Raw genomic sequence first — 110,687 nt, forward strand, 5'->3', positions numbered from 1 at the left:
TCATCACTGTATTAATCCAGATTGCCGTGTCGTAGGCCCAATCACCAAGATAGGCGATAAAACGCGCATTACGCACAACAACATCAAACTGGTCGCCATGGATGACAAGAAACTTGCGTCCATCCGCGGTTTCATGGATCGCGCGGTTCATCACCTCGATACCGCCAAAATGCGTACCCTGAAAATTTCTCAGAAACTCATCATGATTGCCGGCAATGTATATAATTGATGTACCTTTGCGGCTCTTGCGCAAAAGCTTCTGAACAACATCATTATGCTCCTGCGGCCAGTGCCAATTGCGTCGCAGACGCCAACCATCAACAATATCGCCAACCAGATAAATGGTTTCTGCTTCGTGAGTGCGCAGAAAATCAAGCAATAGCTCGGCTTGAGCTGCTTTCGAACCAAGATGCACGTCTGAAATAAATAAAGTGCGATATTTTTTTGGTTCGATCTGTTCTTCGCTCATGTGGTTGTCCTTCCATCTGGCAACCCGAAACTGAGCAGACAAAACCCGATTCATGTCACAGACATATGACGAGCATTGTGAATTGAAAGTTGTGATGTAAATGAGCTACCTGAGCGGTGGACATTTCCGCGCGTCAACCAGAATCTGGTTGATTGCGGGTGTCTGCTGGTGGCATGTCTGACGAAATAATAGGCTGTTTGGCTGAGAAACCCCGCGATTGCGGAATAACTGCTTCTCGAAAACATGCCTGTAGTGATTTGATAGTTTGAGATAAGAACGATATTGGCTCAACAGACGCAAATAAGCGTCATTGTGTGGTTCCCCCTTCAGCCGCGCGTACGAACCGGAAAGCGATGCGATCATGACGAATAAAAAGACACCCTCCACTTCCACGCGTTCGGATTTTGATGAAGCGGCACTGTTCTTTCACCGCTATCCGAAACCCGGTAAGCTCGAAATTCAAGCGACTAAGCCGCTCGGCAATCAGCGCGATCTAGCGCTTGCTTATTCGCCGGGCGTTGCAGCACCCTGCCTTGCAATCCACGAAGATCCATCCACCGCTGCCGAATATACGGCGCGCGGTAATCTGGTAGCTGTTGTTTCAAACGGCACTGCGGTTCTCGGTCTCGGTAATATCGGCGCGCTTGCATCCAAGCCAGTGATGGAAGGCAAGGCTGTTCTTTTCAAGAAATTCGCTGACATCGATGTTTTCGACATTGAAATCGATGCACTGGAAATCGACCGTATGGTCGATGTAGTTTCTGCGCTTGAGCCAACTTTTGGCGGTATTAATCTCGAAGACATCAAAGCACCTGAATGTTTCGAGGTTGAAGAACAGCTGCGCGCAAAGATGAATATTCCGGTATTCCATGACGATCAGCATGGAACCGCGATTATTGTTGCGGCAGCCGTTCTGAATGGTCTGGAACTGGCAGGAAAAGATATTACGAGCGCCAAGATTGTGACGTCTGGCGCGGGTGCTGCGGCTCTCGCCTGCCTTAACCTGCTCGTTAAACTTGGTGCAAAGCGCGAAAACATTTTCGTCTGCGATCTTGAAGGCGTGGTCTATGAAGGTCGTCCGGTGCTTATGGACCGCTGGAAGGACGTTTACGCGCAGAAGACCGACGCGCGTGTTCTGGCCGATGTTATTGGCGGCGCAGATGTGTTCCTCGGTCTTTCCGCTGCGGGCGTTCTAAAGCCTGAACTTCTCAAGCAGATGGCTGAAAAGCCGCTGATTATGGCACTGGCCAATCCAAACCCTGAAATCATGCCTGAAGCTGCACGCGAAGCGCGTTCCGATGCCATGATCTGCACCGGCCGTTCTGACTATCCGAACCAGGTGAACAACGTTCTCTGCTTCCCTTATATTTTCCGTGGTGCACTTGATGTTGGCGCAACGGCAATCAACGAGGAAATGAAGCTCGCTGCAGTGCGCGCTATTGCGTCGCTTGCCCGTGAAGAGCCTTCAGACGTTGCGGCCCGCGCGTATTCTGGAGACACACCGACATTCGGTCCAAACTATATCATTCCATCGCCGTTTGATCAGCGTCTGATCCTGCGTATCGCACCTGCTGTTGCAAAGGCTGCAATGGATAGTGGTGTTGCAACCCGCCCGATCGAAGACTGGGAAGCTTATACGGATCGCCTGACACGTTTTGTTTTCCGTTCTGGCCTTATTATGAAGCCGGTCTTCGCGGCAGCACGCGCGCAGAGCAAGCCAATGCGCGTGATCTATGCCGATGGTGAAGATGAACGCGTATTGCGCGCTGCCCAAGTTGTCATTGAAGAGCGCATCGCTTCGCCTATTCTCGTCGGTCGTCCAAGTGTTATTGAAGCACGCTTAAATCGCTATGGTCTTAAAATCCGTGCGGGTACAGATTTCGACCTGATTAACCCGGAAGATGATCCGCGTTACCGTGACTATGTTGATCTCTATCTGTCTTACACAGGTCGTCAGGGTGTAACACCAGAAGCGGCACGTACAATCGTTCGCACGAACTCGACTGCCATTGCTGCTCTTGCTGTGATGCGTGATGAAGCGGATGCGATGATCTGTGGCCTTGAAGGCCGTTTTGAGCGCCATACCCGCGTTGTAAAACAGATCATTGGCAAGCTGCCGGGCATCAGTGATTATTCGGCATTGAGCCTGTTGATCTCACAGCGTGGTGCATTGTTCCTGACCGATACTTACGTAACCGTGGAGCCTGAAGCCGAAGAAATTGCTGAAATGGCAATTCTGGCTGCGAAAGAAATCCGCCGCTTTGGCATTGAGCCAAAGGCTGCGCTGGTTTCGCATTCCAATTTCGGTTCAAAGGAATCGGCAAGTGCCGAGAAAATGCGTCGCGCCGCCGCAATCCTTGCTGAAAAAGCGCCGGAGCTTGAATCGGATGGTGAAATGCATGGCGATTCCGCGCTCTCGCAGGCATTACGTGATCGCGTGTTCCCAAATTCGCGACTAAAGGGTGAAGCAAATCTGCTGGTCTTCCCTAATCTTGATGCGGCAAACATCACGCTGAACGTCGTGAAGACAGTAACGGACGCGTTGCATGTTGGCCCAATTCTACTTGGTGCTGCGCGCCCTGCTCATATCTTGACGCCATCGGTTACTTCCCGAGGTGTAGTCAACATGACCGCACTCGCTGTAGTTGAAGCACTTCAGCGCACTGGCGATAATATCAAGAAAAAGTGATTAATAATAAAATCAAAAAGCAAAAATAGATAAATCCATAAACGCCAAGTATACAAATAATACTTGGCGTTTATGTTTTTTTTACTTAAAAGGAGCACATTCAGCCATACGAACAATCAGGACGGGCTTGTTCTATGAAAATCTCAAACCGATATTTGATGCGTTTTATAACTCCATCAATTCTTTTAACAGCTTCTGTGCTTATTTCAGGATGTACGACTATCCAACCGGCGCAGCAATGTACGCCGGCTGAAAAGGTTAGATTAACAAGTAATGTTAAAACGACTAAAGCTAAGCTGGAGCAAACAAAATCCCAGTTAGCGCGGACACAGACTCAGATGTCCAGGCAAAGCTGCTTGAGCGGAAGCAACTCAGCCGCCTGCATTCGAATTAAAAACCGAGCAGATAAGCTCAAGTCAGATATTAAGATTCTGGAACTGCAGCTTGCGGAGCTAAATGCAACAATTGCTGGCAAATCTCACGCTGGGAAGTTTGTTCAAGCTTGTACTGCAACATGGATACCAGTCCGAAAGCAGCAAAAGACAGCCCCTAAAAAAGCGGCCGTTAACAAATCGGCGAAGAACAACGGTGAACCGGCAACTTATGTTGTTACGGATCCGGTAGAGGACGTTGTGGTTCCGGGCTATCAAGAGATGCCGAAGCCAACTTACACGTCGATTTCACACGAGCCATTGAAACAGACTGATTATCGCAGTCCAGCGTCAATTAGTCCGGCATCAAGCACTCCAGCATCAAACGCTCCATCGGCGGCAGCTTCGCAGTCTGCAACGACAGCGCCGGTAGAGCGAGATTATTCGCAAAGCTCAAAGGTTAGAGTTGTCGGTTCTTCGTTCCTTGAGGACCAATCAAAACCAGTAGGTCCGCAAGCTCCGGACCGTGAAGCTGCCCAGTAAGTGCAAGGCGCAGGGGCATGAACAGTGTCTTGCCCTTGCGTCCCGTTGCTGCCTTCACAGCATCGGTCCATATCTTCCAGGTCTGTTTGTCCCACGGTTCTGCGGGAAGCAATGTGAAGGCTTCATTCACAAAAGCCTGATCCTCTTTAGATAGTTCAGGCTTTTCGGGCAAGTCGCCGGTAATGATCTGCCACCAATGGGCAACATCATTGAAGCGTTCAAGATTGCCGCGCACAGTCATCCAGAATGGCTCTGCCTTTTCACCCGAAATACCCATTGCTTCGAGACGATCTTTCGCCTTATCAAATGGCATTTCATGCAGCAGTGCACGGTTGAGCGTATCCAGTTCGGCCGGGTCAAACTTTGCCGATGACTTTGAAATTGCAGCCAGGTCAAATCGCTCTGCCAGCGCATCCATATCGGACGCAGCTGACACAGATTCCGAAGTACCAATTAGGATTGCGAGAGACGCAACCGACATCGGTTCATAACCGCCTTCGCGCAAGCTACCGACTGACAATGCACCGGAGCGCTTGGAAAGTCCCTCGCCCGAAACCGTGGTCAGCAAGTTGTGATGGCCAAAGATCGGCGGCTCTGCGCCAAGCGCTTTGAAGATGGCAATCTGCACGCCGGAATTGGTTACATGGTCATCGCCACGAATAATATGCGTGATGCCGAGATCGATATCATCGACAACAGACGGCAGCGTGTAGAGATATGTTCCGTCTTCACGAACCAGCACTGGATCAGACATCGAAGCCAGATCAACGGTCTGTGGTCCACGAACCAGATCATCCCAATGCACTTCAGTGCGTGTGGTGTTGAAAGGATCGCTTTCAAAGTTCGGTAGGAGAAAACGCCAATGCGGCTTGCGGCCTTCCGCTTCAAAGACTGCTTTCTCTTCATCCGTCAGCCTTAGTGCTTCACGACCGTAAACTGGTGGAAGCTTACGGGCCAAACGGAGCCTGCGACGGCGCTCCAGATCTTCTGCTGTTTCATAGCACGCATAGAGAAGCCCCCCCGCTTTCAGCTTTTCGACGGCCTTGGCATAAACGTCAAAGCGCTTTGACTGATATTCGACACGGTCAGGTGTGACACCGAGCCATGCGAGATCGACAGCAATTGCGTCTGCATATTCCTGCTTAGAACGTTCAACGTCGGTATCATCATAACGCAGGATGAAATTGCCGCCATTCTTCTTGGCGTAAAGCCAATTTGAAAGCGCGGTGCGTGTATTGCCAATATGAATATAGCCCGTCGGGGACGGCGCAAAACGAACAGTTACGGTCATGACTAAATCTTTCAGCGGTCGCGGAAGCGGTTCGTTATTGGATAACGACGATCACGTCCGAAATTCTTCTTGGTAATTTTAACACCGGGTGCCGATTGTCGGCGCTTGTATTCAGCCAGATTGAGCAGGTGCTCGATCCGTTGCACTGTCTCAAGCGGATGACCACGCGCAACAATCTCGGCATTGCTCATCTCGTTTTCAACGAGGCATTCAAGAATGTCATCCAACACCGGATAAGGCGGAAGACTATCCTGATCAGTCTGGTTTTCGCGCAATTCGGCCGATGGCGCCTTCGTAATAATGTTGGTCGGGATGACTTCACCGGATGGGCCAAGGCTTCCCACCGGAACATTGTTGTTGCGCCATTCAGACAGCGCGAACACCTGCATCTTATAGACGTCCTTGATGGGGTTGAAGCCGCCATTCATATCGCCATAAAGCGTTGCATAGCCGACTGACATTTCCGATTTGTTGCCAGTGGTCACAACCATTGAGCCAAACTTGTTGGAGATGGCCATAAGAATAGTGCCACGTGCACGGCTTTGCAGATTTTCTTCGGTAACGCCGCTTTCCGTGCCTTCAAACATTGGCTTGAGCGCAGAAAGAAAACCTTCGACCGGCTCTGCAATCGGCACAATATCGTAACGCACGCCGAGTGCCTTTGCGCAATCGGCAGCGTCTTTCAGCGATTCTTCCGATGTGTAGCGATAAGGCAGCATGACGCAACGCACGCGATCTTTACCCAGTGCATCAACCCCAAGAGCAGCACAGATTGCCGAGTCGATACCGCCCGACAAGCCAAGCACAACATCCTTGAAGCCGTTCTTATTCACATAATCACGCAGGCCCAACATACAGGCCGCATAATCGGCTTCAAGACCTTCCGGCAGTTTTGCCTTTTCAGCATCTTCACAGCGCCAGCCGTCAGCTTCGCGCTTCCAGACAGTCAGAGTGATGGCTTCTGCGAACTGCGGCATTTGCAGGCAAAGACTCTTATCAGTATTGAAGGCAAACGAGCCGCCGTCGAACACCAGTTCGTCCTGCCCGCCCATCTGGTTGGCATAGAGCATGGGCAATTCGGTTTCGATAACCTGCTTCAGTACAACCTGATAGCGGCGCTCGATCTTAGCGCGGTGATAAGGCGAACCATTTGGCACCAGCAGCAGTTCTGCGCCGCTCTCGGCAAGCGTTTCAGCAACACCCAACTCGCCCCAGATGTCCTCGCAGATTGGAATACCGATGCGTACACCACGGAAATTGACTGGTCCCGGCATCGGGCCGGGCTGGAAAACGCGCTTTTCATCAAACTCGCCATAGTTCGGCAGATCGACTTTAAAACGCTCAGCGATGATTTCGCCGCCGTCCAAAACTGCAATCGAATTGTGCAAACCACTATCGCGCTGCAAAGGCGTGCCGATAATTACACCCGGCCCGCCGTCTGCTGTGTCTTTAGCCAGTTCTTTCACTGCTTTTTCGCAGGCTGCAACAAAAGCAGTTTTGAGAACCAGATCTTCCGGCGGATAGCCCGCAATGAACAGCTCCGTGAACATCACAAGATCAGCGTTCATTTGGGCGGCTTGCGCGCGTGCTGTGCGCGCCTTCGCAAGATTTCCGGCGATGTCGCCCATTACAGGATTGAGCTGTGCAACGGCAATACGAAGCATATCGAGATTCTCGCTAACGCTGGTCATGCGCAAGCTTTAGCGCGCTTGTGCATTTAATTGCAACGGATTGCGTGGAAGAACGACAGTTCTTTGTCAGATCAGATAGGTTGTAACGATAATGTAGACCCATGTAACGGCTACAAAAATGACGGCGATCAGAACGGCCAGCGAACCACAATCTTTGGCAATCTGAATTTCCTTATGGAAATCGCGCGAAACGGCATCGCAGGTCGCTTCGATTCCGGTGTTGAGCACTTCGACCAGAATTAGAAACAGGATCGATCCTGTCATCAGCAGAAATGTCAGCCACGTTGGGGCAACAAAGAACGCGATTGGGAGCGACAGAAGAAAAAGTACCAGCTCCTGCTGAACTGCTTTCTCGTGCTTCGCCAAGTGCCTGAGAGCACGCATTGAATTTAGAAACGCCAGAAAAATCCGCTTCATGGATGCCCCCTAAAGGTTTTGCAAAGATCAATAAGCGTCTTCAACTGAAAAGCAACAGGGCGGAGAATGAATTCTCCGCCCTGCCATTATTTCAAAGTGACTTTACCCAATCAGGCGTTAACAGCCTGCTTTTCTGTCCCTGCATCGCGTTCCTTCTTGAGCAGTTCTGCCAGAAGGAAAGCCAGCTCAAGTGCCTGATCGGCGTTGAGGCGTGGATCGCAATGCGTGTGGTAACGATCATGCAGATCTTCCGCCGAAATAGCGCGAGCGCCGCCCGTGCATTCGGTAACATTCTTGCCAGTCATTTCGACATGGATACCACCCGGATGCGAACCTTCGGCACGATGGATTGCGAAGAAGGATTCTACTTCCTTGAGGATACGGTCGAACGGACGCGTCTTGTAGCCGCCAGCGGTGATCGTGTTGCCGTGCATCGGATCACAAGACCAGACGACCTTGCGGCCTTCACGTTCAACAGCACGGATGAGCTGTGGCAGATGATCGCCGACCTTATCGTAGCCGAAACGAGCGATGAGCGTCAGACGACCAGCTTCGTTTTCAGGGTTGAGAAGATCAATCAGACGGATGAGATCATCCGGCTGCAACGACGGGCCACATTTCAGACCGAGCGGGTTCTTGATGCCACGGCAATATTCGATATGCGCATGATCGGCCTGACGTGTACGGTCGCCAATCCAGATCATGTGACCTGAAGTGCCGTACCAGTCGCCAGAGGTCGAATCGACGCGTGTAAGCGCTTCTTCATAGCCAAGCAGCAAAGCTTCATGGCTGGTGTAGAAATCGGTTTCACGCAACGAATGATTGCTATCGGAAGTAATCCCGATGGCGCGCATGAAGTTCATCGTTTCCGAAATACGCTGCGCGAGAGCGGCATAGCGCTCTGCCTGCGGGCTTTTGCCAACAAAGCCGAGCATCCACTGATGCACGTTCTCAAGGTTTGCGTAGCCGCCCTGTGCGAAGGCTCGCAGCAGGTTCAGCGTCGCAGCAGACTGGCGGTAAGCCATGTCCTGACGCTGCGGATCAGGGATACGCGAAGCCTCATCGAAATCGATGCCGTTGATGATGTCGCCGCGATATGAAGGCAGCTCAACACCGTTGAGCGTTTCCATATCGGACGAACGCGGCTTTGCGAACTGACCAGCAATACGGCCAACCTTAACAACTGGCTTGGAAGCACCAAAAGTCAGTACAACGGCCATCTGCAAAAAGACGCGGAAAAAGTCGCGAATATTATCCGCGCCATGTTCTGCGAAACTCTCCGCACAATCGCCGCCCTGAAGCAGAAATGCTTTTCCTTCGGCAACGGCCGCAAGCTGTGTTTTCAGCTTGCGTGCCTCGCCGGCAAAAACGAGCGGTGGATAGGTACGAAGGCGAGCCTCAACATCGGTCAAAGCCTGTGCGTCTGGATAAAACGGCACTTGCTTGATCGGTTTGTCTCTCCAGGAATTCGGGGTCCAGTTCTTCGTCATTTCACACCTGTTTAATTATCCGCGCGATTTCTCTCGGATTTTGTCCTCCTTGCACGAAAGCTGGAATGCGCTTGAGCAAGACAATTTAATGTCTTTGCACGCAAACCAGCACGCGTGATCGCGTTGATATAATGCAGACGCTCACTTTATACCAGCGAGAATCGTTAACAGGATTGGAAGGATACGAAAGTTCAGTTTTCGACCTTCTTGCCGTTCACGACACTGTAGGTCGGCTTATACATTGTGACCAGCTCTTCCGCTGCTGTCGGATGCACGGCCATGGTGCGGTCGAAGTCATCCTTGGTTGCACCAGCCTTCAATGAAATGCCGAGCAATTGCGCCATTTCACCCGCATCTGGCCCCATGATGTGCGCACCGACAACCTTGCGGCTTTCGGCATCAACGATGAGCTTCATCAGCATCTTTTCATTGCGCCCCGAAAGCGTGTTCTTCATCGGGCGGAAAAGCGCGCGATAGATTTCCAGTTCAGCATATTTCTTTGCAGCTTCATCTTCCGGCAAGCCAACAGTGCCGATTTCAGGCTGCGAGAACACTGCTGTAGCAATCAAATCATGATCTGGCTTGGTTGGATTGTCCTTGAACGCTGTTTCAAGGAAGCACATGGCTTCATGGATGGCCACTGGGGTCAGCTGAACGCGATTGATCACGTCACCCACGGCCCAGATGTTCGACGTGCTGGTGCGTGAATAGTCATCCACTTCGATTGCGCCGAGCGCGTCTGTTTTAACGCCAGCTTTTTCGAGGCCTAGACCCTTTGTGTTGGGTTTGCGGCCGATTGCCATCATCACCTGACCGACATTCAGCGTTTCACCATTGGTCAGCGAAACTTTCAGCTCGCCATCAGCCTGTTTTTCAACCTTCTCGAAAACCGCCCCGCATATGATGCGGATACCTTTGGCTTCCATAGTTTCATGCAGCAGATGACGCAGATCATGATCAAAGCGCGACAGGATTTCTTTGCCGCGATAGACAATCGTGGTTTCAACGCCAAGACCATGGAAAATATTGGCAAACTCAACAGCAATATAGCCGCCGCCAGCAATGACGATGGCCTTTGGCAGTTTTTCGAGATGAAAGGCCTCATTGGAGGTGATGCAATATTCTGCGCCCGGCAGGGATTCATGCACACTGGCATGACCACCAGTTGCAATCAGAATCTGATCTGCAGTCACACGACGGCCATCAGCTTTCAGTTCAATCGTATGAGCATCAATCAGCTCTGCACGGCTTGCGAAAATCTCGACTTTCGAATTTTCCAGACCTTTGCGGTAAAGGCCTTCAAGCCGGTCAATTTCTTTGTCTTTGGCTTCAATAAGCTTCGTCCACTCAAAGCTTGATTTGCCAACGTCCCAGCCATAGCCAGCTGCATCTTCAAAATGCTCTGGAAATTGCGAAGCATAGACAAACAGCTTTTTAGGAACACAGCCGCGAATGACGCAGGTTCCGCCCATGCGATATTCTTCGGCCAGACCAACCTTTTTGCCCATAGCACCGGCAAGTCGCCCTGCCCGTACACCACCGGAGCCACCGCCGATAACAAAAAGATCATAATCATAACCGGCCATGGGACTCTCCATTCAAATCTGTTTCTTCGACTTATGTAAGCAAAAGAAAAAGCCCGGCCAAGTCGCCGGGCTTTTAAATTCTACGTGACTATCGCAAAATATTACTGAGCTGGCTGTTCAGGAACAGCGGCTGCACCAGCCTGTGCTGCGAGAACTTCTGCAACAGAGGTCGCGAGATCGCGCGCAATGCCGTTCTGCCAGATATTTGCAGCTTTCACGACTTCACGGGTTACGATTGGGCCTTCTGCAAGAAGCTTCTTGCCTGCATCCGATGTGTAGAACGCAGCGATTGCCTTGAGTTCGTCTTCACTGAACGCATTGGCATAAGCGCGGGCAGATTCGGTTTCGAGATCAGCGCGGCGTGCAGCCAAAGCAATAGCCTTGTCATCAACGGTCTTGGTGATGAGGGCTTCAAGGTTTGGATCCTTCTGGATCAGCTCACCCTTGAGTGCGCGTGCTGCGCTTGGCAGAATTTCATCGAACTGTTCAGTTGCCTGAATCGAAGCGATTGCCGCGCGGGCAGCATCGAGATGCGATGCGGAAATTTCCTGCGCAGATGCCGCATGGATGCCTGACATCAGGACAAGTGCGGAAAACGGTGCAATCAGACGGCGGAAGCCAGTTGCCGGGATCATATGGTCGGTACTCCGTTCAAACAATTCGTATCGGCCCCTCAAGGCCGGTTCATGGTTCGGATACCGTCAGCGCCAGCGATGATTGCGGCGCGTGCCAGTCCGATAAAAAGTCCGTGCTCAACAACACCCGGTATGGCGAAGAGAGCGTCAGAGAGAATCTTTGGATCGGGAATGCGGCCAAAAGATGCATCCACGATATAATGTCCACCATCCGTTACAAATGGCGCGCCATCTTTTAACCGCAGGACGAGTGGACCTGCAAGACCACATTGCGATGCAGCGGCCTCAATACCGAGCAAAGTCGCTTTAAGGCCAAAGCGATTGACTTCGATTGGCAAAGGAAAACGGCCGAGTGTTTCAACAACTTTCGATCCATCGGCAATAACGATCATCGAATCAGACGCAGTTGCTACGATCTTCTCACGAAGCAAAGCGCCACCGCCGCCCTTGATAACCGACAGATTGGGATCAACTTCATCAGCGCCGTCAATTGTCAGATCAAGATGTGGCGTTTCTTCAAGCGTTGTCAGCGCAATGCCAAGTTCAGCACAGAGCTCTGCGGTGCGCTCCGATGTCGGCACGCCGATAACCTTGAAACCGCTCTTCACCTTTTCAGCCAGCAGACGCACAAATTCTTCTGCGGTAGAGCCAGTCCCAATTCCAAGACGCATTCCGTCTTTGACGTGCGTCAATGCCTCGGCAGCGGCGGCGATTTTCAGCTTGCGTGCTTCATCCATGCTCAGAATTCCTGTCTTCCCAGCGGATTCTCATCCTTCTCCGGCAACGCCTCTAGCATGCGTGGGCAAAGCAACAAAGCTCTCAATACAATTTATCGTTATTTTTGCGATGAACTCTTGTTTCAGCTTTGTCTTGAGAAGACACAAACTTGAGCCTATCTGAAAGATCAGCTAGCAATGGGAAGATCAATTCCAGAAGGAAACATTATGTCCGCTGCCAATTCCAAACCAATCATTGTGTTCGATCTCGACGGAACATTGGTTGAAACCGCACCGGACCTTCTGGATAGCTTAAATCATTGCCTTTCGATTTCCGGTTTAAAGACAGCAGATAATGACGCGCTTCGCCGCTTTGTCGGCCAAGGTGGACGCGTTATGATTGAACGCGCCTTTGCGGCACAGCAAAAGCAGGTAGATGACGCGAAGCTCGATGAGTTGGTTGAAGAATTTCGCGAGCATTATAGTACGCACATGCCAGGACATTCATCATTCTATCCGGGTGTGCTTGAAGCCATGGATCGATTCACGGCCAATGGCTATACGCTCGCAGTTTGCACCAATAAGTTTGAAGCGCTGGCAGTAAAGCTGTTGAAGGCAATGGGTGAAGCGCATCGTTTCGCTGCCATTTGCGGCGCGGATACATTTGCATTCCGCAAGCCTGACCCTCGTCATTTGACGGAAACCATCGCTCTTGCAGGCGGCAATCGCGACCTCGCTATTATGGTTGGTGATAGCCGTACCGATATTGATACTGCGAAAGCCGCAGGCATTCCTGTCGTGGCGGTCGATTTTGGATATACTGATTTGCCAGTTCAGCATTATGAACCGAGCCGCGTCATTTCGCACTATGATGAGTTCACGCTCGAAATGGCAGATCAGCTTTTAGAGGCCGTCGCAGATAAGGTGTAAGGGAGTATGATTATGAATAAAATACTTATGCTTACGGCTGTTTTCTCGACAACAATATCAGCATTTGCTTTTGCAAATGAACCGACACCAACTGGCCTACCCGGAGTGAAACCGCAAACGCCAATCGTATCAGCGCCACCGCCTGCGCCTGAACCAGACAATCAGCAAGGCGGAACATGGAAAAACTTCCGTGTCGGTAATACTGATGTGTCGGTTTCTGGTAGCATCACAGTTGACGTTGGCAGCGGAAACAGCCGCATTTCAGGACGTTGATCGTTCGAGAGCTGACCAGACGGCAGGCAGTTGTAGCGGTAAATCATCGGCAATAAGGCCATGACCGAAACGACGTGCAGCATCGGCATGCATCCATACGGCAGCGCTTGCGGCTTCAAATGCTGGCATTCCTTGTGAGAGCAATCCGCAGATGATGCCAGCAAGCACATCGCCCGATCCGGCTGTCGCTAAGAGTGGCGTGCCATTGGCATTGATAGCCGCACGCCCATCAGGTGCTGCAATGACCGTATCTGGTCCCTTGTAAATCACCACAGCGTTGGACAGTTTGGCTGCTTGACGTGCTTTATCTGGCTTTGATGTTTCGTTATCGGCAGCAATATCGGGAAATAAACGTCGAAACTCACCTTCATGCGGAGTGAGTACGAGCGCCGTGTGATCACTGCGTTTTGCACTGAAAAGTTGTTCTGGCTTTTCCTCGAAGGCGGTTAAGCCGTCCGCATCAAGTACCAATCCCTTTAAATGTTCCGCGCGATTATTCGCTGCTGACAGAAGCATCAGAGCGTGGTCGCGCGCAAACTTGGCACTGCCATAGCCCGGGCCGAGAACACAGGCCGCAACCTTACGATCAATCAAAAATGCTTCTACATCTCTGATACTCCGCGTCTCGCGCACCATTATGCTCGTCAGATGAGTGGCATTTGTTGCAACCGCGTCAGGTGGCGATAGAAGGGTAACAGCCCCTGCACCACTTCGTGCAGCAGCCATTGCGGACAGTCGCGCTGCGCCTGTTGAATGTGCCGGACCAGAAAAGACAACGGCATGACCGCGACTATATTTATGCGCGTTGATTGACAATGCGGGTAGCTGATCGTGCCAAAGTTCCGGCGCGTTTTCGAATGTATTTGGCGCAATCTTTACAAGCACATTATCCAAGATGCCAATGTCTGCAACATGAAGCACACCGCAATGCGTGCGAGCCGGTTGCAAAAGATGCCCCGGCTTTTTGCGAAAAAAGGTTACGGTTGCGCGTGCTTTGATGGCGTTGCCAAGCACCTGTCCGTTTAAACCCGAAATACCGCTTGGCAAATCAATGGCAAGCACCGGAACATCTGATGTGTTGACGCTTTCGATAACACGCGCCTCAACGCCATCGACCGGACGTGACAAGCCCGCACCATAGAGCGCATCTATAATGCCAACGAAGTCGGCCGGTACCATCGCGCTTAAGCGACGAACTTCGCCCTTGTAAAAATCCAGTGCTCGCATTGCATCGCTGCCTTCATGCGGCTGTTTGGTTCCAAAACAAATGACTTCGCGTCCCGCCTCGATAAGAAACTGCGCTGCCACATAGCCGTCACCGCCGTTGTTCCCCGGCCCGCATAGAATTGCGATTGGTCCTTGTGTAGGAAACATATTCCGCGCCACTTCAGCAACTGCATGGCCAGCAGCAAGCATGAGAGAAAAACCGTCGCGCGTACCGCTTTCAATTGTCATCGCATCTGCACGCGACATTTGCTCCGGGGTCAGCAGTTCAAACATGGGCGGCACCTTCCTCTGCAATGAACGTGATTAATTACGCGGCAGACAACTTTACGCAAGCCTGATGAAGTTTATTGCATTATGGCTATTTTTTAATCACAGCTAACAAGATTGAAACCTTGTTAAAAATCTTTCACGCAGGGCAGCTTGTGCTGATGCCAATAATAATGCCAGTCTGTGGCAAAGAACTTGAACTTTTGAAATTTTAAAAAATGCGCTAGCCTCGACAAGAACGTCATTTGCCATGGTGAAGCTGCAGATATTTTGGGAAAAATCACCCAAAATGAATAAAAAATTGAAAAATCGACCAACATCTATCAAGTTGGCACAGTTCATGCTTCTATTTTAGGGAAGCGGGCACGATGCCCATTTCCGAACACGAGCGGAGACCATTCTCTGATGAAAAAGATCGAAGCCATTATTAAGCCTTTCAAACTCGACGAAGTGAAGGAAGCTCTTCAGGAAGTTGGTCTGCAGGGTATTACGGTCATTGAAGCCAAGGGCTTTGGCCGTCAGAAGGGCCACACCGAGCTTTATCGCGGTGCGGAATATGTCGTCGATTTTCTTCCCAAGGTGAAAGTCGAAGTCATCGTCGCCGACGAAACAGTTGACGGCGCTATTGAAGCTATTCGCAAAGCGGCCCAGACAGGCCGCATTGGTGACGGTAAGATTTTCGTTTCCAATATCGAAGAAGTTATCCGTATCCGTACCGGCGAGTCCGGTGTGGACGCGATTTAACGCAATCACGCCAAAAGACATCCGCCTACCGAACATCGCCGTGCAAACAGGATATTAAAATGACGACTGCCAATGACATTCTGAAACAGATCAAAGACAACGACGTTAAGTTTGTTGACCTTCGCTTCACCGACCCAAAGGGCAAGCTGCATCACGTCACGATGGATGTTGGCCTCGTTGACGAAGAAATGTTTGAAGACGGCGTTATGTTCGACGGCTCTTCGATTGGCGGCTGGAAGGCTATCAACGAATCCGACATGGTTCTGAAGCCAGATCCAGAAACAGCCCACATTGATCCATTCTTCGCGCAGTCCACGCTGGTTATTCTCTGCGACATTCTTGATCCGATTTCGGGTGAAGCTTATGGCCGCGATCCACGCGGGACTGCAAAGAAGGCTGAATCCTACATGAAGTCGCTCAACATCGGCGACACCGTTTATGTTGGCCCAGAAGCTGAATTCTTCGTCTTCGACGATGTGAAGTTCAAGGTTGATCCATTCAACACCGGCTTCAAGCTCGACTCGACCGAACTGCCGTCCAACGACGATACCGATTACGAAACTGGCAATATGGGTCATCGCCCACGCGTTAAGGGCGGCTATTTCCCGGTTCCACCAGTGGACAGCCTTCAGGATATGCGCTCCGAAATGCTCACCGTTCTGACGGAAATGGGCGTAACCGTTGAAAAGCATCACCACGAAGTCGCATCTGCACAGCACGAACTGGGCACGAAATTCGATACGCTGGTACGCAATGCCGACAAGATGCAGATCCAGAAATATGTCGTGCATCAGGTCGCTAATGCCTATGGCAAAACTGCAACCTTCATGCCAAAGCCAGTTTTCGGTGATAACGGCTCGGGTATGCACGTCCACTTCTCGATCTGGAAAGATGGCAAGCCTACTTTCGCTGGCAATGAATATGCTGGTCTGTCGGAAAACTGCCTGTTCTTCATCGGCGGCGTTATCAAGCACGCTAAGGCTGTAAACGCATTCACCAACCCATCAACCAACTCCTACAAGCGTCTGGTTCCGGGTTATGAAGCTCCAGTTTTGCTGGCTTACTCGGCTCGTAACCGTTCGGCTTCCTGCCGTATTCCTTTCGGCTCGTCGCCGAAGTCGAAGCGTCTTGAAGTTCGCTTCCCGGATCCATCAGCAAATCCATATCTTTGCTTCTCGGCGCTGCTGATGGCTGGTCTTGATGGTATCAAGAACAAGATTCATCCAGGACAGGCGATGGACAAGGATCTTTACGATCTGCCCGCAAAGGAACTCAAGAAGATCCCAACGGTTTGCGGTTCGCTTCGTGAAGCTCTGCAGGCACTCGACAAGGATCGCGAGTTCCTCAAAGCTGGCGGCGTGTTTGAAGACGATCAGATCGATAGCTTCATCGAACTTAAGATGGCTGAAGTGCTGCGTTATGAAACAACGCCGCATCCAGTCGAGTTCGACATGTACTACTCGGTTTAACCACTATTGCGGGTCGGAAACGGCCCGCATCGGTTAAGACAGTTACCGAGGGGAACGACGTGCAGAATGCACGCGAAAGAAAACCCGGCGAAAGCCGGGTTTTCTATTTGTATCAATATATTACGCGTATTAGCTAAATAACAACTAGAGCGCCTGCAACACGCGGGCTGCAACCAGCATTTCGCCGTGACGGGTCTTGCGGCGCGCTTGCGCTTCAGCATCTTCACCCCAATGCTCAACTGTCCAGTCTTCGTCAAGATGCGCACGCTTCCAGCCATCTTCTACAGACACTTCGCCCTTGGCAATTGCCAATGCGACGAGTGCGGAGCCCGTCAGTGTGGTCATGGTATGGAGCGAAGCCAGCGCAATCGGATTTTTGAATTCTGTCAGATGAACGCCGAAAGCTGCAATCGCTTCGCGGGACTGTTCAACATGCATAACGCCTTCGGCCAGCGCAAAACGTGCGCCAAGGCCTTCAGCCCAATCGATCAGCGGATCCCATTGTTCGGTCTGGCGAGCAACCAGTTCTTTTGGGCTTGCGGCGCGATAGCAAATCATATCTGTGCCAGCAAAGCGCAAAATATCTTCGAAAACTGCCTGCGGGTCTTGTGCAATGCCGTCAATGGCTGTGTTCACCAAACGCGTTGCAGGCATTTTGGAAGGGTCGATAACTTCCACCTGTGCGCGAAACTCTTCCGCAATAATTTCAGCCGCTTGCGCTGTTGGCAAAAGCAAAACTGCACGCGCAGGCGTTTTAACCGGGCGACCATCCAGATGCACCGTGAAACCGCCCTCGGTTTCAGCTACTTCCGCCTTTTCATAAAAGCGCTTCGGCAAAGGTGTGCGCATCAGTTCCTGTGAGCGCTTTACCGGGTCGGTTTGCGAAATCGGCATTTCAGCTTGTGGATCGCTCAGAGTGTCGCGCATAATACTATCCAATTGTTGTCGGTCAGGATGCCAAAGCATCCATTTCATGCAAAATTGCATGGAGTTCTTCAGGCTTGTTCATGACGTGGTGGGCGCCTGCATCTTTCAGTGCGTCAGGCTCATGATAGCCCCACGAAACACCAGCGGCACGCGCACCCGCTGAACGGGCCATTTGCATATCGTAAATCGCATCACCGATCACGATTGTTCGCTCTGGTTCTATCCCCATTTCGGCACAGGATTCAAGCACCATGGCCGGATGCGGTTTGGACGGGCAATCATCAGCAGTACGAACAGTCACGAAATGATGTCCAATGCCGTGTCGTTCAAAAATCGAACGCACGCCACGTTGCGACTTGCCGGTGACAATACCGAGCAACAGATCATCGCGGCTACCAAGCTCAGTTAGAAGCGGTAAAATACCGTCATAAAGCGGCTCTGCGAAATCAGGGTTTTGACGGTACTTTACAAAGTTTTCCTTGTAACGCTGCGTGAGCCAATGTGCCTGTTCGTCAACTTCGCGGCCAAGCAATTGCGCAATAGCAATGGGCAATGAAAGGCCAATGATCGAATGGGTCTGCTCAATTTCCGGCGGCGTCAATCCGGCATCTTTAAAACTAGCCGTCATGCAATGGTGGATAGTGTCACCACTATCAACAAGTGTGCCGTCGCAATCAAAGAGGACGAGTTTCATGAAGTTGCTCCGGCTTTTCCGCGTCGGTTGATAATAATGAGGCCAAGTCCGATCAGAGCCAGTGCCGCAAAGATTTTCCAGCCAAGTGTTTCATTGAGTAGCAGTCCGCTCAACAACACGCCAAACGCAGGCGTCAGAAACGCGAAGTTTGACAATTTGGAAGCGGGATAACGACTTATCATCCAGAACCACAGCGGATAGGTAACGGCCACCACGAACATCGACTGAAACAGAAATGAAAGCACCGAAAGCAAATCAGGTTCACGGATCAAGGGGCCGCTTAGAAACATGAATGGCAGCGGCACGATTGCGGCGACGGCCAGCTGATAAAGCAAGGTCTTTTCTGGTGCAGCGCTTGCAAGCTTCGAACGTTTGATAACAATCGTCGTCATGCCCCATAACATACCAGATATCAATGCCAGAATATCACCATAGAGCGCGTAAGGTCCGGGCCTGCTGCTATTGTCGGCGAAGACGATCACGACACCGAAGAATGCGACACACATGCCGATAAAAGCGCGCATCGACATGCGTTCGCCCAACAGAAAATGACTGCCGATTGCCACCCAGAACGGCATGACATTCATCAATAGGGCGACACGGCCAACGCTTGTCAGTTCCATTGCCAGAAAGATCAGAACGAATTCAACACCGAACAGAAGCCCAGCCAGAATGCCGGGTTTTAATGTTCCGTCGCGCCTGAAAAGCGGAATATGCTTCCAATAACACCAAAGGAAGACACAAACTCCGCCCAATGCAGAACGCCCGGCGGCCATAAGCATGGGATTAAAACCGCGATTGCCGATCTTGATGGCAACCTGATTAAGCCCCCATGTGAACATGATAAACATGACAAGCGCTATTGCCAGCCCGTCAAATGCCGCCTTGCCCGGAACTGTACCCGCTGCCGATCCCCCTCCAGCACCCGACATGATTACTCTTCCGTGTCTGCCTCGTCAAAGCCCAGCAAGTTCCACGACTGCACCATATGCGGTGGCAGTGGAGCCGTGACGTCGATCATGCCGCCAGATGGGTTTGGAATGCGAATACGTCGTGCATGAAGATGGAGTTTCTTCTGAATGCCGCCGGGGAATTCCCAGTTTTGGTCAGCTTCAAAGTATTTAGGGTCGCCGATGATCGGATGACCAATATGGGCGGCGTGAACGCGCAGCTGATGGGTACGGCCTGTATAAGGCTCCATCTCCAGCCAGGTCAGGTTATTACCGACCTTTTCGATAATCCGATAATAAGACACCGCATGATCAGAATCCGGCTCGCCATGCTGGCAAACTCGCATCTTGTCGCCATCGGGCGTCTGCTCTTTCACAAGCCACGTCGAAATCTTGTCTTCGCGCTTGCGCGGAACGCCCTTCACTAAAGCCCAATAGGTTTTCTTGGTATCACGCTCACGGAAAGCGGCAGTCAGTGCCTGTGCAGCACCACGTGTTTTTGCAACAACAAGGCAGCCTGACGTATCACGGTCGATACGATGCACGAGGCGAGGCTTTTCGCCTTTTTTATTGCGCCACGCTTCCAGCATGCCATCGACATGGCGAACAAGACCCGAACCGCCCTGCACTGCCAGACCCGCAGGTTTGTTGAAAACATAGACCTTCGGATCTTCGTAAATCAGCATTTGCTTCAGAACATCGCCATCATCCTGTGACCGGATAGTACGCGCCGTCACTGGACCAGTTGGCGTTTCATCGCCACCAATTGGCGGAATGCGGACGGACTGGCCAGCCTGCAAACGTGTGTCTGACTTTGCGCGCCCACCATCAACGCGAACCTGACCAGAGCGCAGCAGCTTTTGCAGGTGGCCAAAGCCGAGCCCCGGAAAATGGACCTTGAACCAGCGATCAAGGCGCATACCCGCCTCGTCTGTAGCCACAGTTTTTTGTTCAACGCCTGCCATGGAAAAACCCGATCAATACTTCTTTGGGGCACAAGCCTTGCGTGCCGCTCTTTTATGACTGTCAATAGACGTGCAAAGGGCAGATTGCTAGGCATAAAAGCAATAGAGCGCGTTTCGATCTGATTGAATCAGATCGGCGCTCTACACTTTTTTCAACGCGCATCTCATCCGAAAACCGTTTCCCACTTTTCTGGATGCGCTCTCAGTGTTGTCACAAAAGCGCCCTGTAATCTTCACGCTCGGTTACATCTGTTTTTAATTTATGGTCAACCTTGTCACCTATTCGCCACTTCTTGCCATCATTGCATATTGATAGAATAGGGCGACTGCACCATGTAGTCCTCTGAAATAGAACGAGCGGGAGTGCTAAGGTGTCATTGCTCAAAATCTACTGGCGAGCCATGGAATATCTTGCGGCGGAGAAAGCTGCAACGATCACCATGTGTATTGCAAGCGTATTGGTTGCCCTTGTCATGCTGGCAGAACCGATCCTTTTCGGTCAGGTCATTCAGGCTATCTCCGATAAGGGCGATATTTTTACGCAGCTCGCCATGTGGGCCGCACTTGGTGCATTTAACATCATCGCAGCCGTGTTTGTGGCGCGCGGGGCTGACCGCCTCGCCCATCGCCGCCGTCTTGGTGTGATGATCGACTCCTATGAACGCATCATCACCATGCCTCTGTCATGGCATCAGAAGCGCGGCACATCAAATGCCTTGCACACGCTGATCCGTGCAACTGACTCCCTTTTCACGCTCTGGCTTGAATTTATGCGCCAGCACCTGACCACTGTCGTGGCTCTGGTAGCACTGGTTCCTGTCGCGATGACCATGGATATGCGCATGTCCATGGTGCTGATCGTGCTTGGTGTCATCTATGTGATGATCGGCCAGCTCGTCATGCGCAAGACCAAGGATGGCCAGGCAGCGGTTGAAAAGCATCATCACAAGCTGTTCGAGCATGTGAGCGATACAATCAGTAACGTTTCGGTTGTGCAGAGCTATAACCGCATTTCTTCGGAAACGAAATCGCTGCGCGAATATGCGAAGAACCTCGAAAACGTGCAGTTTCCAGTTCTTAACTGGTGGGCGCTTGCCAGCGGTTTGAACCGCATGGCTTCGACACTGTCGATGGTGATTGTGCTGCTGCTCGGTGCATATTTCGTGACCAAGGGTCAGATGCGCGTTGGTGACGTGATTGCCTTTATCGGCTTCGCACAGCTGATGATCGGTCGTCTTGACCAGATCAGCGCCTTCATCAACCAAACTGTAACAGCACGTGCCAAGCTTGAAGAATTCTTCGAGATGGAAGACGCGACTGCCGACCGTCAGGAACCACAGGGCGCGACTGATCTTGAAAACGTCAAGGGCGACATTGTTTTCGACAATGTTACCTTCGAATTTCCGAATTCGGGTCAGGGCGTCTATGACGTATCGTTTGAAGTAAAGCCCGGTCAGACAGTCGCTATCGTTGGTCCAACCGGTGCCGGCAAGACTACGCTGATCAATATTCTTCAGCGCGTGTTTGATCCTGCTGCTGGTCGCATTCTGATCGATGGTACCGATACGCGTACCGTTAGCCGTCGTTCGCTGCGTCATGCGATTGCGACTGTGTTTCAGGATGCTGGTCTATTCAACCGTTCGGTGGAAGAAAACATCCGCGTCGGTAATGAAAATGCTTCTGCTGATATGGTTCATGCCGCTGCCAAGGCTGCTGCTGCGCATGATTTCATTCTCGCCAAGGGCAATGGTTATGACACGGTCGTCGGCGAACGCGGCTCGCAGCTTTCGGGTGGCGAACGTCAGCGTCTGGCTATTGCCCGCGCTATCCTGAAGGATTCACCGATCCTCGTTCTTGACGAAGCGACCAGTGCGCTTGACGTTGAGACTGAAGAAAAGGTCAAGCAGGCTGTTGATGATCTGAGCCAGAACCGCACGACCTTTATTATTGCGCACCGTCTCTCGACTGTCCGCTCTGCCGATATTGTTCTGTTCATGGACAAGGGACATCTGGTCGAGCGCGGCAGTTTCGATGAACTGGCTGCGCGCGGTGGCCGCTTCTCTGATCTGCTTCGTGCCGGTGGCTTGCAGCTTGAAGACAAGTCAGCGAAAGCCGAGGAGGAAGAAGCTGAAGTGAGCAATGTCATGCAATTCCCGGTTAAGGGTTCGGTTGCCTGATAAAGTAAAAACATCAAAGAAAAAGGCCCTCAACGGGCCTTTTTTTATGTCATTGGAACTTCAAAGCTTAACCCGTCATAGCCGGGTTCGACGTGATCCGGCGTTTCTCGCATGACCGTGTCATAATCGAGCGGCACATGCATGTGCGTCAGGATTGCGCGTTTCGGACCGAAAAACTCAATCCATTCCAGTGCCTGTTCCAACGAGAAATGGCTTGGATGCTGGCGATATTGCAGCGCACCGATAATCAGCACATCGGCATGGCGGATATATTTCAGGCTCTCATCCGGGAATGCGCTGACATCCGTACAGTAAGCGACATTGCCAATACGAAAGCCTAGCGATTCTATATCGCCATGCACTTGGCGGAACGGTTCAAAGCGGATCGCCCCACCTGCTCCGGTAATTGAGAAAGGCGTTTTAGCCATAATGTCATGCATCGATAAGATCGGCGGATAGCTCGATCCCACCGGCGTCTCAAAACAATAGCCGAAGGCTTCAAACAGGCGGTTTCGTGTCAGCCGGTTGGCATAGACATCCATCAGCCGCCGGTTTTCAACGACATAGGTTCTGAGATCATCAATGCCATGAATATGGTCGGCATGTGGATGCGTATAGATGGCAGCATCGAGCGAAGCCACCTTGGCATCAATCATCTGGTCGCGAAAGTCCGGGCCAGTGTCGATAACAACGACCGTGCTTTGCCCCTCCGCATTGAAGCGTTCAACGAGTAAAGCAGCGCGCCGGCGCTTATTCTTTGGATTCAGAGGATCGCAATTACCCCAATCGCCATTGATACGCGGCACACCGGGAGACGAACCGCACCCGAGAATTGTGAAACGCAGACAATTGCGAGGCGATACCACGATAACTATTCCCCGGCAGGCTTTGGCATTTTGGAGAAAAGCCTGAAGACATTTTCGCTGGTAATGTCAGCGATTTCATCGCGGCTTACGCCAATGGTTTCAGCCAAAACGGATGCTGTGTGCTGCACGAAGGATGGTTCATTGCGGCTTCCGCGATGCGGCATCGGCGCGAGATAAGGTGCATCTGTCTCAACCAGCAGACGATCACGCGGAACGATCTGCGCTATTTCGCGAATATCGGCTGAGTTCTTGAAGGTCAGAATGCCGGAGAACGACACATAGCCGCCCAGCTCAACGCCTTTTTCAGCCAAAGCTTTGCCTGATGAGAAGCAATGCAGGATGAAAGGAAATGCACCCTTAGCCGTCTCAGCCTCCAGAATATCAGCCATATCCTGGTCCGCACTGCGCGCATGAATCACAAGCGGCAACTGTGTGCGGCGGGCAGCTTCGATATGCACGAGAAAGCCCTGACGCTGGGCTTCCTGAGGTGCATAATCATAATGATAATCAAGGCCCGCCTCGCCTATGGCGACGACTTTCGGGTGCTCTGCCAGCTTCACGAGATCGTCAGCTGTGACGTCAAGCTCTTCATGCGCATTGTTCGGATGAGTGCCAACCGAACAATAGACGCTTTCGTATTTCTCGGTGAGCGCGAGGATCGTATCGAACTTGCGCACACGCGTTGAAATCGTGACCATGCGTTTGATGCCAGCATCAAGCGCGCGTTGCACAATCGCATCGCGCTCCGGCTCGAAGTCCGCAAAATCGAGATGGCAGTGACTATCGACAAGCATATTCGGCTCAGTTCTGCTCTTCTGGTTCCACATAGCGCGGGAAAACCGGCTGTGGTGCTGGCAGTTCTGCGCCGCCGACAAGCGGATGCGCGCTTACGTCAGAGAACTGACGCTGATCTGCCGGGATTGCCAGAATATCGAGCAGCTTTTCTGCTGACTGCGGAATGAACGGCTGCACCATGATACCAACGCGGCGGATCACTTCTGCCGTAACATAAAGCACCGTGCCCATGCGTTCCAGATCGGTCTTGCGCAGCGCCCAAGGCTCCTGCCCTGCAAAGTAACGGTTTGCTTCGGCAACCACCGCAAAAATGCTGCCCAGTGCGATATGCAATGCCTGATCACCAACAGCCTTGCGCGCTGTTTCCAGCGCCGCATCAGCCTGATCGAGAATGGCCTTATCCGCCTCCGAGAACGCACCCGGAACCGGAATCTTGCCTTCGCAGTTCTTTGCAATCATCGACAGCGAACGCTGTGCGAGGTTGCCAAGATCATTGGCGAGATCAGCATTCGTGCGGTTGACGATCGCGTCGTGGCTGTAGCTGCCATCCTGACCAAATGGCACTTCGCGCATCAGGAAGTAGCGCAACTGATCAAGACCATAGCGCTCGACCAGTTCAAACGGATCGATGACGTTGCCGAGTGACTTCGACATTTTTTCACCGCGGTTGAACAGGAACCCATGTGCAAAGACGCGCTTTGGCAGCGGAATGCCTGCCGACATCAGGAATGCTGGCCAGTAAACTGCGTGGAAACGCGAGATATCCTTGCCGATGATATGTGCATCAGCAGGCCAGTAAGCCCATTTCTCGTCAGTCGTATCCGGATAGCCAAGCGCAGTAATATAGTTGGTCAGCGCATCGACCCAGACATACATGACGTGCTTTTCATCACCCGGAACCGGAATACCCCAGTCAAAAGTCGTTCGCGAAATCGACAAATCTTTCAGGCCGGACTTCACGAAGCTGACGATCTCGTTGCGACGCTCCGCTGGCATGATGAAGCCGGGATTGTTTTCATAAAGTTCAAGCAACCTGTCCTGATAATCCGACAGGCGGAAGAAATAGCTTTCTTCCTCAACCCATTCGACCGGCGTGCCCTGTGGACCGTAGCGAACATTGTCTGCTCGGACTTCGGTTTCTTCTTCACCGTAATAGGCTTCGTCGCGCACCGAATACCAGCCCGCATAACCGCCCTTATAAATGTCGCCACTGGCCGACATCGCCTGCCAGATTGCCTGACTGGCCTTGTAATGGCGCTCTTCCGAGGTGCGGATATAATCGTCGTGCGAGCTGTTCAGAAACTCGCCCATGCGCTGAAAAGCAGCTGTGTTGCGATCTGCGAGTTCGCGAGGCGTGATGCCTTCCTTGCGCGCGCTCTGCAACATCTTAATACCGTGTTCGTCCGAGCCAGTCAGGAAGTGAACATCCTTGCCATCCAGACGCTGAAAACGCGCCATAGCATCGGTCGCAATCAACTCATAAGCATGACCGATATGCGGCTTGCCATTCGGGTAAGCAATCGCAGTGGTGATATAGAATTTTTCGCGGCTCATCTAAAATCCGGCTTCTTCAAGTGTGATGTTCAAAAAACGTTAGCGGTGACATAACGCAGTTATAGCGGCATGTCACGTAAGCGGAGGCACGCCAGATCGAAAAGCGCGATGCGTTTTTTCCAAAAGGATCATAACGGCCTGCTTGCGGTCGAGATTATAGGTCTCAGCATTGGTAATTTCGCGGGTCAATTCGCTCCAGTAGCGTGACCACTGATCGGCTTCACGCGTTTGCCCCGAATCTGCATAGCGGCGCGCTTCATCAGCGATCAGGCTCATCAGGTAATCGCGAAACAGTTCATACTGGATCTCGGCCTCACGGCCATTGAGAACATTTGAAAGCGCCTGCGCTTTCGGTAGATCGAACGCCTGCCCCCCCAAGATCGCATCGACCGTGTCCGAAATTTCCAGACCACCATGCGCCACGAGCAGCAACGCTTTGCGAACACTGCCTTCTGATCGCGTGAGCAATGCTGGTGTGATATTGCCCGCATCAAGGCCAACGCTTGGCCCGATATGCGTCAAGGCATCAGTCAGAGGCTCATACGCCAGCGGCTTGAACTGGATGCTCTGGCAGCGCGACCGGATCGTCGGCAAAAGCCTGCCCGACGAATGCGAGATCAGAATAAACATTGCCCGCGCCGGTGGTTCTTCCAGTGTTTTAAGCAGCGCATTGGCCGCATTGCGGTTCATGTCATCTGCCGGATCTACAACGACAATACGCCATGCGCCATCAGATGCCGTGCGGGTCAAAAAATGAGTAACACGGCGAATTTCCTCAACGGGAATGCCTGTTTTGAACTTACCCGTCTTTTGGTCGAAAGGTCGGTTGATATGCAGCACCGCCGGATGCATACCGCCCGCGATCTGTCGCCAGAGCGGTTTGCTGAAATCAGGCGTTTCAATGATTTCAGGCGCAGATGAATGGTCACCATGCGCAAGCATGTGGCCTGCCAGATGGAATGCCAGTGTCGCCTTGCCGACGCCCTGCTCGCCCTCAAACAGAAGCGCATGATGCATGCGCCCTTCGCGATAGGCTTGTGCAAGAAACGAAGTAATTTCATCGTGACCAGTCAGATAATCGCTGGCAGATGGTTCAGCCACACCTTCGATTGAATCATGGGCTTTGGGGACGTCGAGTTCTTCGATCACAGAAGTCCCCTTTTCTTCAGAATTTCATCAGTAACGCCGATTATATCGGCAGAAATCGCATCTTGATCGCGGTCAGCATTGATTACTTTGCAACGATCAGGCTCGGCTTTGGCGATAGCGAGAAATGCCTGTCTGCGCGCTTCATGCACGGCAATCGCCTCTTTCTCGAAACGATCTGCCGCACCACTCCCACGCCGTTTATTGGCACGTGACAGACCATGTTCGGCAGGAATATCGAGAATAATTGTGAGATCAGGCATTGCGCCATCAATCGCAATGCGTTCAATCGCTGCCATGTAAGTGGCGTCAAGATTGCCGGTCACGCCCTGATAGGCGCGGCTCGAATCGATAAATCGGTCGCAAAGCACAATGCGGCTTTCAGCAAGCGCCGGACGGATCAGCTGATCAACATGATCGGCGCGGGCAGCAGCGAACAGCAATGCTTCCATCGCGGGGCCATAGCTCTCGGCGTTACCGCTTAGAATCACATGGCGAACAGCTTCGGCACCCGCAGAACCACCCGGTTCACGCGTTATCAGAGGATCTAGACCAAGAGTGCGCAGATGCTCTGCCAGCAAGGCAATCTGGGTCGATTTCCCCGCACCTTCCCCACCCTCGAATGTAATAAACAATCCGGTCACACTGACTTCCGCAAAATCGAGTTTCTCTCAAAACAAGTCTGATCTTGTTTAATGAGGTTTCACTGTCAGGTCGAGCGTTTAGAGATACTTACGCAGCCAACCAGTGGAAAGTTCGAGTGCTGCGCCCATTGCGCGCTGAGAAAGTGTGCCGACAGGCACCGCTTGCGCGGTGTAAACCGGTATTTGCTGAACCACATTGCCGTTCAGTTCAAATGCAATTGTCCCGATCTGCGTATCCGCTGTAATCGGCGCGTTGAGCGGCCCTTCATAAGAAACGCGTGCTTTAAGCTTATCACGGCCTTCTTTTGGCAGCAGTAATTCGACAGCATCTTTGACTTTGAGCGGAACGCTTGAAGCTGCACCGCCAAACACCTGTGCCGTGCTTACCTCTTCATTAGCCGCATAAAGATTGACGGCATCAAAAGACGTCATGCCCCATTGAATAAGCTTTTTGGCTTCCTCTTCGCGTTCTTTGATGCTGGTGAGACCACTCATCGCAAGAAAAAGCCTTCGGCCATTCTGCTCCGCAGAGCCAACAAGCGCATAACCAGATGCTTCAGTATAGCCAGTGCCCATGCCGTCCGCGCCAATGTCGAGCCGCAGCAGCGGGTTTCGGTTACGCTGGAAAATCTTGTTCCAAGTGAAAGCGTCCTGCGCATAATACCGATAAGGCTCTGGATGCGCGCTGTGGATGTGCCGTGCAAGCTTTATAAGGTCAGACAAGGTCACAGTCTGGCCATCTGCTGGCAATCCAGTGGCATTCACGAAACGGGAGCTGGTCAGCCCCAGTTCTTTAGCACGAGCATTCATTTTCTCTGCAAATGCAGGTTCGCTGCCGGAAAGTCCTTCAGCCAGAATAATGGCACCGTCATTTGCAGCCTGCACGATCATGCCTTGCAGAAGATCAGCGACAGTTGGCGTCGACTTCAAGGCCGCAAACATTGTTGATGTGCCAGAAGGCGCGCCACCCGTGCGCCATGCGTATTCCGTTACCGGATAGGTCGCCTCAAGCGTTGTTTCGCCTTTTTGAAGCGCCTCGAAAACCACCTCTGCCGTCATCAGCTTAGCAAGTGACGCAGGCGGAATTTTCAGGTCTGGATTCTTAGAAAGGAGAACCGTGCCGCTTTTATCGTCGAGTAACAGAACTTGTGGGGCTTTGGTTGCAAATGTCGTTTCAACAGGCTGCGCATAGCCCGAATAAGACAAGGCAAGAGCGACAGTCGTCGCCATTGCAAACTTTATGCCGATCGAAGAGCGCCCCATGATACACCTGTCATGCTTTGACAAGCTCGCGTCGCAGCTTTTGCTCGTTTCAGTCAGCACGAACGACAAAGGCGTCGGCCGCTCCAGCCTTCCAAGCAGCGCGAAGCAGATCGTCATTGTTGCCTTTTTGCGAGAAGGCCGTCAGCTCATACATATCGCCATTTTCCGTCGGCGTTTTCATGCGTGTAACGCGTGCGGAACGCGGCAGCGATTTTTCAAGCTTTATGACGTCTTCAAGCGAGCCAAACATGCCCAACTCAACATATTCGCGCTGCTCTTCCGAATTTCTGCGCTTCCAAGCATCAGAAACAGCGCTAGCCGTCAGAATGCTGCCATATGTCTTTTCTTCCGCGTATGCAGAAACGGTCATACGGTCAGACGCATAGCCCAAAGTTCCAAGCTGCGATGCATTGGCGACACCAAAACCAATGGCTGGTTTTGGTGATGGGATTGGAACACTGGCCGGTAACACAGGCGCTTCGCCGTCACCATATGCAGGATTTACTTCAAACGGTGATGATTGCGGAACTGGCATAGCGGCGATACCAGCAGGCGTCGGCGTTGGCGCATTCATCGCCATCATAACGCCTGTTGCAGGTTGTCCAATCGGATCAGCATCACCCGAACGGTATGAGGCTAGCAGATAAGCATCATCCTGCCCATCCAGCGGTGCACGACCTACGTACTCGACCTTCACATCAGCCGTGCCGTGATGCTGATAATCCAGCATTTCGGCAGCCTTCTGCGACAGATCAATCACGCGATCCCGCTCAAACGGTCCGCGGTCGTTCACGCGCACAATAACGGAACTGCCATTATACATATTGGTAACGCGTGCGTAACTTGGAAGCGGCATCGTCGGATGTGCCGCCGTCAAATGCGTCATATCGTAAATCTCGCCATTGGCGGTCAAACGGCCATGAAATGCACTGCCATACCAGGAGGCGCGACCCCGCGAAGCATAGTTCTTGTTTTCTTTCGGATAATACCAGCGGCCTTTGACTTGATAAGGCTTACCAGTCTGATCACGACCACCACCACGCGGCAAAGGTTTTCCCTGCACATTCGTCACGCGCGGGCTGGCTTTGACACCATATTTGGATTCCGCAAAATATTCTTTGGGGTGTTTTTTCTTCGATGACTTCGGCTGCGGAGCGCTTGCACAGCCTGCCAAAGCGAGAGCTAACGCCACGAATGTCAACATTGCAGTCGATCCGCGTTTTTCACGCTTAATCGCTAGCCTTACGCTTCCATCGCGGTTTTGCCACCCGTTCGAACTCATACGCCACACACCCGCAACTCTTTACACAACCCGAGAGGTCAAAAATATCTTTGAGCAAATAGTGATGTCATTGAATTATTGACGGATCATTAAAGAATTTGCAAATCGGGCACTTGAGTCGATGAAGGTTAACAAAATTTCATCACATCTATCAGGGAACCAAAACGCCTCTACCACGTTGTTTTTCCAACACGAAGGAGAGAAAAAATGTTCCGTGCACTTATCCTATGGCTTCTCGGCGTACCTTTTATTGCAGTGCTGTTTATCTGGTACTTTTTCTTCTGATTAAGGAACAATCAAGGAGTTCAGCCGTTACTTATACGGCTCTTATGACCTCCGAGCCAATCACCTAACGTCATGATTTAGGCCCGTTCTTGTTAGAGCGGGCCATTTTTTATGCGGGCCTGAATGCATTGATCGCTTTGCGATGCAGCTTGAAATGCGCAGGCGTCCACGTTGAAAGCTCGCCATCTGTATTCACAGGACGCGGCTTTTTGGTGCGTATAATCACTTCAGTCGTTGGAAACGCACGTACATCATCCCATTTCGATTGCGTGCCCTGGCGTAAGCTTGGCAACAGGCGCAAAAGCTTCCACCAGTGATCAACTTCCAGACTGTAGAAATCCAGTTTACCATCATCAATGGTCGCATCTTTTTCGACAGCCATTCCGCCACCGTAAAACTTGCCATTTCCAACCGATACCTGAAGCGTTTTTATCTGCTCAGTTATTCCGTCATGTTCGAGATAGGCCGTAAAAAGCTCCGAACGCGCCAAAATTCTGGCAGCTGCAATCGCATAGCCTAGCTTGCCCCACTTTTTCTTAGCATCGGCACTGAGTTTCTGGGCCAATTCAGCACTAAAACCAATGCTTGCCACATTGAAATAAAGGTGACCATTCACCTCCCCCAGATCGATGGGGAGTTGCTGATAGGTAAGCAATTGCCGCGTCGCTTCTGTTGGATCCGCCGGAATGCCAATTGTGCGCGCAAAGTCATTTGCGGTTCCGAGCGGCAGGATGGCCAATGGCAACTTCGTTTCCATAAGCCCCTGGGCTGCTGCATTCAGTGTGCCGTCGCCGCCGCCAACGATGACCAAATCAACATCACTATTGCTGCGTATGACATCGGAGATCGACTCGTCTCCCTTGGCCGTTTTTTCTACAAGAGATATGCCACCGCGCTCGAGTGTCGCGCGCATGCCTGCATTAAACCCTTTACCATTCCGGGCTTTCGGATTGACGATTAGCAGTGCTCGGCGCTGTGGGGCTATGGCCATCAATTATCCATTGGCTATTCAAGTTTATCCAATATCGGAAATGGCGATCGATTTTACGATATCAATGGGACTCGTGATGAACTCTTCTTACGGTTTTTAATGATTGAACAGCGTTGAGCGGCGGGAAGAAAAGCCTGCGTCCGATTTCACTATCTTATCGCACGATCGTGATGATACCTTTGCAAGGCAACAGGCGGGCTCTATTTTTCCGCCCGTTTAACTTTATTGAATATTCTATTTGATGGAGATCAGTATGGTTCGTCTGGCAATCATATTTGGCACTGTTTCACTATTTGTTGTTGCAAGCGCTGCCGAGGCTGCACTGGCCCCAAATTATCAACGCGCAAAAGAACTCAATGCCGTTATTGAAGCAGCCGCCCAAGCTGTGCCTCAATACCCAATAGACAAGGTAATCTATCAAAACGACGACAAGTACCAGGTGATTGCTGGTCCCTGCTCTCTTAGAGCAACAATCGTCTCAAAGCCGATGAAAAACGGAATGGTTGGTCCACGTCAGTTTGATGTGAAACTCGGACAAACACGTTGCCGCTGACATTCAGCGGCATTTTTCATTAGCAAATGCTTGCATTTATGGCTGTTTTTGGCTTCATGGATTTATTGACTTTAAATCTCATGTTTGGAGAAACTCGTGGCAGAAAACAGCTCGCTCAATAAATACCAGCCTTACGCAATCGGCATTCTTCGTATCGTGACTGCGCTTCTCTATTTTGAGCATGGCACACAGAAAGCTTTCAGCTTTCCGATTGCTGGCCCTGATAGTCTCTCAGCGTTACAGCTTGCCTCGGCCTTACTGGAAATCATTGGCGGCGCGCTCATTTTCTTTGGCTGGTTTACAAGACCCGTTGCCTTCATCCTATCGGGCCACATGGCATTCGCCTATTTCATGGCGCACGCCCCAAAAAGCTTCTTCCCAGTCGCAAACGGCGGCGATGCATCCATTCTGTTCTGCTTTGTATTCCTCACCCTCGTAGCAACAGGAGCCGGTGCGTTTTCTGTCGACAATCGTAACCGTTGATCGAAATCATTTCCTTTCATTGATCGACCTGACAATTTCAGATCACATACAGTTTTCTTGTATGTGATCTGAACAATGCGGATGATCATATAATGAAAATACTCTTGATCGCCCTCGCCATATTGGCATTCCTTGTGTTCGGCTGCTTTGTGCAGACACATTTTGGCTCGTGGCAATAAGGTATCTGGCGATGCCACTCCTTGATTAGACGTTTTGCAGCCTTACCTACAGGCTGTAACAATCAAAGGAGTTCTACATGCGCACCATGATCGCCGCCATTCTTCTTACGGCAACATCCGCATCAGCTTTTGCAGCCGCTCCCGAAGGCGCAAAACTCTCTGAAATTATTTCCAAGATCGAGCAGCAAGCGGATGTTCAATATATCGATGAAGTCGATTGGAATGATCGCGGCTATTATGAAATCGAATATTTCATGAAAAATGGCGCAAAGGTTGAGATTAAGATTGATCCAAAGACCGGCGAAACTGTTCGCTAAACGAATCTCTGAAGGGAGCGGCGCTCATATTTGAGCTGCCGCTTTCTATTTATAATTCTTATATTGCCCTAGTTTTCCCTTTTCACGAGCAAAAAAACATATGTTTATCCACAAGGGCGGGCTTAAATTCAAATTATCTCATTTTTTTATGGTCTTACGCATAGAAACGATTGACGCTGGCTGCGTTCCCGCATACATGAGCATCGTTCCCAAGCGAAAGCATCGGAACAATGCGCGGGTGTAGCTCAGTTGGTTAGAGTGCCGGCCTGTCACGCCGGAGGTCGCGGGTTCGAGCCCCGTCACTCGCGCCATTCCTTTCAAAGGAATGATTAGTAAAAAGACATCGTGATCTTTAGTGACAATCACGATATTGGGCTGAAAATCGTCCGGAACTTTTCCAAAAAAAACTATAAGTAGTAATTTTCTAACGTAATTACGTGAACGTTTGCTGTGAGAAATCGACAAAACGCCTTTTAAACAATACGCTAAATGCGAAAGTCTTTCTTATCGAGAGATCAAGGCATTTTGATTTTTGACTTGCCTAACCGAGTCTCCCCCTCTTTCATTCAATACAGAAAAGCCACGCAGAACTATTCTGTCAGCCCCCCCCCCCCAAAAAAAAGCTATGTGAAAGCTTAAAAAGGCAGGATTCTCCTGCCTTTTCGATTTTGTAGGAGCTTAGCGGTAAACTATGCCGCCATCGGTCAAAATAGCCTGACCTGTGATGTAGTCTGAATCTGGGCTGGACAAGAAAGATACCAGCGAAGCAACGTCTTCAGGCGTTTGAGCGCGACCAAGCGCAATGCCTTCGACGTATTTCTTGTATGTCTCACCTTTTGGTGCACCCGTGATTTCCGAGAATCGCTCGTCGATCTCAACCCACATATCCGTGCCGACAATACCAGGGCAGTATGCATTAACGGTGATGCCAGCGCTTGCATATTCTTTGGCAGCAGCTTGCGTCAGCGCACGCACGGCGAATTTCGTCGCAGAATAAACACCGAGCATCGCAAAGCCATCATGGCCAGCAATAGAGGACGCATTAATGATTTTACCCTTGTGTCCGCGCGCTTTGAACTTGGCTGCGGCTGCCTGAATGCCCCACAAAACACCCTCAATGTTGATCTTAAGGATGCGATCAACCTCTTCTGGTTTCACATCAGAAATTGGCTGCACCTGCGCAATGCCAGCATTGTTGACGATAACATCAAAACCGCCGAGTTCTTTTTCCGCATGATCAATTGCAGCATAGACATCATCACGCTTGCTGACGTCAGCGGAGAAGGTTGAAGCCTTGCGGCCGAGCGCCTCAACTTCCTTTTTCACGGCTTCAAGCTTGTCCGCCTTCAGATCGACCAGTGCAATATCAAAACCATCTTTTGCAAGACGCAAAGCAATACCGCGACCAATACCCTGTGCTGCGCCCGTGACTAAGGCGACCTTAGCTGTGTTTGACATGATGTCTCCTTTTCTGCTTTTAGACTGACAAAAGTTTGAGGAACTAACGGCTGAAAATGTTGCATCCGCAGATGACATGCTCAAGACTGTAATCTCTCGAAATAGAGGCTCATTGATCACAATCAAGTGCGTGCTAAATTATTGATGCGCCATGCAGAAACTGTTTCTTATTTGCATGCAAGTGTATATAGTAGATCAAAATACTCAACTTTTAAAAGTTATCATGGCGGCCGATATGAGCAAGCAAATATCATCAAATAAAATTAATTCGCGTCGGCGCTTTTTTTCAATTTCTGCACTTTTTCTCGCGGCAGGATTAATGCCAGCAATGCTTCATGCTGAAGAGCGACAATCGTTACGCGTCGCACTCGCGACCAGTGTTTCTAATCAGGCTGCTGAAGTTGCGGCTACAGAAGCCAAAGAGCACGGGCTAGATGTCGAGTTAATCGAATTTAGCGATTGGAATACGCCCAACACAGCAGTCGCGGACAAAACTGCCGACGCGAATCTCTTCCAGCACATTCCTTATTTGAATTATACAAATGCCAATACCGGGAATGGGCTTGTGCCGGTTGCGCCTGCATTCAGTACGCCTTTTGCTCTCTACTCGAAGAAATATTCGAAGCTGGAAGATATTCCAGACAATGCGCAGATCGCGTTTTCAGGCGATGTTATCAACACCGCACGCTCATTATTGCTTTTGCAGCAAGCTGGCTTTCTTGAATTGAAGCCAGGCATCGGCCAACGTGCCAGCCTTGAAGATGTTGTGACATGGAAAAAGCCGCTGAAAATCGTACAGCTTGATGGACCGCAAATTGCGCGTTCACTAGATGACGTCGATGCTGCTGCCACCTACCCTACATTTGCCAAGCTTGCAGGATTGGATGCGTCATCCGGTCTGACTTTCGAGAACGAGCCAATTTATGCATTTCAGTTTGTTACTCGTCCTGAATTGCGAGACGATGCACGGTTGAAAAAATTCATCGAAATTTACCAGAACTCTCCAGCTGTTAAAGCGAAGCTGCGGGAGCTGTATGGGGATATGGTTTCTTTTCCGCGATGATGGGATGAGGAATTTCTACGTCTATTTTACCAAATTGCTGTCTGTTGTTTAAATAGGGCATTGAAGCTGGGACGTGGTTCAGCTAGAAACGCCTCAATTGAGGCATTTGTGCCTCCCGGCGATGCACCCGTAGCTCAGCTGGATAGAGTGCTGCCCTCCGAAGGCAGAGGTCACTGGTTCGAATCCAGTCGGGTGCGCCAACGATTTCAATCACTTACAAGCGTTTCAGGCAGTGACCAAAGGTTCAAATGAACCTAAACATGCCTTTTCAACATGGTGAATAGATGTTTACTCGTTCTAGAATCACATGGGTTGACTAACAAACTAAATTAGAACATAACAGGAACATTGGCAGGCGGTAATCAAACTATGGAGAACGCCATGAATGCAGTTTTAAATAACTACGACGCCGAAATTGACCTGGTATTGGCTTATCATAAAGGCGATGTGCGAGCTTCCATCGAAGCGCTTTTGAAAGACCGAGACTTCCTTGCGCGTGAGATTGAGCTGTCTCAGATTGCACTCGCCCACAATCAGCGTACCAACTCTTTTAAGAGGGCTGCGTGATGAAAACTTTCCAAGTCGCCCTTCCTGAAGCATACGCACTAAAATGCGCTCGACGTGAAGTTCATAGAGATGCCGGCCGCCTTGGTGCTCGCCTTCCTCATCGCATGGCGCGCAAATCTGGAATCGACTTTTGCGTGTTCAGTTTTCCATCCGAAAGGCGCATGAGCGTTTTCATGAGTCGGCATGGCGGCAAACCTTTTGGTGATGGCGTTTGGGAACGAACCGTCGTTCGGTAGACCACATGGCAAGGCCACCTTCGCATGAAAAAATTGACATCTTTACACGGATTGCCGACCTCGAGCCATGGGCCGTTCTTTGCGGCCTCTGCACAAGGTGCGGACACGTTAGCAATGTGAACACAAAACAAGCCGTACGAAAGATCGGTAAGAACGAGCCTTTGCGTCCACACCAATGGAAACTCAGGTGTGGCTCCTGCACAGCGAAGGGGCAAAGCAAATTTGTTGTTTATCGCGAACCCAGATAACTGAAGCCAATTTGAGACGCATTGGAACCTTACAAGGCCTTTTAAGTTAGTCTCAGAGCCAATGTAAGGAAAACTGATGTTCAAAAAATCTTGGATACTCGCTTTAAGTTTTGCTGTCGCTGCGACTTCATTTACGCCGGCAGTCGCCTCCCCGGTCAGACAGACCTCTGATTTGAGTTTGAGTGAATCTCAAATCCAGCAAGTTCAGCATAGACGATACAGAGACGACAGACGTGGAAACTGGAAACGTTCTCATCGTGACGGTTGGCATAATGGACATCGTGGCTATCGTGAACATCGCAGAGGTTATAAGCGACACTCCGACGGTTGGTGGTATCCTTTAGCGGCATTTGGAGCCGGCGCAGTTCTTGGCGGCGCGTTAAATAACCAACGTCCTGCGGCACGAGGGTATAGCAATCGTCATTATCAGTGGTGCTCTTCGCGTTATCGCACCTACCGCGCTTCTGACAATACTTACGTTCCAAGTGCGGGACGCCGTGCAATCTGCAACTCGCCATACAATTAAGTCGAATAGTGCCTCACGTAAAAATCGTGAGGCACTTTTTAATGCATAGCATTTGACCTGAACCTAGAAGTAGCGCCCTATTCTCTTCTTAGCAGGAGGATCGCATGTGCAATCTTTATAATCTCACCACATCACACGAGGCCATGCGCCGATTGTTTCCAAAATTCGGAGACGTGACAAACCGTGTTGATCCTCAATTGGACGTATACCCAGATTATCCGGCTCCTGTTTTGCGCAATCTCACTGACGGCGAACATGAACTTGCACACCTTCGATGGGGGATGCCGACACCACCTATATATGTAAAGGGCGAAGCAGATACAGGCGTCACGAACATTCGCAACCTCACCTCTCCTCACTGGCGGCGCTGGCAAGGCGTTGAAAGCCGGTGCGTCGTACCCGCCACGTCATTCTCTGAATACGGTCAAACGCCGGATCCAAAAACAAAGCGTAAGCCGCTGCACTGGTTCGCTCTCAGCGAAGATAAGCCGCTATTCGCTTTCACTGGCATCTGGACGACATGGAAAGGTGTGCGAAAGAAAAAAGAAGGGCCGGTTGAAGTCGATATATTCGGCTTTCTGACCACTGAGCCTAACGCAGTCGTTAAGCCAGTTCACCCCAAGGCTATGCCCGTCATTCTTCGCACGACAGAGGAAATAGAAATCTGGCTTCGCGCTCCATGGGATGAGGCAAAGGAAATGCAGAAGCCATTAGGGGATGACGAGTTGATCGATTTGACACCGAGCAATGACAATGAGGGACAGGCCAGTTTGTTTTGAGGAGAGGATCTGCGCGTAAGATAATTCGATGGAACTGAACGGAGACTGAGACCGTTGTCCAAAGCAACACAAGTCGAAAGTCACCCCAATGCCAAATAAGCGAGGCTTTATTGAATCTGCAAATAAGGCGATAATACCAAAGAAAACTAAGCTTAGCCCTTCTAACCGGGCCATTGCCGAAGGGTTTAAGCGGCAGATTGCTAAAACCACTGTGAATGATCGTGACGCAATGTTTGAAAATTTGTTGGATAGACTCAATGATGTAGAGACTGAAGCTAATAAAGCCGATGAAAACTAGAGCTATAAATATTCGAGAATATCCCGCTTATAATTCGTGAACGAACTGCCCTGTCATTTTTAATCATATCGGATATTGTTAACCCTTTATTAAGGGAGGTTGCAATGCCCACAATACATAATAGCATTGATGTTTTTAGCTCTATCGAAATTAATTTCATGCGTAAATGCGTCGAAGTTTCGACTGACCGTTTAGTGGTAAATAAGAAAAGTTACGATTCAGACCACTTGCTTTCGACTGTTTTCAGTCTTTACAGAAATGGGATCAGGGACCAAAAGTACCTAATTTCGTTGGCTATGCAGATTGTCAGCGCTGAGAAAAGTGCTCCTCGAACTAGTCGTATGTTGCATCCGGCTAATAACAATTAACGGTTCAGTACAATGAGCAAGCCGCCCCGAAGGGCGGCTTTTAAATTAGGCGACGAGGATATTATCGATCTGCGCATGGAGACTGGTAACGCAGCCGCTATTGGCGATCACGATGTCGGGGTCGAAGTCTAGCTTCTCAGACGAATGGCTGCTGTTTATGCCACCACGCCCTTCCAACCTCACTACAATTCCACCGACTGACCTTACCGCATCGGCCTCGTTTGCAAACCTACAGTCGTCAGTGACTGCGGTAGCCCCAGCGACGCGCTCGCGCCAGATGTTAATCCAGAAATCCTCACCCATGCACTTGCGGCCCCATTCTGTGCCAAGCGTTTGCATTGCGTGGCGCGGAGTCTGACCGGATGCATCGGTAACCTCTTTGAGGTCACCCTCAATCTGTCGCTGACTGTATCCGATAGCGCGCAGCATATCCTTCAACGGATCTGCGAATTTAACCAGCTTGTAGCCACGCCCGATCACGTACTTAGCAGCGGTCGATTTCCCACTGCCAGCCTTGCCAGTAAATGCAATCACCTTTGGCCAGTTGTCGTTTGCAGGCGTATAGCGTTCCAGCGGGCCGAACGTCTCTAGCGCGAGGTCGGGATTGCCTCGGAAGTATGAATTGGCTGCATCTTCAATGGTGTAATTCATAATCCCCATCACAAATCCTCCGGCGGCGCGGGCGGCAGCATCCAATGAGTTGGTACTGGTGGCATTCCACCGTCAAAGCGCTTGTCGAACCAGCCTTTTTCACCCACTGGCGTGCCATTCAACCAATGATGGTGAGTGAATGCGCAATCGGTCATGCGGCCAAAATTCGTCCACAGATCGACTTTAGTCCCATCTAAGGGCGCAGATTCCATTCGCTGCCAGCTACTCACACTTCCTCCCTCACCTTACGCTTTGGCTCTTCGAATCTCTCTGTCAGAGGCCCGCCAGCAAGCAATCCGCGCAACGCTGACAGCTTATCTTCCACAAGCGGCCGGAATCGCCTCGCTGCAAAAGGCGGGTTTTCATAACCAAACTGCGGGCAAGTTCCGCGATCAACGCCTTTGAGACGAACGCCGATGTACGAGCCGTGAATATAATGCTCGAAAGGTCCGATCCACTCGATCTCGTAAATCTCGCCTTCCTTCACTTCAAGATACTGCTCAAAGCCGACAGCGCTATCGATGCAGACCACTTTCTGGCCAACGTGGAATTGGTTCATGGGGCCTCCCCGAGCATTTCGAGCGCTTTTGTATATCGAGCGCGCCTGTCGGCATCGTCGTTGGATGCGCGAAGATTGTCTCGTAGATCCGCAATTTTTACCGGCCGTGCGATAGGGTTAGAACAAGCACGCTTCACATAGACAAAGTAATCCTCGTCATCTCGACGTGTAATTGCATTCAAGGCCAGCACGATGTCGTCGTCGAAACCAAATGAGTAAACGTCGTTCAGCGACGTGTCTGTGTCCTCAATCATGTCGTGCATAACGCCGACAATCTGCGTTTCTGCCGTGGTCTGAGCCAGCATCACCCGAATGGGGTGCAAAATGTATGGCTCGCCGTTCTTATCAACTTGGCCCATGTGAGCCGCAGATGCCACGGCGATCGCTGTTTCAATGTTGCTCATGTGCTTCTCCTGCTGGCCATGGTTTCTTTTCTAGCCACCGATACTCAACTGCCACATCGTGCAGTCCGGCTCGATCGATGCCCATCTTCATTCCGCCGCTGATACCACGATCAGAGTAAACAACGCATTTCGTTGCCACGCGATACCAAGCAAGGCCTGCCTCAATCCCTAAAGTGCGTTCGTCAGGCTGCATATCGTCCAGCACTTGCGTGTGCAGCAAATGGCTGGCAATCGGTGCCTCGCCTCGCCGCGGGCTGTCTAAAAGGCACGCGCGTGCGTATGCGGTATTGGCCTCCACATCTCCGCTGTAAGGCGTTTCGATGATGACGAGGTCGGCAAACGGCTTCACAGGCGCGAGATTTATTACCCACCCTGTGTCTTTCCAGACGCCATCCTCATCTCTAGTGCTTAGCGCGATGCCGTTCTTATTGAATGTTATCCGCGTAGCTCGCTCTGCTATGGGCCGCCCTTCAACAGCCGCGCGTGCGGCTTTGTCTTCGGGCACCTCAATCCAGTCGTCGCCCTGTCGATTAACGCCGTATAATTGGTGCAATTCCATATTCTCTCCTCGTGTTGAGGTGAAACGCCGCTTGGTGGGCGGCAGATGATCTTGTGTGAATGCTGTTCGCCGGCCTACACTGAGAAACAAACAGGGAGGCCTATATGCAAATATTAGATGCCAAGTACGTTGGGAACTCAGCATCCATCACTGTGCAGTTCTCCGGAGAGAAGGTGGTCGTGGAGTATGGTCCGATAGCACCGCCGTTGGGCGGCGGTCGCATCAATTCCCCATTCATCGATAATGTAGATCTGGCCATCAAAGAAATTTTGGCACAAACCAATCAACTTGAGACTGAAATTCGAGCGGCCGTTGCAGACTATCTAGCGTCCCAAAAGGGATGACGGTTAAGCGGCCCTCCTCTCACTCACTGAATTGTCGTTCGCAGCCGCGTATTTCCCCGCGACCATCTCTGGCCGGAGAATATCGCGACCGACTTCACCGAACTGCTTGCTATAGGTTATCCGTTTAGCTGATCGACCTGACAGCCAGCCGCCCCCAGCGGCATAGGCATCTGGCGCAGCGAGCGTTTCATGCTGCTCGACATACATCAGCGTGCCTTTTCTGGCGTCATCGCTGTGTCTGTGTCCGATATGCACGTAGGCTTGTTGCGAGCGGCCAAACATGCTGCGGAACATTCCGGCAATCGTGCCCTCGATATTTGCGACACCACGCTTATGCCCATGATGATAGGCAAGCATCGTGCTACCCCACTCGAAGGCGTAATAGAGGCTGGGTGAATTATCGACGGTGATGCGAGGCTCGTTCTCGTACATAACGGCGAGCATTTCGCGCAGCCATGCTGATGAGGCTGGGTCGTGGTTGCCCGAAGCCATAACAACATGAACGCGCTCATGCTTCTGCAACAGCATGTCAATAATGCGGCGGATCGTGCGGATCACAATGCGAATGACTTTCTGAAGTCTGCTATCCGCATCCAGAACATGCTTGTGGGCAGGTGTGACGCTTTCAAGCGCATCGTGGTGCATCAGGTCGCCGAGCTGCGCCAGAATGGCCGTGTGAGCGTCGGGGGCCTGCGCCACGGCAGCAGAGAACCAATCGAGCAATAGCTGCTCGGCAATCCGCAGATCGTAATCGCTGCCAGTCTCTTCGTGCCACGACATCATGCCGAAATGGTTGTCAGTGATCGTGAACTGATTAAGCAAATCCGCGCGACAGCCCTGTGGCGCCGGCATGATAGATACGCGGGGCAGGTCTTCTTTAAGCGCTTCAACCATTGCTGTGATTGCTGCACGCTGTTGGTCGGCGTCCGCACGCTCCATGATGTGCTGAGTGACGATGCGGCCTTCGCTGTTAACGAGCGTCGTCTTGCCTTTAACCGCCAGACCAGCAGTGGCTTCATAAACAGGGCCAGCCTCTTTCGTCTGGCGCATGTATGTGCCGTTAGGCGTCTCGGTCAGGCTTTTGATTGCATAGCCGGGTAGTGTTTCCTTCGGACCCATCAGGCCCAGTTCAGCCGCGCGCTTAATGCTGTCGTGAAATGCAGACTTCTTGACGCCGCAAGCTACAGCAGCCTTCGTTATCGTGCCGTGCTGCTGATACGCAGCAACACGACGGGCTAGTTCTTGTTTTGAAAGCATTTAGTGTCCTCGAAGCCCATAGATCGAAGGGCCTTTGATTTCTATCGTTGAAACCGGACCGCCTGCCTTGCTGTCGTCGAACACGCCGATCACGAGACGGCCGGTATACCAAGCGAAGGTGTCGAGGTCGGTGCGTCCTGCAAACAGCAACGGGCCATCCTCAAACTGATGATGGCCATGAACAACGTGCCGCTCGCTGTGTCCGCCTGCATACCCATCCGGATACAGCATCCATTGCATGGTCTGCGGCGTCTGCTCATCAAGCGGGATTGCCTCGTCAACACCAGCATGAACGAATACGCGATGCTCATCGACGTGGATGAGAGGCAAGGATTTGAGCCAGTCGATGTGCGCCTGTGGAACAAGCGTGAGCGCATCGGAGATAGATCCGCCGTCCTTTGCTCCATACGACAGAAGCGTCGCACCGCCACCGTTCGGCATCCAATATGAAACTGCAAGTCCAGTAGCGAGAAGGCAAGTCAACATGATTTCTTCGTGATTGCCCTGCAAGCATACCCACTTCCAGCGCTGTGGATCATCCGGGCCCTTCATCAGCCGTTCAATGATCTGCGCGCTTTGTGGCCCACGGTCAACGTAATCGCCTGTAAAGACAATGGTGCCGCCGGAGTGGCTGCTTTGCTCGATGCGCTCGATTGCTGCCAACAACAAGTCATAGCGTCCATGAAGGTCAGCTACTGCAAAAGTCTTGCTCATGCGGCACCTCTGGCCTTGGCTAGGGCGGCACGGCACAGTGTCAAAAGATGCCTATTATCACGTAAATATTTTTCAGCGCTGACTTCATTCAATGCATATTCCAAAGCTTCATAAAGCTCTGGAGCTGCGGCTGCGAGGCAAGCGTTTGCATTCTGAATGGCAATTGCTTCATCTTCCTTAAGGCCAAGCCCACCATGGCCAGTCCCGGTCAAATAACCCCAGCCACGCACATCAAATAGCTTTGTATATCCGCCTGTCTTGGCGTTATCCTTCACGCCGACATCATAATGGTTGTATCCTACGGCCCACGGCCCCGGTGTAAAAATTGGCGCACCCGCGCGCTGTGCCTGTTCAGACATACAGTCTCCTCGTGTTGGATGGTTTGCTGGTTGGTGGCCCACAATTTGTCATTGTGGTGGAAGTGAAAGGTGCGTCAATAGATTTGCGCCAAAATAGTGCCAGAAACTCCCTAGTTCGCGGACTGAAAAAGCATGTCGGCTGGCTGACCGTTTTAAAGGTTCTGGTGTTATAATTATCAAAATAATTCTCAAAAAAATATCTGTAAAAACGATATCAAGAGTTTCGATTTTAAGTACAAAAATAAAAATAATTTGACAAAAATAATAAAACTGTTTATGAATTATTAATCGATATTTTCTTGATGAGTTTTGCTTATTGCACTTTTAGCACCGTGCGCTGATCGAACCCCCTTTTTAAAATTCGTATCACTTTTCGTCACGCGCTAGCGTGTCGTTATTATTAATTCGACGAAAGGGTTCATCATGAACACCGGAACAGTTAAATGGTTTAACTCCACAAAAGGCTTTGGCTTCATTCAGCCTGATAATGGCGGACCAGATACATTCGTTCATATCTCAGCTGTTGAGCGTTCAGGTTTATTTTCCCTTAATGAAGGGCAAAAATTAACCTACGATCTCGAACAGGACCGGAAGTCGGGCAAAACGTCGGCTTGTAATCTTCAGGCTGCATAATGCTGCGTTTTTCTATTCGTCGACCACGGATGTACTGGCGATGAATGAGATGAATGCTCTTGAAAGGTCGAGTGCACGCTCGGCCTTTTTTAATTCGATTTTTTAATACGGAGTTTTTCTAAGGAGAGAGTTTTGGAAACCGGAAACGACAACTCCACAAATAGTAACACGTCTGGCCGCGAAGATCTGAATTCTTTAGCAGTTGCTCCACACTTGCATAATCTCCCCAAATCCTTGCCCAAAGAGTGGTCAAAGCTGTCAAATGTATTGCGACGGAGCGGTGGCGGCTGCTCAACTAGCCGTGCACGATAGATTAGCTTTAATTACGAGAGAGTAACGATGATTAAAGAGCACACTAAAGATACACTTTTCAAGCCAACTCTTTCGCGAATGGAAGTCCAGAAGGCCGCAACAGATCGAAGCGCGAAGGCGATCCTTAGCCACGAGCAGAGTTTAAAAAATGAAAAAACCCTCCGATTGAGGGCGGCTCGCATTGCACGCGATCAAAATGCTTAAAATTAAGGGAGATCCAATTGCAAGTTCTTGTCAGAGATAACAACATTGATCAGGCGCTCCGCGTTCTCAAAAAGAAAATGCAGCGCGAAGGCATATTCCGGGAATTGAAAGCCCGTCGGTCATTCGAAAAGCCATCTGAGCGGCGTATTAGAGAGAAAGAAGCAGCAATCGGCAGAGCGAAAAAGGATGCTAAAAAGAAAGCACAACGCGAAGGATTACTGCCTAAACCTAAGAAAAAGCCATTCTCAAAGCCTAATAGATCGCCCGCTCATAGCGATAGTGCTTCAGCCGCGGCTTAGAAATGATTAAGAGCGGCCCGAAGACCGCTCTAAAACTACCAAATATGATAAAATAACTAGAGATCGACAGGCTTGCCAGATTCTTCTTCTTCCAGTGTAACGGCAACATCTGCATTCGCAGAAAGTCGAACCTGCTTATCGCTTTCAATATCAGCAACAAATCCAATATCGATATAATGGTGATGATCTTTATGGGACGCCGAGTTATCGGTTTTCTTAAGCTTGATACGGTCACCTTCAAGATGATCAACCGTTCCAATGTGGACGCCGTCAGCGCCGATTACTTCCATATTCTCGTGAATTCTATGTTGCATGATGTATCTCCCAGAACACCAATCGGTTCTAGGAGAAGATGTAGGGCCTAAAGTCCTGGAGGCTATGGCTTAAAGCTAACTATTACGACCTCGCCCGCGTAGTCTTCTGCTCAAACACACGATCCATGCGCTCGGTGAGTCCATCGATGCGGTTTGCAACGCTTTCGATGGCGCGCATGATCTGTGAGGTCTGTTCCTGCATCCCGGCCTTTGTGGCGAATGTTTCGGCCGCCCGCAGCTTATAATCTGACAACTCCTGCCGCGTCAGTGCGGCAAGCGCTGTGGCTGCTTCGGCTTTGGCTCCGCATTCCGAGCGCACAGTCTTGATATGGCCTTCGATGTATTTCCAAAGGCCAAACAAAAAGCCAAACAGCATCACGATGAAGCCGACAACGCCCATGATTTCAGTGCCAGTCATTTATCATTACCCATCAATTCGTTCATTTCAGCATCCCTCACGGCCGTACCCGGCACAGCTTTTCCATTTTCTCATTCTCGGCCAGGATCTGGCGCTTTGTTTCTGACGTGTCGTCGTGGCTGGCATAGATCGCTCGCGCCACATCGCAATAATTACCGCTTGTCGCGCATCCACTTAGCAAGCCGAGCGTCAACAGCGCTGTCATCAAGACGGCTGACTTCATTTTCTATCTTCCGTGCTTTGGTTGCGGATTGTGCGTCGCGCGCGGTCTGAGCCGTTTTGCTGTCAGATCGGCCTTTCATATATGCACTGACAAGGACGGCCAGCGCCGCAGCGATTGCCACGGCGTAGCCTGTCATGCGTGCCTTTATGGTTGCAAACCAAGTCACGCCGCCACCCTCTTCAGCTCAAGCCTGCCTGTATGCCAGAGCCAGAACCCGCCACCGATGGCGACGAGCACAAGCGCAACAGTCAGGAATGCCCACGGATTCGAAACGGCGCTGATAAGGCCGGTCAGGAACGTTCCTCCACCAGCTGCGACAATGGTCTGCACAGTTTTATCCTTGAGCAGAGGCACGTCGTCAGGCTTAGCGTCATCAGGAGCAGCGGCCTTCATTTCGCGCGCAGCAATCAGACTGTCGAGGAAGTTGCGATAATAACCAGCGATCAGCGTGGCCTTGTCGGTGCCGTTGACGATGACACGCGCGCCTTCAGGATCTGCTTTGCCCTTGCCAAAATAATCCGTGAGCTTACGGCCCGTGAACTTGCCCAGCACCATGCCTTCAAAGAGGATGCGGATAGCAGTAGCCAGCTCCAGCGCCTTCTCTGGCACGTCAGCAATGCCGAACTTCTTATAGTTTTCCTCGCCAGTAATCTGAGGCAAGCCTCGTCCGCGATAGGTCCAGCCGTCGTTAACGCTGTCGTTACCCATCCGGCCGCCGTAGACCTTATTTGCAAGCTTTTGAGGCTGGCGAACGTATGGTTGTGCGCTGGCAACAGTTGGGAACCGCGTTGGCCAAACCTGCCTGATGCGCGCAGCAGACGAATAGTTAAGATCCTCAACAACCGGCTGCATCTTGCCGCCCGTCTCATGAAAGACAGTCGCGAGGATATACGCGATCTGTTCGTCGGGCAGATTACGGCGCTCGGCTTCGGCCAAGATAGCCGACGTGCCATCGACCTGAGCCTGGCTCAAGCGGCCGCCAAAAGGCGCGCGCCTCGCATACGCGAAGAACGTTGTTTTGTTCATTTGATTGTCCTTAAATTAGATAAGCGAAAGCCCCGCCGCGTTGATGCGTCGTGCCATTGTGTTTTGCTACTTTTTGATTGTCAGTATCTTGAAATCCGTAGGATGGTTACTAAATCGAAGCCGTCATTCCAACATTTAACGTTCGATCAAATGGAGGTTTCGATGAGCGACCGTTTGTTTGACAGTCCTGTTTTTGTGAAGGACGGCCCCTACCTTGTTCGGGAAATTGCAAGCGTCGGAGACGCGTTAGATTTTCTTTATGATTGGCCGGAATACGACCGTTGCCTCATATACGAAACTGTCTGGAAAGCGTGCTGCGACAGTCACGACGGCATTAAACCAGTGGAAGTAGCTGAAAGCGCTATTCGTGGCTTTGCGAAAAAAAAGGGAATTCTCGAAGAACCAGTAGTGGCACTACCTTGGATGAAGGGCAAGAAATCAGGGGGCGGCCTAGTTCAGGCTTGAAGGCGCATCATGATTTGGTTTCTGATATTTGAAGCAGGCATCCTTGCTACGTTCTCATGCGTGATAGTTAAGCTAGGCTGGAAAGAGATAAGGTATTACATGAACCACCGACGTATTTTACAGCGCTAAACTACAGCCCCGGCCCCATCGCCGGGGTTTTCGTTTGTGATTTCCTATTTTTGTGAGATAGTAGATGAGAGCAAATGAAGCCCCCGTTTCAGAAAAGCTCGGCCCGGTAGCGTCCGCAAGCGCCCGGGGCTTTATTTTGGTGACTATCTGTGTTTCAATTTTCTGGCGCAGGTGAGGTGTGACAATCCTAGCGGCATAGCCCCGGCACATATCGACCACCAGTCGCCCGGGGCTTTTCTTTTCAGGATACTCGGCTAGATTGCAGAGGCGCCAGACATGCTACAATCCTTGTCCGCGCGCAGCCTTGTCATGGTGGGGGCTATGACAAGGCTTTTCTTTTTCGTGTACCACACTAGTTTTCTGGTTGCGTGGGTATGTTGTGCGAATGTCTTCACGCAGCCTCGGATGTGACACCCCTCCATCCGGGGCTTTCCATTTTTGGGACCGTTCGGTAATAGAACTGACGCATTCAAAGTCGTCCAAAAAAAGCTTTGGTGCCGCCCTAGCTTGATCCCTCTCGCTGGGGCTTTTCTTTTTTAGCATCTTCTGTAATACATAAGACGCACTTAAGGCCGCCCGTCATAGTTGCCTTGGTGCAAAACCCCGGAGTGCACCCGCACCTTTCCGGGGTTTTCTATTTTAAGAAGCAAATTGAACCTTTTTTTCCCGCTAGCGCGTTTAGTACGTGGAGGAAATGCTATGGGTTGGTTCATTGGATTTATGACAACCGCATTGCTTGCGCTGATTGGCTTTATGATCTGGTCGGAGCACAATCACAGATGACAGTTTTCAATTTCACGTTTTCAGATCATGGATTGCTCATTGCAGTGGCTGTACTGGCAAAGGCTCTCGCATGCACTCTTCTTTGGTGGTTACCAAAGTGATTATTCTACATTGCGGGTCAACCTTAACGACGCAACTGGAAGACTCGCATAACCCCGGCTCATCCACCCCTGAGTCGGGGTTTTCTTTTTAGATTGCATAGCTATAAATGCAATGTGGCTTTGCGATGAGCTTACTCATCGCTTTGCTATAGCCCCGACGAGAGGGGAATATTTCGTTGGGGCAAATTTCAACACGGGGTGGCATGGCGCAGTTAGTACAGTTCTTTTCTACACACATGGGCGAATACGTTGTTGGCGTAGCAGTACCCATCATCGCTACGTTATTGTTGCTTTATTTTGCGCCAAGACGACGTCGCTGGTAAGCAGCACTCGTCAAGAACGTTGGACAGAGACACGTCCTGCCCTCTTTTGCTGGGCTTTTCTTTTTCAACTTTTGCGCTAGCTCACTTTGAGCGTGAAGACAGCCCGCAACTCTGTCCAAACGCAGCCCCAGAACAGCCCGTCAGCGTCTGGGGTTTTTTGTTGCCTTGTCATTTCCTTTAATCGCCCTAACTGCTTCAACAAGCATTGCTGAGGTGTTCCCTCCCCTTACCAGCGATGCACCCGACGCTCACTGGGCGGGCGTCTATAGCGTCGGGAGAGTTTTTTTAGGGAGATGCGGGGCTTAAATGTATCATCCTTACTTGGAAGATTTAGAAGCTATCGCGTTGGGCGTGAGCTTACTTGTGATCGTCGGATTGGTGGTAATTGGATCAATCACCCGAGGAAGCCTCTAATCTTCTTTTTCGGCATGAAAAACCGCCTCAAGGGCGGTGCGGTCGGTCAGGTTTTATGTGCGATTAAGCCGAAGCCCACCACATCCAAACATCGTCAAGCTGCTCAGGCGTAATTCCCATGACGCTCGACATCATGACGACGCTCTCATAAGTGCGATGAAACTCGGTAGCCTCCTCAATTTCAATGAGGATTTCCGGGTCGTCAGTATTTGCTTTTACATCATCTTTCGACATGCCGAGGCTGTGAGCACCTAACCAAATCTGACGGCGGGACAGTGGCGGCATCTGTGCTCGTAGTTCTTCCGGGGTGAGCGGATCAGGAGTTGGCGGCGTGTATTCAACTACCTTTGAGCCATCCCATTTACGATAACCAGCATTATTAATGAACACACGCCAATCGTCGTCGGAAATTTCAATTGCATCGAAGGGTATCAAGCAATCTGGGTTGTCCTTTTCACCGATAATAGGCAGATCATAGTTGGGATTGTCGTCTGAAGGTTCCGAAGCTTCGCCATAAACAGGCAATGTCCGCGATCCATGCACGTCCTCGGCATAGAAAGCCAATGGAAATCCCTCTAAATCAAAAACAGCGAACTTTTTCATCTGTTATCTTCCTATCGCATACCATGAGACAACGCAGTCACCGGAAGCAGCCACCGTTCCACCGTTTGATACGTTTCTCACTCTGACAATTATGTTGTTCAAATTTGTTGCACTATCGACAGTGACAACTAGAGTTGAGCTTCCTGTGAAAGCCAATTCAGCGGTTGCCCCCTTAGCGTATGCAGCATTAGGAAAAGTCATTGGGAGAGGTATTGATCTATCGGATGTTCCGTAGTTTCTTCCCCATTGGATAATAAGACCGTTCGGGAAACGATGGTACCCGTTTTCACCCAAGGATTGTGTTGCACCCAACGTCGCATATACGGCTGCGCCGGTAGTGTCGTCTAGGAACGACCGGGCAAATGCCGTCAAAGGCGTCAACCCAGCCGCAGATGCTCCTGTTAGATAGGGCATCTGATCTGCACCAGCTGTTCCAATAAGATTTAGAAGTGTACGAGCTGCTGCCGTAAAATCCGAGAGAGAAGCCGCTGTAGTGCTTGATAGATAAGGAAGCTTGTTTGCAGCGGCGGCTCCAGAGAGATTTAAGAGAGCAATTGCCGCGGCACCAAGATCGCTTAAGGCCAGATCACCATTCGCATCTGTGCGCAAAAACTTGTTTGCCACCAATGCCAGCGTCTTAAGCGCGCCATTCTCGTCCGTCTGCAATATCTGCCGAGCCGCCAACGTAAGCGCCGCCAGCTTTGCCAGACTGTCGTTCGGATCTTGGATGCCGATTTCATCCTCTGCTACAGCCTCATATTGACCCGCAGCATTACCGCGCAGCAGCTTCCCTTCTTCAACAGGTATGTCAGCTATGTTCGTAAGAACACCGTTGCCGAGAAGATCAATGATGGTTGCGGCCTGTGTAGGATACCGGGAAATATCGCCCAGCTGTCGAGCACGATATGGCCCGTCAACGATGGTCGCTCCTGTCCACGGCTCTGTGAGTGTCAACGAAGTATCGCTGTCCACGCTCGCGATTACTGCGGTCAGGTTTTGGATTTGAAGCGTGTCGCCTTCACGAAAGCGGGTGACTTCGAAAAGCGTACCTGTACCGGTTACCGTAACCGAACCCTGCGCAAGCGAAATCGTTCCGCTCGTATAATCCGAGAGGACTGCCATGGTTATTCTCCGAAGTTTGGAAAGTTAGAGCGTTGCTGCTATTAGTGAAATTTCACTTAGGGACGCCCAGAATGTAATACCTGATGCCGGTTGGGCCATTCAGCGCCGATCCGTCATTCTCTGCTCTAGTGGTGTTGACGGTGGCATCAACGTACCCGTTCTGAATCGATGTTAAGCAGCTTTGAATGCTTCGATCTTTCACGGTAATCTGGACGCCACTGACAGTGACCGATCGCAAGTATCCGAAGTCCATTCCCGAACGTCTGATGTTGCCAAAATCAGTGATAATTTTGGGAAATATGAACATCGAACCGTTTCTATCGTCATACGGTATTCGATGCGTGTTGCCGTGTGAAAAGCTGGAAAGAGGAACCCAAGCCTCATCCAAGATCTGAACCGTTGGGATACGCGTATCCAGAAGTATATCGTTATAATTCGGAGCTACATCGCTTGATCCCGGTCTTTTAAACTGAATGTGACCATTAGGCAGTTCACGCATTACACGGCTTCCGCCAGTGGTGTAATCATCGGGTCCAGCGCTATAAAGCATGTATCGAAGTGCAAACCCAAAGGTACCGTTACACCTTAATCTAATTCCGCCCGGTTCAACCTTGTAATCAACCTGACAATTTGCGCTTGTTCCAATTTCACGCGCATAGTTCGGCGGTCTTTGGAAAACACCCTGATTGTCTGACTTAAAAAAGGCATCCAACAACATATTCTCATTTAATGGAAAATCTGTCGTATTCGGTATGAACAGTTCAGTTCCGGGATTGATGTTTCCTGTCTCTCCAAACATCACACACTTAACTGGCGACCAGTCACTGTCAAAGATCATATGACGCTGATCATTGCTGGAGACTTTACAGGTCTTTCTAGCCAATACCGCGCGCGTGTTCGAGATATCCATGGCCACATCACCAGTGACAGCGCCCCCGTTTGGTGATGACATTGGTTCAGGCCCGCTCGGCAAGTCCCAAATCATTGTAACCACGCGACTTGTATCGGGTGGCAGATCATCAGATGCCGGGCCGGAACCAGATCCTAACCTTATAGCCCAACCCGAATAATTAAAATTCGTGCTGATCTGATTTACGGTCATCAAATGTGGTGCACCAGTGTAGCCTGACACCTGCGCTAAAAAATCACCGCTGACCATCGAAAAAGACACGGCCCCTTGCGAGAGATTTTGTGGCGCAGAAAGTCTTACAAGTCGCGACCATCCGTCATCGTTAATGTAACGGCTATCGGAGAACGGAACATAAGGCCCATTAAAAAAACGTCCAATTAAACCAATTGGCTCCAAAAATCTGTTATTGTTCGTTATCTGCCATGACTGAATGCCCCACTTGCAATTATTAAGGCTTGTTCCTTCCAGAATATAAGTGTTCTTGTTTCCGCTAGTTGACGGTGGATAATTGGCAAAAGTTACGTTTGTGAAAAACCAATCATCCCAAATGTATGAAAGTTTGTCGTTCTCACTGTTGAAGAAAAACTTTTCATATTGATTGTTTGGAACAGTGAGAAAGTCGTCAGAGTTGTTCTTCATGACTTTCATTATCGGCCCTTTACCGCCGACCCAGCCATAGACGAGATAGACCATTAGACAAAAATCCTGATGAACGAATTATTCCCATCTCCTCGAAGTTCGAGCTTGTCATTGTTGGACAATAGACGGTCGAACCTCAAAGTGCCGAGGCGAACACTCTGCATGTAAACTTCATCATTCTGGGTGACGAATGGGTAAGTGTATCCTCCTTGTCCATTAGGCCGAGCGATTGCAAATTGATTGGAAACAACGACAAACTGGCTATCTGTCGGCGTGACGTTGACGAACCAGCCAGCTTCTTTCCAACCATCACCGCTACCTAAACGGGCAAAAGCAGAAATCTTGACTGACGACCCACCACTGCCAGCCGTTGCCGTCATGCGCCAAGTGGCATTAGCGACCTCTCCATCAACCGATGCGTTGACCTCTGTCAAAGCATTGGAAATAGCGGTCATATCGCCTTCAACACCATCAACTCGGCTCTGCAATAACGTGACAGTGCTCGCATCGGCTTTTGTGCCAAGGCTTACATTGATCTGCGTAAGCTGTTGGCCAATCGCGCTATTCGGGCCTGTGGCAACGAAAATGTCTTCTTTCCACGAGGCTCTGGCATTCCCGAACGTGCTGGTGAGTTCACGACGCACCGCCTGCACATTTGCATATGCCCCAAACAGGCCATTAGCGGACGCCAGAGCGTTCTCTTGTCCTTGGCGGATAAGTTCACGCTTATCTTCTGTCATGTAATTGACGAGGCCTTTCAAGCCGTCATCCAACTGCCCGTAATCGACCGGGCTGTCATCACCTGACGTTTCTTGTGTGAGAACCAGAACGGGCGACGACCAATTAACAGGCCGCGTTCCTGCCGCCACTCTGATGCGATAACGAACGTTCCATTCTGATTTGCTGGTTAGTCCGTTGACGATCTGGAAAACAGTCACATCACGCGGCACATAAGCCGTGAATATCTGCAACGGGTCATTCTCCGGCCAATACTGGATTTCGACGCCTTCAATGGTCGTATCAGTGATTTCGTCCCAGAACAGACGAATGCCGGGGTGTTCCTGACCATCATCTCCAATGACCTTATTCGGGATGGCGTTGAAGTTTGAGAGTTGCGCCTGATACTCCGGTTGACCGTTTGGGATCGGAATTGGTGGATTTGTTTCGTAAGCCGTGGGGTCAAAGATGCCGTCTCCCACTTCCTGCCACGAGATCGAAACATCGCGAACGCTGTCACTGCCCATCGCGCCGAGAGACTTGGACTGGATCTGAAACTTGACCGTGCGGTTATAGCGATCAGACTGCCATTGCACCCACTGCCCGACCTGAAGCGAAAGGAATTTCGGATGAATTGTGAAGCTGCCATTGGCCTGATAGCGCGATGCACGAATAGCAATATCCGCAAGACGGTCACCAACGCGATGATCAGTAACAGCAGTATAATCCACCTTGGATGCAAGGCGTTCACGATCCTGCGCAAGCGCCAGCGCATCAATGCGGGTTGTCAGTGACGTGGTCTCATAAAACAGATCGGGGCTTACATATGAAGCCGCGACCGTGTTCACCAACTCCGTGCGGGTGCGTGAGAACGAAAGCTGGAAAGACTTTTCCCAAGCAATGTCATCGTCAGTGATTGTCGCAACAATAGCCTGATTTGCACCAACGAGCGGGTATTCACCTGATACGGCTTCAATCCACGAACCGGCGCACGCTTCACGCAAAGGCGTCATATTGGTTTCGTGGGTAACGCCATCACCAGATGACGCAATCAGAGCAGCCGTATAACGCTTGCTGCCGTCTGGCATGGTTTCATCGCAGATATTCATCGCGGTGAACCATTCAGACAAAGGCAGAAGGCTTGCAGCCACTCCGCGACCGATAATCTTTTCAGTGCCGTTAAACAAGCCGCGTTCCAGATTATACATCATCACGGCATTGTTGTTGCTGAACTCCCACGTGCTTTGGTCATTCCAACGATGTGAACCAAAGCCGCCGACCGAGCTATCTTTACGCGGATCATATAGCGGTGCGCCACGCACTTCGAACATGAGGCTCGGAACAGATGTAAGATTATCCACGTCCGTCATCGTCGTGACAATTGCATAGCACATGCCAGCGCCACGATGCGCTGAAGTCCAACGACCTGCCGGATTGGCATAGGCAATCAATGCAGGATCAGCAGTCTGATCGAGCGTACCCTGATAAAAGCGCACAAAGCACTGACCGCCGTCCTTCACGCCAAGAATACGCTGACCGTAGATGCGGCCCTCGTCGCCTTGCTGATCTGGTGAAAGAGATTTCCACTCGCCGTCCATCTGAACGCGCAGAAGCTCAAGACAACGGAAGTCAGACAGCTTGAATACGTCCTGGACAATGTGATTGCCCTTGTCGAACGCATTTCGATAGACGTGATGGCCCATCGTCCCGAATACGCCCAGACCGACCTCACGCACGAGGTTTTCGCCGTATTTAACTTCGGTCGCAGATGCTTGTGATTTTGGCTTCTGCTGGAAGATTGTGCCCAAGGCATACTTAGCTGCGACCGCCAATCCGCCCAGAACAATGTTCGCAAGAACCGTACCGCCAAACAGCCAGGAGCCAAAGCCAACAATGCCTGTCACAATAGAAACAGGGTCCGCCGCCGCTGGCGAAGCCAGAAGCGCGAATAAAATCGCCAGAATGTAAAGCATCAGGAAACCTTGAAAGCTCGCTCAGCCATCATGCGTGGCAGGAAGCGCAAACCGTCCTCACCTTTCACAGCGAAGCCGTATTCACAGAAGTAACCGACCGTGTTCTGGTAAATGCCAACATCACCACGTCCAGCCATTGCGACCGGGATTTCTGCGAACCGATCAGCCAGCACCGCACCAAGGCTGTCATAGCCACGCTGTTTAATCAGGCGATAAGCACCGGCCTTGCTCTTGTACTTCCCGCGAATATCCGCAGCTGGATCAATGCTAGTCATGGATTCTATCGCGTCACAGGCGGTCAGGAGACAGTCAGACTTCCCCCAAACCAGAGGCGTGTTTATGTGCGCCTCCGTGACAGCCACGAGGCGTTTTTCCCATTGCTGGTGCATGGCGGTCCTTACTGTCAGGAGTGCTTATTGATAAGGCGTGATGTAGAAGTTCTCACGCTTCACGGTCGAGGCGTATTCAAAGAACTTGTCGCCCGGTGAGATAAGCTGCTGATCTTCGTGTGAGGCAGTGCGATAGCCGTCTCGGTGGTTTTCCAGTGCTGACGTTTCCACATTGGCTTTGAGAACCATTTCGCCGCCGTCAATGACGTGATCAACCGTGTCGATATATCCCCGATACATCGGCTCGACATGAAGAAGTTCACGGGTATCAGGATCGAAATATGCATCGTACAGAATGACCGTGCGTCCCTTATAATCAATGCTTTCGATCTGAGCGAGCTTATCAGGCGTTACACCGTAATCCGCCGCTGTCGGCATGGTTATAGTGATCGGCAAAGCTTCCGCACCCATCTGGTACGGCGGTTCCTCAATCGAGAGAAGCTGGTTCGGGATATAGGTATTGCCGTTCCATGTGAGATTAGAAGACCCGTTCCACATGTACCAGAAGCCGGTTCCGAAGTGGAAATCACCAAGGGAGCGCACAACAATGCGCCCCTCCTCCAGCAATTGCTGTAGACGAGTTGGGAAAGCCATGAAGCCTATTCTTTCTGCAACAAATGATTAAAGTGCGTCGAACGCGAAGAACTTTAGGGGGTATTCAATGAAGCGATTAACCAGTCTTATCGCCTTAACTATCGCCGTCATCCCAAACGCCGTGCTTGCAAATCAAAAGCCAAGCCATGAGGAACAGTGGTCACTCGCCCAGCAAGTGAAAAGATGCTTTCGATTGCCACTCAATGAGTCCGGTGAAGCCGTCATCCAGTTTCGATTACTTGAAGGTGGGAAAGTAGGCGATGTTGAGCTGGTAAAAACTGGAACCCTGACGAATTATGTAATCGGTCTGGCAGGCATGCGCGCAGTCAAAACATGCCAGCCTTATAAAACCTCGATTACCGGGAAAATTCGCGTTCCATTCATTTTTAAAGCTACAAAACCAGCTACTTCGGCACCTCAATAAGCTGGAAGGTCGCGGTAGGTCGCGGCCCTTTCGTCATCTGGAAGCTGTCTTTAACCAACCGCGTGTTCATTTCCGGCTGTTTGAACCGTGCCGTTGCTCCAGTTGCGATGTAAGACGCGATCGGCTGATCGACCTTCACAGCCATCTGAGTGCTAACAGCTATTGCGCCGCCGCCAAAAGCTATCTGCAAGAACTGCCGATAGTCACCGCTCTTGAGCGAGAACATATCGCCATCCATCAATTGCAAGCCGGGAACGACACCGGTCAATTGAACCGTATAGCCACCTGTCACCGTCCCGCGTGATGCGGTACCGGTGATGCGCGGGTTGTTGGGATCGCCCCAATAAGCGCGAGGAATGCAGATATGTTTCGGACGATAGACAATCGTTTCCATTCCGCCCTGTGCAGCTGCGATGAATGCTTGAAGCTGAACGGCCTCACTGGCCTTCATCGGCAGTGTTTCCATGTCCACGGTGCGATACCGATCAGCATATTCAACGGTCGAGAGAACTCGACCGCCGAACTTTGTCTGACTGGTTGGAATAATCAGCTGCGGATATGACGGGACAAATCGGACCGTTGAGAGGAGATCGATCATCGCACCAACCCTCTCCGGTTCGCCTGTTTACTATCCCGCGCAAAGCGCATCGGGCCTGATTTGTCGTATGCTTTAACAGTGCGCGAACTTGTGCTTTGAGACACGTTCTCAACATACGAATGGAAGTTGCCGTCATTTTCGAACCGTGTCACAACATCCACACGCATTGGTACAGCTGCGCTTGTTCTTTGCGGTGTCTGCAAAGTCGGCATTGAAGGTGCTCGTAAACTCGGTGTACCATTGGCAAATGCAGGCAAATTATCTTTATTGATGGCTTCCAGAAGCCCGCGATACTTGGCTGTTGAACGAGCGTTAGTGATGAACTCTCGGTTCGATACTCTCGCAAGGATGCTGTCGCTTCTGCCGGTACCACGCCCCCGAATGAGGCCGGGACCTGGTCGCGATGGTGTTCCGTTGGCAAACTTTGGCAGCCCACCATCTTTGAACCCCATAAATCCACCAAACAGACTGCCCGACTTGCCGAACAGACCGTCAAACAAGTTGTTCAACGTCATGTCCAGCAACTTATCGATCAGCTTTTGAACAGCATCGGTCAGGGCTTCAACAGCGTCTTTTCCAGATGACAGGTCAGTAACAAGCCCCTTGAACGCGTCCAGCTCCGTGCTTCGCCATTCTTGAGACTTTTGCCTTAGCTCGCCCTGTGCTTCGTTGAGCTTATTCGCTTCGGCAGTTGCGAGCGCCCACTGCTGAGCAGTCTGAGCAATCTGCGAACGAAGCTCTGGAGTTATGGCAATGCCAGCCTTTTGAGCCGCGTTTAACAGTTCCTGCTCGGTGCGTGCCTTCTCAGCTGCAAAGCCGTAATCATCAATTAGCGGGTTGATCTGGCGAAGCGCTTCTGTTTCGGCGACGAGTGCTGCGGTGCGGTCGTTAGCATCCTGAACTGTTGTGTCGAATTTATCAGCCGGTGTCTTTTTTTCTTTCTTCGGCTTTTTGCCTTCCGCTGTTCGGCTTTCCTGTGCTGCAAGGTTGGCTTTCGCGATGCGGTCGATAGCTTCTTCTGTTAACTTCGTTCCATCCTTGATCGCATCATTCCGAACGCGAATACGCTCCATTTCCAGAGCGTGTTCTTTCTTGTTCAAGGATGCCTTGCGGAGAGCTTCTTTTTCGTAGTTCGCCGCTGAAATTGCATTCAAATCAACTCGGACAACATCATCTTTTGCTGATCGGCCCATGTCAGCGCGCGTGTCCGCCAACCTCGCCTGTAACAGGCGGGCGGCTTTCTCTGCTTCAACCAGCTTACCAACGAAAAGCTCCACGGAACTTGTGAAAGATTCCCAAGCAGGGTTTGCGCGTGTGATGCCGTCAAGCTCTGATGCTAACTTTTGCGCAGTAATTGCACCTGAACGGAACTGTTCGCCAAGTAATCTTACCTTATCGACTTCATCTTGCGGAACGCCTTCAAAGCTAACATTTCGAAGATTATCGAACTGATCTATAACGGTTTGAGTGGCTTGTGCTATTTCCTCCAACGAAAAAGCGATGCCGCCCTCAAGCTTCTCAGGGAGTCCGCGGGCGACCTTTCCGCCTGCTTCTTCGACTGCATCGCCCGTGTCTTTTGCTGCGTCCTGAACTTCTTTCAGAGCTGCGGCATAAACTTCTGATGCTTCACTGGCCTTCCCCACGGTGTTATTGTAGAGGATCAGAGACGAAACAACCGCGCCACCAATAATCATACCGACAGGCCCGGCGGCTGCGCCTAAACCACCAAATGCAGTTGCCAAACCTCCCATTGTCTGGGCCGCAGCAAGTGCTTTTCTGAGTTGGCCAAGAGCCGTTATTCCAAGCCCCAGTGTATGGATCATACCAAGTAATGATCGCCCAACCAGTGCACCAGCTATAACTCCAGCAAGTCTTAATCCGTTGTCGGCTACCTTGTCGAAGTTGTCAGCAATCATGACCAGAGCTTCTGAAATTTTCGCCGAGACGCCAGCAGCACTGTCTGCATTTCCAACGTATTGCAGCAAAGCATTATTCAGAAGTGTAAAGCCGTCGCCGATGGTAGCGGGCATGTCAGCTGCTTCCTGCCGCAGTTTCTCCATCTGGCTCGATAGGCCACGCACGATGTCTTGGCCTGTAATTTTACCTTCCGCGCCGAGCTTGCGTAACCCACCAACAGTTGTTCCAAGACCAGCGGCCAGCGCTTCTGCGGCTCGCCCGCCTGAATCAATAACCGTGTTGAGGTTGTCGCCTTGAAGTTTTCCAAGCGCCATAGCTTTAGCAAGAGCGTCAATCACTCGTGCGGCGCGATCTCCTTTGGCACCGGACACAACGAGAGCGTTATTTAAAGCCTCGGTGTAGTTCAGAGATTCATCAGTATTGTAACCGAGCTCACGAAGAGCGGTCGCATTAGAAAGGTAGCTTTCAGCAGTCTGTGAAAGGTCGGAATAGGTACGGCGAGCCATCTCACCGAGACGCCCCATCACCTCCGTGCCTTTATCGATTGAACCTGCGGCAAGATTGACGCGGGACGTCATATCCGTCCACGTATCGGTCATCTTGCGAAGCTGATCGACACCCAGAGCAGCGCCAAGTCCGGCAAGCGGTGCAGTTAAGCCGCTGAATGATCGCGTGAAGATGCCGTCCAGATTCTTATTCATCTGGCGAGCACGACGCTCAATCGCATTAAACTGACGGTTTGAAACATCGTTGGCACGCGCCAAGCTTTTTTCAAACGACTTGAAGTCAGCAGAAAGCTGAACAACCAGACTTTCAAGGTCGGTTCTTGCCATGGTCAACGATGTCCTGATAAGAAAAAAGCCCGCACGAATGCGAGCTTGGGGAAGCTGATGAAATTATTGATTGGTGCAGCCTGCATCGCGATTATCGCGTTTGTTGGCTACTATTTTTGGAATGCGCAAAAAGATGAACGACAGCAGTTCGCTGCCAATTGTCATTCAATTGCCCTGAACGGCCCACCAGATGAGACGCCAAGCGACAAGCGCTTAGCATCAAAAAGAATTCAAGATTGCGTTGATTTTCTCAAAACTGGCAAACTGCCTACAAAGCACTAACCCGACGCTACCAATAATCCACGCCTCCCAGCGAACACATTGAAGCTATTCATCCGGCATTAAACCTAGAATAAACTAGACAACCCCAAATTGTTTTTGCATGTCTAATGCATCACGTATTCGGGGGATATTATGCTTTGGTTTTTAGTTGGCGTTGGCGTTTTAATTGGCATCGTGTGGGGTTTAGCAAAAAGCAGTAAAGACGACGACGGTCTACCCGCTCTTTCGGGTAACATTACAGTTTCAGGCGACGGTGAGTATGACTTTAATGTTGTAGGGGAATCTCACTATCAACGCGCGCTTGAAGACATCGCTGGAAGAAGCGACGAATCTGCTGAATATTACTGCACAGCGAAGCTAATTCCTGAACCTACTAATGAATACGATAAGCGAGCTATCCGTGTAGATATAGATAGTCGCCCCGTAGGTTATATTCCCAGAGATGTAACATCTGATTTTCACAATATCCTAAATGGAAGATCCGCGGCAGTAGACGCAGTCATTTTGGGAGGATGGGAAAGAGGACGGCGCGGCGACGGACACTTCGGGGTCAAACTTGATGTGGCGTATCCTTTACGAGTGCAATAGGCGATCGCCACATGACACGGCAAGTCAGGCCCGTCGAAACGGGGCTTTAAATTAAGTTTGGATTCAGCGCCTAAAGTTCCTATTTATTCAAGATGCCTGAACTACTTGGGAGCAGAATGAAAAACTTAAAAAGATTATTAGTGGCACCGTTTGTCATACTCCCGACATTCGCAATGGCCTCTGATGCGGAAACAGTTATTGGCTTGGCTACAAAGTGCTGGAAGATACCCGAAGATACTGACTATAGTCGTGCTTCTGCAACTTTTGAAGTTTCTTACGACGGTGAAGGTGAGCTCACTCAGATTTTAACGGTCGAGTTCCAACCCGTACGTAAGGCTGGAGAAATATTCGCCGTTTCTGCGCAAGACGCTATCGTAACTTGCGCGAGCAAGACGTCAGTTCGTTCAAGAACGGTCCGGGTCGTAATGAGGTATACTGAACAAAAGTCAGATGGACCTCTCATTATGAAACGCCCGCTTCGTTAATCACCCAGCCTTAATCCAATCCCAAAGATCGTCTTTCTCGGATTCCGAAAGCTTACTAGGTTCGTCTGGCGTGTTTGCTTTGATGTAACCGTCAAGCGCTGCCATGTACTGCCACACCGACATTCGTCGAACGTCTTGCGGTGTATAACCTAAAACTGCACCGTTTCCGTAGATTGCGGCAAATCTGATTTTTCCATCGGGAAGGCTGTCGATGCGCTCTCCGTCTGACTTGCCGCTCCCTGCTCCCCCACTGGCTCCTCCGGCACGCCTTGAATACCAGCCTGTAATATCGCGATAGCAAACAAAAGGTTCTCGGCAGGAGGGCGCTTTTCGACATAACGCTGCACCAGCTTTGTTGCATCAGTCGGCTTCATATCGCCGCCAATCAGGCCTTGCCGAATGACATTTGCGATATCGCCGACGAAACACTGCTTCGATATCAGGCGTTCAAGGATAATCCAGGGGCCTGAATTGCAGGCCTCCTGGAGTGCTTCGAGTTCGCCCCATCCAAGGCGGAAGGTGTAATCACCATCCGCCCAGGTTAGCTCGATCGACGCGTCGCGCATTATGGCGTAGCCGGTGTAGAAGTACGAACCATGACACCGTCAGACTGCAAGCTGACATTGAGCGTCGCGCGCTGGCCATTGGTTGCGCCCGCCTCAATGCTTTCAACATGCATGAAGCCGGTCCAAGTAATGGTTTTTGCAGGAAATTCCCACTCTACCTTCACTGGAATGGATTCGAGACTGTCGACCGCATCTAGCCAAACATCGACGCTTTCAGCGGCAAGTACGCCTTCACCACTGATACTCATCGAAAGGCTGGTTGCATCGCGACCGACCCAATCGACTTTGTCAGTATCGGTACAGTCAGGAACATTTACCTCTTCGAGGCCCTTGTTGATTGTAATAGACCGCTGCGTGAAGCCGCATGGGTTTTCGTATACAATTGGATCGGCATCGTTGCCGATAAGGACGCGGAATTTGCCGCCCTTGATAGTCGTTGCTTGAGCCAATTCGGCCTCCAACAAAAAAGGCCGCCCATGGCGACCTTATAAGAGAATAAGTGGTGAAATCCGGCTGTGCGGGCTACGGCGTCTCAATGACGGCCGTGTATTGGATCGAAGCCTGATTGATGCCGGGAGCGCGGATATAGTCAGTCCGCCAATAATCGAAGGTGACGAGAGCGTTCACCGCTAGTGGCGGCTCCCATCGCTTCAGCGCCTTCGTGACAGCGTCAGCGATTTGCCGAACCTGTTTCTGACTCGGCAACGACGACCAGCAATTAATCTGGAATGTGACGTCAACCGCATCAACGCAATCGGCGCTGTCATCCGAGGATGAGGCGCTGCCAAATGAAACATACGGATAGGTAGCGGCCGGTATATTGCCATTGGGATCGGCGGGAGGATTGTCATAAACCTTGTCGACGCCGATTAGCGTTGTCAGCGCAGCATTCTGCGATAACCGCGCATAGATCGCGGTTTGAAGTTCCCATACCGGGTCCATCCATCAGCCTCCTGCGGCTACTGTTTTCGCTGCTTTGGTGATGGCTCGACGAATACGCCGCTTCGTCTCTTTGTCTTTTGCCCGCCAAGTAACGTAGAAGAAGGGCTGTTTTCCCTGACCGGGATTCTTCGTACCGGGAAACACGCCTTTGTTGGCAAAGCCTACTGTACCGAATTCAATCCAGCGCGCGTAATAAGCTTCTTTATTGCCTGCATAGATCGTGATCGTCCAGTCAGCTGCAAGGCTGGCTTCGACGGTTGCGATAACCATGCTGCCCTTTGGCGCTTTACCCCAAGTCCAACCGATACTTTTCCTTAGTGCGCCGTCGTCTTCAGCAACACGACGTTTCATCATATCGACGATATCGTCAGCGCCCTGCTCCATCGCACCACGAACCATGTCGCGAGCGACTTTCGGCAAGCGTTTGAATTTCTGTTCGAGTTTAGCAAGCCCCAGAATTCGAGCGCCGATAGCCATCAGCCACCGCCCTGCACGACAGCGCGCATTTCGATGTACTGATTAACCTCGTCGGGGTTCGCACAAGACTGGATCTCGTAAACAATGCCAGTTCGCTTGTTTCTCGCGCGCCATGACGGCGTAACGCCTCGTGTTTGCGGTTCACTGCGAACAACAAGCGTATAAGGCTGGATACCTTGCGTACGAGCGGCGATGTCCGTTTCGGAGCCGAGGCGGGGCTGCAAACGAGCGGCCGTTTCGAACTTGTCGACCCAATCCTGGCTAGTGCCGCCGCCCTCGTCCCTCACCGCTTCACGCTGCTGAAAGACGACGATGTTGTTGAGCGCGCCTGCGCCTTTACGTGTCGCCATCCTTCTCACCTTTTCTCGGAGTTTTCAGGCGAACAGCCTTGTTTCGTTCGATTGCAGCAGTTGCGCAAGGCGAAGTCACAAGGCCAGACCAGCCAGCCTTATAAGCAATCGTGACTTGCGGGAGCGGCTTCCAATCAAAGTCTTCTGAGAAGCGGACGTGGGGCATATTTCCCTCCTTCGCTCGACACTCACGAGCGAGTCTGATCATATGGCGACAAAGACTGGAGAAGCGCGGTTAGAGCAGAATTTAAACGCCAATCAGCCGCGCGCGTGTATCGATGATTGCAGAACAGAACGAAATTTTTGATGAGTTTCAAATTTCCCTGCTTGTCAGAAAACATGGATGGTCAAATCTTGTACTGAGCTTACCGAACAACACGCATACTTCAGTAGTGACCGATGTATTTTCCGACATCGTCAACAATATTCTTACGTGCTGCGAAGCAGTCATCGACAATCATCAACATACTCAGCCGTTTTATGATGATCCGGGTGGATCAGTCTGGAGACTGAATCCAGATCCAATCATGAGGCATCTTGTACGCGTCAGGATTTTTGATCTGCCGAACAAAGCCGGCCAATTCGCGGAATCCGATCTAAATAAGCCGGTCGTCGATTTGCTCACTAAAAGGAAGCATTTGCTTCTCAACTTCATGATGGAGCTATTGAGAACCAAGCTCCTGTATGCGGATGCGTCATTTTACAAAGACCGGCAGGCCTTTCCGCATGATCGGTTTGAGTGTGTTTGGAACAAATGGGCAAAAGCCAATATTGGTTGCCCATTCTCTCTGCCGAGCTAAATATTCATTCCCGCCAAACCCGGTACGCCGACAGCAGAGCACGAACGTGTCTTGGCAGCACTGCGTCTCCGCTAGATGCCGTGTCAGGCTCGCGATTTTCGTAAAGGTCTGCACCGACGAGCAAGATTGCAGCTGAAACAGCGTCATTAACGACGATGCCATCAGGTAGTGATGGCGTTTGACCAGCCGCCACGACCTCTCGATCGAGGTATTCAGTGACCACAGTTTCCGCGGCCACCAGATAAAGAGTCAGCTCGTCGTCTTCGTCGTCGTGAAAAACGCGTAGGTGGCGCTTGAATACAGCAAGATCAATCAGAGCCATCACCACCACCTTCAGGTGGCACTTCCGGCTCCGGTTCGGGCTGAGGATTTGGAATAACGACCCCGGCGCCGATGTAGCTGGCTACCCGCCTCTTACGCGTCTTTGTCGATACTGCCATCTGATTTCGCCTTCCGCTTGGGCTTTGTGCTATTATCTAGCGCGACGCCGTCCGCTTCCTTAATCACGTCAGTCTTGCCGTCCAGCGAGACAAGTCCCTGCGCTTCCAACTGTCGAGCTTCGCCCGCTTCAACTTTGAAAGATGGGCTCTTGCGGGTTTTCAGCTCTTTGCCGAGAGCAAAGGTCTTCAGGGCTTTGACTTCTAGAAAATCGGTCATGTTCTCTCCAATCTGGAAAAGGGGAGCCGAAGCTCCCCACCCCAATTAAGCGCCTTCGACGTCGCCGGTTACGAACGACTCTGGACGATAGACGGCGAACGCCAGTCGCTCTTCCGCGCGGATCGTGAACATATTCTTTTCGAAGTCATCCACGTTCTCGCTCGACAGCAGCACTTCGATATCGAGGCGATCGAATATCTGTGCAGCGAAGCTGAAAGCACCAGTGAGGAATTCACCTGCGGCCATAGCCTGTGTGGAAACCACTGGCAGGTTCCAGAGAGTTGGAGTTAGCGAACCCTGCGGATTACCGATGATGTAATTTCCACCAAGATCCTTGGTCAGCTCGATCTTCGCCCAATCGATCGGATTGAGAACAAATGCCGTTGCCGGATACTCGGCGAGTACGACCTGAAGGATGGCCAGACGCAGTCGGTCAATGCCGGTTTCATTCTCCGCGGCGAAGGCCGGATTGAATGCGGTCGCCTGCGGAACCAGACCGTGAATGTTCTGACCAGTGCCAGAGCCATTAAGCAGCTGATTTTCTTCCGCGAAGCGCAGACCGTAACGAGCGCGGCCATCGATATAGGAGCGAAGTGCCGGTGCATCATCGAGGATCTGGCGCGAAGCCTTGAACAGATGCGCAATCGTGCGAACCGGCGCAGAAGTCATGTCGAACGTCAGGTCCGAATATGGCTTCGCAGTCGTTTCAGCGACAGGAGCCGCATTGTTCGTGTAACCAGTTTCCTTCACATACTCGATTGAGCTCGAAGAAGTCTGGCCCGGAAGCACAAGATCGCGGATGGTCAGAGTCCGCTCTGGCAGACCAAAGATACCCGGCACGCGTGCACCCGGTACGAGAGACGTACCCTGACTGCGTCCAGCGCCCACTGTAGTGTTGGCCGAAGTGATTGCAGCGCGATCTGCCGTCACCTTGATTGAACCGCGAGACGAACCTGTCAGCATACCCGCCTTATAATCTGCAGAGTCGATAACCAGATCGCCAAGCGACTTCTGTTCGTTCGCGCCTTCTTCCTTTTCGCGGGCGGCACGCTTTTCAAGGTCGCCAAGGCGTGTGGTCATGTCGCCGAGTTCAGACAGAGCCTTATCGGTCTTTTCCTTGAGCTCGGCAGAAACCTCTCCGTTTGCAGCAAGTTTCGACGTAAAGTCTACCGCGAGATTGCCGACCTGTTCCTTGATGGAGGCAAGCGAAGTACCAAGCTCGCCGATCTTATCGGCAAGTACATTATCAGCCATGTGTGGCTCCTTAGATTTTGATGAGTGGTGTGTTTGCTTCGGCCAAAAGCCGGTTTAGGGCTGCCAAAGCAGCAGCATCCGTCTCGACGTCAGGAGCCCCCTGACCTTCCTTGAGGTAGAGCCGAGCGGCCCGCTCTGCCTCAGAATTCGACAGGTTTAGAAGACCCTTCAAACCATTCTCGAATTCGCGTTTGGTAATCTGTTCGCCTGTTGCCATTTTCGAGGCAAGAAGCGTGGCTGCATCTGCCTTTGCGGCATTAGATGCTTTCACCCGGCGCACATATGTTGGTTCGGTATCGGCACCAAAGCGGGCCAATGTCTCATCAAGCGTTGCGACACGATCGGCCATACCCAGCTCAATGAGCTTTTCAGAGTAGAAAACCCGCCCCTGACCGAAGTCGGCTTCGACGCGCGCTTTGGTGATGCCGCGACCTTCGGCAACGCTCGTTAGGAAGCGTTCATACGAGCGATTCACGCTTTCCTGAATATAAGCCAGCGTTTCCTTGCCAAGCGGCTCAGTTTCGTTGCCTTCAACCTTATGCTTGCCAGCGGAAATATACGTCCGCTTGACGCCCGCCTTATCCAATGCAGCGGAAATATCGTCATGCGCTGTGTAGACACCGATTGAACCTGCTCTGCCGGAAGGCGTCACAACGATTTCGTCAGCGGATGAAGCCAACCAGTATGCGGCACTTGCAGCGAGACTGTTGACCTGCGCGATGATCGGCTTGTCGCCTCCGCGTAGCTTGCGGATCTCCGTTGCCAATTCATCCGTACCGGGAACGGAACCGCCAGGGCTATCAACATCGAGCACCACGGCCTTCACATCGTCATTAGACAGCGCCTTGTGAAGCTGCCGCTTGATGCCAGCGTATGAAGTGCCGCCGCTCATCGCAGAAAACATGTCCATACGGTCAGAAAGCACCCCATAGACAGGGATCACAGCGACCTTACCGTCGGTTTCAGCGATCTCTTTCGCCCGAGCATCAGAAACAGCAGCAGCAAATTCAGACGTCACGAACTTATCACCGGCAGCACGAGCTGCGATAACATCCGCAAGAACTGCCAGTTTTTCGCGCTGAATCGCCCACGGCTCAGCCTCAAAGGCTGACAAAATTTGTTCGAATTTCATAAAGTATCCTTAAGCAGCGCGCGTTTCGGGCGCGTCATCAAGCGATGGTCCGCCGTTGTGGCCGATGCCGTGCAAAGGTTGCATTGTTCCGTTGACGATGAGTTCGTCACCGCCCGGCTTCGACGCTTTGTTTTCGTAACTTCTGGCCTCATTCGGCGTATAAATGCCGTTTTGAACCATCCGTTGAAGGAATTCAGCGCGCGCCTGGCTATCGCCTCTTAACAGGCCTTCCATGTTGAACTTCACGACAGTCGTTTTGCGCGTCTTTGCGTCCAGCAAATCGCGATAGACTGCCGATTCAATGCTTCTTAGCAACGGAGTTAAGCAGGTCTTGGTGAACTGGAGGATCAGTTGCTCAATGCCGCTACCCCAGGTCGTCGTCCCGTTTGACGCATGTCCGATCATGACAGGAGGCACGCCGAAGATGCGGCAGATCTGCTCAACGCTGAACTGGCGTGTTTCGAGCATCTGTGCGTCTTGCGGATTGATTGTCAGCTGCTGGTATTTAAGCCCAGCTTCTAGAACAGCAATCTTACCGGCCTTATCAGACCCAGCAAACTGACCAAGCACCTCACCGAGCTGTTTGCGCTGTTCGGGTTTTAGGATCTGGTCAGATGAAAGAACGCCCGCAACCTGCATGCCGTTGGCAAACATTTTGCCAGCCGTCTTTTCACCCGCAAGCGCGTTCCCGACAGTGTTCCTGACAACGCCAATTGGCGAAAGACCTCGATCACAGCCGGGAATTACCATGCCGCGAACGTGGAACATCTTGTCTTCGCTGATACGTCGGATCGTGCCGGACTTGCCCTTGGCGGTTTCAGTCACTTCGTAATAGCGGTTATTCCTGTCGTCGCGGCAAACCTTGACTGCGAGAGGATGAAACGGGTTCAAAGCAGTAAGCCTGCCCCCGTTCATCTTCTTTTCGGCGAAAAAGTTTCCATCCAGACAAAGGCACATCGCAACCATGGCCCAAAAATCAGACGCCGTGTCATCAAGATTGGGCATATCGTGAAGCAGCTCATAGAGAACGTTTTCACGATCGATTGTGACGCCATCGTCTTTGAACACGTTGCATGGCAGCGTTTTCACAGAATTGGATACGAGATTTACGCACGCCCATACGGCATCAAGCTCAAGAGCTTTTTCATAAGTAACTTTTTCACCTGACGTCGTTCCAAGGCCGAAGAAACCGCGCCAGAACTCGCCGTCGGTGAGCTTGATGGGCTTTCCGACCCATCTATCAATGAAGCCCATATTCGCTCCGTCGTGAGTTAGGCGATGACCACCATGTTATTGATGAAGTCATCTAGGTTTTCTTCAGGCTCAATCGGAGTGTCCATCGCAGCACCAATAGCCATTGCGAGCGCGACAGCCGCGTCGATGCGCACCGAAGCTTTCGTTTTGACAAACCATCGGTTTTCTTGCGGATCGTGATCGAACGTGGCGCCCATGAGCGCAGTCATCAACACCGGGTTTCGCCTCATGCGAATGCGCCCGTCGATGATCATGTCTTCTAGCGCCAGCACCGAACCCGGCATCCACAAGCCTTGCGGCGGTGGCAGGCCAGCGGCTTTTGCGGCTTCAACCTTAGCTGGCTCAGGTTTAGCCCTGACCTTGCCGCCCTGCGGATGTGCAACATGGTCGACTTCAATGCCGAGCGCGTCGACCTCTTCGCGGAATTTGTCGTATGCGTAGCGGTCGTAAGCGATGGCTTTGACTTCGAACTGCTGATCCAACTGCTGAAGTCGTGCTGCAACGAAGTCATATCGGACACGTTTGCCGGGAGTGGCATTGAGCCAGCCTTGCTGCACCCATAACTCATATGGCGCTTTGTCGGCCTGCGCTCGGGCTTGCAGCGTTTCCTGTGGCGTCCAAGCCTCCACCCACGCATCAAAGGTCGGTAGACTGACTGTAGCTCCGTCATCGCGTTCCATTTCCATGAAACCCGTAGGAACCACGCAGGCAAGAACAGTCATATCCTTACTGCCCGAAAGGTCGACACCCATGAAAACCGGCTTGTCAGCGTGTTCCTCTTCGGGGTCGAAGTCATCCATGACGCTTTCGACAGTCTCACGCGGCATCCACGCCTTATCGGCATCTGTCCAGCAGCAAAAGTGCAGACGCAGAATGCCGTTCAGCTTGCCCGGCATTTGTTTGGCCTGAGCAACAACGCCAGCAAGATATTCCTGTGTCAGAATCACACCGAGAAGTGGATTAGCTTTCTTCCAGCAAGAAGGATCATTCAGAGGGTCGTCGCCCTTATCGAGTGCACAAACCCATGCAAACGTCGTGTCGTCGATGACTTCACCGACGTAGTTAAACACCTCGTCTGGCGTCTGCGTCCCGGCTGCAACCCGAACTGCGTGCTCGTGTTCTTCCCAGCAAATGCTGTTCTTGTCGCTGCCAGAGTTCGTAATCATCAAAAGCAGTGGCTGGCGACGAAACTTGAAGCCACGCTCCAACATTTCCATCGTCGATCGGTCTGGATGCTCATGCACCTCATCGCAAAGCGCGAAGTGTGGACGAGGACCAGAACCCGACTTTCCCGAATCCTTTGAGATCGGACGGAAAAACGATTGCGATTTGTGGTGCGCTATATTGAACTCACGCCCTATACCGCCGCTGAATTTCACACGATGCATCAAAGCGGGTGCAGCTCGGGCCATTTTCACAGCGTCCTGGAAAAGAATGCCGGCCTGTTCTTTCTTTGCAGCGGCAGCGTAAATCTGCGCGCCAGCTTCCTTGTCGGCGATCAATCCGAACAAGCCGACTCCGCCAGCGAATGGCGATTTGCCGTTACCCTTGCCTTCTTCGATGTACGCACGACGAAAACGGCGGGAACCGTCCTCACGCTTCCAACCGAACAACGAACCGAGCTTGAATGCTTGCGATGCGTGTAGCTTAAAGGGCTTGCCTTCAAACTGGCCTTCTGAGAGCTTCAGGCGCTCTTCGAAGAAGCGGAACACACGATCCGCTTCTTCGTCGTCAAACCAGAGCCCGCGCTCATGTCCTGTCGCCAGATCGTCGAAATGACGCTGGCATGCGTTCCGAACGTGCGGGCCTGCAATCTCAGTGCCGTCAAGGACAGCTTGCGCGTAAGCGCTCACACGCTCCAGCGCAGGCATATCAGTCAAGCAGATCGTCCTTCTCATCGCCGTCGTCGCCAGTCGCAACTTTCGATGCGTCCGCAGGCGTTGCGCCCATCTGGCCAAGCATCTGACGCAGCAAGTTCATCGCTTGCACGCCAACTTCTTGCCCAGCCATGATGCGGCCCTGAATATTGGCCGCCATTCCGACTAGCGTGCGGTGTGACTGGTTCAGCCATGGAAGTTCTTTTTCAAACAGCTTCCATGCCGCCTTGGCTTTGAGCTCCGGCGTATCCTTCAACCATGCTGGAGGATTGCCGAGTGGGCCATCGGCCTTGGCATCGATTCGGTTTTTAAAGCGCTGCGGGTTTTTCTTATCGCTTGCCTCGACTGCCGCCTTGGCGCGAGGCGTTCTTGGCCTCGCCATGGCATAAATCCTTCACAGGGGTCATATTTTGAATTGTGGATGCGTGCGCTGTGGACCCTCGCCGTTCCGGCGCTTTCGGCCTTCGTCGACTTTTTGATGCCCCCCTGGGGTCAAACCGGCCACCCGTCGGCCCCGAAGGTCACGATGTCCTGACCTCGCTCCAAACGCTGCTTTGTTCGGTCGTGACACGTCTTGCAAAGTGACTGGAGGTTGCCTGCATCCCAGAAAAGGAACTCGTCTCCCTTATGAGCGATGACATGATCACAAACCGTCGCCGGTTCGACGTCACCTACCCGTAAGCAGAACACGCACAGCGGTTGCTCGGTCAGCTGTCGTTCGCGCATTCGCTGCCATCGGGCAGTTTTATAGAGGCGGATCCACGTGCGCTGTGTCATGGGCCGGCCTCCGAGAAAGCAACCAACTTGGGTGCGCGTAAGACAGAGGCGTCGCTGGTCTTGTTTGGTTGCGGCAGGTCGGATTCGAACCGACGATCTTCTGGTTATGAACCAGACGAGCTGACCACTTCTCCACTCCGCATTCAATTGGTCAGGGAACCGACAACGAAAATCGACGTTCCTTTCACAGGAGGAACGATCATGTCAGTTAGATTTCAAATCGCAGCTATGCTGAGTATCGTTGTGAATGCTGTTGTGTTCGGCGTTGGCGCCATAACCGTTCTATCGGTTCCCGCACTCGCTGATAACGCAGCGATGCTGCTTCCGATTGCTGTGGCCATCAGCTTAATTGCCAGCCCACCTATCGCATGGTGGCTCGCACCACGTTTACGTAATCGCTACTGGCAACAGCGCAAGCTCGCTAATTGATCGGCGGGGAGCCCTTTAAATAAGCTCAACCCGCCGTATCCCGTCTGCCGGAGGAGATACGGCGCCGGGGATTTGAATGGATTGGCAAGCGCAATGCAGGCGTGCACTGCCTATGTCTGCGAGCCAATGACTGCAGGGGATTGCGCTTGCTTTTCAGATTGACGACAGCGCAGGTGACGCATGGCAAAGCCAGTGGGGTCGGCATGCTTTCTACTGTCGTCGGGTAGTTACCCGAAGCTCAGAGACTGCACCTGACTGCAGCATGTCTTCGGGTCCGTCGCCATTGCGCACGGAACAGTGCGGGGCAACCGCTATGCGGTTGAACCCCTTCACTATACTCTCCGTGAGATCGTATAATCGGAACTTACGCTGCATACTTTTTAATTGCTGCTGCCAGATTATCGTTTGCGGCTAACAATTCCCGACGTCCTCGCTTCCGTGCGCCGCGATCACTTCCACCGGGCGACACACTGGTAAAGTTCTTCGCTGTCATCGCAGCGTCAAGGATGTCTCGATCCCTATCTTTCAAATCCTGCAATGCATCAAACCAAACGTTGCGCTCGATCATTGCTGACAGCGTATCTTCCCAAGCCTCTCCTCCGCCTCCTGCACAGGTTGTCTTTCGCATACCAAGGAAGCTATCGGCTATCTTTGGCGATCCACACGGCAACCCCTTCGGATATCGGGTGTAGGTTACCTTCGACATGTCAGTGTTCGCGTAAGCTTCAGCTAATGTCTGCGCTGACTGTTCTGCTGTGAAACTCTGACCATTGCGACGCTTCTTCGAAGGAATGTAACGGGATGGTTGAGTATCCAGAGTAGCTGCGAAATAGTGATTGCTGTCCACTATGTGCCTTGGGTCAGCGCCACCACCTGACTGAACGTCCGTTTTGTCACGAGATCCAAGCATTGAACCTGTCGGCATCCGGATGTCTGCCTGAATGACGTCGCCGTCGATTCCTAGCACATAACCGACCTCTGTCTGGTTGCCGTCGCTGAATCGTAGTCGTCCAATCCTTACTATCTGGTCACGGTCGTTTGTTTTCACTTCACCGGTTGCAACACTATCCATGATGGCTTGCACCGATGGAGTGACGAGCCGTTTACGCTCGAACCCCATGTCAGCGACTTCTTCAGGATCATTGTCATTCGCAGCCGGTGTAACAGACCAGTTAGTCTGCAGCGGCTCGAATTCTTCTTCAGGACGATTGCGGTAGGCCATAAGCGCTTTGAGTTGTTCAGCAATAGATCCGTGACGCGTTGTCTTGCTCATGCTTCACCTCGTGCTTTGGCTAGGGCTGATTCCGCTTTGTGCATCATCTCGCGGTGTGCGGCAGGCGCATCTCCATCCACATCCATTCCATATTTCTTCATTGCGGCGGTCAGTTCTTCAACCGCCTCATAAAGCTCTGGTGCTGCGGCGATTAGATGGGCGTTGGCGTCAGATACGCCATTGATCGTGTCATTCACCGCTTGATCAGTAGGAACATACCCTTCAGCGATTGCAGCATTCATTCCGAGCTTCCAGATGTGCCTGATCACTTCGAAAGACCACGGCCCCGGCGTAAACTTTGTATCGGCCATCACGCGGCCTCCCTTTGTTCGCTAGCTTCCAGCAGCCAGCCTTTAACCAGCCTCACTGCCTGCTCTGCTGCATCGTCCTCGGTGACTGCCCTGACGACCACAACAGGAAAGCCAAGAGCATCAAGCAACGGATGGCGGGTTATCTGGCTTGGTTCGAGCTTGGCCTTGCCGACCTTGTTTTCAATCTGCCGCAGCACACCACCGTAGAGATAGATCCGGACGTCTGCTTCTCCCGGTGTCAGACCTGCTGCTAACGCTTCAGCTCTCGCCGTAGGGCCGCGCTTGGCTGCGTTCTGATCTCCGGCCAGTGTGAATGTTCCCGGTCGAACGTCCCGCGCTGTGTGTACGTATTCTGGCAGTTTACGCAGGCTGCGGACTTGTGCAGCTTGCAGTTCCCATTCCAGAGGCAGGGCTGCTTTTGTCGTCACCTTGCCATCACGTGTCGTAATGATCGTTCTGATGCCATTAATGCGGACGGTTTGCTTTGTGGCTTTTGGCTTCGCTGCAGGTTGGGAATTGAGCTTGCTTGGTTCAGGCTTGCTGGATGACGCGCCTTTCAGCGCACGCCTTCGTGTCATGGTCTCTCCTCGTGTTCATGGTGCGTCAGCTTGGTGGGCTGACAATTCACATCATGGTGGGAGTGACACGTCGGTCAAGCGTCGACCGGCATAATTTCAACCGACCTCAAATCAGGTTGCATTTTTCAATCAGGAAATTTTCTAAAAAGTGCGTAGTTCTCAAACGCATAGAACTACGCGCTGCGCGCTTTGTGCGTAAGTTTCTATATAAGAACTCTTACGCACTAAAAGCAGCGTGCTTTTGCGCAAGTCTTTTTAGGTTTTTTGAGACTTACGCAACAAGACTTACGCGTTACCTATGGTTGTAATTCGATTGTGACAGTGGGTTGTATCAAAGGCCGTATTTAAAAGTCTTGAATCGTGCGAAGCATATTTAAAACAGGATCTAATTTGAGCGCGACAATCTTCTCTCCGCCCAAAACCGTTTCGATGAGATCTGCCAACCTTCTAAGTATTGCAATCTCATCGCGCGATATTACCGTAAGGAGGGCTTCGCCAGATTCAGTTAAAAGAAAGATGGGCAAGCATGGTATATCATCAAACTTTACTAGCACTCTCGAATTCGAATAGTCCGGCACGCAGTTTGCATTAAACCCTATCGCATAGTCACCAAACGTCACAACCCAAAGGTCTGGTCCTGTTCCATTAGATATTTTTGTGAACTTGCGGATTTGCTCGGTATGATCCACTGTCAAACCAAAATTAGCCAACTTCAAACGCTCAGAATAATGAATTTCGCGAAGGCACCCTAATATAATACAGCTACCAATACCTGCAGAACTAACTTCTTCAAACAATTTTGCTACATAACTATCCAGTTCATCGACAGCCCGCATGACCTTCCTGCTAAATGTTCCAGGTTTACGGATCTCTCCTGCCAGAACTCTGCCCCATCGATGTTGCAAGTCTTCCGTGCTTGCGTCTCCAGCCATCTTTTCAAAACGATCTAAAAATTCTTCGCTGAGCACGTCAGGCCCGGAATGATCGTCTGGTTGTTCACTCTGTTCTTTCAAATCAATTATTGCTTCGCGAACAACTGCATCCTTGTTTGCCTGCGCACGCAGAACCTTATCATAATGCTGTGCAATTGCCCTGTCTTGAAGAGATTCATCACAAGACAATCTCTCAATACCAAGTTTGGCGACTTGTTTAATTAGCGCAACTTCACCCTCTGTCTGCGCTCTTCGTCTTTCTGCTATTCCTTCGAAATAAGAAGCACCTAAATCCGCGACACTTCCGCAAAGACGATCAATACCCGATGCAAGTCTGCTTCTAACGGACGCTTTTACACCAGTCTCGGTTATTTGCCCTGAAAAGGTAATATCTTTATCAAGATGATCTTTCTTTGACATATCGCCACCTCCGCATAACAGGAAACTGGAGCGATTCTCCACAAGATATCAATATTAAGTGTAAGCGGTGGTTGATCCTTCGAATGATTCTAAACCTACATTTGGATTCGAGTAACAAAAAAGCGCCCCGTAGGGCGCTCTCTTCACATCGCTCGCACAAACGTCGTCGCCCTGCGCTGAACAGGGTCCCGGTCTTCCACCTTCATTAAGAAGCCCTCCGCGAACAGCGCCTTGGTGATCATCCCGACACGCTTCTTGTCTGTCTCTTCGTCGACGTCCAGCTGCAACGCATACGCAACGGCACGCCCTACCCAATCTTTGGCCTGCGGCGCCGGCTTATACATGCCACCGTTCACAACACCACGGATTGCGTCGCGTTCGTCCTCGGTCAATGTCTCAGCCACTTCCTCGCTTGTCGGCCATGCCCATGACGTGACGACCGGCGCATGATCTTGAGGCTTGGTCAGGCCCTGCCCGTTCCCCAGCGCGACACTTTCCAATTTTCGCCAGTCAGCCTTGTGCGACAGTGCCGACAAGTTCGATTTGCCATAGACCACGCTGAAATATGAAAATCGCGCTTCGTGTGTAAGGCCGGCCTCACTCGCCTGAGCTTCCGACATGCGGTTGAGCACACGAACAGAGCGCGCGGCCCCGATCAGGGATACAGCACCGCGTGCATCTTCAACGGTCGCCTCACGATCGCTCACCTTTCGCAGATGGTGCACGATATCGATTGAGCAGTTCGTCCGGTCAGCGACCTGCGCCCAAAGCTTGGCCACCTTGTCGATTGCGCCGTTGTCGTTTTCATTGACCTGGTGCGTCGACACGAACGGGTCAACAATCATCACGTCGATACCAAGCTCCGAAATCGTTTCAACAACAGCTTCAACGACGGGCTCCTGAATCCGCACGCCTTTCTTGTCGTCGATCGCAATGACCAATTCCTGTTCGCGTCCTGTGTCTAGGAACAGATGCCCATCGATATCAGCTGGCTTCAGATTGAAATGAATACAGGCGGCCATGATGCGACGCTCGAGTTCGTCACGCGGATCTTCGGCATTGAAAAGCCAGACCTTGAGACGCTTCGGAGGTTTCGTGCCATTGAGCGCTTTACCCGACGCCATGGCGAGTGCTTCGACGATGCTGTTCGCAGTTTTGCCTAGACCACCCGGCGCAACTGTCACCGAAACATACTTGCGGATGAAGTGCTTACCGAATGCAAACTCGCGCCGTGGCAGTGTCGCCGGGTCTTTCCAAACAAACGGCGTTGCGATAATCGCACGTTTATTTTCAGTTGTTTGTTCGCCATTGCTAATATTCTCATCGAAGTTAGCAACTGACTCTGCAATAACGTCCGTGCGCGCCTCTGCTTTCGCCAATCCATTCGCAATCATGCGGCTGATATCCACCAGACGTGTGTTGTCGTTATCATTCTGCGGCACGCTGCGTGGGCTGCGTGCACCAGCAGCAAGGCCGTTGTCGATCGTCTTAACGCAGCGCGGCCAATCACGCCCCCAGCCCCGGGCTACGTCCTGCAGCAGAGCGCGCGCTTCGGACTCAGCCAGAGCACCTGCCCCGACAAATGTACCCAAACGAAACGAGGCGTCGTTCAAACGGTTGTTGCGGTTGCCCATCGGTTCAAGCGCAAGATCGTCCAGCTCGGATTGAACTGCACGCTCGACATAGCGGTCGTTGATCTTGCCACTCACAGATGGCGATGCTGTGTATGTGCTCTCATATGAGCGGGGCAACACAAGCTCAAGCAACCAGTCTGGCGCGTCGACCGGCTCTTGCTCCGCGCCCCAGCGATAAGGCAAGCCAATCTCCGGCACGCTACCGGCTGCAATGACATAACCTCCGTCACCGCGCACATCGACGCCGGAGCCAAGCGCGCCGCGGTTGCGAACACCCTGACGATGACGAAAGAAGTAGTGACGGCCGCCGCTCGTGGTTTCTGCGGTCAGTGTTGCAGGCAGCGCGCCGTGTGCGGCCTCCAGCGCTGCAAGTGTTTCGTCGCCACCGTGTTTCGGATCGATGTCAAGAACCCATGCGCCAATAGGTGCACCTGTCGGCACCCCGATCATAGCGGATGGATTGCGGCGCCAGTATTCGCGAACGATGCGCTCATTCAGCGTCGCTCCACGGAACCCGTTTGATGTCAAAGGCGTTTTAGTAGCGAGGATTTCAATACAACCGTCCTGATCGACATATTCATCGTCGCGATGGCGGCAAGGAAACACTGGCCAGTTTTGCGCCTGATACGACAGGGCGACGTCTAGCATTGGGTCGGTATCTGCAATTGCAGGCTGCATCTGTAAATGGTGCATGTGAACTCCTGAAGGAGGAAACTATGGCTGAGAATGGGTATGCAGCACGACACGAGGCCGACGGCAGCTGGTCAGTGATCGATGTGTTCAAAGGAGAACCCATCACATTCAAAGGCCATCTTCAGACAAATCTGTCCGAAGAAGAGGCCAATGAAGCGATTGTTCAACTTTGTCGAAAATACATGGAACGACACCACGAAGGTGGCAGTGGTCGACTGCCTTAAGCGGCTTTGGCAAACGGGCTGTTGTCGTTGACGGCCACTAACTCGGTTTCGAGATACGCTTCGATGAAGGCTTGCGCGGCTGGCGCAACGATTGCATTGCCGTAACCGCGCAGGCGTCCCACTCGGGCGGCAGACCCATGAGCCAGCGGGAATGTGCCGGGTTCAACTGGCCGCCACTTTCCATCCCGGCAGTGGAGCCAGTCAGCATCTGTCCAGAGGCCGTTAGTCGGGCCGGGCCTGCCATTGCCACCATTTGAGGCAAGCTGCTGCCCGTCATGTTTGCCGTTATTCCCGTTCCCGCTCGCGATCCGTCCGATGCTGAGGCTGTTGTCCATCCTGCCATTGCTGCAAAATCCTGCAGACGCTGCTGGTTCTTCGTGCCGTTCTCGCGTTTCATTACCACGGGACGTGCTTCGCGGTCGTTGCTGCAGCTCGTCGTCGGCCAGCCTGATGTCGACGCTGCATCCGCCAAGTTCAGGCCGAAACCCTTCGCCTGCCGCACTTCCGGCGCCTCCCCTTTGCCGTTGTTCGATACTGTTGGCGTCGGCCAGCCGGTCAGCATCGCGAAGTCGTTCAGATCGTTCGATCTGTCCGGGTTCATAGCCCTCGCTGCCTGACCGCCGCCCGACCCGTCGGATGCCTGGGCTGTAGGCCACCCAGTAGAGTCGCTGTCTGATGTGCGGCGCACCGAAGCCCGCAGCGCAGGTATCGACCGCCCCGCTGGCGTAGCCCGATCCTTCCAGGTCAGCTTGTACAAGGTCGAGCCAGCCGAGTCCGTCCTTGCTCGCAACCTGTTCACCAAAGACGACTGCAGGTCGGCAGTTTTGAATAAGCCAGTGGAAGTGCGGCCATAAGTGCCGCTCGTCAGCAAACCCATCTCCTTTGCCTGCTGCGCTGAAAGGCTGGCAGGGGCAGGAACCTGTCCAGACAGGACGGTCGTCGGGCCACCCTGCTCGGCGCAATGCGTAGGACCAGACGCCGATCCCGGCAAAGAAGTGGCATTGTGTGTATCCGACGAGGTCGGCAGGTCGAATATCGACAATTGAACGCTCATCAACATCTCCCGGGGCTATGTGTCCTGCCTTGATTAGCTCCCGCAGCCAAGCGGCAGCTTTCGGATCGAATTCGTTGTAGTAGGCGGTCAAAACGGCGCCTCCTTCAAAGCTTCCCGCATCCCTCGCCCGCAGCCTTCCCATGCGGCTTTCACCAGCATGCGCGCTTCGAGCTCGTCACAGTCAGCAAGGTCGGTTTTGCCTATGGAGCCAAGGAAGGCCCCGACTGACTCAACGCCGGTATCAAGAGCGCGCAGTTCGTAAGGGTCCAGCCTGCGGCGGGATCGGATATGCTCGGCAATATCTGCGCATTCCTTGCATAGCCAGCGGATCGGTTCTTTGTGTTCCTGCACGCCGAGACCAACGGCGTGGCGGGAGCAGATGTGGCAGATGTCGTCAGGCTGCATTTGCAGCCCCAACGTTGTCGTTATCTCCAAAGAGGCTCGGCACTTCACCGACCGCCGCGGCATCACCTAGATTTTTCACTGCCTGTTTGAAGTAGTTGGGATTTAATTCTGTGCCGAGAAAGCGGCGGTTGTTTTGCAGAGAAACGTATCCCTCAGATCCAATGCCCATAAACGGCGAAAAGACGGTGTCACCTGCATTGGACCACATTCGCAGTGCGCGCTTTGTGATGTTTAGAGGCATGGGGCAAAGGTGTTTTTCGTCCTTGTCTGATCGAGCTACCTTAACGTTCAGAACATCAGTCTCGGGCAAATCTTGCTTGCTAAAGTTCCATACTGGCGACGCATGATCCTGCCAGTCTGTAACTGGAAAACTCTCTTTGGTGTGGGTGACGGGCTTAACTTCTTCGCCATCCTTCGCCCACTTCCGAAAAACCAGCAGATACTCAGGCATACCCATGCGACTAAACGTGCTGTCAGCTCGAAGTGTCTTCCAGAGAAGCCCATGCGCTTTAGTTTTTTGCATTTCCCGCACTGGATCGCGCCAGATTGTAATACGCGAATGAAAATCCCAACCTTCCTCAATATGAAGGCGGGTACAGTCATCTGAAAAAGGACGCAAACCTGCTGTGCCACGTTCACTGCTATTCTGGTAATAGACCAGATCTTTGACGTGGATTGCGGTTAGGCGCCCCGGCCGTGTCACACGGAGCTTTTCACGCACCAAGTAACGGTACTGCTCAAAGAACTCGTCGTCAGTCGCACAGTTTCCCATGTCTGCCACGCTCTCCGAATAGATGTAGAGCGAAGAGAACGGCGGGGAGTAAACACTGAAATCTACCGACGCATCAGGCAAACCCTGCGTGAATGGCACGCAGTCTGCATTGTAAGCCGCCCATTTATCGCCGGCTGCTTGGTCTAGAACATAGGTCATGCTAAAGCTCCCTTCACCCAATCGGGCAAGTTTACAGGCGTGGTTGGCTGATAGTTGATCTTAACTTGGCGTTTCTGGTGAACTCGACGCATCGCTGCGTACATCTCGCGCTTCATTTGCTCGTGATCGCCGCTCTTGCGATTGATTGTGTCCCAGATCGCTCGCTCGGTATCTGCTAGCGCAATGTGCACATGAACTGGTCGTTTCTGCCCAAATCTGTAGCAGCGACGCACAGCCTGGTAATATGCCTCGTAGCTGAACGACAGTCCGACAAATGCCATTCGAGCGCAGTGCTGCCAATTTAAGCCAAAACCAGCGATTGACGGTTTACTGACGATTACGCGGATATTTCCTTCGCTAAAACCAACCAATCGATCTTCTTTTACCTTGTCGGTCATCGATCCCCGAACCTCGACAGCATCGGGAATACGGCTAGTCAAAGCATCAGCTTCATAATCAGTGTCGCACCACACAACCCAAGGCTCGGAGCGCTCTGAATTCACCTGCTCAGCTATTGCCTCAGCTCTGGCGTTGGCGGTTAGGCGCTTTTCTTTATGAATGGCTGCTGCGCTCGTATCGGGAATGCGAAACAGCAATTCCCCCGCGTCGACACTCAGGTCGGCCCTGATTTCGTGTCGAAATGTCTCCAAAGGCGGCAATCCGAAACCATCGTCGGAATAACCAAGATCTGACGGCTTAGAAATGCATCTGGCCCAGCTCGCAACCCAACTCCAGTATGGTTTTACGGCGTGTCCCTTGAGACGATATCGGCCCATATTCGTTTGATCGGCGATAAACCATCGAGTTAACATCTCGTTTGAATTCATCACGCCCAAGAATTGCGAATGCTGGCCTAACTCCATGTGGTCATTTGGAGCGGGCGTTGCGGTACATGCCAAACGAAATGGCGTGTCTTTCCACATCGCAATCATTTTGCGGGTTGTTTGGCCGGTGAAATTCTTGATGACGCTGGACTCATCAAGCACCACACCAGCAAACTCGCTTGGGTCAAAATGATCTATTTTTGCGTAATTCGTGACGTTGATGCCCGGTCCAACATCATCTTGAGAGCGAACAACGCGCGCGTCTTCGTATCCGAATTTCTGCGCTTCTCGAACATGCTGCGGTGCAACGGCGAGCGGCGCGAGCATCAAAACAGGCTTTCCGACCTGCTCCGAGACGACTCTCGCCCATTCTAATGCGACAAAGCTTTTCCCAAGCCCTGTATCAAGGAACGCGGCACCTCCGCCTACACCGAGTAGAAACTCGGTTACGTCACGCTGATAAGCAAACATGCCTTCGTGTAGCGACGGAATAGACGAAAGCCCGCGCAGTGGCGCGTCGGCGCTTTTACGCGCCAACAACTCTGCGTAAGACATATTCTCTCCTCGTGTGTGGTAACCCGCCAGTTGGTGGCTGGCGGGAGTTGATGGTTTTACCAGTTGCGTCCGAATACCAGCAGTCGAGCGCAGTGCCATGAAAAGGCGAAAGATATAGTCGCGCAAATAACAAACAGGATCGGAAATGGAACTCCTTTTTCTGTAAGGAAAATACCCACATACAGAAGCACTACCGGCAAGGAAAACAACGCTATAGCGTAAGTAATTACCTTCACGATACTGCCCTTTCTTCTTTGCCTCGCTGCCGGTCAGCAATCATGTCTGGAAACCAGTCGCTGTAGGCGGCGACGTTCATCCGTCCATCTGCGGCCGAATTCCAGCCGCAGGCGCATTCGTATTCGTCATCGATGTACAGTCCGACACCTACATCAACGCATTCGGCCTCGGCGGTGCCGCCACATTCTAGGCACCTCATGAATTGGTCGCCGTAGTTGGTCATCTTGCACCATCGAAAAAGTGGAGAACCAAACCGCCGCCTCCCAAGATTGCGGTAGAAATATAGGATGCCCGCGACTTATTAGGGGCTGGATTGCCAGTCCCGACAACGAATAACTTCCGTGATACTTTTGGAGCGTCTGGACAACAGCGATACCAGACTTGCAGAGATTTACTGTCTTTGAACTGCTCAGCTACAGTCAATATTTCAGAACCTGAAGGGAGCGAGAGGTCAACTGAATCATCGTCACGAATTTCAGAGAGATGAAACGTTTTTTTGAAGACGGTTGTAGCCATCACCTCGCCACCCTCTCTTCCCTTACCGTAAAGCCAGGCACCTGACGCATACCGGCGCGCACGGTTTCTTCCGCCATTGCCTGCACAACAGCTTTGAAACGCTCTGGCGAACGGCCATATGCCCAATCAAGCGCGACGCCCTCGTCAACCAGATCGCAATGCCAGACTGAACGAAGGCCTGTGCCAGTAGTAGCTGCCTTATCTTCTCGCTTCGCCCAACGGTCAGCTCGTTTGGCTTCCTTGACCAGTTCTTCTGCCTGCTCACGGGCTTCCAGATTGCCAGCGCTAGCCTGCATGGCTTCCTGCGCCTCGCGGATTACGCGGTCGGCTTCCTCTCGCGCCGCAAGTGCTGCGGCTTCCTTTTCGGCGGCAACCTTATTGCGCCATGGTGTCAGAAGACCTTGCAGCACTTCCTTGCCGAGAACGACCTTGCCCTTGCCTGATGTCTTGGTGTTGCCGATCAGCTTGTTGTAGCGCGTCTGGATTTCAGCCTTGGCATCATCATGCGGTTTGGCTTCGTCTTTGCGAACCTCATCGGCACGCTTTCCAGCATCATTCAACTTGTCGTGCAGTTCGGTCACGGCGTCAGCAAGCGCCTGATTGTCGATGGCTTCGCCGTCCGCGAAATTTTTCGCCTCATCGAACAGGTCTTCGATTTCCTGCTTGATCTCTTCATATGCAGAGGTCGGCGGGTTGTTGTCGCCCATCCCTCTTGCAGTGTACGGATCGTATGTTTCTGTGTCTGGATTTTTCATTTTTGCTCCTCGTGTGGTTGGCTGGTAAGGCCGGGTAATGGTCATTGTGGTCGGGTCGTCAGTCGGTGCAACAGCTATTCTGCAAAAAAATTCACGTCCCTCCAACTTTTAGCAAGCACATTTATAATCATACAAATCTTGTTGGTTTATGTACTTTGCGGTACTTATTGCTTTACTAAACCAATACTGCTAAACGGTCCTCGTCTGGGAGGATAAGACCGCCTGCGCGCGCTTCGGCGCTGCCGGGCGGTTTTCCATTTTTAGGGCCATGCATTCGATGCATAACTGATGTGCGACATTGCCCATTGTAATCATCACACCAGTTACCTATCTTCGGGTTGTTCGGTCTCACTCCTCCTCCCAGAGACTGAACCCGAAGCGTGGCACTCCTCCTCCCTTTAGCCGCGCTTTCAAGATCAGCCCGCTTCGCACTCCTCCTCCCAGCGAAGCGGGCTTTCTTGTTTTTGGAGCTAGAACGGAATCTCGTCGTCTAGAAGCTCCGATAGCCCAACTGACACATTGTCATTTGCAGGCTCTGGAACGTTGTCGTTATCTGCTACGTCTCCAGCCCGCACGTCTTTCACATTCCAATATTTGCCGTTCGGTACGACGCTGATTTCGTCGGTTGTTAGCAACTCGCGCTGGCGTTCGAGCCATTCCATAACCGTCTTTGGAAACGGCCGCTGGCCTCCGTGCTGCGTCCACCATCGATGCGCCTTGGTTTGTGCAAAACCAGTATGCTGCGGGCAAAGCCATTCATTGATCTGCGTAAAACCTGCGATGTAGCTGCACTTGACCGAAGGCGGCTTGTCTCCCTTGCCTTCGTGAAAGTGAAACGTTCTGCCCGTCACCTTGCGCCATTCAGCTTCGGCGGTGCTGACAATCGGAACGTCGGCGGCTTGCCGAGTAAGCTTCTCATCCTCATTAGGAGGGAAGTCATATCCGCAGCATGGGCATTTCATCAGCGAGATATGCACCTTCTCACCGCAACCGACCGTCCCGTTATCGTCTGGCACTGTCGGGCAGATCTTGATTGGCGGCTCGCCATTGCCAGCACTTGGAGCTTTTGGCTCCACCATGTCGACAGGGCCGTGCCGATCAACGAGCTTCGCGAAGTCCAGAACGAGGCAATTACGTTTAGGGCCTGCCGCGATAGCTGTCAGACGCTCCTCTACCGTATCCAGCGGCGCACCTGCTCTATAAAGCGGGCGAGTGCCACGGCCAGCCATTTGGACATATAAACTCAAAGACAAAGTCGGGCGCATAAATGCAATTAAATCAACACCCTTATGATTGAATCCTGTTGTAAGAACTGAATTGTTCGTAACGCACTGGATGCGGTATGCTTTGAAGTCCTCAAGGATGCGGCGGCGTTCTTCCTTCGGTGTATCGCCTGTTACGGCTTCGCACGTAATGCCGCGGGATCTGAACACGTCACGCACGTCCATGGCAGCTTTCACGCCGGCACAGAAGCAAAGCCACGAACGACGATCGGCACCCTTAGCAATGATCTCAGAAACTACCGCGTCATTAAGGTCAGTACGATTGATTGCTTCTTCCAGTGCTCGCTGCTTGTAGTCGCCCCCAAGCCGCCCGACGCCTTTGACGTCATATTCTGTAGCCGTTGGCTTGCTCGTCAGCGGAGCAAGGAAGCCGTCGCGGATACCATCAGCAACGCCGTAGGTGTAGACGATCTGATCAAACAGACGATCTGCGCCCTCATCCAAACGACCGCTGTCGAGACGGTAAGGCGTGGCAGTCAGGCCGAGGATTTTCATGTCCGGATTGATCTCGAGCAGAGCATCGATGAACTTGCGATACATCGTGTTGCTGTTGATCGGAATCAGGTGGCACTCGTCGACCATAAGGACGTCGACATGTCCGATTTGCTGAGCCTTATTGTGAACCGTCTGAATGCCTGCAAACACAATCTGACTGCGCGCGTCACGACGGCCAAGACCAGCCGAATAGATACCTGCAGGCGCAAATGGCCATACGCCCAGCAATTCCAGATAATTCTGCTCTATAAGCTCTGCGACGTGCGTAACGACCATCACGCGCATATCAGGCCAGCCTTCAACGAGGCGCTGGATCAAAGACGCCATAACCAAAGACTTGCCGCAGCCGGTCGCAAGATCAACAAGCGGATTGCCTGCCTCCTCTTGCCAATAGTCGAATACGGCGTCTATTGCTTCTGACTGGTATGCGCGTAGCTGGAGCATTATGCTGCCTTTTCAATGCTTTCGTTAGGTTTGTTGTCGTTCGCAGCTGTAAAACGGGCGTCATATTGTTGAATTGCCCATTGGATGGCGTAGCAGCACCAAGTGAAATGATAGCTGTAGTCGTCGACCCGGTGTTCCCAGAAATCTTGAAACGAATTCTCTGATACTGGGCAGGTCCAATCCATGGCAGACTGAATGGCATCTTGAGCGTTGCTGCTGCGGTCAGTTAGACCATCACAATCATCGGTTATCGCATCCCATGCCTTTGCCCGGTCGTCTTCGCTTTCAAAGTACCAACCTTCAAAATCGCTCTTCAGAGCTTCAACGAACAGATCTTCACTATATGACGTGTGACCGCCGTGTTTCTCATGAGCTGTAAGCTTTTCAGACCAGTACCCAAGGTTGATATGTTCACCGCGAAAAAACTCAAACATATCTGGAAGTCGCGAGAACATAAACGAACCCATATCGCCAGATGTCGCCAAGTAGCCGGGCCATGTTGTGATGTGAAACTTATATACTGACGAACCATCGTTAGAGAATGTCAGGTGTCTATGCGTGCCGCTATTACACCGCACCTCCATTGTGTGGCTGGCGATATTCTCCAGAAAACGTTCCTTGGTTGGTTTTTGCATCAAGCTGCCTCCGCGATATTCTCAATTGCTCTGATTTCGTCCGCATCACGATTCCACATGGTCCCATCAGTTGGATCGATGACATTGAAATAGGTGACGCCCGGTTCATCTTTCACTTTCCAGAACCAGGCTTCTGCAACGATGCCGATGAATGCTTGCTTGTCGCCAACCTTACGGACACTTACGGTCTGACCGACTAGGTCATGATTGATTTTTACGCTCACGCCGCCTTCCTTCCCTCTCCGTCGGTCCAAACCTCTCCCGACTTCATCCTGTAAGTGATCGTCTCGGCGTCCTCGTCCACGTCGATCTGCTCACCATTCACCATGCCCGGCAGATACAAATGCGTTGGGCAGCCGTCGCGCTGTTCGTCGATCGACAACGGCTTTGCCCATCGTGCGCATGAGATATGGCAATCACCGCCGCTTTCAGGCTGAGCATGAAGGCAAGTTCGGCAGTTCACTCGCGGCTGCGCATCGTGGTGACAGACCGCTTTGTGCTTGCAGAACATGCATCCAAAGAACTCCGGGTTTTCGCTAATCCTGCTCGGAGGCATGTCCGAAAACACGATGCGTTCGCAGCGGGCGACAAGCCGTAAGCAGAACTCCAGATCGTATTCGATGCGCTCGGAATGTAGACTGTCGCTGTCCTTGCATGAGACGAGGTATAAGCACCGGCTCAAACCGAAGGCATGCATTCCAAGCTGGCACTGCGCATAGTGCAACGGTTTTGCTTTCTGGCATCCATCCTTAACAATTAGCGCGAAGCCCTTGGCATTGCTCGATTTAAACTCTAACAGGTGTTCTGTCTTCGACGCTTCAGGCACATTCATTGCCTTACCGTCGCACTTGCCGCGCACGAAGCCAGACACGAGCCGGATCTTGTCTTGCTGCCCGTAGACGTCGACGCCGATGCTCTCGAGATCTGCAACAAGCCGGTCTTCTTCGATGTTACCCGTTTCAAACAAGCGCAGCTGACGGCCGCTATGCACCTCGTGGGCCGATGCCCACCTGAAAGCGTACCAAAGCGCCCTGTCGCATTCTGTGCCAGCCTCGCCCACGCTGATGCCCCACGAGTCCCAGGATTTCGCCTGGGCCTCGTAAGCAGCGTAGATCGCGCCGACGGTTGTAGATTGAGGTTTGGGGAGAGCAACCATTAAGCCGAACCGGTTTCTAACTGAGCCACCCAACCTTGAGCCGTATCGATCGTGGAGAACGCGCCAGAGCAGATGCGCGAACGCATCCCCTCCGATGTTAGGTAAGTTTCAATGATCCGAAATGGCCGGTCTGTTTCGGGTGAAACCTGCTTGAATATCGCAAAGGTGCTTTTCATCGGCCTAAACCCGCATCGGCATAAGCACGCAACTGTATCCCGGCCTGCTCGCCGACGTGATCAGCGCAGGTGAACCAGAGTCAGCCATCGACATGGTGATTTCATCAGCGCCAAACGCCGCCATAAGGTCCGTGACATACTGACCGTTAAAGCCGATCGTCAGAGGTTCGCTGCTGAAGTTGACCTCCATTTCCTCAGTTGCATCGCCGCGATCCGGATTAGCGACGTTCAGCGTGAGAGCATCCGAAGCAAACGAGAAGCGCACAGCGCGCCCACGCTCGCTGGCGATAACTGACGTGCGGCCGACAGCTTCGCGCAGTGCTTTAGCCGACAGGGTAGCGACACGCTCCGATGGCTTTGGAATGACTCGCTCGTAATCTGGATATGTGCCGTCGACGAGTTTCGACACAATGACAGTCGAACCGCTCTCAACCATGACCTTGTTTGACGACAGCGAAACTGACACGACGCCTGTCGGCAGCAATGACAGTAGCTTGTTCGGCAAAATAACGGGAGCAAACGTGGCTTCCTGCTCAATGCGTGTCGATGCGAGACGATGCCCGTCTGTCGCCGTGGCAACGATATGGCCGTCCTTGGCTTCTAGAAAGACACCGCAGAGATAATAGCGGGTTTCTTCGGTGCTGACAGCAAACTGCACCTCTTGCACGAGTGAAGCGAGATCAATATCGATCGTGGTGTCAAAGCTTCCGTGATTGAAGGACGGGAAGTCAGCAGCTGGCAGCGTATCCAGCTTGAAACGACTCTTGCCAGATTTAACGACCAGATGACTGCCGTCTGCTTCCAAGTTAACGTCGCCGGTTGCCTTCTTGGCAATGTCCGCAAGCAGCTTACCTGCAACTGTAACACTGCCGTCCTGGCTATCCAGAACCGGCAAGCTGGTGCTGATTTCCAGATCAAGATTTGTACCGGTGATGCTCAGCTGTCCTTTGTCCGCGGACAAGAGCACGTTGCCAAGAATGGGAATTGTCGTTCTGGCTTCAACTGCCTTCGTGACGGTCGACAAGGCGTGCGCCAGCTGCGCTCGGTCAAGCGTTACCCGCATGGGTTTCTCCTCGTGTTGGTGGTAGGCGCGGCTGGTGACCGCGCCGTGGTTGGTTTTCCTCGTCGTTTAGGGACGTATTTCGTAAAATAACGCCAAGAATAGACGGGAAACCGATTCCAAGTCGTCGTGTTCATCCGACTTCGACATGACTTTGTAACCCTCCGCGCGCAGGAGTTCTATTTCCTTATTAATGTCGCGAAGAAGTCGATAAAATCGCTGTGGATCAGCAATCATGCCTTCTCCTTCCGCGCCTTCAATGCTTCATCAGCAAGCAGACAAAGCGCCATTGCCATATCGGTGTCGACTTGAACCTTCTGCTGTAGGTTCTGCCGCGCAATATCAGTCAACCCGATAACTTCGCCTATTCCGCCGGTCGACAGGTATTCTGTAGCTTCTTCAACGTTGTATTCGTAATTCATTCTTCCCTCACTCTTGCGGAGCCACCGGCGCGAAAGCACTGGCAGCTTGTTGGTGCTTACTTAGACCAAGGACGGCTGCCAGCGGCTTTTGCAGGCTGCGCTGGCTTGTTGTTATTTGCCGCTGCAGGACGATTGTCATTGGCTGGTCGCTGCGCTGCCGCCGCAGGCTGCTGAGCGTCAATGCTCGGCTCAGGCACGTTGTTTTCGTCGGGGAAAAAGTACTTCTTGATCTCAGCGCGCGCCGGATACTGGCCGTCCTTTGAAGGCTTGCCGAGCGCAACGCGAACCGTGAACGACTTGAAAAGCAGATCGTCGGTGTCTTCGACGGAAGACATTTCGAGTGCGCGGCAAAGGCTGGCGAACTGACGCTGGCCGATCTCCTGCGCCTGCGGATTCTTGTTCTCGATGTTGTAGTTGTTGAACAGCTTTCGATCAGCGTATTCCGCAGGCTCTAGCACCTTGAGCGTTGTTTTCAGGATGGTGCCGCTGCCGGTCGAAGTCGGCACCACGTCGGCCGCTTCGATTTCCATCTTGTATGTACCGTTCGGCAGCTCGGAGTAATCCGACTGCGTCGTGTCGTGTTGGGTGGCGTCAAACGCCGTTCCAAGTCTCGCCATGTCTTAGTTCCTCGTGTTGGTGGTGTGGTTAGGATGGGATACCGATTGCATGACGCCACCCTTCGGTGCCGAAGGCATCGTCTCCGTCGCGGTCATCAAGAAAATTTTCCAGAGCGTCCAAATGCTCAAACACCTTCAGGATCTCCTGTGATGTTGCGTGTCCGACAAGAACTTTGCCTCGAACGGTATTTAGAAATTTCTCAGATTGAACACCCATCATGCAGCCTCCTGCAGCGTGACCGGCCAGTATTTCGCCAGCTCGGTGAAGCCCTGCCCTTTACGGTATGGAACGGCGTCGGGCATCGAATACCGGTTCTTGGCGTTGAAGCCCGCACCTTCATTCAGATGAATCTGGCGCTCTTTGCCACCCTCTGCGTGGGCGACCTTTGTCTGGCGCGCGACTTCCTTTTCCTTGATCGAAACGCGATAATTCATGAATGCCACAACGTCAGACTTTTCGCGAACAAGTGCATTTGCGCGCTTGTGCAGTTTCGGCTGGTACCTCGAATAAGGGTCTGTCGTCGGGCTGTCGAAGCGGACAATCTCGGGATGGGCGAGTATAACCACATAAATGCCAGCTTGAGAGAGCGCCGACAGTGCCGACATAAGCTCATTCCATTCGGTGTCAGCTTCCACGTAGCCTTTACCGAACCCCGCCTCCTCAATGCTGTTGATGCCGAGGCGGGCACAGGTTGCCGCCCAGACAAGCGGTTCGAGGCCGTCCGCGCTATCGATAATGACGGTGCGCCGATCGTGCTCAACGGTCAGCAGTTCGCCAATAATGTTGAGCAAGTCGTCAAAGCTTTCAATTGTGCCTGGCGTTGCCATTTCAACGTCAGACGGTGGGCGCTCGCCTTGTGTGGCGAGATAGATCGGATCTGGAAACTCAGCAGCAAGGCTGGTCTTGCCGATGCCGTCGACGCCATACAATAGCATGACTGGCGGGTCGTTTCTCTTAGTCGATTTGAGGCTTGATAGGCTGATAGCCATAAGTGACTCCTCGTGTGTGGTTGGTCGGTGGTGGTGTGGCGGAGCGAACCCCGCCAAGTTTTCTTATCGGAGCTGCAGCATCGGCACTGAGCCGCCCGGCAGCATCGTGGTTGGCAACTGGCCATTCCACTTTTCAGCTTGCGTCAGAGCCACAAGGCCGGGATTTTCGCGAAGTGCATCGCCGCGTGCCTTGATCGAAGTCGCTTCTGCATCACCCTTAATCCGGATTGCTTCGGCTTCTGCATTCGCTTTTGCACGTACCGCGTCAGCGTTGGCCTTTGCCTGTGTGACCGTGATTTCTGCTTGGACCTTTTCACGTTCCGCGTTCTGGCGGAGCTTCTGCACCTCTACCTCGGCAAGCATTCGTTGCTCGATGCTGGCCTCGTAAGCATCTGAGAAGTCGATATTTTCAATCTGCACGCTATCGATGATGACGGGGCCTTTCACCGAACTCTGAATCGCAGAAGCGACTTCAAGATTAAGGCGGGAGCGGTCCTGAATAGCGGCTACTGCTGTGAACTGGCCGAATACGGTTTTGAGGTCTTCATTCACTCGTCGGTCGACAAGCCGAGACAAGAGACCATCCTCGCCGCCGTAGACGCTGTAGACTTCAGTCACCTTGTCGGCGGGAATTCGATAATTGACCGACAGGGAAAGAACCGCTGATTGCTGGTCTTTCGAGTAGGCCGGCACTTCCTTGTAGAGCTGGGCTCGCGACTGGACTGAGACCTTCACCACTTCTTCGATCCAAGGTGTTTTGAAACCGAGACCAGGTTGAGCAGTGCCCACGAGAGCGCCGTTGCGCAGCAGAACCCCTCGTTCGCCTTGGTCAATTGTGTACCAGGAGCCGAAAACAACTGTCAGCGTGATGATGAATGCAAAAAATCCGAAAATAGCTGCGAGAATACGCATTATCTTCTCCTCGTGGTTGGTTTGGTGGTGGTTTTGATGATGATCTGAGCAACGCCGACCGCAATGATGCCGCACAAGACCAGGCCGCCGATTAGAGCTAATGCGTTCATGCGAGCCTCAATCCGACCATCATGGCTAGCAGGATGAGCGATCCAATCAGCCAAACTGGCGCCGATGTGGCCAGCGTGGGGAACCATGGGTAGGTCACGACAGCACCCATGAGTAAAAGCCGATGGCTAGAGCTAAAGCCGCGACCACTGCCAGTCCCATGACGAAGCGATCACCAAGGCCCAGCGTCGTTTCGCTGGACAAGATGCGGTCGTATTCGACGACGTAGTCTTTGAAGGGGATCATAGGCTGGCCTCCATCTCGTCAATGTATTTACGAGCGCCGTCGAACGACAACCGCTTAGATATTTTAATGGTTGCAAGGCAGAGCATCCCGATAATGGCGCCGACCCATTGCAACGCTACGCTCTGCAATAGTAACCCGATGCCAATCAACCCGAGAAACAATGCAAACGTGCTTGCATCACGCAGCCAAGATTGGAGCACTGTTTCGTGAAGGATGATGATTTGTGGTTTGGTCTCAGCGGTTTTATTTCCGCCGCCCTCATTACCAGATCTGAGCATAATACCTCCTCATTCCCCGCCGGGATTTCAGCGGGGCTGGTTGGTTTATCTGTGGGATTTTCTGGTTAGGCGGCGATGCGCGAGTACGGCTCGTCGTGAGCGATCCAGTGTTCGACGGCGTCCTTTGCCGCCCTCAATCCGAGGCCAGTTACAGATCGAAGCTCTTTGATCGCTGAAACCCTCTCGCCCTTAGCAGCGAACCGTTGCCATTCGTGCTTATAGGATGGTGCAGCCTCACTCACTTTCTGCGTCAGCACGTAAACGCCAAACTCCTTGCCTTTATGGATACCGGCGAGACGCGCGGCTTCCTTTGCGGCGAACGTTTCATTTGCATGAACATATGGAGCTGTTGACGGCTTTGGCTGGCCGTTTTCAATCAGCGCAACGATGGCGGGTTTTGCAATAGGCGCGACCGTGAATTCAAGATTCCGTAGAATGAACGGGAACGGTGCAGTTGCTTTGACAGGCTCGTCGATCCATTCGGCGATGAGGTCGAGATTTGGCTCATTGCCTATCCATCGTGAGCCGTGAACACCGTCTTTCTGAAAGATGCGGATCCCAATATCACCGGCGATATCAGCAGCAAATGCATATGAATGATTATTTCGTGCCATCATTGGCCCAACCTTACGGCCGTCACGCGTGCGGTAGTATTTGCCTGCTTCGATTTTGAAAGGGGCCGGTTCGATGCGCTTCCAAGGGTCGATGGCGAGTTGGCTAATCACCCCATCAGTTTCATGATGTAAATCAAAACGCACTGAATCCTCAGTTGACATCGTCACAAAGCCAATGTCACCGACGCGCGTTCCCTGTCGAAATAGATCGGTTTTGATCACGCGCACCCGATCACCGACCTTAAACGTCTGCGCAGCAACGGGCAGAATTTCAAACTCATCTGACGTCAAGTAAAACTCGTCGCCAATGTCATCGATGACCCAAACGTTAGCATCATCGACGGCCTTCACCTCGTAAAGTCCGCCTGCGCGAACGTCGATCTGCGTCACAAGGCTTCTAACCTTATCTCCAACTTTAAATTTACCCATCAAGCTACTCCTCGTGTTTTGGTGTTTTTGGTCAGCTTCACGCCCTTGGTGAAATCGACTGGAATGACATTGTCTTCTTCTGTTCCGACCTCAGCGCCGCCACCGTCGTCGCCATCACTGGCCGGTGGTTCAACTTCGAAGCGCGAAACCTCGATCGTCCCAAGGCCAGTGCCTGGTATCCAGAACCGCACCGTGAGGAACATGCATCCGTCTCGGTCGCCGATGATGATGCCCTTCCAGCCTGTCAGCTTGTGGGTCACAATTGAGCCGGGCAGATCCCAGCAGTCGCCGCAGTCGCAAGTCACGCTGCACCCCGCTTCGTTCTGCTTAACGACGCAGGTGCGTTAGAAACATACCGACCGTCTTTAAGGACGGCTGTGTCGCGGGCATGCAGCTTCTGCGCGGCCGATCGATAAGGCTTGCGGTTCGTCCTGTCCCGCTCACCAGTTCGCGTGAATTTTGTTTGGTAAGCCTTGTGGGGCTCACGCAAGTTATGGGATTTCATTGATATTCCTCCTGTCAGGAGGTTGATCTGTGGCCGGCACATGCGGGCCATCGTGGCTCAGGCTGCGATTGCGCCCGGCTGTTCGAAGTTGTCGTTCGCGGCTTCCAGCGCACGGATGCGTGGCATAGCGATATAACTGACGCAGTGATTGGCCGTGGACCATCCACCGTTCGAAACACACCGCACAACGATGCGGTCTGCAGTAGATTTAGGAATTGGTCGACGCAGAATTGACGCTACGGTCGATCTGGGTAGGCTAAGCGCATTTCCGATTTCAGTCGGATTAGCGCCCACCTCGTGCATACGATGCACTTCTTCTATGGTTTCATAGTCTTTCATGAGCTCCTCGTGTGTGGTGTTGGTTGACAAATGGCCTTGGTGAAGCCATCTGTTGTCCTGCGCGGGGTGGTACTCGCGAAGGAACCCCCGGTGTAGAAGTGGCGCAAGCCCTCCTCGTGTAAGCCGGGGTATTACGAGGACGGCGGAGCAGCGGGTGGTGCCGGCTCACAACGCCGTCCTATAAATCTCTCGACATATAGTAATGCCGAAAGCGCCACTGACCCTATTCAGGTCAGCAGCGTCCCTATTGATCCTACGGCGGCACTTCAATGAGAGCCGGTTCGCTTCTGTCGGCGGTATTGGTCATTTGCTCTCTCCTCAGTTTCAATTGCGCGTCAGCGCGGCTTCTATCTATTGAGTGCCGATATCCTTGGGAGGATGTTCTCTGGCATCATGAAGTAGACCCTCCTTCGAACTGCCCAGCGTCTTTTGCGCCGGTTGATGACACCTATATATGACAGATTCGCATCTATGTCAACATGTGGTGACATTTTCGCACGTTACATTTTCACAACAATATGCGAAAAGCACATCATGGACAAAGATTTCGCGCAGCGCCTTCGTTCGGCGCGTGACCTTAAAGGAATGAGTCAGGCTGACCTTGCGGCTCTTATTGGGCGCGACAAGTCGTCGATTAGTCTTTTGGAAGGCGGGAAACGCGGCGCGAGCGTTGAGTTTGTCGCCCGTTTGGCTCGCGCGCTGGATCTGAATGAAGATTGGCTTGCCTTTGGTAATGGCGAGATGGCCGCGACATCAGCTAAGCCTATTGCTGATACGTTTACACCGGCGCCTATCCCCGGCGATCAGCTTGTAAGCCAAGAACGCGGCCTGCCTGTTTACGCCGCAGCGAAAGGCGGTGATGGACACGTCATCATCACCTTTGATCCAATCAGCTATATGAAAATGCCTGCGGTCCTGCAGGGCGTTAAGGGTGGTTACGGCCTTCTATTGTCCGGGGAATCGATGGTTCCTGCCTATCGTCCGGGCGAAACAGCGCTCGTAAATCCTAATTTGCCGCCAGTTCGCGATGAAGACGTAATTCTTTATCACACAAGCGCAATGGACGAGAACGAAGCGATCATTAAGCGACTCGTCGGCTTCAATGACCGAGAATGGATGTTGGAACAGTACAACCCGCATAAGGAATTCAAGGAATTTCGAGCGGATTGGCCCGTCTGTCATCGCGTCGTTGGCAAGTACAACACCCGTTAAACACTAGCCATTAACTACAGCCTCAAGCGCGCTATCAGGTACACGGCCGATAGCTGCAATGATCTGCGTCTCATTATTCCATCGATATAAAGCAAGGACGGCCGGCTTTTCGCACGACAAGCGATGAGCCAGCCTCAAAGCGTGATCTTCCGTATCAACCTGGATCGGAGCGTCGGGAATCACACCCCACCTGCACGCAGTAAATCCTTGAACGACAAACAGCGGATCCATGACACCTCACACCCTTAACACTGGAATTATGATTCCATCATACTGAGAACATTTCAAGAACATTATTCATACTTGGTTAACCCTGTGAATTTCATTGATGTGTTTTTGTCATCGTTCATGTTGACATGTGGTGACTGATAAGCATATAAAGGTGACAGAACAGCACGAAGACAGCCTCACCAGCTTGATCTGCTGAACCAACCAAACACGAGGAGTACCAATTATGACGTCAGTTTCACCGAGAAGAAGAAGATCGCCAGCACCTCGCAAGAACGAAGTAATCGGCGGCGGATTCTTTGTATTCCGCCGCGGCAAACTAACCGGCCGCGTCAGTGTAGCCACTACCCTGCCTTATGAGCACGGCTCGTTTGAGCAAGCACTGGCTGAGGCAACGCGCCTCGCCAAGCTCTGCCCGGGTGAAACTTTTGAAGTCTTCCAGACGAGTGGCGCAATTGCTTCGTCTAACCATGATGTCTTTCTCGCCGAACTCCGCGAGGCCGGTGCCAGCGTTGAGGCTGTCACGAGCGGAGACCCCGAGCTGGCGGAGGCTGCGTAGTATGTCCAGCCCATCCATTGCTCTGCAGGATGCACCCCTTCCAAGAGGGCAGCGAGCCATCGTGGAAGCCCTTGCTTCCGTTCACCCCCGCCGTATGTTTATCAACGACCTGGTCGATAATGTTTACCAGCTTGACCCGAACGGCGGGCCAGAGAACGCGCACCAGACCGTACTTGTCCAGATTCATTATCTCCGCAAGGTTTTGCCTATTTACGGCTGGACGATTCCAAAACGTCAGCGCGGTGTTGAACCGCAAGGATATTATCGCCTTGCGCCGGTCGCCAATGACAATGTCGAGCCTCAAAGGAGCGCAGCATGAACCGCGCCTTGCTGGAAATGCTCACCGATATGGAACCTGAACTTCACACTGAAGCTGCGCGCGCAGGCAGCGATGAGCCGATGCGGCGCCCGGATTACCGCGCAAAAAAGCACGCTCGCCCCATGCCTTGGATACGATACGCAGCGCGCGAAGCCGTTGAGATGACGGTTGTCATTGGTTTCTTTGTGACGGTTGGCGCTGTGGGTCTCGGCGTCACATGATTTATCGCGAAAGATAGCGACGGGGCGGAGCGCCCCAGGATTTCCCAATCATCGACGATCCGCGCGTTTTCACGCCACGGGTCGTCACGCTTACCAAAACCACACGAGGAGCACTTATTCATGTCTAACAGACACACGCATATCCTTACCGCTGACGAGTTCATTGCTCAGGGCACCACAGCAGCAGCAATCCTTTCGATTGCCCGTTGGTATCGCGTGAGCGACCCGGCGACTGCCGCAAAGATCAAAGACATTGCATATGACGTGTCGCGCAAAACGGGCGAGAAGATCCGTATGCGCCGCATGCGTCCGGCTAACGACAATCGCCGTCCTCTCCAGCGGAGGGCGGCGTGATGGACACACGCTCCCCAGACAGACAGGGCAGTAGCATTGACGCTGCATACCTCAACGCGTTGCGGCTAGGCCCGCAGCGCATAGGCCGGACTTCCCTTGGAAGTGCTGGAATTCCCCTGCCCGTTGCTGGCCGTCTGGCGGCAACAGGTCGGGCCGTCGTAGTGGGTGATGAGGTGCGTTATGTTGGTCAGTGAACAGGCGCCAACCTCAGACCTCACGAAAGCTCTATCGAGGCTTGCAGGAAACCGCCACAGTGACGGCGTGTCGTCTATAGTAAGTGCCGATGATCGAAACATTATCATCAACGGCTGTTACGACATGATGGTTGCTCTGAATGAACCATCCCCGCGTGCGCAGGCGTTGGAGGAAGCGGCTATCGCCAAGCTTTGCGATGGCGCTATTGACTACGAACTGAAGATTGCTGAACGGGATGTTTCGCTGCAAGCCCTCGAAACCCAACTCGCGGCAGCAAGAGAGGCATTGGAAAGTATAGCCAATAAATGCGCCACCTTTGAAAATATAAACCTAGTTGGGAAAAACTCAACGAAGGCAAAAAGAGGCGGAACAATGCGAAATGTTATGATTATTGCCCGTGCCGCCTTGGAGGCCAAGCCATGAAGTGGTTCGCTCTCTGGATGAATATCGTCTTTTACCCGCAGTACAACCGGCTTGTTATTATGGGCAACGGAAAATGGAAGTGGGAGCCTTTGCCATGACCATCATTGACAGACTATCCAAGCTGGACGGGGCTGATAGGGAGGTGGATCGTCAGATACACGCCTATTTCGGATTACCGTTTAGCGAAGTTCTTTGCGACAAGCCATTTCTCTACAACGCCTACACCGCCTCTGTAGACGCGGCTATCGCGCTGGCTGAGAGGGTGTTGCCGGGGTGGGATTGGGGCAAAGACGACAACGGTTTCATGTACCTATACCAACCTGACACAGATGATTGCATCAGCGTGCAGGCGGCATCACCAGCCATCGCCCTCTGCATCGCCATCTTGCGCGCAAAGGAGGGCAGCAAGCTATGAAGAACAAAATCACAAACTATGCGCTCATTGCGTTCATCATCGCTGCCGTCTGTATCGGTCTGTACCGGCTCTTTCCAGAGGCAACCACTCCTTACGTGAACTACTTCGTAGATCACTATTATGAGGGCTTGGGCCATGGCGAATAAGGAACTGAAAACACAGCAGGCCAAGGCTTTTGTGATGATAGCTCCCGGCAATTGGCCCATTGTTCCAAGCGCTCGGTCCCGGCGACGGGAAGTTACTGCTTGGGCTGACGAACATATGCGGACAGGCGGATGGGAAACATTGCGCAAACGTGGTTATCGGATCGAGAAAATGCTTCTCGTGCCACTAGGGGAGCAGAGCGAATGAAGCTGACAGCGGCACAAAAGCGAGCGTTGACAGCGGCGGATCGGTCAGGCGGAGTTCTAGGTTTCGGGCAGCATTATCGAACCGTCGAAATATTGCGGAGCAACGGACTGCTATCAGATCGCAAGGATAAATTGGGCTATTACACGATCACGGAAGCCGGTCGCCAAGCCCTGAAAGGCGGGGAGTGATGACATCACAACATTCAAATGATAATATCGCATTCACTCCAGAAACGTTGGCATTAAGGTGGCAATGCAGTCCGCAGCACATACGAGACTTGGTCAATAAGAACCGACTGCCGTCATTCCGTGTCGGCAGGCTTTATCGCGTCCCTTATGAAGCTGTATTGGAATACGAATGCCCCAAGATATCCGACAAAAACTGTTCCGCGGGAAATGGTACGCCGTCTGGTATGACGGAAAATCAACCCAACGCCGCAGCCTCCGCACCTCTGATTGTGATGAGGCCGAACGTCGCCTAGCAGACTTCAAGCGAGACTTTACAGCGCCGCCGGGATCTCTCGTCGGCGACATAGTCGCTGCATACATCGATGCAAAGGATGGGAAAATCGCCGATCCTGACCGGCTTAGGTTCGCTTGGAAGCAAGCTGAAGAACAGTTCGCACATCTCAGGCCCGATCAAATCACCGAAGATATTTGTTCGGAATACGCGCAAGCTCGCTATTTGGCAGGTCGAAAAGAGGCGACTGTGCTCAAAGAGATAAACGTCATTCGGCAAGCCTTGAATTGGCGCGGCGTAACCGGCGCGCGGTTCGAAGCTCCTTCGGCTCCGCCTCCCCGAGACAGGTATCTCACCAAGCCTGAATTTAAGCAGCTGTTAGCTGGCTGCGCTTCGCCTCACATGCATTTGTTCTGCGTGTTGGCTCTCACGACCGCCGCTCGCAAGACGGCAATTCTACAGCTTACGTGGGATCGGGTGGATTTTGATCGTAAGCTGATCAAGCTTGGAATTGTCGGCGACAAGAATCGCAAAGGACGTGCAGTGGTCCCTATGACGGATATCTCACTGGAAGCGTTACGAACTGCATACAAGGCGAGGCAGTCGCCATATGTCGTGGAATATGGCGGTGAACGTGTACTGGATATCAAAAAAGGATTCGCCGGAGCTGTGCATCGAGCTGGTTTGAAAGATGTTGTGCCTCACGATTTGCGGCATAGTGCGGCCGTATGGATGGCCGAAGCCGGCGTATCAATGGACGAAATTGCGCAATACTTGGGTCATTCATCCACAGCGGTAACATTCAAGGTATATGCACGCTTCTCGCCAGACTATTTACGCAAAGCGGCATCAGCGTTAGACTTCTGAATCAGACAGTGACCAGTGGTTCACTTGCACCTAAAAACATGAACTTAACGAGAACATACAGGGTATTTTGAGTGCAATTCATTAGAAAATATTATTAAAAATCAATAATTTGAGATGGGTACCCTGCCCTCCGAAGGCAGAGGTCACTGGTTCGAATCCAGTCGGGTGCGCCAAAACTCATCATAAAAAACCTTCACATCATCTGGATTTATAAAATCCAAGACCGGTAATTTGTGAAAATGATTAGAAGCATCATGTTATTAATTGTCGGCGTGGGTGCCTTTGTTCAGGGCGCATTTCGTCTTGGGAAACCAGCGCAAGCCGTTGAGCATTCTGGCTGGCTCTACCAACAATTTGGTGATCAGGGCATCGCGTGGGGTATGATTGCTCTCGGCGTGGTAGCCTTTATCATTGGAGCAGTCATGTTCAACAACACATGGGTTCGTTTGATCAAACAACGCCTGTCGCGTTGATCAGACTATCAATCGGCAGAAATTGATAACACCGCACAAAACCGACCTCGAAACCGCGCTTATTTGAGGTCGCTCAATCTATCCGCTTTCATTCGTGCATTTGATACTATTTCAAAATCATCGCAAATTACTATCGCTGAGCAATTAGTTTCAACTAGCTGCAAGTTTTTAGTAGTATTTCATTGACAGCTGGCAATCTGCCCTTAACTAGCTCATCATTGTTGATCGGCAACATAAAGGGACGGAAAATGCGTAAAATTGGAATTTGCCTGATTGCTTTGATGGCTATCTCGGGATGTACTTCAACTGAAAAAGACGTCAGCATTGGCACAGTAGCAGGTGCTGCAATTGGCGGAATTGCCGGTGGTGGCCGCGGCGCACTTATCGGCGCTGGTGCCGGTGCTGTAGGCGGCTTGCTGGTGCGCAACCTTCGCAATGGAAATTGCCAGTACCGCAATAGCAAGGGCCACATTTACACGGCTCGCTGCCGGTAAATTTAGTCAGGCGGGCATTTAGCCCGCCTTTCTCTTATCCAACATGCAGACCCGGTGCTTCCTGCCCGGTGCTTTCAACATATTCTGTATAGCCACCACCATATTGGTGAATGCCATCGGGCGTGAGTTCGAGCACACGGTTGGAAAGTGCGGACAAAAAGCGGCGATCATGCGATACAAAAAGCATGGTGCCTTCATAAGCTGAAAGCGCCTTGATAAGCATTTCCTTGGTGTCGAGATCCAGATGGTTCGTCGGCTCATCAAGTACGAGGAAGTTTGGCGGATCAAACAGCATAGCCGCCATCACCAGACGGGCTTTTTCACCACCGGAAAGAACGCGGCATTTCTTTTCAATATCATCGCCAGAAAAACCAAAGCAGCCAGCAAGTGCACGCAAAGGCGCTTGGCCGGCTTTCGGGAAACGCTGTTCCAGCCATTCGAGAATGGTGCTGTCACCATCCAGAATATCCATGGCGTGCTGCGCGAAATAGCCAAGTTTTACGCTGGCACCAAGATTGACGACACCCTGATCAGGCTCCGTCGTACCAGTAACCAGCTTAAGAAGCGTTGACTTGCCAGCGCCGTTGACGCCCATGATGCACCAGCGCTCACGGCGGCGGACCATAAAGTCCAATCCGTCATAAATCGTGCGGCTGCCATAAGACTTGTTCACACCCTTGAGGCTGACAACATCTTCGCCGGATCGTGGCGCAGGCAAAAAGTCGAAAGCTACCGTCTGGCGACGACGTGGCGGCTCCACGCGGTCGATTTTCTCAAGCTTTTTCACACGGCTCTGCACCTGCGATGCATGGGATGCGCGTGCTTTGAAGCGTTCGATGAATTTGATTTCCTTGGCAAGCATAGCCTGCTGGCGTTCAAACTGCGCCTGCTGCTGCTTTTCATTGAGCGCGCGCTGACCTTCATAGAATGCATAATCGCCGGAGTAGCTTGTGAGCGAACCGCCGTCGATTTCAATAATTTTAGTCACGATACGGTTCATGAACTCGCGATCATGCGAGGTCATCAGCAATGCGCCATCATAGTTCTTGAGAAAGGATTCGAGCCAGATCAGGCTTTCGAGATCAAGGTGGTTGCTTGGTTCGTCGAGCAGCATAACATCAGGGCGCATCAGAAGAATGCGGGCAAGCGCCACACGCATTTTCCAGCCGCCGGACAGTTTTCCGACATCACCGTCCATCATTTCCTGACTAAAACTAAGACCAGCAAGCACTTCACGCGCACGGCCGTCCAAACCATAGCCGTCAAGTTCTTCATAACGCGCTTGCACCTCGCCATAGCGCTCGATGATTGCATCCATCTCATCGAGACGATCAGGATCACACATAGCACTTTCGAGTTCGCGCAGTTCGGCTGCAACGGCACTGACTGGCCCTGCCCCGTCCATAACTTCGGCAACAGCAGAACGTCCGCCCATTTCACCAACATTCTGGTTGAAATAGCCGATTGTCACGCCTTTTTCGACATTGACCTGGCCTTCGTCGGGCAGCTCCTCGCCGGTAACCATACGGAAAAGCGTGGTTTTACCCGCACCATTTGGCCCAACGAGACCAATCTTCTCGCCGCGATTCAACGCAGCAGAAGATTCGATGAAGAGAATACGATGGCTGTTAGACTTGCTGATATTATCGATGCGGATCATGGTCGAGGGAGGCCTTGTGAAAACTTGGCCTCCCTATGACACGGCTTGCCCGCGCTGTCACGGACACAATGGCAATTAGATCCATTACGGAATATGGTGCAGCCATTCTTTGGTTGCGAATTTTTCTTCAACAAGCTTTTCTGCGGCAACAAGCTCCTCGGGAGTGATCGCTCCGCTTACACCACCGTTCAGCGATACAAACATATCCTTCATGCGGTCAATAACCTCACGGCGCGGCAAGCCAGTCTGGCTGCGAACTGGATCAACGCGCTTGGCTGCACTGGCAGTCCCTTTGTCTGAAAGCTTCTCGCGGCCGATGCGCAGCACTTTGAGCATCTTCTCCGCATCCATGTCATAAGCCATTGTGACATGATGCAGGACGGTCCCGCCTGAGTAGCGCTTTTGTGCGGCTCCACCAATCTTGCCTTTTGAGCTCGAAATATCATTGAGCGGTTTATAGAATGCGTCAATGCCCAGAGAATTAAGCGCTTTCAGCACCCATTCATCCAGAAATGCGTAAGAGTCGGCAAAGCTCATATCACGGACCAGTTCACCCGGCGCATAAAGCGAATACGTAATCGAGTTGCCCGGCTCGACAAACATGGCACCGCCGCCCGTGACACGGCGTACTGTCTCGACGCCCATTTCTTTAGTCGCTTCCATGTCGACTTCGTTACGCAGCGACTGGAAAGCACCGATGATAATCGAAGGGCGTTCCCATTCCCAGAAACGCAAAGTGGGTGCACGACGTCCGGCAGCAACTTCACGCGCCAGAACTTCATCGACAGCCAGATGCATTGTCGGCGTCAGCGGCGGAATATCGATAATCTGCCATTCATAGTCGCGCCATGTTCGTGCAACACCAAGCGCACGACGAACTGCAATCGCAACAGCTTCAGGACTAAAGCCGATCATGAAAGCATCAGGACGCAGTCCTTTGCGCACAGCATCAGCGATTTCTTCGGCAGATGCGGTTGCTGGCAATCCGTTCAAAGCATTACGAATATCGTCAAGTGCTTCTGCCGGTTCTAAGAAAAAGTCGCCTGCGACCTGGACCTGGCTCAGTTTTTCATCCTGAACCTCCAGATCAATAACAACCAGCTTGCCACCGTGGACTTTATATTCACCATGCATTTTCATACGACCTTGCTGACGAGAAACATCAGAGCGCACTCTTGCGGATTCACTGGAAAAAGGAAACTGCGACACCGCTAATTTATGAGCTTTCCGCTCAAATAAACGACAAATGCATCACATTAAGATCATTAAAGACGTGGAACGCCGTTCATTCTATATTCAATGTCTGAGGCTTATAGAATTATCATATTAACGCTCAAACAATGGTGTTCACCATGACAGCTTTTCTGTCTAACAAACTCAGCCTGATTGCTGGCGCTTCAGCATTCTTAGCATCCATGTATATGTTTGCTCCAGCGCCCGCAGAAGCAGCGCGTTTGCAGCGCTGCGCTTCGGAAAAGGGTATTTGCCAATTACCTTACCCCACTGAAGTAGTTTATGGTGCTAATGGGCAAGCCACTTCAATGTTTGTAGACCGACCAGAAGTTCGTTGCTCGAATCAAGTTTTTGGCGATCCTGCACCCGGCAAAAGTAAAACATGCTCTTTTGTTGTCCGTGAACGCTATGAAGACAGGCGGGACGACCGCCGCGATGACCGCCGGAACGACTGGCGCGACGACCGTCGTGATGATAGGCGCGGTGACTGGCAGCGATGCGCAAAAGAAAACGGTTTCTGTGATTTTTATGGCCGCAAAACCGTGCGTTACGGTACGAAAGGTCGTTTTGTAGAACGCGTAGTCCGTGATGGCGTGCGATGCGACAACCGCACATTCGGTGATCCAGCACGCGGTCAAGATAAAGCGTGTTACATTCAGAACTAAACCAAAAGGCGGGCAAAATGCCCGCCTTTTTTTATAAATCGCATAGCATGCAAAACTATTTAAAGCGCGGCCAATCGCGCTTCGGCGGTTTTGTCAGATGCCTTCTGCATTCCTGAATCGCGATCATAAACGTCGTTATAAAACCGTACCTTGCCGCCCGCATCCGGCCAGGCGGTGAAATAAGCGATGTAGACCGGCACGGGATTGGCAACTTTGATGCCACGCTCATCCTTGCCGAAATATTTGCCAAGTTCATCAACCTGCTTACCGAGCACGGCAGCTGCCATATCACGCGGGCGTTCAAGGCGAATACAGCCATGGCTCAGCGCACGCATGTCACGGCTGAAATAAGCCTTCGCCGGTGTGTCATGCATATAAATGTCATGCGCATTCGGGAACAGGATTTTCAATTCGCCCAAAGCATTGTCGAGGCTTGGCTTCTGGCGGATGCCGACATGCGCCTTACCTGCGGCAACAGCATTCCAGTTAACCGCGCTCGCCGAAACCTTCTTGCCGCCGACATAGACTTCATAGCCATTGCGGTCGAGATAGCTGGTATCACGCATGACCTTTGGCAGCATTTCATTCAGAATAATTGAACGCGGCACACCCCATGAAGGATTGAAAACAACGGTCTGAACTTTGTTATAAAAGAAATAGGTCTGATGTGTTGGCGAACCGATCACAACATTCATCGCCAGTTTTTCTTTGCCGTCTTCAAAGTATTCGGCACGATACGACGGCTGATTGACCATCACATAGCGCGAACCAAAATCATGTGGCAGCCAGCGAAGGCGCTCCATCGAATACAAAATACGATCACGCTTCACCGAACTCTGCTCACCCTGAAGGGCAGCAATCGTGTTCTTGCCAATGATGCCATCCGGCGTGCTGCCGGATAGTTTCTGATAGTCCTTGATGGCTGCTGCAAGTTCAGGATCATAGATGCTTGCATCGGCATGCGCCTGCAACACATCACGATGCTCGTTCATGTATTTTTCAGGTGCGTGACGCGTAATAAGAGCCACGACTTTACCAAGCTCATCATTAGTATCACCGGGACGAATAGCCTTATCGAGCGAAATTCGGATTGGCTCTCTGGATGGCGCTTGTGTGTTGGCAAGTTCACGCTTTAACGTGGCATAAGCTTCGTTATTTGGCTGGAAGCTCTTTAGATAAGCGACAGGGTCGCTTTCGGCGGCAAGTTTTTCAAGAACGGCTTTTGGATCAACACGGTTTCGCGGAAGATCATAAAAGCCACTCAGCCTGTCGGCAACAATTCGCCCTTCACCTGCATCGATTGCATAACGTAAAGCGCGCGCCGACATTTTTATTTCAAAATCAGCAAGCTTCTGCTGACGTTCTGCAAGCTGCACCGCGTCGAAATGATCGCCGGGAATAGCAACTGCATATTCTTCCGGATTGAGACCATCTTCATCAGACTGGGCGAAGAAAGCGGCAACATCACGCGCTTTATCAAGTGCCTTGCTATCAGCAGACCAGATAAAACTACGCTGCTGCGAATAAAAGCTGACAATCGCGTCTGCAATCTGCTTTTCAGCCTGAACATCCGTCGTCTTGAGATAATCAGAAGCTGCATCGAAAGCCAATTCGCCCTGCGTTTCGTCAGCTCCCTTAACCGGGCCAATTGGTGACATGCCCAATGTCAACGGATCGACCGACGAAGGTTCTACAGCAGCGGTTACCTGCATATCCAAAGCGCTGAAATCAACTTTGATCAGTGCATCCGGCTTGTAATTGTAAATCTGCGGACCCTTTACGGTCACACGCTGCGCTGGTGGCACGACTGAGCGCGGCACCGAAACGGTCTTTGTGCTGTTCTGCACAGGCGCCACAGGCACGGCCTGAACAGGGGGCTGAACTGGCTGAGCCTGTTGTTGACGACGCTGTTGGAAAAGCTCCAGCAAAGAATTTGCGGCCTGTGCCTGTGTGGTCGAGAAGAGTGTCGACGCTGCCAACACGACCGCCAATGCACTGCGAACATAAGGACCGCTTGTGCGATGATTATTCGTGTCGCGATAAAACTCTCTGGAGAACTGCATTCCAACCGCCAATTCAGTGCGACTGCTTTTGAGCGAGGCCGCGTCAATCTTTGCCCATAGAATTGATGAATCTCGTATAGAATCTTTTAACGTTAACGTAATCTCCCAATTTTTTTTGGCTGACGCTATCAAATTTTCTTGAAAAGCGATTTCTCGAATACAGTTTCGGACGTTGCTTTCTGCCAAGCTGCGCAAAGTGCCGCAGTGGATTTCATCCCGCATCGCGTTAAAAGCCCGACAGTTTATCTACGGGCAAGCAAGCGAGGTACCACAATGGCAGAAGCAAGCGCCGCCGATCTTTTCCCGATGGGCGAAGACAAGACCCCTTATCGCAAACTGACCTCCGACTATGTTTCAGTTGATACATTTAAGGGACAGGAAATTCTGAGCGTTGACGCGGAAGGCCTGCGCATTCTGTCGGAAGCTGCCTTTGCAGACATTAATCACCTGCTGCGTCCTGGTCATTTGCAACAGCTTGCAAATATCACGAAAGACCCTGAAGCCACTGATAACGACCGCTTCGTCGCTTATGATCTTCTGAAGAACGCCAATATTGCGGCTGGTGGCGTGCTGCCTATGTGTCAGGATACCGGCACAGCGATCATTATGGGCAAAAAGGGCCGTCGCGTCTGGACCGAAGGTGGCGATGCTGATGCGCTCGGCGCTGGCGTTCTTGATGCTTATAACAAGAAAAACCTGCGCTATTCGCAGCTCGCACCTCTGTCGATGTTCGAGGAAAAAAATACCAAGAACAATTTGCCTGCTCAGATCGACATCTATGAAGAAGGCGAAGACGCTTACAAATTCCTGTTTGTTGCCAAAGGTGGCGGTTCGGCAAATAAGACGTTTCTGTTTCAGGGAACACCTTCACTGCTGACACATGATCGGCTGATCGAGTTTCTGAAAGATAAAATCCTTAGCCTCGGCACAGCCGCCTGCCCGCCTTATCATCTGGCAATCGTTATCGGCGGCACATCTGCCGAAATGAACCTTAAGACCGTCAAGCTCGCGTCTACGCGCTATCTTGATGAACTCCCCACCGAGGGGTCGGAAACCGGCCATGCGTTCCGTGACCTTGAAATGGAAGCGGAAATTCACAAGCTGACGCAGTCGCTCGGTGTAGGCGCGCAGTTTGGCGGCAAATATTTCTGCCATGACGTGCGCGTTATCCGCCTGCCCCGTCATGGTGCGTCCCTGCCTATCGGCCTTGGCGTTTCCTGCTCAGCCGATCGTCAAGCGAAGGGCAAGATCACCAAAGACGGTATTTTCCTTGAGCAGCTCGAAACCAATCCAGCCCAATACATGCCAGAGATTGACGAGGAAAAACTGTCATCGCATGTGGTCAAAATCGACCTCAATCAGCCGATGGAAGATATTCTGAAGGAACTGTCGAAACATCCGGTCAAAACCCAGCTTTCGCTGACAGGGTCGATTATCGTCGCACGCGATCTGGCGCATGCGAAAATTCGCGAACGTCTAGAAAATGGCGAATCCATGCCGGATTATTTCAAGAACCATCCTATCTATTATGCTGGACCGGCCAAAACGCCGACCGGATATGCATCAGGTTCGTTCGGCCCAACAACGGCTGGCCGTATGGATTCTTATGTCGATCAGTTCCAGTCATTCGGCGGGTCAATGGTAATGCTGGCAAAAGGCAATCGCTCGCGACAAGTTCGCGAAGCTTGCGGCAAGCATGGTGGCTTTTATCTGGGTTCCATTGGCGGACCAGCCGCCCGTCTTGCTCAGGATTGTATCAAAAAAGTTGAAGTCGTTGAATATCCAGAGCTCGGCATGGAAGCCATCTGGCGCATTGAAGTGGTTGATTTCCCTGCCTTCATCGTCATTGACGACAAGGGCAATGACTTCTTCAAAGAACTCAATCTAGGCTAAAAACAAAGGGCGATCTGATCAAGATCGCCCTTCTCTTTATCGTGGATCGCGTTTCAGGCCTTTTTCGGCCAGCTCATCCAGATAGGTCTGCCAGAGCGTTTCTTTCTCTGTGCCAAGCTTATGGAGATAATTCCACGAGAACAGGCCTGTATCGTGCATGTCGTCAAAGGTGATGCGGACGGCATAATTGCCCACAGGGTCCATGCGCATGATTTCGACATTGCGTTTGCCGCCAACGGTCACGCGTTGTTCCGGCGAATGGCCCTGCACTTCTGCAGAAGGCGACAAAACGCGCAACAATTCTGCCGTCAGTTCAAAGCGTTCGTTACCTTCAAAAGCCACCGTCAAAAGCTTACGATCCTTTGAGACACGCAGTTCAGTGGGCCAGACATCGCTCATAATCATTCTCCGTCGCTTCGAAAGCGTATGTTTCTTCAATAAACATACCGTCCATTAGCGTCTATTCTTATTATTCGCATTTTGTTGAAGGTGGTTTGATTGAACACAAACTGGACAAAGTGGACGAGGAAAACTATCTCTATTCATAAATAGCGAGCAAACTTCGCGAAACATGGGAACATATGGCAAATATTACGCAACGGCTATTTCAACTGCCTGATGTTTCTCCGAATGGACCGATGATCGATCCGTTTGGACGAGCTGTAACTTATTTGCGTGTTTCTGTTACCGATCGTTGCGATTTCCGCTGCACATATTGCATGGCAGAGCATATGACTTTTCTGCCGAAGAAAGACCTGCTCACACTCGAGGAACTTGACCGCATTTGTAGCGCTTTTATTGCTAAGGGCGTGCGCAAGTTGCGTCTGACTGGCGGTGAGCCGCTGGTCCGCAAAAATATCATGCACCTCATTCGCGGTCTTTCGAGGCATTTGGAAACTGGCGCATTGGATGAGCTGACACTCACCACCAATGGTTCGCAGCTTGCCCGCTATGCAGAGGAACTGGCTGATTGCGGTGTGAAGCGCATTAATGTTTCTATTGATACGCTTGATCCGGATAAGTTTCGCACCATCACCCGCTGGGGCGATGTTAATCGGGTTATCGAAGGAATTGATGCGGCGCAAAAAGCCGGTATCCGTGTAAAAATCAATGCGGTTGCACTCAAAGAATTCAATGAGTTTGAAATACCAGAGCTGATCCGCTGGGCGCATGACCGAGACATGGATATGACGCTTATTGAAACGATGCCCATGGGCGAAATCGAAGTTGACCGGACAGATCAATATCTTCCGCTGTCAAAGCTTCGTGCTGACCTAAGCCAGCAATTCACGCTAACCGATATTCCATATCGAACTGGTGGACCTGCCCGTTATGTCACGATTAGGGAAACGGGTGGTCGTCTGGGCTTCATTACTCCGCTGACGCATAATTTCTGTGAGAGTTGCAATCGCGTGCGTCTTACCTGCACGGGCATGCTTTATATGTGTCTCGGTCAGAATGATGAGGCTGATCTGCGTGCGGCGGTGCGTGCGAGCGAAAGCGACGGCGTGCTCAATGATGCGATTGATGAGGCAATCTCACGCAAGCCCAAAGGCCATGATTTCATTATTGATCGCGACCACAACCGGCCAGCAGTTGCGCGTCATATGAGCCTTACTGGCGGATAAATAATTTGAATAAGTTCACAACAAGTATCGATTGGACCGAATCCAAACGATAAGCTAGCGATATGGAACCATAAACCGGATTTCATATTGTGCCGCAGTCAGCAAACTTTCGTGCAAGCATGTTTATGCTTCTCGCCATGGGTACGTTTACCATCGGCGATTCCATAACTAAATATTTGCTCGTCCATATGAACAGCGGTCAGTATATGTTTCTTCGTGGAATATTTGCCACGATAGCCATCGGCTTGCTGGCATGGCGCAACGGAGCGTTTCGCAACCTCTCACTCGATCCAATGACGATGCTTCGTGTGCTGGGCGAGGTTTTGGCGACAATCACTTATATCTACTCACTCGGCCACCTTTCTCAGGCATTCTGTTCAGCAGTTTTTCAGGTAACGCCGCTCGTTGTGACGCTCGGCGCAGTGCTATTTCTAAATGAAAAAGTCGGCTGGCAGCGATGGATGTGTATCTCGATAGGGCTTATCGGAGTCATCATTATTATCCGCCCCGGTGCAGACAGCGCTACAAATCTTGCAGTGGTTGGCGTTCTCTTATCCAGCGTATGCTTCACAGCCATGCGCGATATTGCAACGCGGCGGATTCCAGCCAATATCCCAACGCTTTATCTCTCGACACTCACCGCCGGATCCATAATGATTACGGGCGGCGCGCTGATAGAGCCAATGGGCGGTTGGCAACCTGTTAGTGCCGGACCTGTGCTTCTGATGGCTTTAGCGGCGGGGCTTTTGCTGGTTGGCTATCACTTCATCATCATGGCCATGCGGGAAGGTGAAATCTCATTTGTATCGCCATTCCGTTATTCGAGCCTGCTGTGGGCGATAATGCTGAGCACCGTCGTTTTCAATCAGGCACCAGATTCCTATACAATCGCCGGATCGGTTCTTGTGGTAGGAAGTGGAATTTACATGGTCTATCGCGAAAACATCCGTAAAAAACGCGAACAGAAATTACGCAAGCTGGGAACTATTTAATGCCTAAAGCAATGCACATCGCAGGCGCTATTATTGCGGGAGGACAATCCAGCCGCATGCGTGCAGATGGCATTGCTGGTGATAAATTCCTTCAATTTCTTGGCTCAAAGTCAATTCTGGAGCAGGTGGCCGCTCGGCTTTCACCACAGGTCGATCACCTGTTTATCAATACAAACACCGACAAGAGTGACCTTCCTGACTTGAGCTTACCGATAATTGCCGATGTTCAATCGCATTATGGCGGCCCGCTTATTGGCCTTAAGACTGCATTCGAGTACGCGCGCGTATTTTCATTCGTGCTTAGTGTTACCGGCGACTGCCCTTTCATTCCGTCCGACCTGATGGACCGTCTTTATGAACGCCAACAAAAAACCGGCGCACGCATTGTGATGGCAAGTTCCAAGGGCCAGATTCATCCAATTTTCGGCCT

General features: G+C 51.9%; 131 protein-coding genes, 3 tRNA genes and 1 pseudogene (2 of these 135 running past the window's edge). 46 read left to right on the plus strand and 89 right to left on the minus strand.

The genetic code is table 11. The features are described 5' to 3' along the window. A protein-coding gene (locus J2782_RS03280; RefSeq protein WP_310010116.1) for a UDP-2,3-diacylglucosamine diphosphatase crosses the window boundary here: on the minus strand, window positions 1-469 show its 5' portion. The gene continues 380 nt to the left of window position 1, outside the view; only the first 469 of its 849 coding nucleotides appear in the window; it begins with the start codon at window positions 467-469; the stop codon falls past the left edge of the window. A gap of 361 nt (window positions 470-830) precedes the next feature. Here J2782_RS03280 and J2782_RS03285 point away from each other — a divergent pair, with 361 nt between their 5' ends. Next, window positions 831-3,158: an NADP-dependent malic enzyme gene (locus J2782_RS03285; RefSeq protein ID WP_310010117.1), complete on the plus strand. Its 2,328-nt coding sequence runs from the start codon at window positions 831-833 to the stop codon at window positions 3,156-3,158. A gap of 134 nt (window positions 3,159-3,292) precedes the next feature. Then, entirely contained in the window at window positions 3,293-4,072 is a 780-nt protein-coding gene (locus J2782_RS03290) for a hypothetical protein (protein ID WP_310010118.1), read from the plus strand. Here the strand turns inward: J2782_RS03290 and gltX are convergent. From gltX to rpiA, 7 genes are all read right to left on the minus strand, one after another. Then, window positions 3,990-5,363 carry a glutamate--tRNA ligase gene (gene gltX, locus J2782_RS03295; RefSeq protein WP_310010120.1) on the minus strand — a complete coding sequence of 458 codons (1,374 nt, stop codon included), beginning with the start codon at window positions 5,361-5,363 and terminating at the stop codon, window positions 3,990-3,992. The genes J2782_RS03290 and gltX overlap by 83 nt on opposite strands. Window positions 5,364-5,374: 11 nt before the next feature. Next, window positions 5,375-7,054, minus strand: coding sequence for an NAD+ synthase (locus J2782_RS03300; protein ID WP_310010122.1), 1,680 nt, complete (start codon window positions 7,052-7,054; stop codon window positions 5,375-5,377). 66 nt (window positions 7,055-7,120) lie between these two features. Further along, window positions 7,121-7,471, minus strand: a complete 351-nt coding sequence (locus J2782_RS03305; RefSeq protein WP_310010123.1) for a diacylglycerol kinase — start codon at window positions 7,469-7,471, stop codon at window positions 7,121-7,123. A 110-nt stretch (window positions 7,472-7,581) separates the two neighbouring features. Then, window positions 7,582-8,961 (minus strand): class II 3-deoxy-7-phosphoheptulonate synthase, encoded by a 1,380-nt coding sequence (locus tag J2782_RS03310; RefSeq protein WP_250040760.1) that lies wholly within the window; start codon window positions 8,959-8,961, stop codon window positions 7,582-7,584. A gap of 191 nt (window positions 8,962-9,152) precedes the next feature. Beyond that, on the minus strand, window positions 9,153-10,547 hold the full coding sequence (gor, locus tag J2782_RS03315; RefSeq protein WP_310010124.1) for a glutathione-disulfide reductase: 1,395 nt from the start codon (window positions 10,545-10,547) through the stop codon (window positions 9,153-9,155). A gap of 101 nt (window positions 10,548-10,648) precedes the next feature. Continuing rightward, on the minus strand, window positions 10,649-11,182 hold the full coding sequence (locus J2782_RS03320) for a DUF2059 domain-containing protein (protein ID WP_310010125.1): 534 nt from the start codon (window positions 11,180-11,182) through the stop codon (window positions 10,649-10,651). 38 nt (window positions 11,183-11,220) lie between these two features. Next, window positions 11,221-11,919, minus strand: coding sequence for a ribose-5-phosphate isomerase RpiA (gene rpiA / locus J2782_RS03325; protein ID WP_310010126.1), 699 nt, complete (start codon window positions 11,917-11,919; stop codon window positions 11,221-11,223). 207 nt (window positions 11,920-12,126) lie between these two features. On the opposite strand from rpiA, the gene J2782_RS03330 reads away from it, so the two are divergent. Next, window positions 12,127-12,828 carry an HAD family hydrolase gene (locus J2782_RS03330; protein ID WP_310010127.1) on the plus strand — a complete coding sequence of 234 codons (702 nt, stop codon included), beginning with the start codon at window positions 12,127-12,129 and terminating at the stop codon, window positions 12,826-12,828. A 6-nt stretch (window positions 12,829-12,834) separates the two neighbouring features. Then, entirely contained in the window at window positions 12,835-13,101 is a 267-nt protein-coding gene (locus J2782_RS03335) for a hypothetical protein (protein ID WP_310010128.1), read from the plus strand. Here J2782_RS03335 and J2782_RS03340 read toward each other — a convergent pair. Then, entirely contained in the window at window positions 13,090-14,601 is a 1,512-nt protein-coding gene (locus J2782_RS03340) for an NAD(P)H-hydrate dehydratase (RefSeq protein ID WP_310010129.1), read from the minus strand. The two genes, J2782_RS03335 and J2782_RS03340, sit on opposite strands and share 12 nt — an antisense overlap. 399 nt (window positions 14,602-15,000) lie before the next feature. On the opposite strand from J2782_RS03340, the gene J2782_RS03345 reads away from it, so the two are divergent. Together J2782_RS03345 and glnA are read left to right on the plus strand one after the other, a co-directional pair. Beyond that, complete coding sequence (locus J2782_RS03345; RefSeq protein ID WP_007874909.1) at window positions 15,001-15,339, plus strand: P-II family nitrogen regulator; 339 nt, start codon at window positions 15,001-15,003, stop codon at window positions 15,337-15,339. A 59-nt stretch (window positions 15,340-15,398) separates the two neighbouring features. Next, complete coding sequence (gene glnA / locus J2782_RS03350; RefSeq protein WP_310010130.1) at window positions 15,399-16,808, plus strand: type I glutamate--ammonia ligase; 1,410 nt, start codon at window positions 15,399-15,401, stop codon at window positions 16,806-16,808. A 144-nt stretch (window positions 16,809-16,952) separates the two neighbouring features. On the opposite strand, the gene J2782_RS03355 is transcribed toward glnA, so the two are convergent. Genes J2782_RS03355 through J2782_RS03370 form a run of 4 tightly spaced genes read right to left on the minus strand, consistent with a single transcriptional unit; the run spans window position 16,953 to window position 20,344 of the window. Further along, a complete protein-coding gene (locus J2782_RS03355) occupies window positions 16,953-17,735 on the minus strand; it encodes an ATP12 family chaperone protein (RefSeq protein WP_310010131.1) in 783 nt (260 codons plus the stop codon). A gap of 22 nt (window positions 17,736-17,757) precedes the next feature. Next, the gene (locus J2782_RS03360) at window positions 17,758-18,429 is read right to left on the minus strand and encodes an HAD-IA family hydrolase (protein WP_310010132.1); all 672 of its coding nucleotides are present in this window, start codon (window positions 18,427-18,429) and stop codon (window positions 17,758-17,760) included. Further along, a complete protein-coding gene (locus J2782_RS03365) occupies window positions 18,426-19,361 on the minus strand; it encodes a DMT family transporter (protein ID WP_310010133.1) in 936 nt (311 codons plus the stop codon). Before J2782_RS03365 ends, J2782_RS03360 begins: the two co-directional genes overlap by 4 nt. Before the next feature lie 2 nt (window positions 19,362-19,363). Continuing rightward, entirely contained in the window at window positions 19,364-20,344 is a 981-nt protein-coding gene (locus tag J2782_RS03370) for an RluA family pseudouridine synthase (protein ID WP_310010134.1), read from the minus strand. Window positions 20,345-20,715: 371 nt separating this feature from the next. Between J2782_RS03370 and J2782_RS03375 the strand changes: the two genes are divergently transcribed. After that, on the plus strand, window positions 20,716-22,521 hold the full coding sequence (locus J2782_RS03375) for a glucan ABC transporter ATP-binding protein/ permease (protein WP_310010135.1): 1,806 nt from the start codon (window positions 20,716-20,718) through the stop codon (window positions 22,519-22,521). A 44-nt stretch (window positions 22,522-22,565) separates the two neighbouring features. Here J2782_RS03375 and J2782_RS03380 read toward each other — a convergent pair whose 3' ends face one another. The 8 genes from J2782_RS03380 to J2782_RS03415 all read right to left on the minus strand — a co-directional run bounded on the left by J2782_RS03380 (window position 22,566) and on the right by J2782_RS03415 (window position 31,347). Then, window positions 22,566-23,387 (minus strand): MBL fold metallo-hydrolase, encoded by an 822-nt coding sequence (locus J2782_RS03380; RefSeq protein ID WP_310010136.1) that lies wholly within the window; start codon window positions 23,385-23,387, stop codon window positions 22,566-22,568. A gap of 5 nt (window positions 23,388-23,392) precedes the next feature. Further along, complete coding sequence (locus J2782_RS03385) at window positions 23,393-24,181, minus strand: TatD family hydrolase (RefSeq protein WP_310010137.1); 789 nt, start codon at window positions 24,179-24,181, stop codon at window positions 23,393-23,395. 7 nt (window positions 24,182-24,188) lie between these two features. Further along, window positions 24,189-25,736, minus strand: a complete 1,548-nt coding sequence (gene metG, locus J2782_RS03390) for a methionine--tRNA ligase (RefSeq protein ID WP_310010138.1) — start codon at window positions 25,734-25,736, stop codon at window positions 24,189-24,191. A 72-nt stretch (window positions 25,737-25,808) separates the two neighbouring features. After that, the gene (locus J2782_RS03395) at window positions 25,809-26,885 is read right to left on the minus strand and encodes a DNA polymerase III subunit delta' (RefSeq protein ID WP_310010139.1); all 1,077 of its coding nucleotides are present in this window, start codon (window positions 26,883-26,885) and stop codon (window positions 25,809-25,811) included. Next, window positions 26,882-27,526 carry a dTMP kinase gene (tmk, locus tag J2782_RS03400; protein WP_310010140.1) on the minus strand — a complete coding sequence of 215 codons (645 nt, stop codon included), beginning with the start codon at window positions 27,524-27,526 and terminating at the stop codon, window positions 26,882-26,884. Before tmk ends, J2782_RS03395 begins: the two co-directional genes overlap by 4 nt. Window positions 27,527-27,604: 78 nt before the next feature. Continuing rightward, the gene (locus J2782_RS03405) at window positions 27,605-28,756 is read right to left on the minus strand and encodes a D-alanyl-D-alanine carboxypeptidase family protein (RefSeq protein WP_310011053.1); all 1,152 of its coding nucleotides are present in this window, start codon (window positions 28,754-28,756) and stop codon (window positions 27,605-27,607) included. Window positions 28,757-28,838: 82 nt separating this feature from the next. Next, window positions 28,839-30,071, minus strand: coding sequence for a septal ring lytic transglycosylase RlpA family protein (locus J2782_RS03410; RefSeq protein WP_310010141.1), 1,233 nt, complete (start codon window positions 30,069-30,071; stop codon window positions 28,839-28,841). A gap of 394 nt (window positions 30,072-30,465) precedes the next feature. Further along, window positions 30,466-31,347: a lipid kinase gene (locus J2782_RS03415; RefSeq protein ID WP_310010143.1), complete on the minus strand. Its 882-nt coding sequence runs from the start codon at window positions 31,345-31,347 to the stop codon at window positions 30,466-30,468. A gap of 253 nt (window positions 31,348-31,600) precedes the next feature. Between J2782_RS03415 and J2782_RS03420 the strand changes: the two genes are divergently transcribed. From J2782_RS03420 to J2782_RS03435, 4 genes are all read left to right on the plus strand, one after another. Next, the gene (locus J2782_RS03420; RefSeq protein WP_310010147.1) at window positions 31,601-31,900 is read left to right on the plus strand and encodes a hypothetical protein; all 300 of its coding nucleotides are present in this window, start codon (window positions 31,601-31,603) and stop codon (window positions 31,898-31,900) included. Between the two features lie 96 nt (window positions 31,901-31,996). After that, a complete protein-coding gene (locus J2782_RS03425) occupies window positions 31,997-32,383 on the plus strand; it encodes a DoxX family protein (protein WP_310010149.1) in 387 nt (128 codons plus the stop codon). A gap of 256 nt (window positions 32,384-32,639) precedes the next feature. Continuing rightward, window positions 32,640-32,879, plus strand: a complete 240-nt coding sequence (locus J2782_RS03430) for a PepSY domain-containing protein (RefSeq protein WP_310010152.1) — start codon at window positions 32,640-32,642, stop codon at window positions 32,877-32,879. A gap of 234 nt (window positions 32,880-33,113) precedes the next feature. Then, window positions 33,114-33,190: transfer RNA gene (locus J2782_RS03435), tRNA-Asp, on the plus strand. A gap of 367 nt (window positions 33,191-33,557) precedes the next feature. On the opposite strand, the gene J2782_RS03440 is transcribed toward J2782_RS03435, so the two are convergent. Next, a complete protein-coding gene (locus J2782_RS03440) occupies window positions 33,558-34,337 on the minus strand; it encodes an acetoin reductase (RefSeq protein WP_310010154.1) in 780 nt (259 codons plus the stop codon). Window positions 34,338-34,488: 151 nt separating this feature from the next. Between J2782_RS03440 and J2782_RS03445 the strand changes: the two genes are divergently transcribed. The 6 genes from J2782_RS03445 (at window position 34,489) to J2782_RS03470 (ending at window position 38,054) form a co-directional block, all read left to right on the plus strand. Next, window positions 34,489-35,400, plus strand: a complete 912-nt coding sequence (locus tag J2782_RS03445) for a MetQ/NlpA family ABC transporter substrate-binding protein (protein WP_310010155.1) — start codon at window positions 34,489-34,491, stop codon at window positions 35,398-35,400. Window positions 35,401-35,523: 123 nt separating this feature from the next. After that, window positions 35,524-35,600, plus strand: a tRNA-Arg gene (locus tag J2782_RS03450). 181 nt (window positions 35,601-35,781) lie between these two features. Beyond that, entirely contained in the window at window positions 35,782-35,967 is a 186-nt protein-coding gene (locus tag J2782_RS03455) for a hypothetical protein (protein ID WP_310010157.1), read from the plus strand. Window positions 35,968-36,527: 560 nt separating this feature from the next. Continuing rightward, window positions 36,528-36,977 carry a BA14K family protein gene (locus J2782_RS03460; RefSeq protein ID WP_310010159.1) on the plus strand — a complete coding sequence of 150 codons (450 nt, stop codon included), beginning with the start codon at window positions 36,528-36,530 and terminating at the stop codon, window positions 36,975-36,977. 104 nt (window positions 36,978-37,081) lie between these two features. Further along, window positions 37,082-37,756, plus strand: coding sequence for an SOS response-associated peptidase (locus J2782_RS03465; protein WP_310010160.1), 675 nt, complete (start codon window positions 37,082-37,084; stop codon window positions 37,754-37,756). Between the two features lie 88 nt (window positions 37,757-37,844). Beyond that, the gene (locus J2782_RS03470) at window positions 37,845-38,054 is read left to right on the plus strand and encodes a hypothetical protein (protein ID WP_310010161.1); all 210 of its coding nucleotides are present in this window, start codon (window positions 37,845-37,847) and stop codon (window positions 38,052-38,054) included. Between the two features lie 413 nt (window positions 38,055-38,467). On the opposite strand, the gene J2782_RS03475 is transcribed toward J2782_RS03470, so the two are convergent. Genes J2782_RS03475 through J2782_RS03495 form a run of 5 tightly spaced genes read right to left on the minus strand, consistent with a single transcriptional unit; the run spans window position 38,468 to window position 40,595 of the window. Next, window positions 38,468-39,082 (minus strand): nucleoside/nucleotide kinase family protein, encoded by a 615-nt coding sequence (locus tag J2782_RS03475; RefSeq protein WP_310010163.1) that lies wholly within the window; start codon window positions 39,080-39,082, stop codon window positions 38,468-38,470. Further along, window positions 39,082-39,303, minus strand: a complete 222-nt coding sequence (locus tag J2782_RS03480; protein ID WP_310010165.1) for a hypothetical protein — start codon at window positions 39,301-39,303, stop codon at window positions 39,082-39,084. The genes J2782_RS03475 and J2782_RS03480 overlap by 1 nt, the downstream gene beginning before the upstream one ends. Next, entirely contained in the window at window positions 39,300-39,632 is a 333-nt protein-coding gene (locus J2782_RS03485) for a hypothetical protein (protein ID WP_310010167.1), read from the minus strand. The genes J2782_RS03480 and J2782_RS03485 overlap by 4 nt, the downstream gene beginning before the upstream one ends. Continuing rightward, entirely contained in the window at window positions 39,629-40,036 is a 408-nt protein-coding gene (locus J2782_RS03490; protein ID WP_310010169.1) for a GTP pyrophosphokinase, read from the minus strand. Before J2782_RS03490 ends, J2782_RS03485 begins: the two co-directional genes overlap by 4 nt. After that, window positions 40,023-40,595 (minus strand): DUF7768 domain-containing protein, encoded by a 573-nt coding sequence (locus tag J2782_RS03495; RefSeq protein WP_310010170.1) that lies wholly within the window; start codon window positions 40,593-40,595, stop codon window positions 40,023-40,025. Before J2782_RS03495 ends, J2782_RS03490 begins: the two co-directional genes overlap by 14 nt. Before the next feature lie 104 nt (window positions 40,596-40,699). Between J2782_RS03495 and J2782_RS03500 the strand changes: the two genes are divergently transcribed. Next, window positions 40,700-40,939, plus strand: a complete 240-nt coding sequence (locus tag J2782_RS03500) for a hypothetical protein (protein WP_310010172.1) — start codon at window positions 40,700-40,702, stop codon at window positions 40,937-40,939. A 3-nt stretch (window positions 40,940-40,942) separates the two neighbouring features. Here the strand turns inward: J2782_RS03500 and J2782_RS03505 are convergent, their stop codons facing one another. Genes J2782_RS03505 through J2782_RS03515 form a run of 3 tightly spaced genes read right to left on the minus strand, consistent with a single transcriptional unit; the run spans window position 40,943 to window position 43,269 of the window. After that, the gene (locus J2782_RS03505) at window positions 40,943-42,196 is read right to left on the minus strand and encodes an oxidoreductase (protein ID WP_310010174.1); all 1,254 of its coding nucleotides are present in this window, start codon (window positions 42,194-42,196) and stop codon (window positions 40,943-40,945) included. Then, complete coding sequence (locus J2782_RS03510) at window positions 42,197-42,910, minus strand: metallophosphoesterase (RefSeq protein ID WP_310010176.1); 714 nt, start codon at window positions 42,908-42,910, stop codon at window positions 42,197-42,199. It lies immediately after the preceding gene. Then, window positions 42,907-43,269, minus strand: a complete 363-nt coding sequence (locus J2782_RS03515) for a hypothetical protein (RefSeq protein ID WP_310010177.1) — start codon at window positions 43,267-43,269, stop codon at window positions 42,907-42,909. The genes J2782_RS03510 and J2782_RS03515 overlap by 4 nt, the downstream gene beginning before the upstream one ends. A 423-nt stretch (window positions 43,270-43,692) precedes the next feature. Between J2782_RS03515 and J2782_RS03520 the strand changes: the two genes are divergently transcribed. Further along, window positions 43,693-43,902 carry a cold-shock protein gene (locus tag J2782_RS03520; RefSeq protein WP_310010179.1) on the plus strand — a complete coding sequence of 70 codons (210 nt, stop codon included), beginning with the start codon at window positions 43,693-43,695 and terminating at the stop codon, window positions 43,900-43,902. A 533-nt stretch (window positions 43,903-44,435) separates the two neighbouring features. Further along, window positions 44,436-44,717: a 30S ribosomal protein S21 gene (gene rpsU, locus J2782_RS03525; protein ID WP_310010181.1), complete on the plus strand. Its 282-nt coding sequence runs from the start codon at window positions 44,436-44,438 to the stop codon at window positions 44,715-44,717. Between the two features lie 56 nt (window positions 44,718-44,773). Here rpsU and J2782_RS03530 read toward each other — a convergent pair whose 3' ends face one another. From J2782_RS03530 to J2782_RS03545, 4 genes are all read right to left on the minus strand, one after another. Next, a complete protein-coding gene (locus J2782_RS03530; RefSeq protein WP_310010182.1) occupies window positions 44,774-45,031 on the minus strand; it encodes a DUF2171 domain-containing protein in 258 nt (85 codons plus the stop codon). A gap of 82 nt (window positions 45,032-45,113) precedes the next feature. Beyond that, the gene (locus J2782_RS03535; protein WP_310010184.1) at window positions 45,114-45,449 is read right to left on the minus strand and encodes a hypothetical protein; all 336 of its coding nucleotides are present in this window, start codon (window positions 45,447-45,449) and stop codon (window positions 45,114-45,116) included. Between the two features lie 152 nt (window positions 45,450-45,601). Beyond that, window positions 45,602-45,838: a hypothetical protein gene (locus tag J2782_RS03540; RefSeq protein WP_310010186.1), complete on the minus strand. Its 237-nt coding sequence runs from the start codon at window positions 45,836-45,838 to the stop codon at window positions 45,602-45,604. Then, window positions 45,835-46,698, minus strand: coding sequence for a chitinase (locus tag J2782_RS03545; RefSeq protein WP_310010187.1), 864 nt, complete (start codon window positions 46,696-46,698; stop codon window positions 45,835-45,837). The genes J2782_RS03540 and J2782_RS03545 overlap by 4 nt, the downstream gene beginning before the upstream one ends. A gap of 162 nt (window positions 46,699-46,860) precedes the next feature. Between J2782_RS03545 and J2782_RS03550 the strand changes: the two genes are divergently transcribed. After that, complete coding sequence (locus tag J2782_RS03550; protein ID WP_310010188.1) at window positions 46,861-47,163, plus strand: DUF982 domain-containing protein; 303 nt, start codon at window positions 46,861-46,863, stop codon at window positions 47,161-47,163. A 1,813-nt stretch (window positions 47,164-48,976) separates the two neighbouring features. Here J2782_RS03550 and J2782_RS03555 read toward each other — a convergent pair. The 6 genes from J2782_RS03555 to J2782_RS03580 are packed head-to-tail and all read right to left on the minus strand — an operon-like array spanning window position 48,977 to window position 55,860. Further along, window positions 48,977-49,516, minus strand: a complete 540-nt coding sequence (locus tag J2782_RS03555; RefSeq protein WP_310010189.1) for a hypothetical protein — start codon at window positions 49,514-49,516, stop codon at window positions 48,977-48,979. A 3-nt stretch (window positions 49,517-49,519) separates the two neighbouring features. Next, complete coding sequence (locus tag J2782_RS03560; protein WP_310010191.1) at window positions 49,520-50,638, minus strand: gp53-like domain-containing protein; 1,119 nt, start codon at window positions 50,636-50,638, stop codon at window positions 49,520-49,522. Between the two features lie 52 nt (window positions 50,639-50,690). Next, window positions 50,691-52,241: a hypothetical protein gene (locus J2782_RS03565; RefSeq protein ID WP_310010193.1), complete on the minus strand. Its 1,551-nt coding sequence runs from the start codon at window positions 52,239-52,241 to the stop codon at window positions 50,691-50,693. After that, window positions 52,241-54,877, minus strand: coding sequence for a phage tail protein (locus J2782_RS03570; RefSeq protein WP_310010195.1), 2,637 nt, complete (start codon window positions 54,875-54,877; stop codon window positions 52,241-52,243). The genes J2782_RS03565 and J2782_RS03570 overlap by 1 nt, the downstream gene beginning before the upstream one ends. Then, window positions 54,877-55,266, minus strand: a complete 390-nt coding sequence (locus tag J2782_RS03575; RefSeq protein WP_404989589.1) for a DUF6950 family protein — start codon at window positions 55,264-55,266, stop codon at window positions 54,877-54,879. Before J2782_RS03575 ends, J2782_RS03570 begins: the two co-directional genes overlap by 1 nt. A 24-nt stretch (window positions 55,267-55,290) precedes the next feature. After that, a complete protein-coding gene (locus J2782_RS03580) occupies window positions 55,291-55,860 on the minus strand; it encodes a hypothetical protein (RefSeq protein WP_310010199.1) in 570 nt (189 codons plus the stop codon). A gap of 67 nt (window positions 55,861-55,927) precedes the next feature. Between J2782_RS03580 and J2782_RS03585 the strand changes: the two genes are divergently transcribed. Further along, window positions 55,928-56,284 (plus strand): hypothetical protein, encoded by a 357-nt coding sequence (locus J2782_RS03585; protein ID WP_310010201.1) that lies wholly within the window; start codon window positions 55,928-55,930, stop codon window positions 56,282-56,284. Here the strand turns inward: J2782_RS03585 and J2782_RS03590 are convergent. Beyond that, a complete protein-coding gene (locus J2782_RS03590) occupies window positions 56,265-56,882 on the minus strand; it encodes a hypothetical protein (protein ID WP_310010203.1) in 618 nt (205 codons plus the stop codon). The genes J2782_RS03585 and J2782_RS03590 overlap by 20 nt on opposite strands. After that, entirely contained in the window at window positions 56,879-59,632 is a 2,754-nt protein-coding gene (locus J2782_RS03595; protein WP_310010205.1) for a tape measure protein, read from the minus strand. The genes J2782_RS03590 and J2782_RS03595 overlap by 4 nt, the downstream gene beginning before the upstream one ends. 57 nt (window positions 59,633-59,689) lie before the next feature. Here J2782_RS03595 and J2782_RS03600 point away from each other — a divergent pair, with 57 nt between their 5' ends. Both J2782_RS03600 and J2782_RS03605 read left to right on the plus strand, forming a co-directional pair. Then, window positions 59,690-59,914, plus strand: coding sequence for a hypothetical protein (locus J2782_RS03600; protein WP_310010206.1), 225 nt, complete (start codon window positions 59,690-59,692; stop codon window positions 59,912-59,914). A gap of 132 nt (window positions 59,915-60,046) precedes the next feature. Then, entirely contained in the window at window positions 60,047-60,502 is a 456-nt protein-coding gene (locus J2782_RS03605) for an HIRAN domain-containing protein (RefSeq protein WP_310010207.1), read from the plus strand. 634 nt (window positions 60,503-61,136) lie between these two features. Here the strand turns inward: J2782_RS03605 and J2782_RS03610 are convergent. The 6 genes from J2782_RS03610 to J2782_RS03635 form a co-directional block, all read right to left on the minus strand. Continuing rightward, window positions 61,137-61,553 carry a gene transfer agent family protein gene (locus J2782_RS03610; RefSeq protein ID WP_310010209.1) on the minus strand — a complete coding sequence of 139 codons (417 nt, stop codon included), beginning with the start codon at window positions 61,551-61,553 and terminating at the stop codon, window positions 61,137-61,139. Beyond that, a complete protein-coding gene (locus J2782_RS03615; protein WP_310010210.1) occupies window positions 61,553-62,002 on the minus strand; it encodes a phage tail tube protein in 450 nt (149 codons plus the stop codon). Before J2782_RS03615 ends, J2782_RS03610 begins: the two co-directional genes overlap by 1 nt. A 73-nt stretch (window positions 62,003-62,075) precedes the next feature. Beyond that, entirely contained in the window at window positions 62,076-62,495 is a 420-nt protein-coding gene (locus tag J2782_RS03620; protein WP_310010211.1) for a DUF3168 domain-containing protein, read from the minus strand. A gap of 3 nt (window positions 62,496-62,498) precedes the next feature. Next, entirely contained in the window at window positions 62,499-62,972 is a 474-nt protein-coding gene (locus J2782_RS03625) for an HK97-gp10 family putative phage morphogenesis protein (protein WP_310010212.1), read from the minus strand. Then, window positions 62,972-63,322 (minus strand): head-tail adaptor protein, encoded by a 351-nt coding sequence (locus J2782_RS03630; RefSeq protein ID WP_310010213.1) that lies wholly within the window; start codon window positions 63,320-63,322, stop codon window positions 62,972-62,974. The genes J2782_RS03625 and J2782_RS03630 overlap by 1 nt, the downstream gene beginning before the upstream one ends. Continuing rightward, window positions 63,309-63,488 carry a hypothetical protein gene (locus tag J2782_RS03635; RefSeq protein WP_310010214.1) on the minus strand — a complete coding sequence of 60 codons (180 nt, stop codon included), beginning with the start codon at window positions 63,486-63,488 and terminating at the stop codon, window positions 63,309-63,311. The genes J2782_RS03630 and J2782_RS03635 overlap by 14 nt, the downstream gene beginning before the upstream one ends. 112 nt (window positions 63,489-63,600) lie before the next feature. On the opposite strand from J2782_RS03635, the gene J2782_RS03640 reads away from it, so the two are divergent. After that, complete coding sequence (locus J2782_RS03640) at window positions 63,601-64,122, plus strand: hypothetical protein (protein WP_310010215.1); 522 nt, start codon at window positions 63,601-63,603, stop codon at window positions 64,120-64,122. Window positions 64,123-64,126: 4 nt separating this feature from the next. Here the strand turns inward: J2782_RS03640 and J2782_RS03645 are convergent, their stop codons facing one another. The 10 genes from J2782_RS03645 to J2782_RS03690 all read right to left on the minus strand — a co-directional run bounded on the left by J2782_RS03645 (window position 64,127) and on the right by J2782_RS03690 (window position 71,215). Beyond that, a complete protein-coding gene (locus tag J2782_RS03645; protein WP_310010216.1) occupies window positions 64,127-64,444 on the minus strand; it encodes a head-tail connector protein in 318 nt (105 codons plus the stop codon). Further along, a complete protein-coding gene (locus tag J2782_RS03650) occupies window positions 64,431-64,562 on the minus strand; it encodes a hypothetical protein (protein ID WP_268900948.1) in 132 nt (43 codons plus the stop codon). Before J2782_RS03650 ends, J2782_RS03645 begins: the two co-directional genes overlap by 14 nt. Beyond that, on the minus strand, window positions 64,537-64,779 hold the full coding sequence (locus J2782_RS03655) for a hypothetical protein (protein WP_310010217.1): 243 nt from the start codon (window positions 64,777-64,779) through the stop codon (window positions 64,537-64,539). The genes J2782_RS03650 and J2782_RS03655 overlap by 26 nt, the downstream gene beginning before the upstream one ends. Window positions 64,780-64,824: 45 nt before the next feature. Then, on the minus strand, window positions 64,825-66,033 hold the full coding sequence (locus J2782_RS03660) for a phage major capsid protein (RefSeq protein WP_094544629.1): 1,209 nt from the start codon (window positions 66,031-66,033) through the stop codon (window positions 64,825-64,827). Window positions 66,034-66,043: 10 nt separating this feature from the next. Next, the gene (locus J2782_RS03665; RefSeq protein WP_310010219.1) at window positions 66,044-67,165 is read right to left on the minus strand and encodes a S49 family peptidase; all 1,122 of its coding nucleotides are present in this window, start codon (window positions 67,163-67,165) and stop codon (window positions 66,044-66,046) included. A gap of 9 nt (window positions 67,166-67,174) precedes the next feature. After that, complete coding sequence (locus tag J2782_RS03670) at window positions 67,175-68,419, minus strand: phage portal protein (protein WP_310010220.1); 1,245 nt, start codon at window positions 68,417-68,419, stop codon at window positions 67,175-67,177. Between the two features lie 17 nt (window positions 68,420-68,436). Beyond that, window positions 68,437-70,290, minus strand: coding sequence for a terminase large subunit (locus J2782_RS03675; protein WP_310011054.1), 1,854 nt, complete (start codon window positions 70,288-70,290; stop codon window positions 68,437-68,439). A gap of 1 nt (window position 70,291) precedes the next feature. Continuing rightward, window positions 70,292-70,678, minus strand: coding sequence for a hypothetical protein (locus tag J2782_RS03680; RefSeq protein ID WP_310010221.1), 387 nt, complete (start codon window positions 70,676-70,678; stop codon window positions 70,292-70,294). Window positions 70,679-70,788: 110 nt separating this feature from the next. Beyond that, window positions 70,789-71,073, minus strand: a complete 285-nt coding sequence (locus J2782_RS03685) for an HNH endonuclease (RefSeq protein WP_310010222.1) — start codon at window positions 71,071-71,073, stop codon at window positions 70,789-70,791. A 65-nt stretch (window positions 71,074-71,138) separates the two neighbouring features. Beyond that, a tRNA-Met gene (locus J2782_RS03690) sits at window positions 71,139-71,215 on the minus strand. Window positions 71,216-71,274: 59 nt separating this feature from the next. On the opposite strand from J2782_RS03690, the gene J2782_RS03695 reads away from it, so the two are divergent. Then, a complete protein-coding gene (locus J2782_RS03695) occupies window positions 71,275-71,502 on the plus strand; it encodes a hypothetical protein (protein ID WP_310010223.1) in 228 nt (75 codons plus the stop codon). 364 nt (window positions 71,503-71,866) lie between these two features. Here the strand turns inward: J2782_RS03695 and J2782_RS03700 are convergent, their stop codons facing one another. From J2782_RS03700 to J2782_RS03720, 5 genes are all read right to left on the minus strand, one after another. Further along, the gene (locus tag J2782_RS03700) at window positions 71,867-72,775 is read right to left on the minus strand and encodes a hypothetical protein (protein WP_310010224.1); all 909 of its coding nucleotides are present in this window, start codon (window positions 72,773-72,775) and stop codon (window positions 71,867-71,869) included. Then, window positions 72,772-73,086, minus strand: a complete 315-nt coding sequence (locus J2782_RS03705) for a hypothetical protein (protein ID WP_310010225.1) — start codon at window positions 73,084-73,086, stop codon at window positions 72,772-72,774. Before J2782_RS03705 ends, J2782_RS03700 begins: the two co-directional genes overlap by 4 nt. After that, window positions 73,086-73,664: a VRR-NUC domain-containing protein gene (locus J2782_RS03710; protein ID WP_310010226.1), complete on the minus strand. Its 579-nt coding sequence runs from the start codon at window positions 73,662-73,664 to the stop codon at window positions 73,086-73,088. Before J2782_RS03710 ends, J2782_RS03705 begins: the two co-directional genes overlap by 1 nt. A gap of 344 nt (window positions 73,665-74,008) precedes the next feature. After that, window positions 74,009-75,016 carry a DUF2806 domain-containing protein gene (locus J2782_RS03715; RefSeq protein WP_310010227.1) on the minus strand — a complete coding sequence of 336 codons (1,008 nt, stop codon included), beginning with the start codon at window positions 75,014-75,016 and terminating at the stop codon, window positions 74,009-74,011. 143 nt (window positions 75,017-75,159) lie between these two features. After that, a complete protein-coding gene (locus J2782_RS03720; RefSeq protein ID WP_310010228.1) occupies window positions 75,160-77,343 on the minus strand; it encodes a bifunctional DNA primase/polymerase in 2,184 nt (727 codons plus the stop codon). A gap of 23 nt (window positions 77,344-77,366) precedes the next feature. Between J2782_RS03720 and J2782_RS03725 the strand changes: the two genes are divergently transcribed. Beyond that, on the plus strand, window positions 77,367-77,567 hold the full coding sequence (locus J2782_RS03725) for a hypothetical protein (RefSeq protein ID WP_113499204.1): 201 nt from the start codon (window positions 77,367-77,369) through the stop codon (window positions 77,565-77,567). On the opposite strand, the gene J2782_RS03730 is transcribed toward J2782_RS03725, so the two are convergent. The 22 genes from J2782_RS03730 to J2782_RS03835 form a co-directional block, all read right to left on the minus strand. Next, on the minus strand, window positions 77,564-78,712 hold the full coding sequence (locus J2782_RS03730; RefSeq protein WP_310010229.1) for a DNA cytosine methyltransferase: 1,149 nt from the start codon (window positions 78,710-78,712) through the stop codon (window positions 77,564-77,566). The genes J2782_RS03725 and J2782_RS03730 overlap by 4 nt on opposite strands. After that, on the minus strand, window positions 78,709-79,026 hold the full coding sequence (locus tag J2782_RS03735) for a DUF6511 domain-containing protein (protein ID WP_310010230.1): 318 nt from the start codon (window positions 79,024-79,026) through the stop codon (window positions 78,709-78,711). Before J2782_RS03735 ends, J2782_RS03730 begins: the two co-directional genes overlap by 4 nt. Beyond that, window positions 79,016-79,957 (minus strand): DNA-methyltransferase, encoded by a 942-nt coding sequence (locus J2782_RS03740; RefSeq protein ID WP_310010232.1) that lies wholly within the window; start codon window positions 79,955-79,957, stop codon window positions 79,016-79,018. Before J2782_RS03740 ends, J2782_RS03735 begins: the two co-directional genes overlap by 11 nt. After that, a complete protein-coding gene (locus J2782_RS03745) occupies window positions 79,954-81,612 on the minus strand; it encodes a helicase-related protein (protein WP_310010233.1) in 1,659 nt (552 codons plus the stop codon). Before J2782_RS03745 ends, J2782_RS03740 begins: the two co-directional genes overlap by 4 nt. Next, the gene (locus J2782_RS03750; protein WP_310010234.1) at window positions 81,569-81,796 is read right to left on the minus strand and encodes a hypothetical protein; all 228 of its coding nucleotides are present in this window, start codon (window positions 81,794-81,796) and stop codon (window positions 81,569-81,571) included. Before J2782_RS03750 ends, J2782_RS03745 begins: the two co-directional genes overlap by 44 nt. Beyond that, window positions 81,793-82,089 carry a DUF7352 domain-containing protein gene (locus J2782_RS03755; RefSeq protein WP_310010235.1) on the minus strand — a complete coding sequence of 99 codons (297 nt, stop codon included), beginning with the start codon at window positions 82,087-82,089 and terminating at the stop codon, window positions 81,793-81,795. Before J2782_RS03755 ends, J2782_RS03750 begins: the two co-directional genes overlap by 4 nt. Next, window positions 82,089-82,844, minus strand: coding sequence for a hypothetical protein (locus J2782_RS03760; RefSeq protein ID WP_310010236.1), 756 nt, complete (start codon window positions 82,842-82,844; stop codon window positions 82,089-82,091). The genes J2782_RS03755 and J2782_RS03760 overlap by 1 nt, the downstream gene beginning before the upstream one ends. A gap of 470 nt (window positions 82,845-83,314) precedes the next feature. Further along, on the minus strand, window positions 83,315-85,066 hold the full coding sequence (locus J2782_RS03765) for a DEAD/DEAH box helicase (protein WP_310010237.1): 1,752 nt from the start codon (window positions 85,064-85,066) through the stop codon (window positions 83,315-83,317). After that, window positions 85,066-85,701 (minus strand): hypothetical protein, encoded by a 636-nt coding sequence (locus J2782_RS03770; protein WP_310010238.1) that lies wholly within the window; start codon window positions 85,699-85,701, stop codon window positions 85,066-85,068. The genes J2782_RS03765 and J2782_RS03770 overlap by 1 nt, the downstream gene beginning before the upstream one ends. After that, window positions 85,701-85,925: a hypothetical protein gene (locus J2782_RS03775; RefSeq protein ID WP_310010239.1), complete on the minus strand. Its 225-nt coding sequence runs from the start codon at window positions 85,923-85,925 to the stop codon at window positions 85,701-85,703. The genes J2782_RS03770 and J2782_RS03775 overlap by 1 nt, the downstream gene beginning before the upstream one ends. Further along, window positions 85,922-86,857 carry a PDDEXK family nuclease gene (locus J2782_RS03780; RefSeq protein WP_310010240.1) on the minus strand — a complete coding sequence of 312 codons (936 nt, stop codon included), beginning with the start codon at window positions 86,855-86,857 and terminating at the stop codon, window positions 85,922-85,924. The genes J2782_RS03775 and J2782_RS03780 overlap by 4 nt, the downstream gene beginning before the upstream one ends. A 180-nt stretch (window positions 86,858-87,037) precedes the next feature. Then, a complete protein-coding gene (gene dnaN, locus J2782_RS03785; protein WP_310010241.1) occupies window positions 87,038-88,096 on the minus strand; it encodes a DNA polymerase III subunit beta in 1,059 nt (352 codons plus the stop codon). Window positions 88,097-88,326: 230 nt separating this feature from the next. Continuing rightward, window positions 88,327-88,515, minus strand: coding sequence for a hypothetical protein (locus tag J2782_RS03790; protein WP_310010242.1), 189 nt, complete (start codon window positions 88,513-88,515; stop codon window positions 88,327-88,329). A 56-nt stretch (window positions 88,516-88,571) separates the two neighbouring features. Continuing rightward, window positions 88,572-89,132, minus strand: coding sequence for a DUF669 domain-containing protein (locus tag J2782_RS03795; protein ID WP_113499178.1), 561 nt, complete (start codon window positions 89,130-89,132; stop codon window positions 88,572-88,574). A gap of 28 nt (window positions 89,133-89,160) precedes the next feature. Further along, window positions 89,161-89,352 (minus strand): hypothetical protein, encoded by a 192-nt coding sequence (locus tag J2782_RS03800; RefSeq protein ID WP_310010243.1) that lies wholly within the window; start codon window positions 89,350-89,352, stop codon window positions 89,161-89,163. Then, window positions 89,349-90,122, minus strand: coding sequence for an ATP-binding protein (locus J2782_RS03805; protein WP_310010244.1), 774 nt, complete (start codon window positions 90,120-90,122; stop codon window positions 89,349-89,351). Before J2782_RS03805 ends, J2782_RS03800 begins: the two co-directional genes overlap by 4 nt. Before the next feature lie 63 nt (window positions 90,123-90,185). Beyond that, window positions 90,186-91,034 carry an SPFH domain-containing protein gene (locus J2782_RS03810; protein WP_310010245.1) on the minus strand — a complete coding sequence of 283 codons (849 nt, stop codon included), beginning with the start codon at window positions 91,032-91,034 and terminating at the stop codon, window positions 90,186-90,188. 204 nt (window positions 91,035-91,238) lie between these two features. Next, window positions 91,239-91,388, minus strand: coding sequence for a hypothetical protein (locus J2782_RS03815; protein ID WP_310010246.1), 150 nt, complete (start codon window positions 91,386-91,388; stop codon window positions 91,239-91,241). Next, window positions 91,385-91,666 carry a hypothetical protein gene (locus J2782_RS03820; protein WP_310010247.1) on the minus strand — a complete coding sequence of 94 codons (282 nt, stop codon included), beginning with the start codon at window positions 91,664-91,666 and terminating at the stop codon, window positions 91,385-91,387. The genes J2782_RS03815 and J2782_RS03820 overlap by 4 nt, the downstream gene beginning before the upstream one ends. Window positions 91,667-91,731: 65 nt before the next feature. Beyond that, on the minus strand, window positions 91,732-92,709 hold the full coding sequence (locus J2782_RS03825) for a hypothetical protein (RefSeq protein ID WP_310010249.1): 978 nt from the start codon (window positions 92,707-92,709) through the stop codon (window positions 91,732-91,734). After that, window positions 92,709-93,014 carry a hypothetical protein gene (locus tag J2782_RS03830; protein WP_310010250.1) on the minus strand — a complete coding sequence of 102 codons (306 nt, stop codon included), beginning with the start codon at window positions 93,012-93,014 and terminating at the stop codon, window positions 92,709-92,711. The genes J2782_RS03825 and J2782_RS03830 overlap by 1 nt, the downstream gene beginning before the upstream one ends. A gap of 257 nt (window positions 93,015-93,271) precedes the next feature. Then, window positions 93,272-93,553 carry a hypothetical protein gene (locus J2782_RS03835; RefSeq protein ID WP_310010251.1) on the minus strand — a complete coding sequence of 94 codons (282 nt, stop codon included), beginning with the start codon at window positions 93,551-93,553 and terminating at the stop codon, window positions 93,272-93,274. 534 nt (window positions 93,554-94,087) lie between these two features. Here J2782_RS03835 and J2782_RS03840 point away from each other — a divergent pair. From J2782_RS03840 to J2782_RS03900, 14 genes and pseudogenes are all read left to right on the plus strand, one after another. After that, window positions 94,088-94,765: an XRE family transcriptional regulator gene (locus J2782_RS03840; RefSeq protein ID WP_310010252.1), complete on the plus strand. Its 678-nt coding sequence runs from the start codon at window positions 94,088-94,090 to the stop codon at window positions 94,763-94,765. 454 nt (window positions 94,766-95,219) lie between these two features. After that, the gene (locus J2782_RS03845) at window positions 95,220-95,552 is read left to right on the plus strand and encodes a hypothetical protein (RefSeq protein WP_310010254.1); all 333 of its coding nucleotides are present in this window, start codon (window positions 95,220-95,222) and stop codon (window positions 95,550-95,552) included. 1 nt (window position 95,553) lies between these two features. Next, window positions 95,554-95,871, plus strand: coding sequence for a hypothetical protein (locus J2782_RS03850; RefSeq protein ID WP_310010255.1), 318 nt, complete (start codon window positions 95,554-95,556; stop codon window positions 95,869-95,871). Beyond that, window positions 95,868-96,092: a hypothetical protein gene (locus tag J2782_RS03855; protein WP_310010256.1), complete on the plus strand. Its 225-nt coding sequence runs from the start codon at window positions 95,868-95,870 to the stop codon at window positions 96,090-96,092. The genes J2782_RS03850 and J2782_RS03855 overlap by 4 nt, the downstream gene beginning before the upstream one ends. 120 nt (window positions 96,093-96,212) lie before the next feature. Further along, window positions 96,213-96,446 (plus strand): hypothetical protein, encoded by a 234-nt coding sequence (locus tag J2782_RS03860; RefSeq protein WP_310010257.1) that lies wholly within the window; start codon window positions 96,213-96,215, stop codon window positions 96,444-96,446. Further along, window positions 96,446-96,640, plus strand: coding sequence for a hypothetical protein (locus J2782_RS03865; protein ID WP_310010259.1), 195 nt, complete (start codon window positions 96,446-96,448; stop codon window positions 96,638-96,640). The genes J2782_RS03860 and J2782_RS03865 overlap by 1 nt, the downstream gene beginning before the upstream one ends. Further along, window positions 96,627-97,064 carry a hypothetical protein gene (locus J2782_RS03870; protein WP_310010260.1) on the plus strand — a complete coding sequence of 146 codons (438 nt, stop codon included), beginning with the start codon at window positions 96,627-96,629 and terminating at the stop codon, window positions 97,062-97,064. The genes J2782_RS03865 and J2782_RS03870 overlap by 14 nt, the downstream gene beginning before the upstream one ends. A gap of 94 nt (window positions 97,065-97,158) precedes the next feature. Continuing rightward, the gene (locus J2782_RS03875; RefSeq protein ID WP_310010261.1) at window positions 97,159-97,479 is read left to right on the plus strand and encodes a hypothetical protein; all 321 of its coding nucleotides are present in this window, start codon (window positions 97,159-97,161) and stop codon (window positions 97,477-97,479) included. Further along, the gene (locus J2782_RS03880) at window positions 97,476-97,625 is read left to right on the plus strand and encodes a hypothetical protein (protein ID WP_310010262.1); all 150 of its coding nucleotides are present in this window, start codon (window positions 97,476-97,478) and stop codon (window positions 97,623-97,625) included. The genes J2782_RS03875 and J2782_RS03880 overlap by 4 nt, the downstream gene beginning before the upstream one ends. After that, on the plus strand, window positions 97,615-97,830 hold the full coding sequence (locus tag J2782_RS03885) for a hypothetical protein (RefSeq protein WP_310010263.1): 216 nt from the start codon (window positions 97,615-97,617) through the stop codon (window positions 97,828-97,830). Before J2782_RS03880 ends, J2782_RS03885 begins: the two co-directional genes overlap by 11 nt. A gap of 187 nt (window positions 97,831-98,017) precedes the next feature. Then, a pseudogene (locus J2782_RS22830) lies at window positions 98,018-98,173 on the plus strand (excisionase family DNA-binding protein); the annotation flags it as partial. A 14-nt stretch (window positions 98,174-98,187) separates the two neighbouring features. Next, window positions 98,188-99,156 carry a tyrosine-type recombinase/integrase gene (locus J2782_RS03890; RefSeq protein ID WP_310010264.1) on the plus strand — a complete coding sequence of 323 codons (969 nt, stop codon included), beginning with the start codon at window positions 98,188-98,190 and terminating at the stop codon, window positions 99,154-99,156. A 254-nt stretch (window positions 99,157-99,410) separates the two neighbouring features. After that, on the plus strand, window positions 99,411-99,629 hold the full coding sequence (locus tag J2782_RS03895) for a hypothetical protein (RefSeq protein WP_310010265.1): 219 nt from the start codon (window positions 99,411-99,413) through the stop codon (window positions 99,627-99,629). Window positions 99,630-99,877: 248 nt separating this feature from the next. Further along, window positions 99,878-100,123, plus strand: coding sequence for a YMGG-like glycine zipper-containing protein (locus tag J2782_RS03900; RefSeq protein WP_310010266.1), 246 nt, complete (start codon window positions 99,878-99,880; stop codon window positions 100,121-100,123). Between the two features lie 34 nt (window positions 100,124-100,157). Here J2782_RS03900 and abc-f read toward each other — a convergent pair whose 3' ends face one another. Together abc-f and J2782_RS03910 are read right to left on the minus strand one after the other, a co-directional pair. After that, on the minus strand, window positions 100,158-101,783 hold the full coding sequence (gene abc-f / locus J2782_RS03905) for a ribosomal protection-like ABC-F family protein (protein ID WP_310010268.1): 1,626 nt from the start codon (window positions 101,781-101,783) through the stop codon (window positions 100,158-100,160). A gap of 84 nt (window positions 101,784-101,867) precedes the next feature. Continuing rightward, entirely contained in the window at window positions 101,868-102,923 is a 1,056-nt protein-coding gene (locus tag J2782_RS03910) for a lipoate-protein ligase LplAB (protein ID WP_310010269.1), read from the minus strand. Between the two features lie 212 nt (window positions 102,924-103,135). Here J2782_RS03910 and J2782_RS03915 point away from each other — a divergent pair, with 212 nt between their 5' ends. Next, complete coding sequence (locus J2782_RS03915; RefSeq protein ID WP_310010270.1) at window positions 103,136-103,681, plus strand: hypothetical protein; 546 nt, start codon at window positions 103,136-103,138, stop codon at window positions 103,679-103,681. Window positions 103,682-103,740: 59 nt separating this feature from the next. Here the strand turns inward: J2782_RS03915 and J2782_RS03920 are convergent, their stop codons facing one another. Further along, window positions 103,741-105,744, minus strand: a complete 2,004-nt coding sequence (locus tag J2782_RS03920; RefSeq protein WP_310010271.1) for a L,D-transpeptidase family protein — start codon at window positions 105,742-105,744, stop codon at window positions 103,741-103,743. Window positions 105,745-106,017: 273 nt separating this feature from the next. Here J2782_RS03920 and J2782_RS03925 point away from each other — a divergent pair, with 273 nt between their 5' ends. Beyond that, entirely contained in the window at window positions 106,018-107,637 is a 1,620-nt protein-coding gene (locus J2782_RS03925; RefSeq protein ID WP_310010272.1) for a fumarate hydratase, read from the plus strand. Window positions 107,638-107,673: 36 nt separating this feature from the next. Here the strand turns inward: J2782_RS03925 and J2782_RS03930 are convergent, their stop codons facing one another. Next, on the minus strand, window positions 107,674-108,036 hold the full coding sequence (locus tag J2782_RS03930; RefSeq protein WP_310010273.1) for a gamma-butyrobetaine hydroxylase family protein: 363 nt from the start codon (window positions 108,034-108,036) through the stop codon (window positions 107,674-107,676). Window positions 108,037-108,218: 182 nt separating this feature from the next. Here J2782_RS03930 and moaA point away from each other — a divergent pair, with 182 nt between their 5' ends. The 3 genes from moaA to mobA form a co-directional block, all read left to right on the plus strand. Further along, window positions 108,219-109,265 (plus strand): GTP 3',8-cyclase MoaA, encoded by a 1,047-nt coding sequence (gene moaA / locus J2782_RS03935; RefSeq protein ID WP_310010274.1) that lies wholly within the window; start codon window positions 108,219-108,221, stop codon window positions 109,263-109,265. Between the two features lie 125 nt (window positions 109,266-109,390). Next, on the plus strand, window positions 109,391-110,257 hold the full coding sequence (locus J2782_RS03940; RefSeq protein ID WP_310011055.1) for a DMT family transporter: 867 nt from the start codon (window positions 109,391-109,393) through the stop codon (window positions 110,255-110,257). Further along, window positions 110,257-110,687: the 5' portion of a molybdenum cofactor guanylyltransferase gene (gene mobA / locus J2782_RS03945; protein WP_310010275.1), read on the plus strand. Its footprint extends 214 nt past the window's final position; the window shows 431 of its 645 coding nt (coding positions 1-431); it begins with the start codon at window positions 110,257-110,259; its stop codon lies beyond the right edge, outside the window. The genes J2782_RS03940 and mobA overlap by 1 nt, the downstream gene beginning before the upstream one ends.

The sequence above is a fragment of the Brucella pseudogrignonensis genome, from assembly GCF_031454375.1.
Classification (GTDB): domain Bacteria; phylum Pseudomonadota; class Alphaproteobacteria; order Rhizobiales; family Rhizobiaceae; genus Brucella; species Brucella pseudogrignonensis_A.

Bases quoted from the DNA above. Each gene is read 5' to 3' on its own strand.
- J2782_RS03895 (WP_310010265.1), top strand. From the start codon at position 99,411: ATGTTATTAATTGTCGGCGTGGGTGCCTTTGTTCAGGGCGCATTTCGT.
- J2782_RS03440 (WP_310010154.1), bottom strand. From the start codon at position 34,337: ATGTCAAACACAGCTAAGGTCGCCTTAGTCACGGGCGCAGCACAGGGT.
- J2782_RS03800 (WP_310010243.1), bottom strand. From the start codon at position 89,352: ATGATGGGTGTTCAATCTGAGAAATTTCTAAATACCGTTCGAGGCAAA.
- J2782_RS03685 (WP_310010222.1), bottom strand. From the start codon at position 71,073: ATGACACAGCGCACGTGGATCCGCCTCTATAAAACTGCCCGATGGCAG.
- J2782_RS03845 (WP_310010254.1), top strand. From the start codon at position 95,220: ATGACGTCAGTTTCACCGAGAAGAAGAAGATCGCCAGCACCTCGCAAG.
- J2782_RS03370 (WP_310010134.1), bottom strand. From the start codon at position 20,344: ATGGCAGGCGTTGAACAAAAAACTGTGGCTACAGACGAGGCGGGTATG.
- J2782_RS03815 (WP_310010246.1), bottom strand. From the start codon at position 91,388: ATGATCCCCTTCAAAGACTACGTCGTCGAATACGACCGCATCTTGTCC.
- J2782_RS03495 (WP_310010170.1), bottom strand. From the start codon at position 40,595: ATGGAATTGCACCAATTATACGGCGTTAATCGACAGGGCGACGACTGG.
- J2782_RS03870 (WP_310010260.1), top strand. From the start codon at position 96,627: ATGTTGGTCAGTGAACAGGCGCCAACCTCAGACCTCACGAAAGCTCTA.
- J2782_RS03630 (WP_310010213.1), bottom strand. From the start codon at position 63,322: ATGGCGACACGTAAAGGCGCAGGCGCGCTCAACAACATCGTCGTCTTT.
- J2782_RS03865 (WP_310010259.1), top strand. From the start codon at position 96,446: ATGGACACACGCTCCCCAGACAGACAGGGCAGTAGCATTGACGCTGCA.
- J2782_RS03470 (WP_310010161.1), top strand. From the start codon at position 37,845: ATGCCAAATAAGCGAGGCTTTATTGAATCTGCAAATAAGGCGATAATA.
- J2782_RS03750 (WP_310010234.1), bottom strand. From the start codon at position 81,796: ATGACCAACTACGGCGACCAATTCATGAGGTGCCTAGAATGTGGCGGC.
- J2782_RS03290 (WP_310010118.1), top strand. From the start codon at position 3,293: ATGAAAATCTCAAACCGATATTTGATGCGTTTTATAACTCCATCAATT.
- J2782_RS03755 (WP_310010235.1), bottom strand. From the start codon at position 82,089: ATGGCTACAACCGTCTTCAAAAAAACGTTTCATCTCTCTGAAATTCGT.
- J2782_RS03620 (WP_310010211.1), bottom strand. From the start codon at position 62,495: ATGGACCCGGTATGGGAACTTCAAACCGCGATCTATGCGCGGTTATCG.
- gltX (WP_310010120.1), bottom strand. From the start codon at position 5,363: ATGACCGTAACTGTTCGTTTTGCGCCGTCCCCGACGGGCTATATTCAT.
- J2782_RS03660 (WP_094544629.1), bottom strand. From the start codon at position 66,033: ATGGCTGATAATGTACTTGCCGATAAGATCGGCGAGCTTGGTACTTCG.
- J2782_RS03610 (WP_310010209.1), bottom strand. From the start codon at position 61,553: ATGCGCGACGCGTCGATCGAGCTAACCTGGGCGGATGGTGATTACACC.
- metG (WP_310010138.1), bottom strand. From the start codon at position 25,736: ATGAGCCGCGAAAAATTCTATATCACCACTGCGATTGCTTACCCGAAT.
- J2782_RS03530 (WP_310010182.1), bottom strand. From the start codon at position 45,031: ATGCAACATAGAATTCACGAGAATATGGAAGTAATCGGCGCTGACGGC.
- J2782_RS03595 (WP_310010205.1), bottom strand. From the start codon at position 59,632: ATGGCAAGAACCGACCTTGAAAGTCTGGTTGTTCAGCTTTCTGCTGAC.
- moaA (WP_310010274.1), top strand. From the start codon at position 108,219: ATGGCAAATATTACGCAACGGCTATTTCAACTGCCTGATGTTTCTCCG.
- J2782_RS03510 (WP_310010176.1), bottom strand. From the start codon at position 42,910: ATGAGCAAGACTTTTGCAGTAGCTGACCTTCATGGACGCTATGACTTG.
- J2782_RS03365 (WP_310010133.1), bottom strand. From the start codon at position 19,361: ATGTCGGGTGCTGGAGGGGGATCGGCAGCGGGTACAGTTCCGGGCAAG.
- gor (WP_310010124.1), bottom strand. From the start codon at position 10,547: ATGGCCGGTTATGATTATGATCTTTTTGTTATCGGCGGTGGCTCCGGT.
- J2782_RS03795 (WP_113499178.1), bottom strand. From the start codon at position 89,132: ATGGCGAGACTTGGAACGGCGTTTGACGCCACCCAACACGACACGACG.
- J2782_RS03385 (WP_310010137.1), bottom strand. From the start codon at position 24,181: ATGCTTGTCGATAGTCACTGCCATCTCGATTTTGCGGACTTCGAGCCG.
- J2782_RS03840 (WP_310010252.1), top strand. From the start codon at position 94,088: ATGGACAAAGATTTCGCGCAGCGCCTTCGTTCGGCGCGTGACCTTAAA.
- J2782_RS03590 (WP_310010203.1), bottom strand. From the start codon at position 56,882: ATGATCGATCTCCTCTCAACGGTCCGATTTGTCCCGTCATATCCGCAG.
- J2782_RS03600 (WP_310010206.1), top strand. From the start codon at position 59,690: ATGAAATTATTGATTGGTGCAGCCTGCATCGCGATTATCGCGTTTGTT.
- J2782_RS03300 (WP_310010122.1), bottom strand. From the start codon at position 7,054: ATGACCAGCGTTAGCGAGAATCTCGATATGCTTCGTATTGCCGTTGCA.
- rpiA (WP_310010126.1), bottom strand. From the start codon at position 11,919: ATGGATGAAGCACGCAAGCTGAAAATCGCCGCCGCTGCCGAGGCATTG.
- J2782_RS03655 (WP_310010217.1), bottom strand. From the start codon at position 64,779: ATGACCGATTTTCTAGAAGTCAAAGCCCTGAAGACCTTTGCTCTCGGC.
- J2782_RS03850 (WP_310010255.1), top strand. From the start codon at position 95,554: ATGTCCAGCCCATCCATTGCTCTGCAGGATGCACCCCTTCCAAGAGGG.
- J2782_RS03500 (WP_310010172.1), top strand. From the start codon at position 40,700: ATGCAAATATTAGATGCCAAGTACGTTGGGAACTCAGCATCCATCACT.
- J2782_RS03520 (WP_310010179.1), top strand. From the start codon at position 43,693: ATGAACACCGGAACAGTTAAATGGTTTAACTCCACAAAAGGCTTTGGC.
- J2782_RS03675 (WP_310011054.1), bottom strand. From the start codon at position 70,290: ATGCCTGCGCTGGAGCGTGTGAGCGCTTACGCGCAAGCTGTCCTTGAC.
- J2782_RS03715 (WP_310010227.1), bottom strand. From the start codon at position 75,016: ATGTCAAAGAAAGATCATCTTGATAAAGATATTACCTTTTCAGGGCAA.
- dnaN (WP_310010241.1), bottom strand. From the start codon at position 88,096: ATGCGGGTAACGCTTGACCGAGCGCAGCTGGCGCACGCCTTGTCGACC.
- J2782_RS03445 (WP_310010155.1), top strand. From the start codon at position 34,489: ATGCAGAAACTGTTTCTTATTTGCATGCAAGTGTATATAGTAGATCAA.
- J2782_RS03475 (WP_310010163.1), bottom strand. From the start codon at position 39,082: ATGGGGATTATGAATTACACCATTGAAGATGCAGCCAATTCATACTTC.
- J2782_RS03605 (WP_310010207.1), top strand. From the start codon at position 60,047: ATGCTTTGGTTTTTAGTTGGCGTTGGCGTTTTAATTGGCATCGTGTGG.
- J2782_RS03420 (WP_310010147.1), top strand. From the start codon at position 31,601: ATGGTTCGTCTGGCAATCATATTTGGCACTGTTTCACTATTTGTTGTT.
- J2782_RS03305 (WP_310010123.1), bottom strand. From the start codon at position 7,471: ATGAAGCGGATTTTTCTGGCGTTTCTAAATTCAATGCGTGCTCTCAGG.
- J2782_RS03515 (WP_310010177.1), bottom strand. From the start codon at position 43,269: ATGTCTGAACAGGCACAGCGCGCGGGTGCGCCAATTTTTACACCGGGG.
- J2782_RS03665 (WP_310010219.1), bottom strand. From the start codon at position 67,165: ATGAAATTCGAACAAATTTTGTCAGCCTTTGAGGCTGAGCCGTGGGCG.
- J2782_RS03410 (WP_310010141.1), bottom strand. From the start codon at position 30,071: ATGAGTTCGAACGGGTGGCAAAACCGCGATGGAAGCGTAAGGCTAGCG.
- J2782_RS03485 (WP_310010167.1), bottom strand. From the start codon at position 39,632: ATGAACCAATTCCACGTTGGCCAGAAAGTGGTCTGCATCGATAGCGCT.
- J2782_RS03405 (WP_310011053.1), bottom strand. From the start codon at position 28,756: ATGGCGACGACTGTCGCTCTTGCCTTGTCTTATTCGGGCTATGCGCAG.
- J2782_RS03710 (WP_310010226.1), bottom strand. From the start codon at position 73,664: ATGACACGAAGGCGTGCGCTGAAAGGCGCGTCATCCAGCAAGCCTGAA.
- J2782_RS03330 (WP_310010127.1), top strand. From the start codon at position 12,127: ATGTCCGCTGCCAATTCCAAACCAATCATTGTGTTCGATCTCGACGGA.
- J2782_RS03650 (WP_268900948.1), bottom strand. From the start codon at position 64,562: ATGGCAGTATCGACAAAGACGCGTAAGAGGCGGGTAGCCAGCTACATC.
- J2782_RS03875 (WP_310010261.1), top strand. From the start codon at position 97,159: ATGACCATCATTGACAGACTATCCAAGCTGGACGGGGCTGATAGGGAG.
- abc-f (WP_310010268.1), bottom strand. From the start codon at position 101,783: ATGATCCGCATCGATAATATCAGCAAGTCTAACAGCCATCGTATTCTC.
- J2782_RS03320 (WP_310010125.1), bottom strand. From the start codon at position 11,182: ATGATCCCGGCAACTGGCTTCCGCCGTCTGATTGCACCGTTTTCCGCA.
- J2782_RS03780 (WP_310010240.1), bottom strand. From the start codon at position 86,857: ATGGTTGCTCTCCCCAAACCTCAATCTACAACCGTCGGCGCGATCTAC.
- J2782_RS03705 (WP_310010225.1), bottom strand. From the start codon at position 73,086: ATGGCCGATACAAAGTTTACGCCGGGGCCGTGGTCTTTCGAAGTGATC.
- J2782_RS03360 (WP_310010132.1), bottom strand. From the start codon at position 18,429: ATGAAACTCGTCCTCTTTGATTGCGACGGCACACTTGTTGATAGTGGT.
- J2782_RS03725 (WP_113499204.1), top strand. From the start codon at position 77,367: ATGGCTGAGAATGGGTATGCAGCACGACACGAGGCCGACGGCAGCTGG.
- J2782_RS03925 (WP_310010272.1), top strand. From the start codon at position 106,018: ATGGCAGAAGCAAGCGCCGCCGATCTTTTCCCGATGGGCGAAGACAAG.
- J2782_RS03490 (WP_310010169.1), bottom strand. From the start codon at position 40,036: ATGAGCAACATTGAAACAGCGATCGCCGTGGCATCTGCGGCTCACATG.
- J2782_RS03625 (WP_310010212.1), bottom strand. From the start codon at position 62,972: ATGGCTATCGGCGCTCGAATTCTGGGGCTTGCTAAACTCGAACAGAAA.
- J2782_RS03585 (WP_310010201.1), top strand. From the start codon at position 55,928: ATGAAGCGATTAACCAGTCTTATCGCCTTAACTATCGCCGTCATCCCA.
- J2782_RS03855 (WP_310010256.1), top strand. From the start codon at position 95,868: ATGAACCGCGCCTTGCTGGAAATGCTCACCGATATGGAACCTGAACTT.
- J2782_RS03455 (WP_310010157.1), top strand. From the start codon at position 35,782: ATGAATGCAGTTTTAAATAACTACGACGCCGAAATTGACCTGGTATTG.
- J2782_RS03670 (WP_310010220.1), bottom strand. From the start codon at position 68,419: ATGGGCTTCATTGATAGATGGGTCGGAAAGCCCATCAAGCTCACCGAC.
- J2782_RS03820 (WP_310010247.1), bottom strand. From the start codon at position 91,666: ATGCTCAGATCTGGTAATGAGGGCGGCGGAAATAAAACCGCTGAGACC.
- J2782_RS03915 (WP_310010270.1), top strand. From the start codon at position 103,136: ATGACAGCTTTTCTGTCTAACAAACTCAGCCTGATTGCTGGCGCTTCA.
- J2782_RS03345 (WP_007874909.1), top strand. From the start codon at position 15,001: ATGAAAAAGATCGAAGCCATTATTAAGCCTTTCAAACTCGACGAAGTG.
- J2782_RS03555 (WP_310010189.1), bottom strand. From the start codon at position 49,516: ATGAAAAAGTTCGCTGTTTTTGATTTAGAGGGATTTCCATTGGCTTTC.
- J2782_RS03545 (WP_310010187.1), bottom strand. From the start codon at position 46,698: ATGAACAAAACAACGTTCTTCGCGTATGCGAGGCGCGCGCCTTTTGGC.
- J2782_RS03760 (WP_310010236.1), bottom strand. From the start codon at position 82,844: ATGAAAAATCCAGACACAGAAACATACGATCCGTACACTGCAAGAGGG.
- J2782_RS03285 (WP_310010117.1), top strand. From the start codon at position 831: ATGACGAATAAAAAGACACCCTCCACTTCCACGCGTTCGGATTTTGAT.
- J2782_RS03765 (WP_310010237.1), bottom strand. From the start codon at position 85,066: ATGCTCCAGCTACGCGCATACCAGTCAGAAGCAATAGACGCCGTATTC.
- J2782_RS03535 (WP_310010184.1), bottom strand. From the start codon at position 45,449: ATGACTGGCACTGAAATCATGGGCGTTGTCGGCTTCATCGTGATGCTG.
- J2782_RS03635 (WP_310010214.1), bottom strand. From the start codon at position 63,488: ATGCCCCACGTCCGCTTCTCAGAAGACTTTGATTGGAAGCCGCTCCCG.
- J2782_RS03720 (WP_310010228.1), bottom strand. From the start codon at position 77,343: ATGCACCATTTACAGATGCAGCCTGCAATTGCAGATACCGACCCAATG.
- J2782_RS03640 (WP_310010215.1), top strand. From the start codon at position 63,601: ATGATTGCAGAACAGAACGAAATTTTTGATGAGTTTCAAATTTCCCTG.
- J2782_RS03900 (WP_310010266.1), top strand. From the start codon at position 99,878: ATGCGTAAAATTGGAATTTGCCTGATTGCTTTGATGGCTATCTCGGGA.
- J2782_RS03340 (WP_310010129.1), bottom strand. From the start codon at position 14,601: ATGTTTGAACTGCTGACCCCGGAGCAAATGTCGCGTGCAGATGCGATG.
- J2782_RS03890 (WP_310010264.1), top strand. From the start codon at position 98,188: ATGCCCCAAGATATCCGACAAAAACTGTTCCGCGGGAAATGGTACGCC.
- J2782_RS03770 (WP_310010238.1), bottom strand. From the start codon at position 85,701: ATGCAAAAACCAACCAAGGAACGTTTTCTGGAGAATATCGCCAGCCAC.
- J2782_RS03645 (WP_310010216.1), bottom strand. From the start codon at position 64,444: ATGGCTCTGATTGATCTTGCTGTATTCAAGCGCCACCTACGCGTTTTT.
- J2782_RS03695 (WP_310010223.1), top strand. From the start codon at position 71,275: ATGTCAGTTAGATTTCAAATCGCAGCTATGCTGAGTATCGTTGTGAAT.
- J2782_RS03310 (WP_250040760.1), bottom strand. From the start codon at position 8,961: ATGACGAAGAACTGGACCCCGAATTCCTGGAGAGACAAACCGATCAAG.
- J2782_RS03550 (WP_310010188.1), top strand. From the start codon at position 46,861: ATGAGCGACCGTTTGTTTGACAGTCCTGTTTTTGTGAAGGACGGCCCC.
- J2782_RS03825 (WP_310010249.1), bottom strand. From the start codon at position 92,709: ATGGGTAAATTTAAAGTTGGAGATAAGGTTAGAAGCCTTGTGACGCAG.
- J2782_RS03560 (WP_310010191.1), bottom strand. From the start codon at position 50,638: ATGGCAGTCCTCTCGGATTATACGAGCGGAACGATTTCGCTTGCGCAG.
- J2782_RS03810 (WP_310010245.1), bottom strand. From the start codon at position 91,034: ATGCGTATTCTCGCAGCTATTTTCGGATTTTTTGCATTCATCATCACG.
- J2782_RS03580 (WP_310010199.1), bottom strand. From the start codon at position 55,860: ATGGCTTTCCCAACTCGTCTACAGCAATTGCTGGAGGAGGGGCGCATT.
- J2782_RS03415 (WP_310010143.1), bottom strand. From the start codon at position 31,347: ATGGCCATAGCCCCACAGCGCCGAGCACTGCTAATCGTCAATCCGAAA.
- J2782_RS03885 (WP_310010263.1), top strand. From the start codon at position 97,615: ATGGCGAATAAGGAACTGAAAACACAGCAGGCCAAGGCTTTTGTGATG.
- J2782_RS03735 (WP_310010230.1), bottom strand. From the start codon at position 79,026: ATGCAGCCTGACGACATCTGCCACATCTGCTCCCGCCACGCCGTTGGT.
- J2782_RS03880 (WP_310010262.1), top strand. From the start codon at position 97,476: ATGAAGAACAAAATCACAAACTATGCGCTCATTGCGTTCATCATCGCT.
- J2782_RS03335 (WP_310010128.1), top strand. From the start codon at position 12,835: ATGATTATGAATAAAATACTTATGCTTACGGCTGTTTTCTCGACAACA.
- J2782_RS03700 (WP_310010224.1), bottom strand. From the start codon at position 72,775: ATGAGCAAGACAACGCGTCACGGATCTATTGCTGAACAACTCAAAGCG.
- J2782_RS03505 (WP_310010174.1), bottom strand. From the start codon at position 42,196: ATGCTTTCAAAACAAGAACTAGCCCGTCGTGTTGCTGCGTATCAGCAG.
- J2782_RS03835 (WP_310010251.1), bottom strand. From the start codon at position 93,553: ATGAAAGACTATGAAACCATAGAAGAAGTGCATCGTATGCACGAGGTG.
- J2782_RS03790 (WP_310010242.1), bottom strand. From the start codon at position 88,515: ATGAATTACGAATACAACGTTGAAGAAGCTACAGAATACCTGTCGACC.
- J2782_RS03860 (WP_310010257.1), top strand. From the start codon at position 96,213: ATGTCTAACAGACACACGCATATCCTTACCGCTGACGAGTTCATTGCT.
- J2782_RS03355 (WP_310010131.1), bottom strand. From the start codon at position 17,735: ATGCGCGACACTCTGAGCGATCCACAAGCTGAAATGCCGATTTCGCAA.
- J2782_RS03575 (WP_404989589.1), bottom strand. From the start codon at position 55,266: ATGCACCAGCAATGGGAAAAACGCCTCGTGGCTGTCACGGAGGCGCAC.
- J2782_RS03460 (WP_310010159.1), top strand. From the start codon at position 36,528: ATGTTCAAAAAATCTTGGATACTCGCTTTAAGTTTTGCTGTCGCTGCG.
- J2782_RS03920 (WP_310010271.1), bottom strand. From the start codon at position 105,744: ATGCAGTTCTCCAGAGAGTTTTATCGCGACACGAATAATCATCGCACA.
- J2782_RS03565 (WP_310010193.1), bottom strand. From the start codon at position 52,241: ATGGTCTATCTCGTCTATGGCTGGGTCGGCGGTAAAGGGCCGATAATG.
- J2782_RS03940 (WP_310011055.1), top strand. From the start codon at position 109,391: ATGCTTCTCGCCATGGGTACGTTTACCATCGGCGATTCCATAACTAAA.
- J2782_RS03570 (WP_310010195.1), bottom strand. From the start codon at position 54,877: ATGCTTTACATTCTGGCGATTTTATTCGCGCTTCTGGCTTCGCCAGCG.
- J2782_RS03930 (WP_310010273.1), bottom strand. From the start codon at position 108,036: ATGAGCGATGTCTGGCCCACTGAACTGCGTGTCTCAAAGGATCGTAAG.
- J2782_RS03465 (WP_310010160.1), top strand. From the start codon at position 37,082: ATGTGCAATCTTTATAATCTCACCACATCACACGAGGCCATGCGCCGA.
- glnA (WP_310010130.1), top strand. From the start codon at position 15,399: ATGACGACTGCCAATGACATTCTGAAACAGATCAAAGACAACGACGTT.
- J2782_RS03805 (WP_310010244.1), bottom strand. From the start codon at position 90,122: ATGGCTATCAGCCTATCAAGCCTCAAATCGACTAAGAGAAACGACCCG.
- J2782_RS03430 (WP_310010152.1), top strand. From the start codon at position 32,640: ATGCGCACCATGATCGCCGCCATTCTTCTTACGGCAACATCCGCATCA.
- J2782_RS03740 (WP_310010232.1), bottom strand. From the start codon at position 79,957: ATGACCTATGTTCTAGACCAAGCAGCCGGCGATAAATGGGCGGCTTAC.
- J2782_RS03680 (WP_310010221.1), bottom strand. From the start codon at position 70,678: ATGGCGAGGCCAAGAACGCCTCGCGCCAAGGCGGCAGTCGAGGCAAGC.
- J2782_RS03910 (WP_310010269.1), bottom strand. From the start codon at position 102,923: ATGAAAATGCATGGTGAATATAAAGTCCACGGTGGCAAGCTGGTTGTT.